At 63.4% G+C, this 112,546-nt stretch carries 103 protein-coding genes, 2 tRNA genes and 2 pseudogenes (2 of these 107 only partly in view); 36 read left to right on the forward strand and 71 right to left on the reverse strand.

The window, feature by feature from the left end; all coding sequences use genetic code 11:
- A protein-coding gene (locus LMJ29_RS17175) for a hypothetical protein (RefSeq protein ID WP_229606745.1) crosses the window boundary here: on the forward strand, window positions 1–320 show its final stretch. Its footprint begins 586 nt before the window's first position; only the last 320 of its 906 coding nucleotides appear in the window; its start codon lies off the left edge, out of view; its stop codon occupies window positions 318–320.
- A 135-nt stretch (window positions 321–455) separates the two neighbouring features.
- Here the strand turns inward: LMJ29_RS17175 and LMJ29_RS20980 are convergent, their stop codons facing one another.
- Together LMJ29_RS20980 and LMJ29_RS17180 are read right to left on the reverse strand one after the other, a co-directional pair.
- Window positions 456–590, reverse strand: coding sequence for a hypothetical protein (locus LMJ29_RS20980; RefSeq protein WP_264758933.1), 135 nt, complete (start codon window positions 588–590; stop codon window positions 456–458).
- Between the two features lie 155 nt (window positions 591–745).
- Window positions 746–1,489, reverse strand: coding sequence for a response regulator transcription factor (locus LMJ29_RS17180; protein ID WP_229606746.1), 744 nt, complete (start codon window positions 1,487–1,489; stop codon window positions 746–748).
- A 513-nt stretch (window positions 1,490–2,002) separates the two neighbouring features.
- Here LMJ29_RS17180 and smc point away from each other — a divergent pair.
- The 10 genes from smc to LMJ29_RS17230 all read left to right on the forward strand — a co-directional run bounded on the left by smc (window position 2,003) and on the right by LMJ29_RS17230 (window position 16,226).
- Window positions 2,003–5,491, forward strand: a complete 3,489-nt coding sequence (gene smc / locus LMJ29_RS17185; protein WP_229606747.1) for a chromosome segregation protein SMC — start codon at window positions 2,003–2,005, stop codon at window positions 5,489–5,491.
- Between the two features lie 227 nt (window positions 5,492–5,718).
- Window positions 5,719–6,606 (forward strand): cell division protein ZipA, encoded by an 888-nt coding sequence (gene zipA, locus LMJ29_RS17190; protein WP_229606748.1) that lies wholly within the window; start codon window positions 5,719–5,721, stop codon window positions 6,604–6,606.
- 91 nt (window positions 6,607–6,697) lie between these two features.
- Complete coding sequence (gene ligA / locus LMJ29_RS17195) at window positions 6,698–9,067, forward strand: NAD-dependent DNA ligase LigA (RefSeq protein ID WP_229606749.1); 2,370 nt, start codon at window positions 6,698–6,700, stop codon at window positions 9,065–9,067.
- A 337-nt stretch (window positions 9,068–9,404) separates the two neighbouring features.
- Window positions 9,405–10,500 (forward strand): peptide chain release factor 2 gene (gene prfB, locus LMJ29_RS17200; RefSeq protein ID WP_229606750.1). Its coding sequence is split into 2 segments (ribosomal slippage): window positions 9,405–9,476 and window positions 9,478–10,500, totalling 1,095 coding nucleotides; the frame shifts between segments, so codons are not numbered across the junction.
- Window positions 10,501–10,737: 237 nt separating this feature from the next.
- Entirely contained in the window at window positions 10,738–12,243 is a 1,506-nt protein-coding gene (lysS, locus tag LMJ29_RS17205; RefSeq protein WP_229606751.1) for a lysine--tRNA ligase, read from the forward strand.
- A gap of 136 nt (window positions 12,244–12,379) precedes the next feature.
- Window positions 12,380–12,931 (forward strand): hypothetical protein, encoded by a 552-nt coding sequence (locus LMJ29_RS17210; protein ID WP_229606752.1) that lies wholly within the window; start codon window positions 12,380–12,382, stop codon window positions 12,929–12,931.
- Window positions 12,932–12,942: 11 nt separating this feature from the next.
- Window positions 12,943–14,241 (forward strand): flavohemoglobin expression-modulating QEGLA motif protein, encoded by a 1,299-nt coding sequence (locus LMJ29_RS17215; RefSeq protein WP_229606753.1) that lies wholly within the window; start codon window positions 12,943–12,945, stop codon window positions 14,239–14,241.
- A 54-nt stretch (window positions 14,242–14,295) separates the two neighbouring features.
- Window positions 14,296–14,631: a hypothetical protein gene (locus LMJ29_RS17220; protein WP_229606754.1), complete on the forward strand. Its 336-nt coding sequence runs from the start codon at window positions 14,296–14,298 to the stop codon at window positions 14,629–14,631.
- Window positions 14,632–14,694: 63 nt separating this feature from the next.
- Window positions 14,695–15,075 (forward strand): DUF488 domain-containing protein, encoded by a 381-nt coding sequence (locus tag LMJ29_RS17225; protein ID WP_229606755.1) that lies wholly within the window; start codon window positions 14,695–14,697, stop codon window positions 15,073–15,075.
- Window positions 15,072–16,226 carry a PQQ-dependent sugar dehydrogenase gene (locus tag LMJ29_RS17230; protein WP_229606756.1) on the forward strand — a complete coding sequence of 385 codons (1,155 nt, stop codon included), beginning with the start codon at window positions 15,072–15,074 and terminating at the stop codon, window positions 16,224–16,226. The genes LMJ29_RS17225 and LMJ29_RS17230 overlap by 4 nt, the downstream gene beginning before the upstream one ends.
- 164 nt (window positions 16,227–16,390) lie before the next feature.
- Here the strand turns inward: LMJ29_RS17230 and LMJ29_RS17235 are convergent, their stop codons facing one another.
- The 3 genes from LMJ29_RS17235 to LMJ29_RS17245 form a co-directional block, all read right to left on the reverse strand.
- Entirely contained in the window at window positions 16,391–17,101 is a 711-nt protein-coding gene (locus LMJ29_RS17235; protein WP_229606757.1) for an rRNA pseudouridine synthase, read from the reverse strand.
- Between the two features lie 4 nt (window positions 17,102–17,105).
- Window positions 17,106–17,291: a hypothetical protein gene (locus tag LMJ29_RS17240; RefSeq protein WP_229606758.1), complete on the reverse strand. Its 186-nt coding sequence runs from the start codon at window positions 17,289–17,291 to the stop codon at window positions 17,106–17,108.
- A gap of 335 nt (window positions 17,292–17,626) precedes the next feature.
- Window positions 17,627–18,022 carry an LLM class flavin-dependent oxidoreductase gene (locus LMJ29_RS17245; protein ID WP_264758948.1) on the reverse strand — a complete coding sequence of 132 codons (396 nt, stop codon included), beginning with the start codon at window positions 18,020–18,022 and terminating at the stop codon, window positions 17,627–17,629.
- Between the two features lie 17 nt (window positions 18,023–18,039).
- On the opposite strand from LMJ29_RS17245, the gene LMJ29_RS17250 reads away from it, so the two are divergent.
- Window positions 18,040–18,987 carry an IS481 family transposase gene (locus LMJ29_RS17250; RefSeq protein WP_229606760.1) on the forward strand — a complete coding sequence of 316 codons (948 nt, stop codon included), beginning with the start codon at window positions 18,040–18,042 and terminating at the stop codon, window positions 18,985–18,987.
- On the opposite strand, the gene LMJ29_RS17255 is transcribed toward LMJ29_RS17250, so the two are convergent.
- Together LMJ29_RS17255 and LMJ29_RS17260 are read right to left on the reverse strand one after the other, a co-directional pair.
- A complete protein-coding gene (locus tag LMJ29_RS17255; protein WP_229606761.1) occupies window positions 18,976–19,665 on the reverse strand; it encodes an MsnO8 family LLM class oxidoreductase in 690 nt (229 codons plus the stop codon). The genes LMJ29_RS17250 and LMJ29_RS17255 overlap by 12 nt on opposite strands.
- A 95-nt stretch (window positions 19,666–19,760) precedes the next feature.
- Entirely contained in the window at window positions 19,761–19,970 is a 210-nt protein-coding gene (locus LMJ29_RS17260; RefSeq protein WP_090347369.1) for a cold-shock protein, read from the reverse strand.
- A 415-nt stretch (window positions 19,971–20,385) separates the two neighbouring features.
- Here LMJ29_RS17260 and LMJ29_RS17265 point away from each other — a divergent pair, with 415 nt between their 5' ends.
- A complete protein-coding gene (locus LMJ29_RS17265) occupies window positions 20,386–21,222 on the forward strand; it encodes a CvfB family protein (RefSeq protein ID WP_229606762.1) in 837 nt (278 codons plus the stop codon).
- Window positions 21,223–21,228: 6 nt separating this feature from the next.
- Here the strand turns inward: LMJ29_RS17265 and msrA are convergent, their stop codons facing one another.
- Window positions 21,229–21,873 (reverse strand): peptide-methionine (S)-S-oxide reductase MsrA, encoded by a 645-nt coding sequence (gene msrA / locus LMJ29_RS17270; RefSeq protein WP_229606763.1) that lies wholly within the window; start codon window positions 21,871–21,873, stop codon window positions 21,229–21,231.
- A 2-nt stretch (window positions 21,874–21,875) separates the two neighbouring features.
- Window positions 21,876–22,388 carry a peptide-methionine (R)-S-oxide reductase MsrB gene (gene msrB / locus LMJ29_RS17275; RefSeq protein WP_229606764.1) on the reverse strand — a complete coding sequence of 171 codons (513 nt, stop codon included), beginning with the start codon at window positions 22,386–22,388 and terminating at the stop codon, window positions 21,876–21,878.
- Between the two features lie 521 nt (window positions 22,389–22,909).
- Between msrB and LMJ29_RS17280 the strand changes: the two genes are divergently transcribed.
- Window positions 22,910–24,079 (forward strand): p-hydroxyphenylacetate 3-hydroxylase oxygenase component, encoded by a 1,170-nt coding sequence (locus LMJ29_RS17280; protein WP_229606765.1) that lies wholly within the window; start codon window positions 22,910–22,912, stop codon window positions 24,077–24,079.
- 108 nt (window positions 24,080–24,187) lie between these two features.
- Here LMJ29_RS17280 and LMJ29_RS17285 read toward each other — a convergent pair whose 3' ends face one another.
- From LMJ29_RS17285 to LMJ29_RS17295, 3 genes are all read right to left on the reverse strand, one after another.
- Window positions 24,188–24,520: a hypothetical protein gene (locus tag LMJ29_RS17285; protein WP_229606766.1), complete on the reverse strand. Its 333-nt coding sequence runs from the start codon at window positions 24,518–24,520 to the stop codon at window positions 24,188–24,190.
- Window positions 24,521–24,795: 275 nt separating this feature from the next.
- Window positions 24,796–25,191, reverse strand: a complete 396-nt coding sequence (locus LMJ29_RS17290; protein WP_229606767.1) for a group II truncated hemoglobin — start codon at window positions 25,189–25,191, stop codon at window positions 24,796–24,798.
- Between the two features lie 138 nt (window positions 25,192–25,329).
- Entirely contained in the window at window positions 25,330–25,626 is a 297-nt protein-coding gene (locus LMJ29_RS17295) for a VanZ family protein (RefSeq protein WP_229606768.1), read from the reverse strand.
- 177 nt (window positions 25,627–25,803) lie between these two features.
- Between LMJ29_RS17295 and LMJ29_RS17300 the strand changes: the two genes are divergently transcribed.
- A complete protein-coding gene (locus tag LMJ29_RS17300) occupies window positions 25,804–27,159 on the forward strand; it encodes an O-antigen ligase family protein (protein ID WP_229606769.1) in 1,356 nt (451 codons plus the stop codon).
- A gap of 299 nt (window positions 27,160–27,458) precedes the next feature.
- On the opposite strand, the gene LMJ29_RS17305 is transcribed toward LMJ29_RS17300, so the two are convergent.
- The 18 genes from LMJ29_RS17305 to rfaH all read right to left on the reverse strand — a co-directional run bounded on the left by LMJ29_RS17305 (window position 27,459) and on the right by rfaH (window position 48,228).
- Window positions 27,459–28,835, reverse strand: a complete 1,377-nt coding sequence (locus tag LMJ29_RS17305) for a phosphohexomutase domain-containing protein (protein WP_229606770.1) — start codon at window positions 28,833–28,835, stop codon at window positions 27,459–27,461.
- 230 nt (window positions 28,836–29,065) lie between these two features.
- Window positions 29,066–29,899, reverse strand: a complete 834-nt coding sequence (gene galU, locus LMJ29_RS17310) for a UTP--glucose-1-phosphate uridylyltransferase GalU (RefSeq protein ID WP_229606771.1) — start codon at window positions 29,897–29,899, stop codon at window positions 29,066–29,068.
- Window positions 29,900–29,977: 78 nt separating this feature from the next.
- The gene (locus LMJ29_RS17315; protein ID WP_229606772.1) at window positions 29,978–31,396 is read right to left on the reverse strand and encodes a mannose-1-phosphate guanylyltransferase/mannose-6-phosphate isomerase; all 1,419 of its coding nucleotides are present in this window, start codon (window positions 31,394–31,396) and stop codon (window positions 29,978–29,980) included.
- A 433-nt stretch (window positions 31,397–31,829) separates the two neighbouring features.
- Window positions 31,830–32,564 (reverse strand): WecB/TagA/CpsF family glycosyltransferase, encoded by a 735-nt coding sequence (locus LMJ29_RS17320; protein WP_229606773.1) that lies wholly within the window; start codon window positions 32,562–32,564, stop codon window positions 31,830–31,832.
- Window positions 32,546–33,727, reverse strand: coding sequence for a hypothetical protein (locus LMJ29_RS17325; RefSeq protein ID WP_229606774.1), 1,182 nt, complete (start codon window positions 33,725–33,727; stop codon window positions 32,546–32,548). The genes LMJ29_RS17320 and LMJ29_RS17325 overlap by 19 nt, the downstream gene beginning before the upstream one ends.
- Complete coding sequence (locus LMJ29_RS17330; protein WP_229606775.1) at window positions 33,727–34,788, reverse strand: alpha-2,8-polysialyltransferase family protein; 1,062 nt, start codon at window positions 34,786–34,788, stop codon at window positions 33,727–33,729. The genes LMJ29_RS17325 and LMJ29_RS17330 overlap by 1 nt, the downstream gene beginning before the upstream one ends.
- On the reverse strand, window positions 34,785–36,005 hold the full coding sequence (locus LMJ29_RS17335) for an oligosaccharide flippase family protein (RefSeq protein ID WP_229606776.1): 1,221 nt from the start codon (window positions 36,003–36,005) through the stop codon (window positions 34,785–34,787). Before LMJ29_RS17335 ends, LMJ29_RS17330 begins: the two co-directional genes overlap by 4 nt.
- An 11-nt stretch (window positions 36,006–36,016) precedes the next feature.
- Entirely contained in the window at window positions 36,017–36,751 is a 735-nt protein-coding gene (locus LMJ29_RS17340; protein ID WP_229606777.1) for a 3-deoxy-manno-octulosonate cytidylyltransferase, read from the reverse strand.
- On the reverse strand, window positions 36,748–37,401 hold the full coding sequence (locus LMJ29_RS17345) for an HAD family hydrolase (protein ID WP_229606778.1): 654 nt from the start codon (window positions 37,399–37,401) through the stop codon (window positions 36,748–36,750). The genes LMJ29_RS17340 and LMJ29_RS17345 overlap by 4 nt, the downstream gene beginning before the upstream one ends.
- Window positions 37,391–38,986 carry an aldolase catalytic domain-containing protein gene (locus LMJ29_RS17350; RefSeq protein WP_229606779.1) on the reverse strand — a complete coding sequence of 532 codons (1,596 nt, stop codon included), beginning with the start codon at window positions 38,984–38,986 and terminating at the stop codon, window positions 37,391–37,393. The genes LMJ29_RS17345 and LMJ29_RS17350 overlap by 11 nt, the downstream gene beginning before the upstream one ends.
- Before the next feature lie 72 nt (window positions 38,987–39,058).
- Entirely contained in the window at window positions 39,059–40,450 is a 1,392-nt protein-coding gene (locus LMJ29_RS17355; RefSeq protein WP_229606780.1) for an undecaprenyl-phosphate glucose phosphotransferase, read from the reverse strand.
- 223 nt (window positions 40,451–40,673) lie between these two features.
- Window positions 40,674–41,426 carry a hypothetical protein gene (locus LMJ29_RS17360; protein ID WP_229606781.1) on the reverse strand — a complete coding sequence of 251 codons (753 nt, stop codon included), beginning with the start codon at window positions 41,424–41,426 and terminating at the stop codon, window positions 40,674–40,676.
- 6 nt (window positions 41,427–41,432) lie between these two features.
- Complete coding sequence (locus LMJ29_RS17365) at window positions 41,433–42,158, reverse strand: tyrosine-protein phosphatase (protein WP_229606782.1); 726 nt, start codon at window positions 42,156–42,158, stop codon at window positions 41,433–41,435.
- 199 nt (window positions 42,159–42,357) lie between these two features.
- Window positions 42,358–44,601, reverse strand: coding sequence for a GumC family protein (locus tag LMJ29_RS17370; RefSeq protein ID WP_229606783.1), 2,244 nt, complete (start codon window positions 44,599–44,601; stop codon window positions 42,358–42,360).
- A 2-nt stretch (window positions 44,602–44,603) separates the two neighbouring features.
- Window positions 44,604–45,143, reverse strand: coding sequence for a polysaccharide biosynthesis/export family protein (locus LMJ29_RS17375; RefSeq protein WP_229606784.1), 540 nt, complete (start codon window positions 45,141–45,143; stop codon window positions 44,604–44,606).
- Window positions 45,144–45,223: 80 nt separating this feature from the next.
- On the reverse strand, window positions 45,224–46,387 hold the full coding sequence (locus LMJ29_RS17380) for an outer membrane beta-barrel protein (protein ID WP_229606785.1): 1,164 nt from the start codon (window positions 46,385–46,387) through the stop codon (window positions 45,224–45,226).
- Window positions 46,388–46,485: 98 nt separating this feature from the next.
- Window positions 46,486–47,085, reverse strand: coding sequence for a hypothetical protein (locus tag LMJ29_RS17385; RefSeq protein WP_229606786.1), 600 nt, complete (start codon window positions 47,083–47,085; stop codon window positions 46,486–46,488).
- 612 nt (window positions 47,086–47,697) lie between these two features.
- Entirely contained in the window at window positions 47,698–48,228 is a 531-nt protein-coding gene (gene rfaH, locus LMJ29_RS17390; RefSeq protein WP_229606787.1) for a transcription/translation regulatory transformer protein RfaH, read from the reverse strand.
- Window positions 48,229–48,629: 401 nt separating this feature from the next.
- Between rfaH and LMJ29_RS17395 the strand changes: the two genes are divergently transcribed.
- From LMJ29_RS17395 to LMJ29_RS17405, 3 genes are read left to right on the forward strand one after another with little or no spacing between them, the layout of a single operon-like run.
- Window positions 48,630–50,681, forward strand: coding sequence for a polysaccharide biosynthesis protein (locus LMJ29_RS17395; RefSeq protein ID WP_229606788.1), 2,052 nt, complete (start codon window positions 48,630–48,632; stop codon window positions 50,679–50,681).
- A 59-nt stretch (window positions 50,682–50,740) separates the two neighbouring features.
- Window positions 50,741–52,318, forward strand: coding sequence for a DUF1800 domain-containing protein (locus LMJ29_RS17400; protein ID WP_229606789.1), 1,578 nt, complete (start codon window positions 50,741–50,743; stop codon window positions 52,316–52,318).
- A gap of 1 nt (window position 52,319) precedes the next feature.
- Complete coding sequence (locus LMJ29_RS17405) at window positions 52,320–53,501, forward strand: DUF1501 domain-containing protein (protein WP_229606790.1); 1,182 nt, start codon at window positions 52,320–52,322, stop codon at window positions 53,499–53,501.
- A 60-nt stretch (window positions 53,502–53,561) separates the two neighbouring features.
- Here LMJ29_RS17405 and LMJ29_RS17410 read toward each other — a convergent pair whose 3' ends face one another.
- From LMJ29_RS17410 to LMJ29_RS17485, 16 genes are all read right to left on the reverse strand, one after another.
- On the reverse strand, window positions 53,562–55,601 hold the full coding sequence (locus LMJ29_RS17410) for an acyltransferase family protein (RefSeq protein WP_229606791.1): 2,040 nt from the start codon (window positions 55,599–55,601) through the stop codon (window positions 53,562–53,564).
- A gap of 29 nt (window positions 55,602–55,630) precedes the next feature.
- Window positions 55,631–56,806: a DegT/DnrJ/EryC1/StrS family aminotransferase gene (locus LMJ29_RS17415; RefSeq protein WP_229606792.1), complete on the reverse strand. Its 1,176-nt coding sequence runs from the start codon at window positions 56,804–56,806 to the stop codon at window positions 55,631–55,633.
- 176 nt (window positions 56,807–56,982) lie between these two features.
- Complete coding sequence (locus LMJ29_RS17420) at window positions 56,983–58,056, reverse strand: GNAT family N-acetyltransferase (RefSeq protein ID WP_229606793.1); 1,074 nt, start codon at window positions 58,054–58,056, stop codon at window positions 56,983–56,985.
- A gap of 61 nt (window positions 58,057–58,117) precedes the next feature.
- Window positions 58,118–58,711, reverse strand: a complete 594-nt coding sequence (locus LMJ29_RS17425; RefSeq protein ID WP_229606794.1) for a sugar transferase — start codon at window positions 58,709–58,711, stop codon at window positions 58,118–58,120.
- Window positions 58,708–59,838: a glycosyltransferase family 4 protein gene (locus LMJ29_RS17430; RefSeq protein ID WP_229606795.1), complete on the reverse strand. Its 1,131-nt coding sequence runs from the start codon at window positions 59,836–59,838 to the stop codon at window positions 58,708–58,710. The genes LMJ29_RS17425 and LMJ29_RS17430 overlap by 4 nt, the downstream gene beginning before the upstream one ends.
- Window positions 59,839–59,989: 151 nt before the next feature.
- Window positions 59,990–61,339, reverse strand: coding sequence for a phenylacetate--CoA ligase family protein (locus LMJ29_RS17435; protein ID WP_229606796.1), 1,350 nt, complete (start codon window positions 61,337–61,339; stop codon window positions 59,990–59,992).
- A 7-nt stretch (window positions 61,340–61,346) separates the two neighbouring features.
- Window positions 61,347–62,516: a glycosyltransferase gene (locus LMJ29_RS17440; RefSeq protein ID WP_229606797.1), complete on the reverse strand. Its 1,170-nt coding sequence runs from the start codon at window positions 62,514–62,516 to the stop codon at window positions 61,347–61,349.
- A complete protein-coding gene (locus LMJ29_RS17445) occupies window positions 62,513–63,952 on the reverse strand; it encodes a hypothetical protein (protein ID WP_229606798.1) in 1,440 nt (479 codons plus the stop codon). Before LMJ29_RS17445 ends, LMJ29_RS17440 begins: the two co-directional genes overlap by 4 nt.
- 39 nt (window positions 63,953–63,991) lie before the next feature.
- Window positions 63,992–65,173: a lipopolysaccharide biosynthesis protein gene (locus tag LMJ29_RS17450; protein WP_229606799.1), complete on the reverse strand. Its 1,182-nt coding sequence runs from the start codon at window positions 65,171–65,173 to the stop codon at window positions 63,992–63,994.
- The gene (locus LMJ29_RS17455; protein ID WP_229606800.1) at window positions 65,170–66,225 is read right to left on the reverse strand and encodes an NAD-dependent epimerase/dehydratase family protein; all 1,056 of its coding nucleotides are present in this window, start codon (window positions 66,223–66,225) and stop codon (window positions 65,170–65,172) included. Before LMJ29_RS17455 ends, LMJ29_RS17450 begins: the two co-directional genes overlap by 4 nt.
- Window positions 66,226–66,263: 38 nt before the next feature.
- Complete coding sequence (tviB, locus tag LMJ29_RS17460) at window positions 66,264–67,541, reverse strand: Vi polysaccharide biosynthesis UDP-N-acetylglucosamine C-6 dehydrogenase TviB (protein ID WP_229606801.1); 1,278 nt, start codon at window positions 67,539–67,541, stop codon at window positions 66,264–66,266.
- A 119-nt stretch (window positions 67,542–67,660) separates the two neighbouring features.
- Entirely contained in the window at window positions 67,661–68,395 is a 735-nt protein-coding gene (locus LMJ29_RS17465; RefSeq protein WP_229606802.1) for a tyrosine-protein phosphatase, read from the reverse strand.
- A 77-nt stretch (window positions 68,396–68,472) separates the two neighbouring features.
- Entirely contained in the window at window positions 68,473–70,737 is a 2,265-nt protein-coding gene (locus tag LMJ29_RS17470; RefSeq protein WP_229606803.1) for a GumC family protein, read from the reverse strand.
- Between the two features lie 23 nt (window positions 70,738–70,760).
- Window positions 70,761–71,306, reverse strand: a complete 546-nt coding sequence (locus tag LMJ29_RS17475; RefSeq protein WP_229606804.1) for a polysaccharide biosynthesis/export family protein — start codon at window positions 71,304–71,306, stop codon at window positions 70,761–70,763.
- A gap of 190 nt (window positions 71,307–71,496) precedes the next feature.
- Window positions 71,497–71,811 carry a hypothetical protein gene (locus LMJ29_RS17480; RefSeq protein WP_229606805.1) on the reverse strand — a complete coding sequence of 105 codons (315 nt, stop codon included), beginning with the start codon at window positions 71,809–71,811 and terminating at the stop codon, window positions 71,497–71,499.
- Window positions 71,812–73,184: 1,373 nt separating this feature from the next.
- On the reverse strand, window positions 73,185–74,243 hold the full coding sequence (locus LMJ29_RS17485) for an extracellular solute-binding protein (protein ID WP_229606806.1): 1,059 nt from the start codon (window positions 74,241–74,243) through the stop codon (window positions 73,185–73,187).
- A 654-nt stretch (window positions 74,244–74,897) separates the two neighbouring features.
- Here LMJ29_RS17485 and LMJ29_RS17490 point away from each other — a divergent pair.
- A complete protein-coding gene (locus LMJ29_RS17490) occupies window positions 74,898–75,239 on the forward strand; it encodes a hypothetical protein (protein WP_229606807.1) in 342 nt (113 codons plus the stop codon).
- Window positions 75,240–75,351: 112 nt separating this feature from the next.
- Here LMJ29_RS17490 and LMJ29_RS17495 read toward each other — a convergent pair whose 3' ends face one another.
- A complete protein-coding gene (locus tag LMJ29_RS17495; protein ID WP_229606808.1) occupies window positions 75,352–75,810 on the reverse strand; it encodes an EVE domain-containing protein in 459 nt (152 codons plus the stop codon).
- Window positions 75,811–76,211: 401 nt separating this feature from the next.
- Between LMJ29_RS17495 and LMJ29_RS17500 the strand changes: the two genes are divergently transcribed.
- Complete coding sequence (locus tag LMJ29_RS17500) at window positions 76,212–76,619, forward strand: endonuclease domain-containing protein (RefSeq protein ID WP_229606809.1); 408 nt, start codon at window positions 76,212–76,214, stop codon at window positions 76,617–76,619.
- A gap of 281 nt (window positions 76,620–76,900) precedes the next feature.
- Here LMJ29_RS17500 and eco read toward each other — a convergent pair whose 3' ends face one another.
- Entirely contained in the window at window positions 76,901–77,377 is a 477-nt protein-coding gene (gene eco, locus LMJ29_RS17505; protein WP_229606810.1) for a serine protease inhibitor ecotin, read from the reverse strand.
- Window positions 77,378–77,609: 232 nt separating this feature from the next.
- Between eco and LMJ29_RS17510 the strand changes: the two genes are divergently transcribed.
- Both LMJ29_RS17510 and LMJ29_RS17515 read left to right on the forward strand, forming a co-directional pair.
- Entirely contained in the window at window positions 77,610–78,620 is a 1,011-nt protein-coding gene (locus LMJ29_RS17510) for a sterol desaturase family protein (RefSeq protein WP_229606811.1), read from the forward strand.
- Between the two features lie 123 nt (window positions 78,621–78,743).
- Complete coding sequence (locus LMJ29_RS17515; protein WP_229606812.1) at window positions 78,744–78,992, forward strand: FmdB family zinc ribbon protein; 249 nt, start codon at window positions 78,744–78,746, stop codon at window positions 78,990–78,992.
- 169 nt (window positions 78,993–79,161) lie between these two features.
- On the opposite strand, the gene LMJ29_RS17520 is transcribed toward LMJ29_RS17515, so the two are convergent.
- The 9 genes and pseudogenes from LMJ29_RS17520 to LMJ29_RS17555 all read right to left on the reverse strand — a co-directional run bounded on the left by LMJ29_RS17520 (window position 79,162) and on the right by LMJ29_RS17555 (window position 90,708).
- Window positions 79,162–79,617 (reverse strand): hypothetical protein, encoded by a 456-nt coding sequence (locus LMJ29_RS17520; protein WP_229606813.1) that lies wholly within the window; start codon window positions 79,615–79,617, stop codon window positions 79,162–79,164.
- Window positions 79,618–79,938: 321 nt separating this feature from the next.
- Window positions 79,939–80,472: an REP-associated tyrosine transposase gene (locus LMJ29_RS17525; protein WP_229606814.1), complete on the reverse strand. Its 534-nt coding sequence runs from the start codon at window positions 80,470–80,472 to the stop codon at window positions 79,939–79,941.
- Between the two features lie 216 nt (window positions 80,473–80,688).
- A pseudogene (locus LMJ29_RS21040) lies at window positions 80,689–80,769 on the reverse strand (REP-associated tyrosine transposase); the annotation flags it as partial.
- Between the two features lie 142 nt (window positions 80,770–80,911).
- Window positions 80,912–81,772, reverse strand: a complete 861-nt coding sequence (locus LMJ29_RS17530; protein WP_229606815.1) for a hypothetical protein — start codon at window positions 81,770–81,772, stop codon at window positions 80,912–80,914.
- Between the two features lie 126 nt (window positions 81,773–81,898).
- The gene (locus tag LMJ29_RS17535) at window positions 81,899–83,149 is read right to left on the reverse strand and encodes a ribonucleotide-diphosphate reductase subunit beta (RefSeq protein ID WP_229606816.1); all 1,251 of its coding nucleotides are present in this window, start codon (window positions 83,147–83,149) and stop codon (window positions 81,899–81,901) included.
- 285 nt (window positions 83,150–83,434) lie between these two features.
- On the reverse strand, window positions 83,435–86,299 hold the full coding sequence (locus tag LMJ29_RS17540) for a ribonucleoside-diphosphate reductase subunit alpha (protein ID WP_229606817.1): 2,865 nt from the start codon (window positions 86,297–86,299) through the stop codon (window positions 83,435–83,437).
- A gap of 643 nt (window positions 86,300–86,942) precedes the next feature.
- A complete protein-coding gene (locus tag LMJ29_RS17545; RefSeq protein ID WP_229606818.1) occupies window positions 86,943–87,677 on the reverse strand; it encodes a 4'-phosphopantetheinyl transferase family protein in 735 nt (244 codons plus the stop codon).
- A 25-nt stretch (window positions 87,678–87,702) separates the two neighbouring features.
- Window positions 87,703–89,094, reverse strand: a complete 1,392-nt coding sequence (locus LMJ29_RS17550; protein WP_229606819.1) for an adenylate/guanylate cyclase domain-containing protein — start codon at window positions 89,092–89,094, stop codon at window positions 87,703–87,705.
- Window positions 89,095–89,250: 156 nt separating this feature from the next.
- Window positions 89,251–90,708 carry a TrkH family potassium uptake protein gene (locus LMJ29_RS17555; RefSeq protein ID WP_229606820.1) on the reverse strand — a complete coding sequence of 486 codons (1,458 nt, stop codon included), beginning with the start codon at window positions 90,706–90,708 and terminating at the stop codon, window positions 89,251–89,253.
- Between the two features lie 263 nt (window positions 90,709–90,971).
- On the opposite strand from LMJ29_RS17555, the gene LMJ29_RS17560 reads away from it, so the two are divergent.
- Entirely contained in the window at window positions 90,972–91,550 is a 579-nt protein-coding gene (locus LMJ29_RS17560) for a nitroreductase family protein (RefSeq protein WP_229606821.1), read from the forward strand.
- Here the strand turns inward: LMJ29_RS17560 and LMJ29_RS17565 are convergent.
- The 5 genes from LMJ29_RS17565 to LMJ29_RS17585 form a co-directional block, all read right to left on the reverse strand.
- The gene (locus LMJ29_RS17565; RefSeq protein ID WP_229606822.1) at window positions 91,527–92,855 is read right to left on the reverse strand and encodes a sensor histidine kinase; all 1,329 of its coding nucleotides are present in this window, start codon (window positions 92,853–92,855) and stop codon (window positions 91,527–91,529) included. The genes LMJ29_RS17560 and LMJ29_RS17565 overlap by 24 nt on opposite strands.
- Window positions 92,856–92,916: 61 nt before the next feature.
- A complete protein-coding gene (locus LMJ29_RS17570) occupies window positions 92,917–93,339 on the reverse strand; it encodes a Spy/CpxP family protein refolding chaperone (protein ID WP_229606823.1) in 423 nt (140 codons plus the stop codon).
- Window positions 93,340–93,441: 102 nt separating this feature from the next.
- Window positions 93,442–94,134 carry a response regulator transcription factor gene (locus LMJ29_RS17575; protein WP_229606824.1) on the reverse strand — a complete coding sequence of 231 codons (693 nt, stop codon included), beginning with the start codon at window positions 94,132–94,134 and terminating at the stop codon, window positions 93,442–93,444.
- Window positions 94,135–94,159: 25 nt separating this feature from the next.
- Window positions 94,160–94,459, reverse strand: a complete 300-nt coding sequence (locus tag LMJ29_RS17580; protein ID WP_229606825.1) for a YciI family protein — start codon at window positions 94,457–94,459, stop codon at window positions 94,160–94,162.
- 1 nt (window position 94,460) lies between these two features.
- A complete protein-coding gene (locus LMJ29_RS17585; protein WP_229606826.1) occupies window positions 94,461–95,057 on the reverse strand; it encodes a septation protein A in 597 nt (198 codons plus the stop codon).
- A 67-nt stretch (window positions 95,058–95,124) separates the two neighbouring features.
- Here LMJ29_RS17585 and LMJ29_RS17590 point away from each other — a divergent pair, with 67 nt between their 5' ends.
- The 5 genes from LMJ29_RS17590 (at window position 95,125) to rluB (ending at window position 99,510) form a co-directional block, all read left to right on the forward strand.
- On the forward strand, window positions 95,125–95,985 hold the full coding sequence (locus LMJ29_RS17590; RefSeq protein WP_229606827.1) for a PHP domain-containing protein: 861 nt from the start codon (window positions 95,125–95,127) through the stop codon (window positions 95,983–95,985).
- A gap of 9 nt (window positions 95,986–95,994) precedes the next feature.
- Window positions 95,995–96,624, forward strand: coding sequence for an L-threonylcarbamoyladenylate synthase (locus tag LMJ29_RS17595; RefSeq protein ID WP_229606828.1), 630 nt, complete (start codon window positions 95,995–95,997; stop codon window positions 96,622–96,624).
- Window positions 96,625–96,769: 145 nt separating this feature from the next.
- The gene (locus LMJ29_RS17600) at window positions 96,770–97,504 is read left to right on the forward strand and encodes a segregation and condensation protein A (RefSeq protein WP_229607223.1); all 735 of its coding nucleotides are present in this window, start codon (window positions 96,770–96,772) and stop codon (window positions 97,502–97,504) included.
- Window positions 97,501–98,283 carry an SMC-Scp complex subunit ScpB gene (scpB, locus tag LMJ29_RS17605; protein WP_229606829.1) on the forward strand — a complete coding sequence of 261 codons (783 nt, stop codon included), beginning with the start codon at window positions 97,501–97,503 and terminating at the stop codon, window positions 98,281–98,283. Before LMJ29_RS17600 ends, scpB begins: the two co-directional genes overlap by 4 nt.
- A 114-nt stretch (window positions 98,284–98,397) precedes the next feature.
- Window positions 98,398–99,510, forward strand: coding sequence for a 23S rRNA pseudouridine(2605) synthase RluB (gene rluB / locus LMJ29_RS17610; protein ID WP_229606830.1), 1,113 nt, complete (start codon window positions 98,398–98,400; stop codon window positions 99,508–99,510).
- 251 nt (window positions 99,511–99,761) lie between these two features.
- Here the strand turns inward: rluB and rdgC are convergent, their stop codons facing one another.
- Window positions 99,762–100,682, reverse strand: a complete 921-nt coding sequence (rdgC, locus tag LMJ29_RS17615; protein WP_229606831.1) for a recombination-associated protein RdgC — start codon at window positions 100,680–100,682, stop codon at window positions 99,762–99,764.
- 190 nt (window positions 100,683–100,872) lie between these two features.
- Here rdgC and LMJ29_RS17620 point away from each other — a divergent pair.
- The 6 genes from LMJ29_RS17620 (at window position 100,873) to LMJ29_RS17645 (ending at window position 103,578) form a co-directional block, all read left to right on the forward strand.
- Window positions 100,873–100,948 (forward strand) — tRNA-Val (locus LMJ29_RS17620).
- A gap of 15 nt (window positions 100,949–100,963) precedes the next feature.
- Window positions 100,964–101,040, forward strand: a tRNA-Asp gene (locus tag LMJ29_RS17625).
- Window positions 101,041–101,229: 189 nt separating this feature from the next.
- Window positions 101,230–101,937: an FKBP-type peptidyl-prolyl cis-trans isomerase gene (locus tag LMJ29_RS17630; protein ID WP_229606832.1), complete on the forward strand. Its 708-nt coding sequence runs from the start codon at window positions 101,230–101,232 to the stop codon at window positions 101,935–101,937.
- A gap of 482 nt (window positions 101,938–102,419) precedes the next feature.
- The gene (locus LMJ29_RS17635) at window positions 102,420–102,737 is read left to right on the forward strand and encodes a helix-turn-helix transcriptional regulator (RefSeq protein ID WP_229607224.1); all 318 of its coding nucleotides are present in this window, start codon (window positions 102,420–102,422) and stop codon (window positions 102,735–102,737) included.
- Window positions 102,734–103,102 (forward strand): hypothetical protein, encoded by a 369-nt coding sequence (locus LMJ29_RS17640; protein ID WP_229606833.1) that lies wholly within the window; start codon window positions 102,734–102,736, stop codon window positions 103,100–103,102. The genes LMJ29_RS17635 and LMJ29_RS17640 overlap by 4 nt, the downstream gene beginning before the upstream one ends.
- Entirely contained in the window at window positions 103,099–103,578 is a 480-nt protein-coding gene (locus LMJ29_RS17645; protein ID WP_229606834.1) for a sel1 repeat family protein, read from the forward strand. The genes LMJ29_RS17640 and LMJ29_RS17645 overlap by 4 nt, the downstream gene beginning before the upstream one ends.
- Window positions 103,579–103,594: 16 nt before the next feature.
- On the opposite strand, the pseudogene LMJ29_RS17650 reads toward LMJ29_RS17645, so the two are convergent.
- Window positions 103,595–104,347: pseudogene (locus tag LMJ29_RS17650) on the reverse strand (EAL domain-containing protein); the annotation flags it as partial.
- Window positions 104,348–104,452: 105 nt separating this feature from the next.
- Window positions 104,453–106,534, reverse strand: a complete 2,082-nt coding sequence (locus tag LMJ29_RS17655; RefSeq protein WP_229606835.1) for a carboxy terminal-processing peptidase — start codon at window positions 106,532–106,534, stop codon at window positions 104,453–104,455.
- Between the two features lie 183 nt (window positions 106,535–106,717).
- On the opposite strand from LMJ29_RS17655, the gene LMJ29_RS17660 reads away from it, so the two are divergent.
- Window positions 106,718–107,680 (forward strand): NAD(P)H-quinone oxidoreductase, encoded by a 963-nt coding sequence (locus LMJ29_RS17660; protein ID WP_229606836.1) that lies wholly within the window; start codon window positions 106,718–106,720, stop codon window positions 107,678–107,680.
- A 41-nt stretch (window positions 107,681–107,721) separates the two neighbouring features.
- Here LMJ29_RS17660 and LMJ29_RS17665 read toward each other — a convergent pair whose 3' ends face one another.
- The 6 genes from LMJ29_RS17665 to minC form a co-directional block, all read right to left on the reverse strand.
- Window positions 107,722–108,375, reverse strand: a complete 654-nt coding sequence (locus LMJ29_RS17665; protein ID WP_229606837.1) for an HAD family hydrolase — start codon at window positions 108,373–108,375, stop codon at window positions 107,722–107,724.
- A 10-nt stretch (window positions 108,376–108,385) separates the two neighbouring features.
- On the reverse strand, window positions 108,386–109,675 hold the full coding sequence (locus LMJ29_RS17670) for a M18 family aminopeptidase (protein WP_229606838.1): 1,290 nt from the start codon (window positions 109,673–109,675) through the stop codon (window positions 108,386–108,388).
- 77 nt (window positions 109,676–109,752) lie between these two features.
- Window positions 109,753–110,388, reverse strand: coding sequence for an RluA family pseudouridine synthase (locus LMJ29_RS17675; protein WP_229606839.1), 636 nt, complete (start codon window positions 110,386–110,388; stop codon window positions 109,753–109,755).
- Window positions 110,389–110,448: 60 nt separating this feature from the next.
- Entirely contained in the window at window positions 110,449–110,703 is a 255-nt protein-coding gene (gene minE, locus LMJ29_RS17680; RefSeq protein ID WP_090348933.1) for a cell division topological specificity factor MinE, read from the reverse strand.
- Window positions 110,700–111,515, reverse strand: coding sequence for a septum site-determining protein MinD (gene minD / locus LMJ29_RS17685; RefSeq protein ID WP_229606840.1), 816 nt, complete (start codon window positions 111,513–111,515; stop codon window positions 110,700–110,702). Before minD ends, minE begins: the two co-directional genes overlap by 4 nt.
- A gap of 55 nt (window positions 111,516–111,570) precedes the next feature.
- Entirely contained in the window at window positions 111,571–112,344 is a 774-nt protein-coding gene (gene minC, locus LMJ29_RS17690) for a septum site-determining protein MinC (protein WP_229606841.1), read from the reverse strand.
- 141 nt (window positions 112,345–112,485) lie between these two features.
- On the opposite strand from minC, the gene LMJ29_RS17695 reads away from it, so the two are divergent.
- Window positions 112,486–112,546: the beginning of a lipid A biosynthesis lauroyl acyltransferase gene (locus LMJ29_RS17695; protein WP_229606842.1), read on the forward strand. Its footprint extends 872 nt past the window's final position; 61 of the gene's 933 nt are visible here — the first part of the coding sequence; the start codon lies at window positions 112,486–112,488; the stop codon falls past the right edge of the window.

Here is a 112,546-nt window from a genome sequence, read left to right on the forward strand (position 1 = left end):
TGGATCGCCAGCCGCTGGATCGTCAGCAGCCGCGCTTCGACACCGGTCGGGACCCGCGGCAATGGCAGCAACGTCACGACGATCGTCGGATACAGCCGGGCATGCCGATCAATCGCCAGCAGATGCAGGGCAACCAGCGGCGCTACGAGCGCACCTCCGAGCCGGTCCAACACCGCGCGATAGGTGGCCCTTCGCGTCGCGACCAAGGTAACCGCCCGGTTTCGGGGCAAGGACAGGGGCAGGAGCAGGGGGATGGCCGGGGGCAGGGGCATGGCCAGGGGCGCGGCGCTGGCGGGATGTCGTGGGGCAACCAGCGCTGATCGGACGTGGTACGGGGGATAAGGGCGCTGCAAGGAACTGCGGCGCCTTTGGTTCGCTCCCGAGCACCGGGCTGCGGTCGCCCGCTCTGGGAAGGGGAGTGTGTCGGGGGAGCTGGCCGGCGCGCTGCCGACGGACTAGCGGAACAAGTGCCAGGGGAAGCTGTAGAGAGCGACCATGATGCCCAGGTAGAGCATGAGGAACAGGATGCAACCGAGGATCTCGACCTGCTCGTCGCGGTGCGGGTCGTTGCGTGTGGCTTGTGATTTCATGGCGAGGCCCCCGGATCGGCTGAGAGAAGGCTGGTTTCGAACTCCAATGCTGTCTCGCTCCTGCGCCGTGCTCGGCGTCTCAGAAGCTTTGTGATCGTTTTAACAGTTTTTTTGTGAGCGAGGCTTACAAAACCTTGCGTTTCGTAAGGCGTGTGCTACCGCTGCACTTGCAGGGCCAGGGTCAGCCGGTAGCCTTTGCCCCGCTCGGCGCGGATCGGATTGCTCCCGGAGTGCAAGGTCTTCAGCCTGCTGCGCAGGCGCGAGATCAACACCTCGAGCTGGGCCTTGCCGTAGACGTCGAGCGGCTTGCCCAGGCGCTCGAGCAGTTGCCAGCTTTCCAGGAAGTTGCCCGGGGCGAGGGCCAGGGCGTAGAGGGCCTCGACCTCCTGGCGCCGCAGCCTGAGCGAGCCTTCCGCGGCATGCAGCAGGCAGCTCGCCAGTTCGAGGGTCAGCCCGGCGCCGGGCGCAGGGGTGTTGATTTTCAGCCGCCGTCCCAGCGAGTCGAGGGCGGCGCAGAGTTCGGCGGGTACGGCCGGCTTGCCGAGGCAGAGGTCGGCGCCTTGCTCATAGGCGGCGATCCGGTCGTCGAGACTGTAGCGCGCGCTGAGCAGGACGATGCCGATGTCCGGCTGGATCTGCCGCAGGCGAGCCACCAGGCTCAGGGTCTCCTCGCCTTGCAATTGCTGGTCGACCAGGGCGATATCGAAGTGGGGGGCCGCCGGCAACTCGTACAACGCCTCGGCGGCATCTCCGCAGGCGACCGAATAGCCATGCCGGGACAGGTTTTCGCTGAGGGTCTCGCGCTGCAGGCGATCGGCTTCCAGCACCAAGACGCGCAGGGTTGGCGAGTGGGCGTGGGCTGGGGCGCGCGTTGCTTCGGGGGAGCGAGTGATGAGCATGGCTCGAAGCAGACCTCCGTTGTCTTGGCGATGACTCATCCAGCCGCTCCGCGCAAGGGAGGGGCTGGTCGTAGCCCGGGCCTGCGACGAGAACCGTCTGCCCGTTGGCATGGTCTCCGTGCAGCGCGCTTCGCTCCGGACGTCCGGTTTGCCGCGGGTGTCGCAGCGCCACGCCGGGGAAGGGCGGGCATGCGCACCGGAAGAGGGCGCCCCGGTCAAAAAGTTGTTGTCACGGTCATGCCTGACATGACCGTTCCGGGATTTCTGTCAAGGTAATGATTTTACGCTTCGTCGGGAAGTCCCCCGGCTGCTGTCCTGGCGCGCTTCCAGTGGGCGCGCCGGCATGCGCGGGACGGGAACGGGGCGCGGGTTTGCCGCCATGGCCCTGTGCTAGACTGCCGCACCGCACCATACGTGACAGATCCCTGCCATGATCCTGCCGTCTGCCACCCATGTCGCGCCGTGCTGCTGCCGGGCGCTTCTTCACTGCCGCCGCGCGCGGAGCGCCGCCGCATGCGTCTGAAATGCATTCGTCTGGCCGGCTTCAAGTCCTTCGTCGACCCCACCACGGTCAGCTTTCCGAGCAACATGGCGGCGGTGGTCGGCCCCAACGGCTGCGGCAAGTCCAACATCATCGACGCCGTGCGCTGGGTGATGGGCGAGAGTTCGGCGAAGAACCTTCGTGGCGAGTCGATGACCGACGTCATCTTCAACGGCTCCAACACCCGCAAGCCGGTCGGCCAGGCTTCCATCGAACTGGTGTTCGATAACAGCGACGGCAGCCTGCTCGGTGAGTACGCGGCCTGGAGCGAGATCTCCATCCGTCGTCGGGTGACCCGCGACGCCCAGAACACCTACTTCCTCAACGGCACCAAGTGCCGGCGCCGCGACATCACCGACATCTTCCTCGGCACCGGCCTCGGTCCGCGCAGCTACTCGATCATCGAGCAGGGGATGATCTCCAAGCTGATCGAGGCCAAGCCCGAGGATCTGCGCAACTACATCGAGGAAGCCGCCGGCATCTCCAAGTACAAGGAGCGCCGCCGCGAGACCGAGAGTCGCATCCGCCGCACCCAGGAGAATCTCGAGCGCCTGGCCGATCTGCGCCAGGAGCTGGAGCGCCAGCTCGAGCGGCTGCAGCGCCAGGCCCAGGCCGCCGAGAAGTATCAGCAGTACAAGGCCGAGGAGCGCCAGCTCAAGGCGGAGCTGGCCGCCCTGCGCTGGCTGGCGCTGGACGAACTGGCTCGCCAGCGCCAGTCGGTGATCGGCGATCAGGAAGTGGCCATGGAGGCGCTGGTCGCCGAGCAGCGCTGCGCCGATGCCAGCATCGAGCGCCTGCGCGATGGCCATCACGAGCTGTCGGAAACCTTCAGCCAAGTGCAGGCGCGCTTCTACTCGGTGGGCGGCGACATCGCCCGCATCGAGCAGAGCATCCAGCACGGCCAGCAGCGCCTGCGCCAGCTCCAGGACGACCTGCGCGATGCCGAACGTGCGCGGGTCGAGACCGAGTCCCATCTCGGCAATGACCGCGGCCTGCTGGCCACTCTGGCCGAGGAGTTGGCCATGCTCGAGCCCGAGCAGGCGCTGGCCCAGGCCGCCGCCGAGGAGGGCGCCGCCGGTCTGGAGGAGGCCGAAGCCGGCATGCACGCCTGGCAGGAGCAGTGGGACGCCTTCAACCAGCGCAGTGCCGAGCCGCGCCGCCAGGCCGAGGTGCAGCAGGCGCGCATCCAGCAGCTGGAACAGAGCCTGGAGCGTCTGGTCGAGCGCCAGCGCCGTCTCGAGGAAGAACGCCGCCAACTGGCCGCCGACCCCGTCGATGCGTCGCTGGCGGAGCTCGCCGAGCAGCTGGCTGGCGGCGAGCTCGAAGTGGAGGAGCTGCAGGCCGCCGACCTGCAGCTGGCCGAGCGCCTGCAGCAGTTGCGCGAGCAATTGCAGGGCGCCAATCGCGAACAGCAGCAGGCGCAGGGCGAGCTGCAGCGCCTGAACGGTCGTCTCGCCTCGCTCGAAGCGCTGCAGCAGGCGGCGCTCGATCCCGGTGCCGGCGCCGCCGGCTGGCTGCGCGAGCAGGATCTGCACACGCGACCGCGCCTGGCCGAGGGCCTGCGCGTCGAGCCGGGCTGGGAGCTGGCGGTGGAAACCGTGCTCGGCGCCGACCTGCAGGCGGTGCTGCTCGACGATTTCGCCGGCCTGGATCTGGCTGCCTTCGCCCAGGGCGAACTGCGTCTGGCCAGCCCGACAGCGGAGGCCGGGCTGCCGGCCGGCAGCCTGCTGGACAAGGTGCAGGCGCCGGTCGATCTTTCTCCCTGGCTGGGCCGGGTGCGCCCCGTCGCCTCGCTGGACGCCGCGCTGGCCGGGCGCGCGGCGCTGAACGAAGGGGAAAGCCTGATCAGCCGCGACGGCTACTGGATCGGCCGCCACTTCCTGCGCGTGCGGCGTGCCGGCGAGGCCGACAGCGGCCTGCTGGCCCGCGATCAGGAGCTGGAGCGCCTGAGCGGCGAGCGCGACGAACGCGAAGCCGTGCTGGCCGCGCTGGAGGAACGCCTGCAGGCACTGCGCGACGCCCGGCAGACGGCCGAGCAGGCCCGCGAGCAGCAGCGCCGGCTGATCCAGGAAGCCAGCCGGCGCCTGGCCGAATACCAGGCCCAGCTGTCCGCCAGCCGGGCGCGCCACGAACAGCTCGCCCTGCGCCGCCGCCGTCTCGACGAGGAGCTGGCCGAACTGGCCGAGCAACGCGCCCTGGAGGTCGAACAGCTGGGCGAGTCGCGCCTGTACCTGCAGGACGCGCTGGACGCCATGGCCAGCGATACCGAACGCCGCGAGGAGCTGCTCGGCCAGCGCGACCGCCTGCGCGAGCGCCTCGACCGCGTGCGCCAGGACAGCCGCCAGCACAAGGACCATGCCCACCAGCTGGCCGTGCGCATCGGTTCGCTGCGCGCCCAGCACGATTCCACCCGCCAGGCCCTGGAGCGTCTCGAACTGCAGGCGGCGCGCCTGGTCGAGCGCTGCGAGCAACTGAGCCTCAACCTCGAGGAGGGCGACGAGCCGCTGCAGGAGCTGCGCATGCGCCTCGAGGAGTTGCTCGAGCGGCGCATGGCGGTCGACGAGGAAATGCGCCAGGCGCGCCTTGCCCTCGACGACGCCGACCGCGAGCTGCGCGATGCCGAGAAGCGCCGCGGCAGCGCCGAACAGCAGGCTCAGCTGTTGCGCGGCCAGCTCGAACAGCAGCGCCTCGACTGGCAGACCCTCAGCGTGCGCCGCAAGGCGCTCGAGGATCAGCTCGTCGAGGAGCGCTACGACCTGCCGAGCCTGCTGGCGCACCTGCCCGAGGCGGCCGCCGAGCGCGAATGGGAAAGCCAGTTGGAGCAGCTCGCCGCGCGTATCCAGCGCCTGGGGCCGATCAACCTCGCGGCGATCGACGAATACCAGCAGCAGTCGGAGCGCAAACGCTACCTGGATGCGCAGAACGACGACCTGGTCGAAGCGCTGGACACCCTCGAGAACGTCATCCGCAAGATCGACAAGGAAACCCGCAACCGCTTCAAGGAAACCTTCGATCAGATCAATGGGGGGCTGCAGGCGCTGTTCCCCAAGGTTTTCGGCGGCGGTCAGGCTTATCTGGAACTTACCGGCGAAGATCTGCTCGATACAGGAGTGGCGATCATGGCCCGCCCGCCGGGCAAGAAGAACAGCACCATCCATCTGCTGTCCGGCGGCGAAAAGGCGCTCACCGCGATCGCTCTGGTATTTGCCATCTTCCAGCTCAACCCGGCGCCATTCTGCATGCTCGACGAAGTGGATGCGCCGCTGGACGATGCCAACGTCGGTCGATATGCCAGACTGGTCAAGGAGATGTCGGAAAAGGTGCAGTTCATTTACATCACCCACAACAAGATCGCCATGGAAATGGCCGATCAATTGATGGGGGTGACCATGCATGAGCCGGGCTGTTCGCGGCTTGTGGCGGTCAACGTGGAAGAGGCGGTGGCTCTGGCCGAGGCCTGAGCGCGGGATGCCGGCTGCATGACAGCGTGATTCTGCAGGGCGACAGGCGGATGGTCGAAAAGTGCTGTGCAGGCTGTTTGCGCACGTCAAGGCGACGGACGGTGTATAGTTTTCGCCGACATGTTAATTTAATGGGCTAATAATCACGCCAGTTAAACTGGATGTTGACAGCGTGGTTGAAACAGCAATTGTTTTGCCCGGATTCTGAGTAGGGGAATGTGTCTTTCATGGACATCGGTTTGCGCGAATGGCTGATCGTCATCGGTATCGTGGTGATCGGCGGAATTCTGTTCGACGGCTGGCGCCGCATGCGTGGCAGCAGGGGGCGTCTGAAGCTCAAGCTCGACCGCAACGCCGCCAATCTGTCGGACGACGATGAAGACCAGAACCTGCTGGGGCCGTCGCGTGTGGTGACCAAGCACGCGGAGCCGTCGCTGGACGAGCGCGACCTGGCCGAGCCGTCGGTGGGTCGGGGCCGTGTCGAGGCGGACGACGACCTGCCGCTGGTCGACGAGATCGAACTCGACGAGCCGGCCTCGGTCGCCCGCGGGCTGAACGCCGTCGATGATGAGCCGCCCATGCCGCGCGGCAGGGAGCAGGCGCGCGACAAGATCGTCGAGAAGGTCGAGCAGAAGGTTGCCGACAAGCCTGCTCCGGCCAAGCCGGCGCGCGAGCTGCCGCCGATGGAGGAAGTGCTGGTGATCAACGTGATTGCCCGCGACCCCGCCGGCTTCAAGGGCCCGGCCCTGCTGCAGAACATCCTGGAAAGCGGCCTGCGCTTCGGCGACATGGACATCTTCCATCGTCACGAGAGCATGGCCGGCAACGGCGAGGTGCTGTTCTCGATGGCCAACGGTGTCAAGCCGGGTACCTTCGATCTCGACCGGATCGACGACTTCAGCACCCGCGCGGTGAGCTTCTTCCTCGGCCTGCCCGGCCCGCGGCATCCCAAGCAGGCCTTCGACCTGATGGTCGCCGCCGCGCGCAAGCTGTCCCACGAGCTCGACGGCGAGCTGAAGGACGAGCAGCGCAGCGTGATGACCGCCCAGACCATCGAGCACTACCGCCAGCGCATCGTCGAGTTCGAGCGCCGCGCGCTGATGCACAAGCGTTGATACCTCGATGGAAACAGACCGCCCGGCGTGCCGTCGGGCGGTCTTGCAAACAGAGCAGCCGAGGCTGCTTTTTTTGTTTGACGGATAGCCCATGACCCAGACTGCCGCCCAGCGCATCGCCGCCCTGCGTGCCGAACTCAACGAGCACAACTACCGCTACTACGTACTCGACGAACCCAGCGTGCCGGATGCCGAGTACGACCGCCTGTTCAATGCCCTCAAGGCGCTGGAGGCCGAACATCCCGAACTGGTTACCGCCGACTCGCCGACCCAGCGCGTCGGTGGCGCGGCGCTGGCCCAGTTCGGCCAGGTGCGCCACGAGATCCCCATGCTCAGCCTGGGCAACGCCTTCACCGACGAGGATCTGCTCGCTTTCGACCGCGCCGTGCAGAACGGCCTTGGTCTGGCGGCAGGGGACCTGTTTGGCGGCGGCGCCGCAGTCGAGTACAGCTGCGAGCCCAAGCTCGATGGTCTGGCGGTCAGCCTGCGCTACGAGGACGGCCTGCTGGTGCGCGGGGCGACCCGTGGCGATGGCAGCACCGGCGAGGATATCAGCGCCAACGTGCGTACCGTGCGCAACATCCCCCTGCGCCTGCAGGGCAAGGGCTGGCCGCGGGTGCTGGAGGTGCGTGGCGAGGTGTTCATGCCCAGGGCCGGCTTCGAGGCGCTCAACGCCCGCGCCATCGAGAACGGCGGCAAGACCTTCGCCAACCCGCGCAATGCCGCCGCCGGCAGCCTGCGCCAGCTCGATCCGCAGATCACCGCCAGTCGCCCGCTGGAGTTCTGCGCCTACGGCACCGGTCAGGTCGAGGGCGGGGCGCTGCCGCATACCCACTATGCCCTGCTGCAGGCGCTCAAGGGCTGGGGGTTGCCGGTCAGTCGCGAACTGCGCCTGGTCAAGGGGGTGCAGGGTTGCCTGGAGTACTACCGCGACATCGGTGCGCGCCGGCAGACGCTGGCCTACGACATCGACGGCGTGGTGTTCAAGGTCAACAACCTGGACGACCAGCAACAGCTGGGCTTCCGCTCGCGTACCCCGCACTGGGCCATCGCCCACAAATTCCCCGCCCAGGAAGAGCTGACCGAGGTGCAGGGCGTCGAGTTCCAGGTCGGCCGCACCGGCGCGGTCACCCCGGTGGCGCGCCTGAAGCCGGTGCAGGTGGCCGGCGTCACGGTGTCCAACGCCAGCCTGCACAACATGGACGAGGTGGCGCGCCTGGGGCTGATGATCGGCGATACCGTGATCATTCGCCGGGCCGGCGACGTGATCCCGCAGGTCATGCAGGTGGTGCCCGAGCGCCGACCGGCCGATGCGCGGCCGGTGCTGGTTCCCGAGCACTGTCCGGTGTGTGGCTCGGCGGTGGAGCGTACCCAGCTGGTCAGGCGCGCCAAGGGCAAGGCTTCGCTGAGTGCCGGTGCGATCTACCGCTGCATCGGCCGCTTGAGCTGCCAGGCGCAGCTCAAGCAGGCGATCATCCACTTCGTCTCGCGCCGCGCCATGGACATCGATGGCCTGGGCGACAAGATCGTCGAGCAACTGGTCGACACCGGGCTGATCGCCTCGCCGGCCGACCTCTACACCCTCGGCTACGAGCAGGTGGTCGGGCTGGAAGGCTTCGCCGAGCTGTCCACCCGCAATCTGCTGGCGGCCATCGACGCCAGCAAACAACCGTCGCTGGCGCGTTTCATCTACGCGCTCGGCATCCCCGACGTCGGCGAGGAGACCGCCAAGCTGCTGGCGCGCGCCCTGGGCTCGCTCAGGCGCATCGAGGTGGCGCTGCCGGAGGTGCTGACCTGGCTGCCGGACGTCGGTCTGGAAGTGGCCCACGAGATCCACAGCTTCTTCGAGGACGAGCACAACCGCACGGTGATCGCCAGCTTGCTCGAACGCGGCGTCGCGCCGCAGGAGGAGGGCGAGCTGCACGCCGAATTCGCCGCCTGCGCGACCCTGGCCGAGCTGATCGACAAGCTGAACGTCGCCGGCATCGCCGCCACCGGGGCGAAGAACCTCGCCGCGGCCGCCGGCAGCCTGGAGGCGGTGATCGCCCTCAGCCAGGACTGGCTGAGCCTCAAGGCCGTCAAGGGGCTGACCGAAAAGGCCCGCGAAAGCCTGCGCGCCTTCTTCGCCGAGCCGGCCAACGTCGCGCGCGCGCGCGCCATCGAGGCGCAACTGCACGACTTCGGCATGCACTGGCAGAGCACGCGCAAGAGCGTGGCCGGCCTGCCGCTGGCCGGGCAGACCTGGGTGCTCACCGGGACCCTGGAGGCGATGAGCCGCGACGAGGGCAAGGACCGCCTGGAGGCGCTCGGCGCCAAGGTCGCCGGCTCGGTATCGGCCAAGACCCACTGCGTGGTCGCCGGCCCCGGCGCCGGCTCCAAGCTGCTCAAGGCCAACGAGCTGGGTGTGAAGGTGCTCGACGAAGAGACTTTCCTGGCGCTGCTGGCAAAATTCAACAGCTAGGGGTCGTCCCGCGAGCAGCTGAAGCGCTGCAGCGATAGGGTGTGGTCGTAGGGTGGAAGACTCGCGCAGCGATCTTCCACCAGGAGGCGCGGATCGATGACGGGGAGGCGGTCGATCATACGGTTCGGTAGCCGGGGTTGTGCCGTTGCCCGCCCTGCGCCAGCCGCATTTTGTGCGCCTCGCCTGGGTGGCAGCGTACGGTGCTTTCGCCAGTGCCCCGAGCCTCACGCTGTCCCGCCGAATCCTGAGTGCTTTGTCGCTGCCGTGCTGCCAGCGCGCCGCGACTGGCGTATACTTTTGCGCTTTTCTCCAGTTCCGCCCGCGAGTGACGCCAGCCATGGAAATCAATCCGATCCTTAACGCCATCAAGGACCTGTCCAGCCGCACCCAGTCTATTCGGGGGTATCTTTGACTACGATCAGAAGCATGACCGTCTGACCGAAGTCAATCGCGAGCTGGAAGACCCGAACGTCTGGAACAAGCCGGAGTACGCGCAGAATCTCGGCCGCGAGCGCGCGATGCTGGCGCAGATCGTCGAAACCCTCGACGAGCTGACCAGCGGCCTGGCCGACTGCAGCGACCTGCTGGAAATGGCCGTCGAGGAAAACGACGAGGGCGCCGTGGGCGATGTCGAGGCCGAAGTGGCCCGCCTGCGCGAAATCCTCGAGAAGCTGGAGTTCCGCCGCATGTTCAGCGGCGAGATGGACCCCAACAACTGCTACCTGGACATCCAGGCCGGCTCCGGTGGCACCGAGGCCCAGGACTGGGCCAACATCCTGCTGCGCATGTACCTGCGCTGGGCCGACAAGCACGGCTTCGACGCCGAAATCGTCGAACTGTCCGAGGGCGAGGTCGCCGGCATCAAGAGCGCCACCGTGCACGTGCGCGGCGAGTATGCCTTCGGCTGGCTGCGCACCGAGATCGGCGTGCACCGCCTGGTGCGCAAGAGCCCGTTCGACTCCGGCAACCGTCGCCACACCTCGTTCTCCGCGGTGTTCGCATCGCCCGAGATCGACGACAACATCGAGATCGACATCAATCCGGCCGACCTGCGCACCGATACCTACCGCTCCTCCGGTGCCGGTGGCCAGCACGTGAACACCACCGACTCGGCGGTGCGCATCACCCATATCCCGACCAATACCGTGGTCAGCTGCCAGAACCAGCGCTCCCAGCACGCCAACCGCGATACTGCGATGAAGATGCTGCGTGCCAAGCTGTTCGAGCTGGAAATGCAGAAGCGCCGCGAGGCCTCCCAGGCGCTGGAAGAGACCAAGTCGGACATCGGCTGGGGCCACCAGATCCGCTCCTACGTGCTGGATGCCTCGCGGATCAAGGATCTGCGTACCGGCGTCGAGCGCAGCGACTGCGACAAGGTGCTGGACGGCGATCTGGACGAGTACCTCGAGGCCAGCCTGAAGCAAGGACTTTAAAGCTGCTGCGCTTGGCCATACTGCGTTAAAAAATGGCTCGGACTGCTCATTTACACCACGTAAACTCCGCGTCCTCGCCATTTTTTGCCTTGTCTGGCCTGCGCTCGCTACGCTTTAAAGTCCTCGCTATGCAGGGCCTGTAATGCACGGCGCCCCCGTTCACCGCGGGGGCGCTCGATCTACCGCGCAAATCCCGGATGTGGCGCGAGCCACGCCAAATTTGGAAAAACGACGACCATGAGCGAACAACCGCTGAACGAGCATGCCCTCCACGAGGAAGAGAACAAGCTGATTGCCCAGCGCAAGGAAAAGCTTGCCGCCGTGCGCGAGAGCCAGGCGATTGCCTTCCCCAACGACTTCCGCCGCGACAGCCAGGCGGGCGACCTGCAGAAGCAGTACGCCGAGGCCGGCAAGGAAGAGCTGGAAGGCAAGCAGATCAAGGTCAGCGTGGCCGGCCGCATCATGCTCAACCGCGGCGCGTTCATGGTCCTCCAGGACACCAGCGGGCGCATCCAGCTGTACGTCAACCGCAAGACCCTGTCGGCCGAGACCCTGGAAGCGATCAAGCACTGGGACCTGGGCGACATCGTCGGCGTCAGCGGCGTGCTGGCCCGTTCCGGCAAGGGCGACCTGTATGTCGACATGCAGGAAGCCCGCCTGCTGACCAAGGCGCTGCGTCCGCTGCCGGACAAGTTCCACGGCCTGACCGACACCGAGACCCGCTATCGCCAGCGCTACGTCGACCTGATCGTCAACGAGGAGGTGCGCGACACCTTCCGCGTGCGCTCCCAGGTGATCGCCCACATCCGCCGCTTCCTCAACGAGCGCGGTTTCCTCGAAGTGGAAACCCCGATGCTGCAGACCATCCCCGGTGGTGCCGCGGCCAAGCCGTTCGAGACCCACCACAACGCGCTGGACATGCAGATGTTCCTGCGCATCGCGCCTGAGCTGTACCTCAAGCGCCTGGTGGTCGGCGGCTTCGAGAAGGTCTTCGAGATCAACCGCAACTTCCGTAACGAAGGCGTTTCGACCCGGCACAACCCCGAGTTCACCATGCTCGAGTTCTACCACGCCTACGCCGACTACGAAGACAACATGGACCTCACCGAGGAGCTGTTCCGCGAGCTGGCGCAGACGGTGCTCGGCAGCACCGACGTGCCCTACGGCGACAAGGTGTTCCACTTCGGCGAGCCGTTCGCCCGCCTGTCGGTGTTCGACTCGATCCTCAAGTACAACCCGGAACTGACCGCCGCCGACCTGCAGGACGTGGACAAGTGCCGCGAACTGGCCAAGAAGGCTGGCGCCAAGGTGCTCGGCCACGAGGGCCTCGGCAAGCTGCAGGTGATGATTTTCGAGGAGCTGGTCGAGCACAAGCTGGAGCAGCCGACCTTCATCACCAAGTATCCGTTCGAGGTGTCGCCGCTGGCCCGTCGCAACGACGAGGACCCGAGCGTCACCGACCGCTTCGAGCTGTTCATCGGCGGCCGCGAGATCGCCAACGCCTACTCCGAGCTCAATGACGCCGAGGACCAGGCCGAGCGCTTCCACGCCCAGGTGGCCGAGAAGGACGCCGGCGACGACGAGGCCATGCACTTCGACGCCGACTTCGTGCGCGCCCTGGAGTACGGCATGCCGCCGACCGCCGGCGAAGGTATCGGCATCGATCGCCTGGTCATGCTGCTGACCGATTCGCCGTCGATCCGTGACGTGATCCTGTTCCCGCACATGCGTGCCGAGCAATAAGATCCAGCGGTGAATACGTACTGAGCAAGGTGCCCCAGGCGACGGTCCAATCCGTCGGGGGCGCCTTCAGTGCGCGAATACCTGTGCCTGCCGAACCCCTGCGGCAGCGGGAAAGTTTGTTGGAAAGGAGTGTTCCATGAGCGCAGTACGCGTGCTTGTCGTTCTGTCCTTCCTGCTGCTGGGCGGTTGCCTGGCCACCTTCAAGGAGCCCATCCCCGTGGGCGAGACGGCGCCGAAGCATCTGCTCGGCACCTGGGCGGGGATGGACGAGTGGGGCGAGGAGCGCTTCCTCGAGATCACCCGCAGGGCCGACGGCGGCTACCACGCACAGGCCTGGCGCGACCGCCTGGAAAACCGCGACAAGGCGCGCGGCTACGACTTCACCGTCGCTCATCATGGCCGGCGCTGGTACCTGTCGGTGGAAGCGCCCAAGCGCCTGGGCGGCAATTTCGCCTTCGGCGGCTTCGAGCTGACCGACGAGGACGAGCTGGTGCTCTACAGTCTGGATATCGAGCAGCTGCAGGACGCGCTGTCCCGTGGCCAGCTCGCGGGCCAGACGGTGGACACCGAGGAAGGCGATGGCGTGCTGATCGGCAGCCCGCTGTCCAAGGTCTACGGCTTCCTCGACGACCAGGCCAACAGCGACGTATTCAGCGAGGTCGCCCGCTTCGCGCGGGTCACCCAGTAACGGGGCAGGCCATGAGCCGTAGCAGCAAGGCGGGCAGCGAGTACCGGCAGACCATCCGCGCGTTGTCCGACCGCCTGGTCGAGGCGCAGACGCCGATCCGCGTGCTCGACGCCATCAAGTGGGACGACAGCATCCGCGAGAGTTTTCTCAAGGGCCGCGGGCAGAAGCTGCCGGTGGTGGACCGCGCCTACTACCAGAACCGTCCGCTGTCGTTCGATCCCGACGACAAGAAGCAGCAGTTCCAGCAGATCGAGCGCGACATCACCCGTCAGCTCGGCCAGTTCAGCCCGGTCGGGCAGATCATGCGGCGCATGTGTCGGGAATACCGCATGGTGATCCGCATGCTCGAGGCGCGCGGCACCGCCGATTTCGGCCTGATCTCCCAGGAGCTGTACGGCTCGGCGTCCGATGCCTTCCATGCCGGCGACCCGACGCTGGCCGATCTCGGCGTGATGTTTTCCACCTATCTGGACAACATCGCCGACCGCAGCGATCTCAAGGACGAACCCAAGACCCTCAACGCCAGCCAGGCGGTGGAGCTGCTGCAGAGTCGCCTCAACGGCGTGTTCGGCGACGACGAGGCGGTGGTGCGGGTGTTCGAGTCCGACGGCATCCTCGCCGATGCCGCGGCCGGTGCCGACTACATCAAGATCCGCGCCGACGCCATGTTCAACCAGCGCGACATCCGCGCCCTGGAAGTCCACGAGGGCCTGGTGCACGTCGGCACCACCCTCAACGGTCTCAACCAGCCGGTGTGCACCTTTCTGGCCAAGGGGCCGCCTTCCTCGACCGTCACCCAGGAAGGCCTGGCCATCCTCATGGAAGTGATCGCCTTCACCTCCTATCCGACCCGACTGCGCAAGCTGACCAACCGCACCCGCGCCATCCATATGGCGGAGGATGGCGCGGACTTCCTGCAGATCTTCCAGTTCTACCGCGACCAGGGTTACAGCCAGGAGGACAGCTACTCCAACACCATCCGCGTGTTCCGTGGCTCGACTCCCGACGGTCTGCCGTTCACCAAGGATCTGTCCTACCTCAAGGGCTTCATCCTGATCTACAACTACATCCAGCTCGCCGTGCGCAAGGGCAAGCTCGAGCAGATCCCGCTGCTGTTCTGCGGCAAGGCGACCCTGGAGGACATGCGCACCCTGCGCCAGCTGGTGGACGAGGGCGTGGTGGTGCCACCCAAGTACCTGCCGCCGCAGTTCAGCGACCTCAACGCGCTGTCGGCCTGGATGTGCTTCTCCAACTTCCTCAACCACCTGAGCCTGGATCGCGTCGAGTCCGACTACGCCAACATCCTGTGACGGACCCTGGGGTCCGTCCTTCAATTCCTCCCGATCTGTTCCGGATACTTCTGCATGAGCGAGCGCAATCCCATCCCTCTGATCCTCACCGCCATCGGCAGCGTCATCGGCACCGTCGCAGTGCTCGGCGCCTACGGCTACCTGCACATCGCCAAGCCCGAGGACGCGCTGCTGCTGAGCGACTACACCATGCTCAAGACCATCCCCGGCGAGGACTACAAGCTGTCGCTGAAGCCTGCCGAGCAGGTCGCCCAGTGCATCGACGGCGTGCTGGTGCTGTTCGACGTCAACCAGAAGGGCCTGACCGGCGTGCTGGTCGACAACAAGAAGCGCGCGGTGCGCTGCATGGGCCAGGAGACGCCGCAGACCGGCGCGCAGCCGGCCCAATAAGCCGCCCTGCAGGGCGTTGGGCTATCCTTGCCCGGGTCGGTGTCGACGCGCGAGGTGAGGACGGTGATTGTCTGCAAGCGGGTCTACGAGCCGGCGGGCGCGGAAGACGGCCATCGTGTACTGGTCGATCGCCTGTGGCCGCGCGGCTGCAGCAAGGCCAGCCTGCCATTGGATGGTTGGCTGCGCGAGTTGGCGCCTTCCGACGAGGTGCGCCGCGCCTTCGCCCACGAGCCTGAACGCTTTGCCGCCTTCCGCTCGGCCTATCGCGCCGAGCTGGCCGCCGCCCCGGCGCTCTGGCAACCGCTGCTGGCGCAGGCAAAGGGCAGCACCCTGACCCTGCTGTACGCCGCCCACGACGAAGAACGCAACAACGCCCGCGTGTTGGCCGAGTTTCTCGCCGAGCAGCTGAGCGCCACCACGGTAAACCCGGGAGCGGCATCATGAGAAGGCTGACGCTGATACTGCACCTGTGCGGCGGTGCGCTGCTCGCCGGCCTGCTCGGCGTGGCCCAGGCCGCTCCGCTGTCGAGCGCCCTCGGCCCGCTGGTGCTGCAGGAGGTCGCCGGCGGCCTCGAACACCCCTGGGCGCTGGCCTTCCTGCCGGACGGCCAGGGCATGCTGGTCACCGAGCGGCCGGGGCGGCTGCGCCGGGTGAGTGCCGATGGACAGCTGTCCGCCCCCCTGGCCGGGGTGCCGGAGGTGTTCGCCGTGGGGCAGGGTGGCCTGTTGGACGTGGCCCTGTCGCCGCAGTTCGCCACCGACCGCCTGGTCTACCTGAGCTACGCCGAGAAGGGCGGGGATGACCTGGCCGGCACCGCGGTCGGCCGGGGTCGGTTGTCCGCCGACCTCGGCGCGCTGGAGGATTTCCAGGTGATCTTCCGCCAGCAGCCCAAGCTGTCCAGCGGCATCCACTTCGGCTCGCGGCTGGTGTTCGATCGCGCCGGCTACCTGTTCGTCACCCTCGGCGAGAATGGCCAGCGCCCCATCGCCCAGGACCTCGGCAAGCTGCAGGGCAAGGTGGTTCGTCTCCAGGCGGATGGGAGTGTGCCGGCCGACAGTCCGTTCGCCGGCCGGGCCGGGGCGCGGGCGGAGATATGGTCCTACGGTCACCGCAACCCGCAGGGCGCGGCGCTCAACCCGTGGACCGGCCAACTGTGGATCCACGAACACGGTCCGCGCGGTGGTGACGAGATCAATATTCCCCAGGCGGGACGCAACTACGGCTGGCCGCGGGCGACCCACGGCATCAACTACAGCTACCTGCCGATTCCCGAGGCGGAGGGCGAGACGGCGCCCGGCACCGAGCCGCCGCATCACGTGTGGGCCAAGTCGCCGGCGATCAGCGGCATGGCGTTCTACGCCGGCGCGCGCTTTCCGGCCTGGCAGCACAGCCTGTTCATCGGCGCGCTGTCCGCTCAGGCGCTGATCCGCCTCAGCCTGGAAGGCGACAAGGTGGTCGGCGAGGAGCGCCTGCTGGAGGAGAAAGACTGGCGCATTCGCGACGTGCGGGAGGGGCCGGATGGCTGGCTCTACCTGCTCACCGACGAGAGTGACGGCAAATTGCTGCGTCTCGGCTTGGAGGCCCCGCAGCCATAGGGCTGGCGGTGATTCGGGTGGCTGGCCGCCCGGTGGGAAATCGCTGCGCGAGTTTCCCACCCTGCGATTACGATGACCCTGGCGTAGGGTGGGTTAGGCCATCGGCCGCAACCCACCAACCGGCCCTCGAGGGCGGGCCATGAGGTGATCGGCGCAGCGTTGCCTCAGAACCGCTCGCCGGCGCCGAGAAAGCGCCATTGGCCCGGCTGCAGCTTGGCCATGGCCAGGCGGCCGATACGGATGCGGCGGATCTCCAGCACCCGCAGGCCAACGGCCTGGCACATATGGGCGATCTGCCCCGGTTGCGGCGCCTTGAGGGCGAAGCGCAGGCGGGTTTCGCTCTGCCAGCTGACCTTGCACGGCGTCAGTGGCCGGCCACGATAGCTCAGGCCGAACTGCAGTTGCCCCAGTTGCTCCGGCAGCAGCGTGCCGGCGACTTCAACGATGTACTCCTGCTCGATCTTGCCGAAGTCATCGGTGAGCTTGCGGATCACGCCCCAGTTCTGGGTCAGGACCAGCAGACCGGATGCCTCGGACTCCAGCCCCAGCGGCACGTTCAGGCGCTGTAGGTGGCGATGCAGCAGGCGTATGCCGGAGACATCGTCTGCCGCGCGGCTGGCCGCATCGAGATGCTCGGCGACCTGTCCGGCATCGACGCCTGCCGGCTTGTGCAGCAACAGGGTGGCCGGCGGCAGGGTTTCCGCGCGGGCGCCGGGCAGCAGGGCGATGACCTGCTCCTGCACCTTGAACTGCGGCGCCTCGACCACCTGCCCATCGACCGTGACCCAGCCGCCCTCGATATACAGCTCCGCCTCGCGGCGCGAGCAGGGCAGCAGTTCGGCGAGGCGCTTGGACAGGCGAATCGGATCGGTCATCTGCTTACTTCTTGCCAATGGTGATATGGCGCGAGGTGCCGTAGGTCTGGCCGCTTACGCCTCGGGGGATCTGCTGGACCTCGCCACCGGACTTGAGGAAGGCGGCTACCTGCTCCTCGAGTTCGCGACGGGCTTCGGCGGAGGGGGCGGCAACAGCCTTCTGCTTGGACGAGCCGGGTTTGCTTTGCATGGTGACGCTCCTGCCTGCGGGCAAAAATGGCCGGATATTATACACGAAGTGGTCATTTTTTGCACAGTGTGGCGAAATAAAAAACCATCCTGCGCCAAACCGCCGCCAAATGCCGGGGAAGATGCCGCGCCGGGCGGTGGAGTGGGAAGTGCCTGAAGGCGGCACGCCAGGCGACATTTGCACCGTGGCTTGGCAGAGGCGTGTCGCTGAGTGACCACGAGGACGGCCCCGCAGGGAGCGAGTCATCCTCGTTTACGACCCATCAACTCCGCTTCCTCGCCACGGTTCGCGGGGTCTCTCAGATGTGCATCACCTGCGCGATCTTCGTCCCGGTTCTAGCGCGCCTCAGCCAGCAGACGATAGCTGTTGATGCGGTCGGCGAAGCTGTGGGTGACGGTGACCAAGCCCAGCTCGTCGAGCTGGTAGTCGCGGGCGAAGGCATGGAACTGCTCCCAGCACTGCTCCGGCGTGCCGACCACCATGGCGTCGCGGGTGGCGTCCAGTTCGGCTTGGTCGCCGGGGCTCAGCTGGCGACGGCGTTGCTCGACCTCCTCCGGGCTGAGCAGCGGCTCCTTGGCGCCGCGACCGGCCATCATCTTGCGCCAGGCGGCGGTGCCGGCGACGTGCCGGGCTTCCTCCTGCGTCTCGGCGCAGATCACCGCTAGGTGTGATCTCTCAGTAGGTTGTTCATCCGGGGCATTCCCGGAATTCTGGAAGCGCGACCCACACAGCCTTCCAGGAGCCCCGGATGAACCTGCATAAACATGCCCGTCTTACCCCGCGCGGTCGAGCCCTTCTGGTTCAACGCATGCTCAACGGCCTGCGGGTCGAGGACGCGGCGCAAGCCGCAGGAGTGAGTGTCCGCACGGCCTACAAGTGGCTCCGGCGCTTTCGTGAGGAGGGCGAAGCGGGCCTGATGGATCGTTCTTCACGCCCGCACGCCTGTCCGCATGCCACACAGGGCAGCATGATCGAGCAGTTGATCGAGCTGCGCCGGTCGCGCAAGACCTACCGACAGATCGCCCAGATGCTCGGACTGGCCGTCAGCACGGTCGCTCGCCACCTCAAACGCGCAGGGTTTCATCGGTTGGCCGAGCTGGAGCCGGCACCTGCGGTGGAACGCTACGAGTACGCCAACCCCGGCGACCTTCTGCATCTGGACATCAAGAAGCTCGGCCGCTTCTGGAAGCCCGGACATCGGGTCACCGGCGACCGTCAGCAAAACTCCGGCGGTGCAGGCTGGGAGTTTGTCCACGTCGCCATCGACGATGCATCGCGGCTGGCCTTCACCAGCCTGCATTCGGACGAGCGTGGCAACAGCGCTTGCCAGGCCCTGCTGCAGGCCTTGCGCTACTACCGAGGGCTGGGCATCCACTTCCGGCGGGTCATGACCGACAATGGCGCCTGCTACCGGTCCAGAGCATTCCGGCGCTTGTGTCGCCGCCTGGGGCTGCGGCATGTCCGCACGAAGCCCTATACGCCCCGCACCAACGGCAAGGCCGAGCGCTTTATCCAGACGAGCTTGCGTGAGTGGGCCTACGCCCGCAGCTATGAATGCTCCGAGCAGCGAGCAGCCCACTTGCCTGCCTGGCTGCATCACTACAACTGGCACAGGCCGCATGCCAGTCTCGGCTACAAGCCGCCGATCAGCCGCGTTGAGCTTTCACTGAACAACGTACTGGGTTTACACAGCTAGGGCCAGCATCCGCGATGGGCGGTGCTGGTGGCCGGCCTGGGCGAAGTGGCGCTCGTAGTTGGCGAAGATCGCCGGTGAGCACGCCTCGGGGGCGATGAAGCGCGCCACCGCCAGGCCCATGCCGAGGTAGCCGGCCAGCGACGAGCTGCCGCCGCCGGAGCCGAGCATCCACAGCTGCGGCGTCGGGCCGTCGTCGGGCAGGCAGTGCAGGCGGCTGTATAGGTGGCGCTCGGGGTATTCGTTGCGCAGGAAGGCGCACAGCTCGGCGGCCTGCTGCGGGAAGGTATCCTCTTCCAACTGCTCGTAGGGCGCCGCCAATGCGGCGGAGGCCAGCGGGGTGCCGCCGGGGGCGCGGCCGATGCCGAGGTCGATGCGCTCGGGGAACAGGCTGGCGAGCATGCGGAACACTTCGGCCACCTTGTAGGGGCTGTAGTGGGTCAGCATCACGCCGCCGCTGCCGATACGCATGTGCTGGGTGACGCTGGCGATGCGCGCGACCAGGATCTCCGGGCAGGGATTGGCGAAGTGGATGCTGTTGTGGTGCTCGGCCAGCCAATAGCGGTAATAGCCCAGTGCATCGCAGACGCGGGCCAGCTCGACCGAGCTGTTGGGCGCCTCGCGGACGGGGCGGTCGCCGTGGGTGGGCGTCTGGTCGACGACGGTGAGCTTGAGCGACATGGGGAAATCTGCGGAAAGCTACGAGACGAGCGGCATGAATGCCGGAAATGCAAAAGCCCCGCACGAGGCGGGGCTTTTGTGAGGCGAGAGCCGGATCAGATGATCTGGACTTCGTCAGCCTGCAGGCCTTTCTGGCCTTGGACGACCAGGAAGGAAACGGCTTGGCCTTCCTTCAGGGTCTTGAAGCCGTCGGCTTTGATGGCGCGGAAGTGAACGAATACGTCCGGGCCGCTCTGCGGGGTGATGAAGCCGAAGCCTTTCTCATCGTTGAACCACTTGACGGTGCCGGTTTGACGGTTGGACATGTTTGTCTCCTTGGACGGTGTAGACTACGGCGCCGGAACTGCCCGGAGCCGGAACTGAGTGCAAGGAGCCAGTAAAACCGAGGTTTGTAGGATCAAGCTCTGAATCAGTCGATTACGATGACACTGCAACACAGTGCGAGCACCCTACGCGGTAATTTCGGCCGGTGCAAATCCTTTCTGCAGGGACGCCCTCCGTCTTTCGGGTAATGGCGCATCAGTGGAGTTCGGCAGGCGACCCGTTCTCTTCGCTATTTCCTTTAAAATCAGGGTGTTGTCTGCGTATATCAGGGGTCGATAAAGCGCCAGGAAGGCTGTTGGAGAAAACGCGAAATTTCCACTCCTTCTAAGCCCCTGAGGAGCCCGCGCGCCGGGCGATCCGGTTAGAATGCCGACCCTGACAATCAAGGCGAGCAACATGGCACAGATCGGGCGATTCAATTCCCTGCCGGTGGTCAAGCACACCGACTTCGGTCTCTACCTGGATGGCGGTTCGGATGGCGAGATTCTCCTGCCCCGGCGCTACGTGCCCAAGGACAAACCCTGCGAAGCCGGCAACCGCCTCGATGTGTTCGTCTATCTGGACAGCGAGGATCGCCTCATCGCCACCACCCAGAGACCGCGAGTGCAGGTTGGCGGCTTCGCCAGCCTCAAGGTAGTGGCGATCGACCACGTCGGTCTGTTCCTCGACTGGGGCCTGGCCAAGGATCTGTTCCTGCCGCACTCCGAAGAGAAGCGTCCGCTGCAGGTCGGTGACTATTGCGTGGTGCATGCCTATCTCGACCCGCGCACCCGGCGCATCACCGCCACCGCGCGGCTGGATCGCTACCTCGATCAGACTCCGCCTTCTTACCAGCCGGGCCAGACCGTCGAGCTGCTGGTGGTCGAGCGCACCGACCTGGGCTTCAAGGCCATCGTCGACGGCAAGCACTGGGGGTTGATCCACAAGAACGAGCTGTTCAAGACCATCCGCCCGGGCATGCGGGAAACCGGCTTCATTCGCGAGGTGCGTCCGGACGGCAAGATCAGCCTGAGCCTGCAACCGCTTGGCCGGGCCGGCGCCGACAACCTGAGCGAGCAGATCCTCACCCGTCTGCGCGAGGCCGGCGGCCGTCTGGCACTGAGCGACAAGAGCCCGCCGGAGGAGATCGCCCGGCTGTTCGGAGTGAGCAAGGGCAACTTCAAGAAGGCCATCGGCGGCCTGTACAAGCAGGGGCTGATTACGATCCTCGACGATGGCATCGAGCTGCGCTGAGTCCGCTCACTTGTGTTCGCCCCACAGCTCCGCGAGGCGCGCGTCGCGGCCGCAGGTGGTGCGGTAGAAGCGGTAGCGCAGCGGATTCTTCTGGTAGTAGTTCTGGTGGTACTCCTCGGCCGGATAGAAGCTGCCCGCGGGCAGGATCTCGGTGACCACCGGCTTGGTGAAGCGCCCGGAGGCCTGCAAGGCGGCCTTGGAGGCTTCGGCCTGGCGCTGCTGCTCGGCGTCGGCATAGAAGATGGCGCTGCGGTACTGCGAGCCGACGTCGCAGAACTGGCCGGTAGAGGTGAGCGGATCGATGTTCGGCCAGTAGACCTCCAGCAGCTTCGCATAGCTGGTCTGCATCGGGTCGAAGCGCACCAGTACCGCCTCCAGATGCCCCGTGCCGCCGGCCGACACCTGCTCGTAACTGGGATTGGCCAGGCGGCCACCGGTGTAGCCCGAGGTGGTCGACAGCACACCGGGTACCTTGTCGAAGTCCGCCTCCATGCACCAGAAGCAGCCGCCGGCGAAGATCGCCGTGGCGCCGGGCTCGTCGGCGGCTTTTGCCGGCAGGCCCAGCTGTCCGGCGGCGACCAACAGCAGCGCCAAGGTCCAGCGTGGCAAGCGCACGTGCAGCGGGGCGGGGCAGGTCGGCACGCGGGTCATGGTCAACTCCTCAGATCGGGCAGGCGCTCGCTGCGCGGCACGAAGCGCAATGCCAGGCCGTTGTTGCACCAACGCTCGCCACGCGGCGGCGGACCGTCGTCGAACACGTGACCCTGGTGACCACCGCAACGCGCGCAGTGGTATTCGGTACGCGGCCAGATCAGTCGGAAGTCGCGTTTGAGGCGAACATGACCCTCGAGCGGCTGGGTGAAGCTCGGCCAGCCGGTGCCGCTCTCGTACTTGTGCTGGCTGTCGAACAGCGGCAGATAACAGGCGGCGCAGAGATAGCTGCCGTCGCGCTTCTCCTTGTCCAGCGGGCTGCTGCCGGCGGGCTCGGTATCCTCTTCGAACAGTACGCGCCAGGCCGCCGCCGGCAGCAAGGCGCGCCATTCCTCGACCGGCTTGTCGAGCGGCACTACCGCCTGGTCGCTGGCCGCCAGCGCGCTACGCACGCCTCCCAGCAAGGGCCAGATCGGTAGCAGGGCAAGAGCCCGGAGCAGAAAGCGTCGGTGCATGCCAGCTGTCCCTCTTCAAGGTTTTGTGCAAATTTTAGACAGTTCGATGGCTGGCGGTTGCCCGACAAACAGTGAAACAAGGCGTGTGGGCGAGGCCGGACGATGGGCGGTCGTGCCGGCGCGCCGCGGCGCGGGGGGCGGTGACAGAAAGCTCCGTGAATTGTGCAAGGACAGTTATTGAGTCTGATGGACCTGGCGTTCGATTATCCGTTCATTGTTTTTAATTTAAATAAAATCCTTTAAAAACAATGGATTGAATAATTTTATTGTTATGTTAACGAGTATTTTGCCTGTCGAGCCCTCTCCCTGACGTCTGTAGATGCTCACGAAAAATACAATCTTGTCTATGAAAGGTGCATTCTGTCGCTGCCTGGGGCGCCCCATAATGGATTCCAGATTGCAGGCTCGGCGAAGCGTACTGCCTGCGAATCGACCAGACTGAAGAAATCCTGGTAGTTGGACCGCGCCTGGTATCGCGCGGCGACAAACACAATAAATATCCATCGGGTAGACAGACAGCCATGAAAAGAGCGAATCCCCTTCTCGAAAAGCTGCACACCATCCTGCCGACCATCGCAGCCAATGCCGCCCAAGCGGAACTCGACCGTAAGGTGCCGGACGAGAATATCGCCCTGCTGAAGAGCATCGGTATGCATCGCGCCTTCCAGCCGAAGGCCTACGGCGGTCTGGAAATCTCCCTGCCCGAATTCACCGATTGCGTGGCCGCGCTGGCCGGCGCCTGCGGCGGCACCGCCTGGGCCTTCAGCCTGCTGTGCACCCATAGCCACCAGCTGGCCATGTTCTCCAAGGAGCTGCAGGACGAAGTCTGGGGCAACAACCCCGATGCCACCGCCAGCAGCAGCATCGCGCCGTTCAGCACCATCGAGGAAACCGAGGGTGGCGTGCTGCTCAGCGGCGAGATGGGCTGGAGCAGTGGCTGCGATCATGCCGAGTGGGCCATCGTCGGCATGCGCCGCAAGAACGCCGAAGGCGAGCTGGTCTACAGCTTCGGCGTGCTGCCGCGCAGCGACTACGAGATCCGTGACGACTGGTTCTCCGTCGGCATGCGCAGCAGCGGCTCCAAGACCCTGGTGATCAAGAACGCCTTCATCCCCAACCACCGCATCGAAGCGGCCAAGGACATGATGGAAGGTCGCTCCTCCGGCTTCGGTCTGTACCCGGACAGCAAGATCTTCTACACCCCCTATCGCCCGTACTTCGCCGTTGGCTTCGCCTCCATCAGCCTGGGTATCGCCGAGCGCATGCTGGTCGCCTTCAAGGAAAAGCAGAAGAACCGCGTGCGTGCCTATACCGGTGCCGCCGTCGGCGCCGCCACCCCGGCGCTGATGCGTCTGGCCGAGTCGACCCACCAGGTCGCCGCCGCTCGCGCCTTCCTCGAGAAGACCTGGGAAGAGCACGCCGAGTACGGTGCCCGTCATCAGTACCCGAGCCGCGAGACCCTGGCCTACTGGCGCACCAACCAGGCCTACGCGGTGAAGATGTGCATCGCTGCCGTCGACCGCCTGTTCGAGGCCGCCGGCGCCACCAGCTGGTTCGAGAACAGCGAGATCCAGCGCCTGTTCCGCGACTCGCACATGACCGGCGCGCACGCCTACACCGACTACGATGTCTGCGCACAGATCCTCGGCCGCGAGCTGATGGGCCTGGAGCCGGACCCGACCATGGTCTGAGCCGGGCCGTAACGAAAAGAGGGGGATCGCCGCCAGGCGATCCCCCTCTTTTTTGTGCCGCCATTGTTATCCCGCCGCGCCCGGCTGACCGGGGGCGACGGGAGCCTCTCAGTCGAGCCGGGTGAAGGTCACCGTGCCGACGCCCTCGACCTGCTGTATCAAGGTGGCGCCGTTGTCCTCCACGCGCGCGTGCAGCAGGGCGGCGCCGCGCGGGTCGCGGGCGGTGACGTAGCCGTCCTGGCGCTCCCAGGCGGCGACCGCCAGCTTGTTATCGCCTTCGCGAATGTACTGCTCGGTCAGCTCCACCGTAGTGCTGCGGACCTGCACGCCCGCCGCTTCGGTGGTCATCGCGTAGGTGCCTTCGATACGACTGTCGGCCAGAGCCTGGCCGACCAGGGTAGCGAGCAGCAGGGCAAGAGGGGAGAGGCGGGAAATGTTCATGCGCATACCTTCCTTGACGATGGCGTTTCACTGGGGCCCGGCGCCGTCCGGCGGTTCGGGAGCGCTCCATCCCGCGCAACGTGGCGGGTGCGCTACGGCAGTTCGCTTCGCCTGGTGGCGGCGAGCTGCGGATCCAGCTTATGCGTTGCGCTCGCGGAATTTGGTGACCGTTTCATGAAAAGAGCGCTCTGTTCGATGAACTTTTCGTGACGGTGCGCGTTCTCGTGGACAAAAAAAGCCCCGCGACGGGCGGGGCTTTGTTGCGGCGCGTGGGCTCAGGCCGGCCCGGAACTCTCGCGGTTGCGGATCATCTCGGCAATCGCCTGCAGCGGCCGCTTGAGCATGGCCCTCACCTCGTCGCTAGCGCCGACGTGCTCCAGCGCCTGGTCCATGCACATCAGCCACTGATCGCGCTCGCGCGGGCCGATGGCGAAGGGGCGGTGCGGGCCGGTCATGCAGATCGAGCCGTACTTCTGGGCATACAGGTGCGGACCGCCCAGCCAGCCGGACATGTATTCGAACAGCTTCTGGCGAATCCCCGAGAGGTCGGCGCCATGCATGCGGCGGATGTCGGCTGCGTCGGGCAGCTCGTCCATGCACTGGTAGAAGGCATCGCACAGACGACGCACGCCGTCCTCGCCGCCCAGCAGTTGGTAGGGGGTATGGTTCATGGCTGCACTCCGCCAATTTCTTTGTAGAGATGGGGATCTTGCCTGAGGAGGGCGCCTGCGGATTGATGTGGGTCAGTGCCGGAAGCGGAAGCTGGCGTGAGGCGCCGAACTACATTGGGGAACTACGACTAGCGCGAACTACGACTGCTCGTACGCCCTGCTGCGCATCAGCGGGATCGCCAACAGATAGCCCAGCACGATGCCGACCACGTCCGCCGCGAAGTCCTGGTATTCGCCGAAGCGATAGCCGGTCAACCGCTGCAGGTTTTCGATCAGCACGCCGTAGCCCAGCAGGCCGAGCAGCAGCAGGCCCCGCTGAGCGGGGAAAGACAGGCGCCCCAGGCAGGTGAGCACGAGGAAGGCGATGACATGATTGCCCTTGTCCCATCCGGTGCTGAGCAGCGCGGAGGGGTTTTTCATCAGGGCCAGGATCATGACGCTCACCAGGCAGGTGAAAAAGGCCAGTATCCAGAGCGTGCGGGGAATACGGGGGAGCATTGTGTGCCATTCGGTTGGTGGAAGCAGGGATGTTCCTTATACTGCCGTCCCATTTTCAGACGACAGCAGCTGTGCCGAACGAGCCGGGCGGCAGAGCAAGGATGATCCCGCAAAATGCCTCAGACCTCCAATCGCCTCGAGCGGTTCCTGATCGCCTCGGTTCTTGTCCTGCTGCTGTGGCTGCCCCTGCCGCTGGGCAGCAATCGCGACTGGTCGATGGGGCTGCTGGTGGCGCTGGTCGGAGTGATCGGCGGGCTGTGGGGGTTCGCCCTGCTGCGCAACGCCCTGCCCGGGAGCAAGGCCTTGCAGCCGGCGCTGCCGATGTTCGTCCTGCTGCTGGTCGCCCAGGTCTGGGTAGCGGTGCAATGGCTCGGCGGGCTCACGGTCGACGTCGGCGCTACCTTCCAGTACTTGATGCTCGGGCTCGCCTACAGCCTGCTGTTCCTGCTGGTCGTCAGCCTGTTCCATACCCGGCAGCGACTGACCTGGCTGTTGGCCATTCTGGTGATCAGTGGCACCTTCCAGGCCTTCTATGGCGCATTCATGACCCTCTCGGGCATCGAGTGGCATCTGCTCATGGCCAAAACCAGTTACAGAGGCGACGCCACCGGCACCTTCGTCAACCGCAACCACCTTGCCGGCTACCTGGAAATCACCCTGGCCTGCGGCATCGGGCTGCTCATGGCGCTGCGCGACAGTCGGCCGTTCCGCTGGGTCAACCTGCTGGAGATGCTGATGGGCGCCAAGGCGCGCCTGCGTCTCGCCCTGGTGATCATGGTTATCGCCTTGGTGATGACCCACTCGCGGGGCGGTAACAGCGCTTTCTTCACCGCGCTGATGGTGATCGGCGGCATCTTCGTCCTGCGCGACAAGAACAACCGCCTGCGCAACGGCGTGATTCTGGCCAGCATCCTGCTCATCGACGTGCTGGTGATCAGCCAGTACTTCGGCCTGGAGCGCCTCAAGGACCGCATGCTGAATACCCGCCTGACCGACGTGGTGGTGGAGGGCGAAGTGGTGCAGCAGGCCAACGAGATCCGCGACGACGTGTTCCTCTATGCCATCCCGCTGGCAAAGGACCGGCCGCTGACCGGACAGGGCGCAGGCAGCTTCGAGTCGGTGTTCCCCAAGTATCCGGGCGACGACATCCGCCTGCACTTCGACCATGCGCACAACGACTACCTGCAGTTCGCCATTGAATACGGTCTGCTCGGTTGCCTGCCGCTGCTGGCTTTCGTACTGCTGGCGCTGTGGCGGGCTCTGCAGGCGCTGTGGCGGCCCGAATCGCTGTATCGCAGCGGCGTCGGTTTCGGCGCGGCGGTGGGCATCATCGCCATCGCCATCCACTCGATGACCGACTTCAACCTGCAGATTCCGGCCAACGCGGCGACCCTGGTGGTGCTCTGCGCCATCGCGGTGCTGGCCAACCAGCACAGCAATTCACAGCGCAGGGTCAGCCTCGGCGAGTGAGGCCGGAAGGGATGCGGGGTAGGAGATAGGCAGCCCGGAGGGCTGCCTAGGGGAGGTCAGGAGAGGCCGGCGCAACGCCTGCCCAGGCCGGCAGCTCCTCGAGCCAGATTGGCGGCGACGTCCAGCTCGCTGAAATGACGGGTGGACTGCAGCACCTGCTGCAGCCACTCGAGGAGCGTCGCCAGGACCGGCAGCACGCTCCACAACAGCTAGCCACTGCTCGAACAACTGCGGCGGCGATTCGGGGCGGAACAGATCCTAGCGAAGCACCGCGCAGCAGACGTCGAACGGCTGCGGCTTCAAGCCTTTTCACCACCGATCTGGGCCAGCAGCTCGGCGGTTTTCGCCTGCATCAGCGCCTCGTCACCGCGGCTTTCCACGTTCAGGCGGATCACCGGCTCCGTATTGGAGGCGCGCAGGTTGAAGCGCCAATCGGCGAAGCTCACGCTGAGGCCGTCGGTGTAGTCCACGTCGGCGGCATCGGTGACGTACAGCGTCTCGATGCGCTTGAGCACCGCGGGCGCCTCGGCGACCTTGAGGTTGATCTCGCCGGAGGAGGGATAGGCGGCGATGCGCTCGCCCACCAGGGTGGACAGCGATTGACCGCGCGAGCACATCAGCTCGGCGACCAGCAGCCAGGGGATCATGCCGCTGTCGCAGTAGGCGAAGTCGCGGAAGTAGTGGTGCGCGCTCATCTCGCCGCCGTAGATGGCATCCACTTCGCGCATCTTCTGCTTGATGAAGGCATGGCCAGCCTTGCACTGCACCGCCTCGCCGCCGTTGTCCCCGACGATGGCCAGAGTGTTCCAGGTCAGGCGCGGGTCGTGGATGATGCGCGCGCCGGCTTCCTTGCGCAGGAAGGCCTCGGCGAGCAGACCGACGATGTAGTAGCCCTCGATGAAGTTGCCCTGCTCATCGAACAGGAAGCAGCGGTCGAAGTCACCATCCCAGGCGATGCCCAGGTCGGCGCCGTGGGCCAGCACCGCGTCGCGGGTCGCCGCGCGGTTGTCCTCCAGCATCGGGTTGGGGATGCCGTTGGGGAAGCTGCCGTCCGGCTGGTGGTTGATCTTGATGAACTCGAAGGGCACGCCGCGCGCCTTCAGTGCCGCCTCGATGGCGTCCAGCACCGGGCCGGCCGCGCCGTTGCCGGCGTTGACCACCAGCTTCAGCGGCTTGAGCGCGCCAGTGTCGATGTACGAAAGCAGGTGCTCGACGTAGGCAGCGCGGTTGGAAACCTCGCGCAGCTCGCCCGGCACCGCTGCCGGCGCGGCGAACTCGGCCTTCTCGGCCATCAGGCGGATCTCTTGCAGGCCGGTATCGCTGCTGATCGGCTGCGAACCCTGGCGCACCAGCTTGAAGCCGTTGTAATCGATCGGATTGTGCGAGGCGGTCACCTCGATGCCGCCGTCGGCGCCCAGGTTCCAGGTGGCGAAATACACCTCCTCGGTACCGGTCATGCCGAGATCCAGCACGGTCACGCCGGCTTCGCACAGTCCGCGGGCCAGCGCGGCCTTGAGGGCCGGCGAGGTTTCGCGGATATCCCCACCGAGCACCACGGTACGAGGCTTGAGCCACTCCGCGTAGGCGCGGGCGATGCGATAGGCGATGTCTTCGTTGAGTTCGCGGCCCAGCTGGCCGCGGATGTCATAGGCTTTGAAGCAGGTCAGGGTCGTCATGAGGATTACTTCGGCGGCGTGTCTTGCCGCATGGGATCAATCAACAGTGGGTTCATGATGCGCGTACAACCGAATAGCCAGGCCCGTGCGGCGGAGCCAATTGCTGGCGGGCCAGATCCACGATGGTATCGATCAGGGATTGTGCCAGACAAAACGGGGCTTGCAGTTGAATAGTGCGCAGGATTGTAGTCCAGAAGCTGACGGCGCTTGCGCTTTCAAAGGTGCTGCTGTCACAGCCCCTTGAGATAAAGATTGTCGAAGCAGTAGTTGGTCGCTTCCACATAGCCCTCGGCACTGCCGCAGTCGAAACGTTGGCCCTTGAACTTGTAGGCGAGCACGCAGCCGCTCTGTGCCTGCTTCATCAACGCGTCGGTGATCTGGATTTCGCCGCCCTTGCCCGGTTCGGTATCGGCGATCAGGTCGAAGATGTCCGGGGTGAGGATGTAGCGGCCGATGATCGCCAGATTGGAGGGGGCGTCCTCCGGCTTGGGCTTCTCGACCATGGTGTTCACCCGGTAGATGTCGTCGCGGATCATCTCGCCGGCGATCACTCCGTACTTGTGGGTCTGGTCGCGCGGCACTTCCTGGATGGCGACGATCGAGCAGCGGAACTGCTTGTACAAGTTGACCATCTGCTCCAGCACGCCGTCGCCGCCCAGGTTCAGGCACAGGTCGTCGGCCAGCACCACGGCGAAAGGCTCGTCTCCGATCAGCGGCTGGCCGCAGAGGATCGCATGGCCCAGTCCTTTCATCTCCACCTGACGGGTGTAGGAGAAGGTGCACTCATCGATCAGCTGACGGGTGCCGGCCAGGTATTTCTCCTTGTCGGTACCCTTGATCTGGTGCTCCAGCTCGTAGCTGATGTCGAAGTGGTCCTCCAAGGCACGCTTGCCGCGGCCAGTGACGATGGCCATGTGCTGCAACCCGGCATCGCGGGCTTCCTCGACCGCATACTGGATCAGCGGCTTGTTGACGATAGGGAGCATCTCCTTGGGCATCGCCTTGGTAGCCGGGAGGAAGCGGGTGCCGTAGCCGGCGGCGGGGAAGAGACATTTGCGGATCATGGAGCGTCCTTGCAAGGAAGTCAGAAGAAAACATCAAACCGTGGAAGCGACGCCCCCGCCGCGAAATCGGCAGGCCCGTCACGCCCGCCCGTACTTGTCCTCGAAGCGCACGATGTCGTCCTCGCCCAGGTACGAGCCGGACTGCACCTCGATCAGCTCCAGCGGGATGACGCCGGGGTTCTCGAGCGCATGCACCTGGCCAATCGGGATGTAGGTCGACTGGTTCTCGGTGACCAGGTAGGTCTTGTCGCCGTTGGTGACCTTGGCGGTGCCGCTGACCACGATCCAGTGCTCGGCGCGGTGGTGGTGCATCTGCACCGACAGCTTGGCGCCGGGCTGCACGGTGATGCGTTTGACCTGGTAGCGGTGGCCGTTGTCGATGGAGTCGTACATGCCCCACGGGCGGTACACCTCGCGGTGGTTGACGTGCTCCTGGCGGTCGTCGGCCTTGATGCGCTCGACGATCTTCTTCACGTCCTGCACCTTGTCCTTGTGCGCCACCAGCACGGCGTCCTTGGTCTCGACGATCACCAGATCTTCGACGCCCACGGTGGTCACCAGGCGACTGTCGGCATGCACGTAGGTGTTGCGGGTGGCCTGGCCGAGCACGTCGCCCTTGAACACGTTGCCCTCGGCATCCTTGGCGCTGACGTCCCACAGGGCCGACCAGGAGCCGATATCGCTCCAGCCGGCATCCAGCGGTACCATGGCCGCGTCGGCGGTCTTCTCCATCACTGCGTAGTCGATGGAGTCCTCCGGGCAGGCGGCGAAGGCGGCGGCATCCACGCGGGTGAAGTGCATGTCCTGTTTGCCGCCGGCCAGTGCCGCGCGGCAGGCGGCGAGGATTGCCGGCTGGAAGCGCTCCAGCTCCTCGAGATAGCGGCTGGCGCGGAACAGGAACATGCCGCTGTTCCAGAAGTAGTTGCCGGTGGCTAGGTAGTCGCGGGCGGTGGCTAGGTCCGGCTTCTCGACGAAGCGGTTGACCGCATAGCCACCGGCGCCCACCGATGCGCCCTGCTCGATATATCCGTAGCCGGTTTCCGGATGGGTGGGGACGATGCCAAAGGTCACCAGCTTGCCGTCGGCGGCCAACGGCAGCGCAGTGCGGATGCTGGCGTGGAAGGCTGCCACATCCTGGATCAGGTGGTCGGCGGCCAGTACCAATAGCAGCGGATTTCCCGCCTCCTCTATGGCCTGTAGAGCCGCAAGGGCGATGGCCGGTGCTGTGTTACGGGCGACTGGTTCCAAAAGGATGGTTGCCCCTTCTAGATCCAACTGGCGCAGTTGCTCTGCAGCGAGGAAACGGTGCTGCTCATTGCAAATAAGTATAGGAGCCGATGTGTCAATGCCGCTTAGTCTGCATAGAGTGCTCTGTAGCATTGATGATTTTTCGTGGCTTATTTTTAGGAATTGTTTTGGATTAAGCTGACGTGATAGCGGCCAAAGACGTGTTCCAGAGCCGCCAGCCATTACAACGGGGATGATATTAGTGGTCATGGCTGACTTTCCGTTTGCGTTAAAAATAACGAATATCTTTCGTAAAAAACTGTTCGAGTTTTTCGGAGAATTTCGCTGTCGATAAGTTTTCTAAGGGTGAGCGGTTTTTTAAAAGTTGAGGGGCGAGGAGGTGGTTTCGAATTGCTCTACTGAAAGGTAAACTGACGCGATTGCCTGCTCTTTGATTTGAATGCCATATTTTTAATTAACTAATGTTTAAAGGAAACTCCTTTTAAAATTAATTCACAAAATTTCGCAGGCTTGAGCTGTAATTGGACTGCACAAGTATTATGCGATGGGGAGGGCAAATATCTTTATCATGTAAATCTGGTTTCTGAGAGTGTAAATTTCTTGACAGGCTGAAAGGGGGGTGGGGGTAAACTTTTTGAATTGATATAATTCGCCTGTGGTCGTGTAATGATGTCAAGAATGTTTAATTATTTTTCAAAGTTAAGTAGTTAATTAGCCATTTTGCATTTTTTATGTATCTGGGGGCTAGCCTTTTGGGCTCACTAAGCATCCGATGAAACCATTCCAAATGTGCAGTTTGCATCCACTTGGGGGCGCGAGGTGTTTTTCCGGACAAAAAGTCTAGGGAAGCTCCAATGCAGAACAAAAGCATGGGGGTAGTTACTCTCTGCTTTATTTTTAAAGCGAGTGCTTCCTGGCGAGGGGAGCCAACGGCAAGAAACACTAAATCAGGAGTTTCTTGGTTTATTAGAGAAATGCATTTTTCAACCTCAAAGGGGTCTTCCATGAAGCCAATAGGAGGGCAGTAATGACATGCGAGTTCGAGGGAAAATATTTCTTTTAGTATTTTGTATTCGTTATAGCTGGGGCCAATAATACATATTTTTTTGTCTTTGATCCATGGGTCTTGAATAATGGCCTTGGTTAGATCGCTGCCTGGTATAACATTTTTAATATGTGTGCCCTTTAGGCATGAGGCGATTTTAAGAACTCTACTGTCGCATACTATATAATCTGCATTTCTATATGCAGTATTGAAGAGGTCGTTGTTGGCACTTGACAAGCGCTGTAGGTGGTCAATATTGGGGGTTACAATTATGCGGGGTGTGGCTATTTGATTTAAGTCTGTTTTTATTTTTGAGATAAATTCAGATATAGGGATGTCTAGTATTTTCAAGTCTAGAATGCTTTTTTCCATTTTTCAGCGCTTTTTGGAGTTTCGTGTTTTACAGCCCAGAGGCTCATTAGTATTGAAAGAAAAATTATGGGCAAATTAAATGTGTGAAGTGGGAATGATACGATTATTGGTAGTAGTGGTAGGCATGAGGCTGCCTTCAAAATGCCATAACGATTAAATAATCTTTTTGTGCAGATGATTAGGAGGAAAGAGATTGGAATAAATAATCCAATGCCTCCTGTCAGGGCATATTGTAAAGGCATACTTTCTAATCGTATATTCCAGGCGCCCAACTCACGAGCGTCTCGGAATCCTTCCCCATAAATTGCAAAGGCGTGATTTAGGCCTATTTGATAGTTCCTAATATGTTCGGCAATAGAGCCGGAGTCATCAGCGATTATGTGTGTTGTAAGCCAAAGGTTAATGTCGCTTGAGAGGTATGACGCAATTAGAGAGATCAAGGGAAGTGCGAGTAAGAGATAGAGTTTTTTGTATTTTAGCATTAAGACATAAGTGAGCCATATTAGAGCCAATAAAAGTGTGCTTCTAGATAACGCGAGCGCTATGATTACAAGTAATACAAAGTATATTGTCTTGTCCCGACAGTCTAGTAAATAAAGGATTATAGAAAGGATGAGGGCGGAAAAGGCCGATGCCAATGGATTGAATAAAAGCCCATACATGCGGTGGATTTTTCCATCCATTAGGAGTCCGCCAAAATCATTTTCCCTTTTGTAAAATATTGAGGCAATCTGGTCCCACATCGTGAAGTGAATTATTAGGGAGGCTGAGAGATATAGCACTAATACGTATTTAGTTTTTTTGAAATTTTGAGGTTCTGAGGAGGCTGAGCCAAGGGTGGAAAAGTATATTATGAAAACAAAAAATGTTATAGCAGAAAAAAGCTGATATATGAACTCCTGAAGTAGGGATCTTGTGTTTGTGAAGAATATAAGCACCGTATAGAGAAGTATCCATGATGCGATTGCTAATGGCAATGCTGCATCTCGGCGGATTTTTGCTTTAGATAAAATCGCGTGTGATGCTAGGAAAAGTAAAAAGATAGGGGTGAGGTATGCATCAATGTTTAGAATGTTTACAAAAAAAGCTTGTACAATGGATATTGTCAAAATTGATGCAATTAGTGAGTCAAATGAGAGGCCGGAGGCTCTAAGTAAGGTCATTACATTACCTGCGCTTTTCGGTAATCTTTGTATTGAGTAGTGAACTTTGTGCACAAGGTTTTGTGTATTTTTGCGAGATGCGGATTGTTTCTTTGGGTTGTTTCTAGAAGTTGATGCGTCAGGGTAAAGCTATCTACCCCGAAAAGACAGGATGAGTAAATAATGGTGTTGCTCCACATGCCGACTACAGTTTTGTAGTTGCCTGAGCAGATAAGGCTTTCAGCAGATAGGGAGGTTTCAATTATTTTTATTCCTTCCTTTGAGATTGCTTCAACTTTTTCCTTTGATGACCGAGGGTGAAGTTTTATCACCACTGGTGATGGCAGAGTCTTCGTTGCCATAGAGTATATAGATATTTCTTCTGTCAAAGATGCTATTCCATCTTCGAATAGTGTCTGACCTATAATGAGGGAGGTCGCGTCGCTAGTTTTTTCTGAGATTAAGAAGTTTTCCGTGATTTCATTGGCATAGTCAGTCAGAGGTATTGTTTTTTTTGTTTTCCAGCGCTTGCTGATCTTTTCTGGAAAAAAGCAATAGTACTCAGATGTTTTTTGAAATAGCTCTTTGTTGCTTCTTAAGTATAGATGACCTTTGCCAAGCGCCATCGCCAGAATATTTTTTGCAGCGAGTTTTAATCTATTGTGGTTGATAAAGTTGAAGTTGAAGTAGTCGCAGATTCCATCTTCTACTCGAGCCAAGGCGACGCCTGAGTTTTTTTTTGTCACTGAATAAAGTATTTTTCTGGTTATTGGGCTATAGAAGTTGAAGTAAAATACTTTTGAAATTGAAGGGAGGCCATTGGTTGAGATTTCAATTTGTGAGAACTCTTCATCCATTCTTTTTATTGATTGAATTACACCATGTTTATGTATGGAGTCGAATCTGGTTTTTTCGTGGTTGAAGGTGTATTTTATTTGATGCTTGATGGTGGTCTTTATTTGCTCGATGGACTGCTTCGTTGTTTGTTCTGCAATGATTATTGGATGTTCTATGTTTTCTTTTTTTATTATTGCATTTGCTATGGCAGCGTGCCATGGGCTACCAATTATGAATAATTTCATGCTGCCTGCTTCTTAAAGAGCAAGATAAATGAGAAGGTGATTATAATACTTTCGGCTGCTAATGTTGTAAGTGCTGCAGCTTTTATTCCGTGCTGATTTATTAATAGTAGGTTGCCCCCTATGTTCACCATTGAGGCGGTGAGTGTCAGGTAGAAAAAAGACTTACTCATTCCTCTTACATGGAGCATGTTTGGGTAAAGTAATCCAAATGACAAAACTATGCAGGTTGCAATGAATATGTCAGCCAGTTCTGTGGTGGTCTTGGAAAGGTATCGGCTTCCTAGAAATAACTCAATGAAATCTGCTTTGTAGATAAATGCAATAATGAAAAGTGGTAGCGAAGCAAAACCAAAGGCGAGCGACAATTTTATTGCCTTTTTTACAAGAATATCTCCGCGTGGAGTGCTGCAAAGAGTTGGATAGAGTGTTGTTATTATAACGCCGCGAAAAGCAACAAAGGCTGCATATATTGTTGCTATGGCGGAGTAAATCCCTACTTGTTGGCTGTCCAGCATGGTCGCGATGATTATTATGTCGGAGTTAAAATATGCTTTTGCGAGCAATGATCCTGACACTAAGTATATTAGACCTTTTTCGGGGACGGTTAGGTTTTTTAGGGAGAAATTGGATAATGCTTTTTTGCGAGGGACGTACATTGCTGAGATGAGGATTGTTATTCCTCCTAGGAGAATCCCTTTCCCTAGTGTTAATGATGCGGCAGAGAGGAGAGATTTTTTTTCAATTATATTGAATGCAAGTATTATTGCAATTAAAAGGGCCAAGTGGGTGGTGTTCTGCAGAGAGGCTTCAAATTGACGATTTGTTGCGCGAAGAAACCAATCTTTGCTAATTGAGTAAGATAAAATGCAAACTATTAATGTTAGAAACTCTGTGGGGTTTATTGCATTTATTGGTAGAAGGATGGTTATGCTTGCTATTGAGAGTATTGTTCCGATGGACCTGTTTTTAATTATGCTGGAAAATACTTTGTCAAGCTCAGAGGGGGCGTCCTTGTGTTTTATTATGAGTCGTATTCCTTCTTGGTTTGAACCAAATTCAATTAATACTATGAGATAGAGAAGTATTGCTTGTAAATAGCTCCAGCGGCCAAATTCGTCAATCTCAAGGCTTCTGGCTAATGCTATAGATAGTATAAGCCCAAAAATTCTTCCGAGTATCTCACTTGCGAGTGTTTTTGATATTTGTTTATGGGGCATGGGGGTTAAGATCAAGCTAGACCGAGTATTTTTATCGCTTTTTCGGCACGTTGAATGTCTTCTGGAGTGTCCACCGCGACGGAGTTGCTCGACATTTCAATCATTTTCACATCAAGCCCTAGTTCTAAAAAGCGAAGGATCTCGATGTCTTCCACTTCCTCTAGGGGAGTCTTTCCATTTGAGCGTGAAAAGGTCTCAAGCGCTTTTCTGGGAAATGCATAAGCGCAAACTTGTCTCCAAGATTTGACGAATTGGTGCTTTTTGTTGGTTGGGATTGGGCTCCTGGACATATAAAGAAGGTTGCCGTCCGGACGCATGACGACCTTGGGGATCGTTGGGCTTCTAAATAGCTCCTCTTCGGTTATTTCACAATATCCGTTGATAATTTTATCGGGGTTGGCGGCGGCTGTTTTTAAGATTGCCTTTATGTCGTCAGGGTTGAACGCTGGCTCGTCTCCCTGAATGTTTATGAATATATCTGCATCAAGATACTGAGCGCACTCAGCAATTCGATCTGTGCCAGTGAGACAGTCTGTGGATGTCATCAGGCACTGGATTCCCTCACGGACGCAAACGTCACGAATTCGCGAATCTTCAGTCGCTACGAAAACGAGTTCGGGGGGTACTGCTTTCACACATTGTCGATAGGTGCGAATTACCATAGGCACGCCGCAGAGTTCTATAAGAGGTTTGCCAGGCAGGCGAGATGATTCATACCGAGCAGGAATGATTACGGCAAATTTCATGATTGTTTTTCCGTGATGATCTGTAGAAGAGATTCAACCACACGATAGCCCTGGTTAGAATAATTGGCGGCGAGCTCTGGTGTGTTTGAGTAGCCACTACAGAAAATAAAATCTATACCGTTTTCTTCAGCTGCCTGACGATCACCTTCAGCATCGCCAATCAGGCAGGTTTCACTTTTTATTAGATTGCTCGATTCGATGATGTTCTGTATGTTGATGGATTTTCTTGTGGGGGAGCCGTATATCTCAACGAAGTAATTTTCTAATCCTCGCGCGCGGAATACTTCTCGCAACTCATCTTGGTCGCTGCCCGACACGATCCAGCAATTAGTTGACGGGATCGCTTCTAGCAGTTCAAATACTCCCTCGCAAACATTGCATTCAAGATATTGCTCTCTGCATTTTTGAGCGTAAAGATCCAAGATCTGCTGTTTTTCGTCTGGAAGTGACTCTCTTTTCAGGAATTCATCGAAAAATACTGTTATATGGTGGTATCGAGATTTTCCAAAATTATTTCGAAAGTACTCTATGAAAGTATCTACTAAGTTTTCTGAATAGCCGGAAAGCGCCAGCCTCATTGCGGTGAGTTTGAAGTTGTTGCTGTCTAGCAGGACTCCATCGCAGTCGAATATATAATTTCTATATCGCATAGATTGATCCGGTTGCGATGTTGTAGTTCGTGGGGGTCAGGCAGGTAATCTTGATCTTGGTCTTGAAGTGGTCGAGAGTTTCCTGTGACTCTTTGTTCCTTGTATCCAGATGAGGATATCCGTCAAAGCCGACTAGGCTTATCTTTTCTGCTTTTCCCACCTCGCAAAGGGCAAGTGTGTAGGCGAGGGTCAGTTCATAGGGGATAATGCAATAGCTGTCATTTACTATCCAGCTGTGACCGGTGTCGACTTCATAGTTGATTGCAGGGGAGATATCATTTTCTTCGAATCTGGAGTGCGGGGCTATCAGTCGCGATTCAAAATTTTTGTATTTTTCACGATCCGTCAAGAATTTTATGTTGTGAGTGGCTGTGTAATAGTCAACAAGCTCTGGTGGGATTTGGTTGTTTATGTTGATTGCAATGACAACAGGCTTCTTTTCAAGAATATAATCTTTTATGGCTTTCTGGTGTTTGGCTGTACTTTCGCCTGCGCCGATAATGAGGACCTCACGGTTATCGAAAATCCCAGCTACGCTATGGCCTCTCGTGGCCTGAGTGCGAGGTTTTGCTTTACTGATGTTAAGCGCTTTTTCGAGATTCTCGCCGTCATAGCTGGATGATTCTATTCTACCTAAATACTGGATGGCCGCTGCTCTTTCGGAGGCCCCAAAACGTGAGTCGCTGTATAGTTGCTGGATATATGTTGGGTGAATATTGAACGAGGCCCCGATGTGATAAAGAAGACTAGTTCCCCATCCATATTTACGCTGCATGGGTTCGAAATGCTTCAAGATAAGCTCATGCAGTTGTTCGGGTTTGTAGTTGGAGCCATGCTTCCGACAAAGCTCTAGTAGGAGAATCTCTGTTTTAGTATTTCCTGCGCCGCGCCCCATGCCAGTCATCGTTGCGTCGATGTAAGTTACCCCAAGATCGAGGGCTCCTAGGGTGTTGGAGAGCGCTTGAGAAGTATTGTCATGAGCATGCAGTCCAATATCGTCATCCCAGTTTTGACGAATGGCCTGGATGATGCGTTCTTGCTCCTGTGCATCCATGTTACCTAATGAGTCTGCGAAATAGAGGACGTCGATAACCTCGGATTCGTAGGCTTTCGCGCTGGCAGCGATGATCTCATTGTCTGTCTTTCCCACAGACTGCATGAGATTAAGTCCTACGAAATAGCCATATTCCTTGAGTTCACGGCATATGTGGATCGCGCTCTCAATCTCATGATAATGGGCTGCAATTCTGACAAAATCGAGGCGGCTTTCACTTTTCGGAACAAAAAGCCGGTCTACCCCCTCGCGAATGTCATAAGGAGAGGAGATGAGAGTTTTAGCATCCACCATAACCCCATAGAGCGGGCCATTCGGTAGCTTAAGATGATTGATGTAGCGCTCACTGGTAAAGGCATTGGCTCCTTTGAAGGTTGTTGAGTCAAAGTTTCTCAGGCCCAGTTCGATCATGTCGATCTCTGCCTTGGCTGCAGCATGTAAATACTCGGCAACCAACTGTTCATCAAAATCCCAGTTGTTGTAATAGCCGCCGTCTCTCAGTGTGCAATCCAGTACTTTGAGGTTTTTCATTTTGTGCCTTCAGGAAACGTCTATTTTGTCTGTGTGCTACAGACTTTTGTGATGGCTTCTATAGTGATGGTTTCAATAAATGTCTTTTGATAAAAGTGTGAAGGGCGTTTTGATTAGAATCTTGATGTCTAACCACACCGACCAGTTGTTGATATAGGCGAGGTCAAGTTCAACGCGCTTTTCCATCTTGTCCAGGGTTTCGGTCTCGCCGCGGCAGCCGCTGACCTGTGCCAGGCCGGTGATGCCGGGCTTGATACGGTGGCGGGCCATGTAGGCGTCGATCTTGCCGGTGTAGTAGTCGTTGTGCGCCACGGCGTGGGGGCGTGGGCCGACCAGGGACATACGGCCCTGCAGCACGTTGATGAACTGCGGCAGTTCGTCGATCGAGGTGCGGCGGATAAAGCGGCCGATGGGGGTGATGCGGTCGTCGTTGCGGGTGGCCTGCTTGACGACCTGGTCATCGTGCATACGCATGGAGCGGAACTTCCACACCTCGATGATCTGGCCGTTCCAGCCATGGCGCTGCTGTTTGAAGATCACCGGGCCGGGCGAGGAACGCTTGACCAGCCAGGCGATAGTCAGCATCAGCGGGCTGAGAGCGATCAATGCCAGCAGGGCGACGACGCGGTCCATGGCAGCCTTGGTGAATGCGGCGGTGGGATAGGCGGTCAGCGGGCTTTCGTTGAGATGGATGGCCGGCAGGCCACCGATGTCGCTGACCGAGTGGTTGAGCAGCATCAGGCTGGCCAGGTCGGGGATCCAGATCACGTCCACACTGGCGTCCAGCAGGTCGATATACAGGCCTTCGATCTGTTCGGCCTCGGCCAGTGGCAGCGCGATGTACAGGCGGCGGATGCTGTGTTCGGCGATCAGCGCACGCAGGTGTTCGATGCCGCCGAGGATGGGGTAGAGGCTGTTGCTCGGCAGCTCCGCGGTGTCCGGGGCGACCAGGCCGAGCACCGGCTCATGCTGTTGGCGCACCAGCTTGTCGGCGAGCTCAAGTGCGAGATCCCCGGTGCCGACGATCAGCGAAGTGCGTTCGGTCTGCAGTTTCCGGTGATAGTGACGGGAGACATGTTGCAGCGGCAGGTAGCTGGCGGCCTGCAGGGCAAAGCCGAGCACCGCCCAGGTCAGGGTCACTTCGCGGGAGAACAGCTCGCTGGTCTTGGTAACGAAAGCGATGACGGTAAGGCCGGCGAGCAGCAGCAGCCAACCGCAGAACAGCCGAGTCAGACCGGTGAGATAGCTGTGCTGCTTGTGGTAGACGCGCAGCAACGAATAGGCCGGTACCGATCCGAGCAGGGCGAAAACGGCGAGGACCCGGTACTGGGTGCCCAGTTCGCCGGTCTTGAGGGTAGTCAGGGCGCACAGCAGAAGGGTGATTAGGCCAGATGCCACCAGCCACTGGCCCCAGAACGTGAGGCCGCGGCCTCCGGGAAGAGTGCTGTCGGGGGTACGAGTCACGTAATGGGCCTTGCTCTGGAAGGGGGCGCTGGCGCCCCGGGATTGGGCGCCGCTGTCCACGGGGCGTGGGCGAGCGGGATTCGGACTGGACGACGAGAGGGAGTGCGCGGCGCTGACTCTACGCTGTGCAACCCGGGGCGTGGGCTGAGGGGCGGTGGAGGTCTTGGGCATCATCCTGAGCCTGTGTCGAGTGTGGATGCGGGGCGGGGCTATGTCGCCGGGGTCAGCGGCAGATCTTGCGAGTGTCTTTCAGTTCGGCGTCGAGGCTATCGCACAGTTCGCTGCTCATGCCGGTCTGGCTGGCAATCACCAGCAGGTTCTGTGTCTCTTTGGGGCCGTGTTTGACGGTGCGGCGCGCCGATTCGAGAGTGGCGCGGCGCTGCTCGTCATTCAGTTGTGCCCAGGCAATGAAGCCGATTTCCGCCAGGGTGCGGCTGATTTCGATGCGGTTGGGGCCGAGGGCTTGGGCCTGCTGCAGGGCGCGGCCGAACTCATTGTCGAATTCGAGGAGGTAAAGCTTGGCGTAGGCCAGCGCTACCCAGTTGTTGGGCCAGGTCGGGCGTACCTCGCTGGCGGCGCGGAAGGCTTGCAGGGCCTCACGGCGAGACTGTTCGGCCGTGTCGGCGCCGAGGGGCTGGCGGAATTGTTTCCATTGCAGCACGCGTCCGAGGCGCTCGAGGTATTCGCCATTACTGCCGGGGTAGAGGGCGATGGCGCGTTGCGCCGCATCATGGGCAATCTGCCAGGCACGTGGATTGGGTTCTTCACCTTTGCGCATCCAGTCATCGAGGAAGGCCTGAGTCTGGTAGCTGGCGATGCCGGCGAGCAGCAGGCGTGAGCCGCAAAAGAGCAGCGCCAGGCTTGCCAGCAGGACCAGCAACAGGATGAGGCGAAGGGTGACCGGTTTCGCAGTTTGCGGATTGCTGCGCGAACGGGAACGGCGCCGGCTGGTGGTCAGGGCGGAGGTGGCGGTCATGGGCGGTTACGCGAAGTGGGCTTGGGCGATCTGCCAGGGAATGTCTTTGACCAGGCGTTCGGCCTGGCGGTCGCCGACAATGCGGGCGGCGTGCTGCATGCCTTCGGCGAGGACGGGCGGGCGGTGCTGCTCGTTGTGGGCGTCGCTGGCGAGAATGGTCACCAGGCCCTCTTCGAGCAGACTGTGGGCGAGGGCGCGAGCATTCTCGCCGAAGTGCCCGGCGACGGAGCCGGCAGTGACCTGCAGCAGGCAACCCTGCTTGAGGAAGGGCTTGAGCTTGGCCGGGGTCCGCATGAGGCCCTTGTTGCGCTCCGGGTGGGCGATCATTGGCACGACGTTGCGTTGCAGCAGCCAGGTGGTGAGGCGTTCGGCGCCGAAGGGGATTTCGCTGTGGGGGAATTCCAGCAACAGGACCTTCTTGTCCTCCCAGCGGCCAAGGAAAGGCAGGCCGCCGTCGGTCAGGTTGCCCATCAGCTCCATGCCGAAGCGGATTTCCGCGGCCCAGCTCACGCGGAGGTTGATACCGGCCTGGGCAAGGCCCTGCACGAAGCGCTGGTGGGCCTGATGGATGCTGGCGCGGTCGTTGTCGTAGCGGCCGTGGTGGATGTGCGGAGTGCAGACCAGGTGGGTGATGCCGTCGTCGACGGCGATGCGAGCCAGTCGCAGGGCGGTTTCCAGATCGGGGGCGCCGTCGTCGATGCCGGGGAGCAGGTGGCTGTGCAGGTCGATCATTGAATGGTCTGATTCTGGCGTTGGCTGCGGAGTTGCTGGGACGACGTTCCCACACGCAAGCATGGGAGCCATCGAGAGTACGGTGTGGATCGCAAATAAATGTGCTCCCGCCAAGGGAGCACATTTATTTGCGGTTCGCTTTTCCCTTTTCCCCGCCCCTCTCCAGGGAGAAGAGGGGCGGGGAGAGCGCGAGGAGGGCTTAGGCCTTCTGGGCGTCGCTGCTGTAGCCGTAGTAGTCGTAGTAACCGCCGTAGCTATAGCCTTGCTTCTGTGCCTTCTTGATGTCGACCTGGTTGAGGATGATACCGGTGACCGGGGCGTTGTTCTGCAGCAGTTGGCCCACGCCTTTCTGCACCAGCGGGATCGCCGTGGATTCGGACTTGACCACGTAGAGCAGAGCGTTGGCGTGGGTGGCGAGCACCAGCGCATCGCTGACCGCCTGGGTGGGCGGCGAGTCGATAACGATCCGGTCGTACTTGGTGCGCATGAACTCGACGACCTTCGCAAAGCGTGGCGAGGACAGCAACTCCAAGGGGTTGGGGGGCACCGCGCCGGCACTGAGCATGTCGATGCCGTCCACGTGCTTGACGCACTCGTCGAGCTTGGCGGTGCCGGCGATCAGGTTGGCCAGGCCCGGAGTGCCGACTGGGAAGCCGAAGTTCTTGGCCATGGTCGGGCGGCGCATGTCGGCGTCGATCAGCAGGACCTTTTCCATCTGGCCGAGGGCGGCGGCGAGGTTGGCCGCTACGGTGCTCTTGCCTTCGCCGGGAATGGAGGAGGTGATTACCAGGATCTTGTGCGGTTCCTCCATACCGGACAGCACCACGCCGGTACGGATGGTACGGATCGACTCGCTGAAGCTGCGCTCCTTGTTGTCGGTGAACAGGTGGGCGACTTCGGCGCGCTCCTTGTTCTTGATGAGCGGCAGGATGCCCAGGACCGGCAGGTTGAGCTTGTTCTCGATCTCCTCCGTGCCTTTGAAGGTGTTGTTGAGCATCTCCAGCAGCAGGGTCAGGCCAACGCCGGCGAACAGGGCGAGCATGCCGGCGATGGCGACGATCAGTGCCTTCTTCGGCTTGACCGGTTCGGTCGGCAGGACAGCCTTGTCGACCACACGGGCGTTGGCGCTTTCCAGGTCGGCGGTAGCGGTGGTTTCCTTCAGGCGGGTCATGAAGGTGTCGTACAGGGCGCGGTTGGCATCCACTTCGCGCTGCAGTTCACGCAGCTTGAATTCCTTGCGCGAGATGTCCTGGATCTGCGACTTGTTGGCGTTGAACGAGGCCTGCAGCGAGTTTTCGTTGGCCATGGCCAGCTGGTAGTTGCGTTCGATACCGGCGACCACCTGCTCCACCTGACCGCGCAGGCTGGCGGAGGCGGCAGCCAGTTCAGTGCGAGCGGCTTCCATGGTCGGGTGACGGGCGCCGTAGCGCTTGCCCAGTTCGTCGACCTTGGCCTGGGCTTTGGCCTGATTGGCCTTGAACTGCTGGATCAGCGGGTCGCCCAGCACTGCCGGAATGGTGGCGAGCTTTTCCCAGCCGCCGCCACGACTGGCCTGGACCTGACGGTACATGCTTTCCGCCTCGGCGCGCTGGCGGCGGGCGTCGATCATGCGGTCGCCGGTCTGCGACAGTTCGGCGGCGCTGATGGTGGCCACGCCGTCTACGTCCACCAGGTTTTCCTTCTCGCGGAAGGCCTGAAGACGGTCTTCGGCCTGCTTGAGGGTGTCACGCAGTTCGGTCAGGCGGGTGTTCATCCAGTTAGTGGCGGTCATGGACATTTCCATGGTCGCCTCCATCTGGCTTTCGATGAAGCCGTTAGCCAGGGCATTGGCTGCCTTGGTGGCCATGCGAGCGTCTTCCATTTCGACTTCGACGCGCACAAGCTGGCTCTTGCCCTGCGGAGCGACGCTGATGTGTTCCATGAACTCCTTGGTGACTTCGTCGAAGATCTGCGCTTCGGTCGGATCGACACCTTCTTCCAGGTCTTCCGGCAAGGTGGCGGGTACGACCTGGTTCAGGTTGAAATTGGCGAGCAGTCCGGCGATGTCGATCAGCGGTTCAGGTTGCTGGCGCGGGTCGAATTCGGGATGGGTGGTCAGGTTCAGTTGCTTGACCACGCGCTCGGCGAGGGCGCGCGATTTGAGCATTTCGAACTGGGTCTGCAGGTATTCGTTGCCGGTGCCCTCCAAACCGTAGACTTGTTCGATGGAGACCACTTTGGCGGCCTGCTGCTCGATGAGCAGGGTAGCGCCAGCTCGATAGACGGGGGTGATGCTCAGCACGCTAAGCACCGCGACCATCATGACCACCAGAACCAGGGTGATGATGCTCCACTTGCGGCGCCAGATGGTCTGCCACAACTGCAGCAGGTCGATATCGTTATCGTCCTCGTCGGCGCGCTGGGCGATCAGATTGCGCTCGTTAATCTGGGCGTTGCTTTCCATTATTAGAAGAAACCCTGGTCAATGGTAATGGTGTCGCCGGGCATGACGATGGTGTCGAGGGTGGCCTTTTCGGGGGTACGGCTGGCGTCCTGGTCGCGGATGATGGTGATGCGACCTTCGGACGCGCGCTCGGTGAGGCCGCCGGCCAGGGCAACAGCGCGGCGCAGGGTCAGGCCGGGCTGGAATTTGTAGCCACCGGGCTCCTTGACCTCGCCGCTGATGAAGAATTCGCGGTACTCCAGCACGCTGACGGAGACGCGCGGGTCGACCAGGTAGTCGCCCTTCAGGCTTTCGGTGAGCACTTGCTCGATTTCCGCCGCGGTCTTGCCTTTGGCGCGAACTTCGCCAATGAACGGATAGGAGAAGATGCCGGCGTCGTTCAGGCGGACTTCTTCGAAGCTGAGATCCGTTTCGCCGAATACATTGATGCGGATGACGTCGCCCGAGGCCAGTTTGTAGGTGGAGTTGCTTTCGGCCAGCACGGTGCTGCTATTGAGTAGAAGCAGGCCCAGGATCAGGCGGAAGAAGTAACGGATGACCATGTGGCTTGGTTTCTCTTGTGAGGTCGGCTAGTGCACGGGGGGGGCGCCACCCCCCCGTGGGGTTGCCGCAACCGCGGGGGTTACAGGCTGGCGTTGAAGGTGAGGGCGTAGATGTTGCGCTCGTAGCTTTCGTTGACGGCGTCGGAGTCGTTCTCGGAGTACTTGTAGCCGATACCGACGTCCAGCCAGCGGCGCATTGCGTAGGTCAGACCGACGCCGAAGGTGTCGATCTTGTCTTCACGCTCGATGTCCTGATAGTCACGGTCGCTGCGGGTGTAGCTGACGTTGGAGGTCAGGCGCTCTGCCCAGTCGTGTTCCCAGCTCAGGGTGGTGGTCTGGGACTCGATGGTGGACGCGTTGTCCTCACCTTCGTCGAAGCCGCGACGGGTGTTCAGGCCGAAGCGCGAGTAGGTACGCGGCTCCCAGGTGGCGCCGACTTCCCACATGCCGCCGGACTTCTCGCCGACGCTGGAGTCGTCGAAGTCCTTCTTCTCGCGACCGAACTTGGCGGTGCCGGTGGTCTTGGCCGTGGCTTCCCAGGTCACACCCGCGAGCAGGCCGGTGTTCTCGCTGTTGCGCAGGTCGTTGCTGACGTAGTTGTAGTCGGTGTAGCGAGCTTCCAGCAGGGCCTTGGTCTTCGGTGCCACGCGGTAGTAGAAGGTGCTACGCAGCGCGGTGCTGTCGCGCTCCTTGTCGGCGTTGAGGTGATCGCTGTTGGTGTAGCGCAGCTCCTCGTAATTGGCGCCGAAGTCGATCTGCGCGCGGGCAGTCTCTGCACCGTAGGTGTACACGCCACCAACGTTCTTGGTGTTGTACATGTCGTTCTCGACCTGCTGGTCGAGCGATGCGGTGTCTTCGACGTCGTGGTAGCCGGCATTCAGCTTCAGACGATTGCGTGCATCGAACTCCACGCCCACATCACCGGTCAGATGATGGTCGGTGTTGTTGTCTTTGTGGCTGGAGTGGAAGGTGTCGCTGACGGCGGTGTAGCTCACCTGGTAGGCGCTCTTGCGGCCTTCCGCACCGAGGGTGAAGGTCGGCGCGATGGTGGTGATCCACGACGACTCTTCGTCGTTTTCGACGGCACGGAAGTTGTCGTCGTAGCTCTCGGCCACTTTCAGCGTCGGAGTGAAGATCACGCCGTCGGACAGTTTGATGCCTTGTGGATCGAGCGCCCAGGCGTTGGCACAGACGACGCCGGATACGGCGGCGGCCAGCAGGCTGCGGTGCAGTTTGTTGCTCATGAGGAAAAGTCCGGTCCTTGCCCGCGAGTGCGGGGGAGGTAATCGCCACGATGACGGCCGTTGCCGGCCGCCATCGGAGTTCATCATCCGCTAGGGGATCAGCTACGGCTGGCGTTGTTGTTGTTGGAGCCGCCACCGCCACCGCCGCTGCTGCCCGGGGTGCTGTTGCCCGGATTGCCTTTGGTCACGCCGCCGCCGGCGGAGGAGCCTGCGGAGCCCTGGTTGGAGTTGGCGGAAGCCGATTCGGCTGCGCTATCGATGTCAGCCGCGGCGCTGGCCGGAGCGGCGGCCTTGACGGCGGCCACGAGAGCTTTCACCGACTGGCCGGGAGCTTCGCCACGGGCCTGGGCGGCGGCGACGACGGCGCGGACGGCGGCGGCGGTGATTTTCCCGGCGGCGGCATTGGGATTGCCACCGTTGGCCTGAGCGGCAGCAACCGCAGCCTTGACGGCGGCTTCGGTGATCGGGGTGGCCAGGTTCGGCGCGGCAGCGATGGCGGCGGCCACCAGGGCTTCGGCGCTTTCCGGATTGGCGGCGATGGCGGCTTCGATGGCGGCGGTCAGCGCCTGGACATCGTTGGCCTGGATGGCCTGGGTCACGCCGGCAGGCAGGGTGCTGGCTGCGGTGCTCTCAGCAGCGGTGGCTTGACCGGCGGCCAGGGCCAGGGCTATGGAAAATGCGGTAAGGGTCTTGCGCATTTTTAAACGTCCTCGTTATTTGCAGCAGTTGACCTCGCCGGCTCGGCGAGCAGGCAAGGGGGTGAATTATTTTTGGTGCTGTTATCTGTCCATGTGCCTGGAGTGACACCAGCCCCTCCGGGCGTGGGCATTCGACAGACCGGCAAGCATATTCAAACTGCGCTCGGCTTGCGATAGCGCACAAGCAAAGAGCGGGCCATGTCTCATTTGGTGCACGCCTCGTAGTGTCGGTAGACCTTGGTGACGCGGGTAGCCAGCGACCAGTCGAGGGGGATCGGCAGAAGGCCGAGGAGGCCATGTAAGAGACCGGGGTGCAGGCACTGCATGTGTTAATTCATTAACAATTTGCGGTGTGAAATGTTGGCGTCCGGGCACGCTACCGCCCCAGGATTTTCCGTCGAGTCCTGAAAACGCGGTTTTTCCGGGGTCACACGGTCGCCAAGGCGCGCGGAGGCCGTGCACTGGGTCGCTGTGCGAACGATTTACTTGAGGGGTGGGGATGACGCGCAAGGAGGGGGCGATCCTGTCCCTGGATTTGTAATTGCTGCAACGGCGCTTAGTGTAAAAGGATATTGTGACGCTGGTCTCGCCCGTTTGTCAGTAGGATTTTTGCTACTGTTGAGCCTTGCGGACGCTTGCCAGTGGCACGCGAACCTTCTGTTCGCGATGCAGGATATTCATCAACAGTACGACCCGTTCGTTACCGTCCATGGAGAGAAAAATCGCCTCCAGCTCCGCGAAGGGGCCATGGTCGATGCGGACCTTGTCGCCGGTTTCCAGCAGGTGTTCGGCGGACACGCCGTTGCAGCGTTGCTGCAGCTCCTCGATCAGGCAGGAGCTGACGGCCAGCGGTTGGTTGCTGAAGCCGACCACCCGGCTGACGCCACGGGTCGAGCGCAGCGGGGCCCAGTTGTCGAACTGGCTGAGCTGGATGAACAGGTAGCCGGGAAACAGCGATTCCTCGACCAACAGGCGTTGCCCGCGCACCAGACGCTCGCGGCTGTGCTGCGGGCGATAGCAGATGAAGCCCTGGCGCCGCAGATTTTCCTCTGCGCGCTCATCCTGGCGCGGTTTGCACTGGACCAGATACCAGGCACTCGGCGGTCTGCACTGCGGCGCTTGGGGCATAAGACTGCTGCTCATTGGGGGCTTTCGTTCTGGAATTGCTGCCTGCCGGCGCCATCGGAAATGACGCCGTCATTAAGAACTCTGGATGAATTTTCGAATTGTGCCACGCAGGTGGTGCTTTGGCATCTTGGCCATGGCTCAGGGCTGCCCCGCCTGCTGACGGCGGACTTCCGTCTTTTTGTGTGCGCCGCAAGGAAGGAGAGCGTTCCGAGGGGCCCAGCTCCTTTCCTTGGGCGGGATTTTTGCCGACGAATGGCGGAATCTATCCTGCCTCGATGGTGTCAGGCGCCGTTTTTTTGGCGAAATTTTGTGACTTGGTGTGTAAGGCATTTGTGATGGCGGAATAGCGGCAGGGAGACGGTCTGTAGGCTACTTTCCAATAGGGGGTTAACAGGTGTATCGGAAAGGTGGCATCGATGATTGGCAATCAATCCCCGCTGCGTCAGCGCCTGCTGGCATTACCCCCCAGCAGCAAGCGTTTGTTGCAGCTTATGACAGATGTGCCGCTGATTTGGCTGGCGCTGTGGCTGGCCTTCTTCCTGCGCCTCGATGACGTAAGCCGGATCGAGCCGTTTGGCCGGCATGCCTGGCTGTTCATCGCGGCCCCGCTCGTGGCGTTGCCGCTGTTCATTCGCCTGGGGATGTACCGGGCGGTGATGCGGCGTCTCGGCAACCATGCCCTGCTGACGATCGCCAAGGCCGTGACCTACTCGGCGCTGTTGCTGCTGCTGGTGATCGTCCTCTATGCGCCCCCTTCGGGCCGGCTCCCTCCTTCGATGGTGTTCGACTACTGGCTGACGAGTCTGATACTGATCGGTTGCCTGCGTCTGGCGATGCGCCAGTACTTCATGGGGGACTGGTACAACCTGCGGGTTCCCTCTGCAGGGCGTCAGCCCGGTCTGCCGAAGGTCGCCATCTACGGCGCCGGGCTCGCCGGCAACCAGTTGGCGCAGGCCTTGCGGATGGGGAACACGCGCTGCCCCGTGGCCTTCATCGACGACGATCTGCAGTTGGCCCACCGGGCGATGGCCGGCCTGCCGGTGTATCCGCCGAGTCTGCTGGATCGCATGCTCAAGGAAACCGGCGCGGAGGAAGTCCTGCTGGCGATTCCCTCGGCATCCCGTGCGCGGCGGCGCGAGATTCTGGAGTTGCTCGAGACCTATCCGGTGGTGGTGCGCACCATGCCCGACATCGCGGACCTGGCCAGTGGACGGGTCAAGGTCGAGGATTTGAAGAACGTGGACATCGCGGATCTGCTCGGCCGTGATCCCGTGGCGCCCAAGTCCGAGTTGCTGGAGCGCTGCATCCGCCATCAGGTGGTGATGGTGACCGGTGCGGGCGGTTCGATCGGCTCCGAACTGTGCCGGCAGATCCTCAAGGGCGAGCCCTCGACTCTGATCATCTTCGATCACTCCGAGTTCAGCCTTTACACCATCCAGCTCGAACTGGAGCAGCTTATTTGCCAGAAGAAGCTGCCGGTGAAGTTGATCACCACGCTCGGCTCGGTTCGCTACCCCGTGCGGATGCTGGAGGTGATGCAAAGCTGGAAGGTCGACACCGTATATCACGCCGCGGCCTACAAGCATGTCCCCATGGTCGAGCACAACGTGGCCGAAGGCGTCCTCAACAATACCCTGGGCACCTTGTATGCCGCCCAGTCGGCCTTGCGGGCCGGCGTGCGCAATTTCGTGCTGATTTCCACCGACAAGGCCGTGCGCCCGACCAACGTGATGGGCAGCACCAAGCGCATGGCCGAGCTGGCGCTGCAGGGGCTGGCCGGCGAGCGCGCGGTGGCGCTCTATGGCGAGTCCGAGCTGCCACCGGTGGTCAATCACACGCGGTTCATCATGGTGCGCTTCGGCAACGTGCTGGGCTCGTCGGGTTCGGTGATTCCCTTGTTCCGCGAGCAGATCAAGCGTGGTGGACCTATCACCGTGACCCATCCGGAAATGACCCGCTATTTCATGACCATTCCGGAAGCGGCGCAACTGGTGATCCAGGCGGGTTCGATGGGCGAGAGTGGCGACGTGTTCGTACTGGACATGGGCGAGCCGGTGAAGATCGCCCAGATGGCGGAAAGGATGGTGTACCTCTCCGGTTTGACGGTGCGCTCCGAGGCCAACCCCGATGGCGAGATCGAGATCGCTTTCACCGGCCTGCGCCCGGGGGAGAAGCTGTACGAGGAGTTGCTGATCGGCGACAACGTCCTGCCTACCGAGCATCCGATGATCATGCGTGCCAATGAGGCGCACATGCCGTGGGAGGAGTTCAAGGCGCTGATGGTGGAAATGGTTCAGGCGATCCGGGTGGACGACTATCCGCACGTGCGCAATCTGCTGTGCCGGATCGTCAACGGCTATACCCCCGACGCCAACGTCGACTGGCTGCACAGCCAGGTGGAGGCGAACGAGCCGCTACCGGCCGAGGTGAACAGGGCGATGGTGGTGATGGCTGGCAACCGCCCGTAGAGGCGGGCCCCAGCGCATTTCCATCAGACCCATCGAGCGGAGATGGACGGTCATCCGTGATGAAGAAGAAATTCATTCTGTTCCTGCGCCTGTGCACGGTCTTGCTGGGTCTGCAGGCGCTGGAGCTGGCAGCCGCTTCCCCCGCGCTAGACCGGCCGATGGACGAAGGGCAGGCCAGGAACATGCTGTCTCGCTTCGGCTACGGTCCTACGCCGAGGACGCTCTCGGCGACGACCGGGCTGACGCCGCGCCAATACCTGATGCGGGCGATCGACGAGGCTTCGACGCTGCCCGCTCCCGTCGACGTCCAGGCGGAGAAGATCGCCGGCGAACCGTTGGAGTCCATCTGGGCGCGCTATGGCCCCGGCGGCAGCGCGGTGCCGCCTGCCGAGACCACCGCGGCTCGTATGGCGAGGCAGGATCTGATCGTCAACTACGGCCTTGCGCAGATCGAGGCCCGCCTGCTGATCATGGCCAACAGCGACAACCCCGGCCATGAGGCGCTCCTGTCGTTCTGGCTCAATCATTTCTCCGTGTTCGTCAGCAAGGGCCGCAACAGACTGCTGGTGGGCGACTACATCCACGGCCTGGACGAGGCCATTCGCGCCGACTCCTTCGAAGCCCTGCTGCGCGCCAGCTTCTTCCATCCGGCGATGCAGATCTATCTGGACAACGAGCAATCGGTATCTCCGGATTCCCGCATCGGCCGCCGTGCCACCAGCCGCGGCAAGCGGGTGGGCATCAATGAGAATCTGGCCCGCGAGCTGCTGGAGCTGCACACGCTGGGCGTCGAGGGCGGCTATGACCAGGCGGATGTACAGGCCCTGGCGCGCATCATCACCGGGGCGGACGTGCCGCGCGCCGATGAAACCCCGGAGCAGCTGGAGAAAGCCGGCGTGGTCCGTCGCGGTTATTTCCAGTTCGATCCCCGGCGCCACGATTTCGGTGGCAAGCGTTTTCTCGGCGTGGACTTTCCGCCCGGCCAGGGACTCGCGGAAATCGATCGCGCCCTGCACCTGATGGCCACCCATCCGTCGACGGCCGCGCATATCTCCACCAAGCTGGCCCAGCGCTTTCTCGCCGACGAGCCGCCTGCGGAGGTGGTGGCGGCGATGGTCAAGGCCTTCCGCAGCAGTGACGGGCGCATTTCGACCACCCTTTTGGCCTTGTTCGAATCGCCGGCCTTCCAGGCATCGTTGGGGGCGCCGAACAAGTTCAAGGAGCCTCTCGATTACGTGCTGTCGATGGCGCGGATCGTCTGCGAGGACCAGCCCATCACCAACTCGCAGGCACTGTTCAAAGCGATCAGCGAGATGGGCCAACTGCCGATGCGGCGGACCACGCCCGACGGCTACGGCGTGCAGGAAAAGGATTGGCTCTCCCCGGTGGCGATGACCAAGCGCATCCGCTTCGCCCGGGACGTGGCGCAGGGAACGGTGCAGTTCGCCGGTCCTCCTGGCGCTGCCGAGGCTGACCGGCCGTCACCGGAGGCGCAGCCGGGTTGCCGGGCCGATCCGGAGCGGATCGAGAAGATGCTGGGCGCAACGCGCGCCATCACCCGGCGCTCGCTCATCGGCTTGTCGGTAGACGAGAAGAGCGCCCTGCTGCTGGCTTCCCCCGAGTTCATGAGGCGCTGACATGCCCATCCATCGACGTGATTTTCTCAAGGCGGCACTGGCCGTGGGCGGTTTGTCGCTGTGCAATGCCTGGGCATGGGGAGGGCAAAGCGAGTACGCCGGTCGCCTGGTGGTGATTTTCCTGCGTGGCGGTCTCGATGGGCTGTTCGCTTTTTCCCCCGTGGCCGACCCACGCTTCGCGGCGCTGAGGCCGACCCTGGCCCGCCGCGTGCTCGATGAAGGGATTGCGCTGGGACGCAGCGGTTTCGCCGCCCATCCGGTCTGCGCGCCGCTGGCCGAACTGTTCCATGCCGGCGAGCTGGCCTTCGCCCCCTGCGCCGGCAGTATCGATATCAGCCGCAGCCACTTCCTGGCCCAGGACATCTTCGAGCTGGGCACCGGCGCCTCGAAGGGGGCATCGGGCTTCATGTCCAGGGCCGCCAGCGAACTCGACGGCGACCAGGACACCATCAGCTTCACCAGCGAAGTACCGCTGGTATTCCGCGGCGCGGTGATTCCGGAGGTGGCCCAATTCGGCACCAGCCGCTACAAGCTGCCGTCCGGACGCTTTCTCGAGGCCCTGCGCCAGACGCATGCTGGGGAGCCGACCGGCGAGGCCCTGGAGCAGGCCATCTCGACCGAGGCCGCGATCGCCGCCGCCTTGGCCGAAGGCGGCATGGAACGCGGCGCCGACCGCGGCGCGGCCGCCGCGCCCGCCTTTGCGCGGATGGCGCGCAACATGGCGCGGGTATTGCGCGCGAATCCGCGCTTCAGCCTGGCATTCGTCGATCTGGGCGGAGTCGATACTCACGCCAACCAGCAGACCCTCCTCGAGCGCGCCCTTACCGGCTTGAGCGAGGGGATCGTTGCCATGCGTACCGAGCTGGGCGATAGCGAATGGCGCAGGACGCGGGTGCTGGTTTGCAGCGAGTTCGGACGGACTGTCCGTGAGAACGGCACTGGCGGGACCGATCATGGCCATGGCGGCCTGATGCTGCTGGCTGGCGGCGCCGTGCCGGGCGGCCGCATGCTGGGTAGTTTCAACGGCCTTGACGACGCGCATCTCAACGAGACGCGCGATCTGCCGGTGAGTCTCGACTGGCGGGATGTGCTGGCCAGCTCGATGAAGGATTGTTTCGCCATGGACGAGGCGGCGCTGAACCGGATCTTCCCCGGCCGACCTGGGCGGCCCCTGCAGAGCTGAGCAAGGGCGTGCCTGTCGCGCCGGACCTGGCTTTTCGTCCGCCAGGTCCGGCACCTCTCCTCAGCGCCGGAACACCTCCGGAATCGCCAGCGCCAGCTGCTCGTGCAGCCGCCCGCTGAGCGCCAGCACGTAGCGTGGATTGAGGTGGTGGCCGTCACGGTACATCAGGAAGTCGTGGGTGACGGTCAGGCACTGCTCGGCCGTGCACAGGAACGCGCTCATGTCGACCAGGTGCAGGTTGCCCAGTTCGCCCAGATGCTCGAGCGACGGGTCGCGCTCGGCCAGCGACTTGCTGCGCGGCTTGCTGCAGGCCAGCAGATTGTCCCGGTGGCGCGCCACGCAGGTCGCGGGGTCGAAGCCCAGCGAGGGGTTGTCGCGGATGCCGATCACCGGGATGCCCAGCTGCTCCAGGCGCCGCCACTGCTGGACATAGGCCGGCGGCACGTACTCGCGGATCTTCGGATGGGTGGTGGTCGTCGAGTTGGTGATCACCACCTGCGGACGGAGTTCGGCCAGGGTGTCGATCAGCCGGCTGTTCCATTCCGCGCAGGAGGGATGGCTGCCCTCGGTGGCGCCGAAGGGGCATTCCTTCTTGGTGATGTTGAGCACCTTCAGACCGTAGGCCTTGCCGATGCGCTCGAGCGCTGGTAACCACTGAGTGGCGTGCGAGCCGCCGACCAGCGCCACCGTGATGCTGGAGCTGGTGTCGCCATAGGCACAGTAGACCACCTCGGGTCGGGTGATCTGCTGGTGGCAATTGCCCTGGTAGGAGGCCGGCAGGATGACCTTGGCGGTGATCAGGTTGGCCTCCGACAGTTGCCCGGCGTGGACCTGTACCTCGGCCGGGGCGAAGTCCTCGGGGCTGGCCAGGCGGGCGTTGCTGTTGCGCTCCTCGGCCACCACGTCGCGAATGTAGTACTTCCAGGTCGCGGCGCTGGCCAGTACGGGGCTGAGCAGCAGCAGGCCGATGACATAGGGCACCCAAACCCGTCGTGTGGCATACCGGTGGTTGCGGATCGGCTCCTCGACGAACCGGTGGGTCGCCATCGCCAGCAGGATCGCCAGAACGATGACCAGCAGGCCCTGGGGCACGTCCAGGCGGGTGCTGCCCAGATATTCCAGGGCGAACGCCAGCAGCGGCCAGTGCCACAGATAGACGCCGAAGGAAATCCTGCCCAGACCGGCCAGATGACGGCTGGCCAGCCAGCGACTGGCGATGGACGGTTCCGCGCCGCTGCCGGCCACGATCAGCATCACCGCGGCGGCGACCGGTATCAGCGCGATGGAGCCGGGAAACTGGCTACCCTGCGGCGCCAGCAGGCCGAACAGCAGCAGTGTGGCCAGGCCCAGCAGGCCGAACAGATTGCGCAGCGCTCCCTGCAGACGAATGCGCGGCAGCAGCAGGGCGAGCAGGCCGCCGGCGAAGAACTCCCACACCCGCGCTGCCGGGTTGAAGTAGGTGGAGACCGGCTCGCGGGCGGTTTCCAGCACCGAGTAGAGCAGGGAAAACGCCGCGGTCAGTCCAAGCGCCAGCAGCACGGCGGTACGTGCGGCCGCACCGCAGCGGCGTCCGATCCACAAGGCGAGCATCAGCAGCGGCGCCAGCAGTGCGTAGAACTGCACCTGGGTGGACAGCGCCCAGAACTGCTGGACCGGGCTGGGCGGCAGCTCGCGGTTCAGGTAGTCCACCGACCGGTTCATCAGCTCGAGGTTTTCCAGATTGAGCGCGCTGAACAGGGTTTCCTGGATCAACTGGTTCCACAGCGGCTCGGGAACGATGAAGTAGCCAGCGGCCAGGGTGACCAGCAGCACCGTGCAGGCGCCCGGGGCGATGCGCTTGATCAGGTTGCCCCAGAAGAGCAATGGCTGGATGCGGTCGAACTGCTGGATCTGGCGGATCAGCACCCCGGTCATCAGGAAGCCGGAGATGACGAAGAACACGTCCACGCCGCCGGACACCTTGTTGATCCAGATGTGGTAGATGGCGATCAGCAGCGCGCTGATGGCGCGGATCCCCTGGATGTCGTGGCGATAGTCCTCGCGTACGGCGACGCCGGGTCGTACGGCATCGGCGCTCGTGGTGGAGCTGCTCCCGAGCATGGCGGTTCTCCTGGTGGGGGCTTGATGGATCAGTACGTGGCTGCGGTCATCACATCGGCGAGCACGGCGCAGGTCTTGTCGATCTCGGCGTCGGTGAGGGTCGGGTGGACGAGAAACATCAGGCTGGTTTCGCCCAGCTCGCGGGCTACCGGCAGACGCGCGGCCGGACGCAGCCCGGTGTTGTCGAAGGCCTTTTCCAGGTAGACCTCGGAGCAGGAGCCACAGAAACAGGGCACGCCGCGCGCGTTGATTTCGCTGAGGATGCGGTCGCGGTCCCAGCCGACGGCCAGCCGTTGCGGTTCGACGAACAGGTAGCACTTGTAGGCGGCGTGGACGGTGTCGGTGCCGATGCGTGGGGCGCGCAGGGCGGGCAACTGGCGGGCGCAGTCCCAGATCCGCTCGGCGTTGGCCAGGCGCCGGGCATGCCAGGCATTCAGGCGGCGCAACTGGATGCGGCCGATCACCGCCTGGACCTCCATCATCCGCCAGTTGGTGCCGAAGCGTTCGTGCAGCCAGCGGAAACCCGAGCCGCTGTGCGGCTGGTGCACCGCTTCCCAACTCTTGCCGTGGTCCTTGAGCGACCACATGGTCGACCACAGCTCGCGGCTGTTGGTGGTGACCATGCCGCCTTCGCCGCCGGTGCTGATGATCTTGTCCTGGCAGAACGACCAGGCGCCGACATGGCCGATGGTGCCGACCGAACGGCCCTTGTAGCGCGCGCCGTGGGCCTGGGCGCAGTCCTCGATGACCTTGAGGTCGTGTTCGGCAGCCAGCGCCATGATCGGGTCCATGTCGCACGGCCAGCCGGCCAGATGCACGCAGACCACGGCACGCGTGCGCGGCGTCAGTGCGGCGCGGATGGTCTCGGCGGTGATGTTCTGCGAGTTGCGATCCACCTCGGCGAACACCGGCGTCGCGCCGGCGTTGACGATGCTGGATACCGAGGCGAGAAAGGTGCGCGGGGTCACCACCACTTCGTCGCCTGCGCCTATGCCGAGCACCTGCAGGGCGACATCCAGGGCCACGGTGCCATTGGCCAGGGCGACGGCGTACTCGGCACCGGTCCATTCGGCGAACTCCTTCTCGAACAGACGGCACTCCTCGCCGGTCCAGTAGTTGACCCGGTTGGACAGGATCACCTCGCGTACCGCATCTGCCTCTTCTTCCGTGAAGCATGGCCATGGTGAAAAGCTGGTATTCAACATGCTGGTCTCTCCGCAGATCGAGCCGGGCGCCGAGTCCCTGGACGAGGTGATTGTCGAGTAAAGGTGTCGAGCCCCGGGGCGCGCCTCGCCGCCGGGGTACTGCAATACAGCGCCTATCCGGCTCCGCTACCGATCAGGTTGCCGAGGGGGTTGAGCGGCGTCGGAGGGAACCAAATTCAGGCCCAGACCTTGCCGATCCCGGCCGGTTGGGCGTCCGGCCTGTGGGTCGGCTGGCGCTCGCCGTGGGGCGTCGCCCGGTATCTGGGGAAGTAGCTGGTGTCGTCGGCGACGCCGACGCACAGGCGCTGGTATTCGTCGTGGTCGACGATCTTCCGGATCAGGCGAAAATCCCGCACCAGGCTGGAAAAGCCGGCCTTGAAGCGGAACAGGGAGTCTTCCTGGCTGCCATGTCCGCCGCCGAGGCAGAAGTACTGGTAGCCCAGGCGACTGGCATCCCTTCTCACGGTGTCGAACATCAGCTTGGTCGGCGCGAGATGGACGAAGTCCGGTGCCGTGCCGCCGAGGTGGTACTGCACAAACTGGTCGCAGAACACGAAGATGCCGCTGCAGATCACCCGGCCCTCGAGGCTGCAGGAATAGATGTGGGTGGCGAAGGACTCGGCCGCGAGGAGGCCCTGGTAATAGTCCCGGGAGAAGTAGTAGTAGGGCGCCGCGTTCAGCGAGCGCATGGTCGCCTCGTAGTGCGCCATGAAGTCGGCCAGGCTGCGCGGCGAATCGTCGGCTTGGCAGACCACGCCTAGCCGCTCCAGTTTGCGCAGATCCCGCTTGTGGTTGGTGCGGTAGGCGGCGCGCTGCTGCTCCTCGCTGCCTTCGAGGGGAATCACCACCACGCGGCCGCACGGCTGGTAGGCATCCTCGCCGAGAACCTCGGGGGTCAGGAAGGGATGGCAGCGGGAGAACAGGCTGACGTAGCCGCGCTGGCTCAGATGGGACAGAAAACTGTCCCACAGCCCGGCTATTTCCGCGCGGTCGATCAGCCCGTAGCTCAGCGGCGAGGGATAGCCGTAGACCGAGGTCAGATCGCGCCGCGACGAGCCGGCGATGGGACGCGACAGCAGCGGAAAGAGCACCCCGCCATGCGGCGTGCGCACCTCGAACAGCACGGGGTCGCCTTCGCCGTTGCGCTGGGAAATCAGGTGGAAGTCCCAGGTGTGATAGAAGTCGTGGTGGGCGGCCTTCGCCAGGGCTTCGTCCCACTCGTTCTTGCTGCTGATCTCGCTGATCTTCATGGCGGCGCCGTCCTGGAAAGGCCGTAAGAGGTCGCTGGGCCCGCGTCGTGCCGGACCCGTATCAATGGGAGCCGGTGAATTTCGGCATGGTCGCTTCGCCCTGGGCGCTGATGCCCTCGCGCGTCATGACCTTGTGCAGCGTCCGCCAGAGGATCTTCAGATCCAGCCAGAACGACCGGTGGTCCACGTACCAGACGTCGAGGCGGAACTTCTCCTCCCAGCTCAGCCCATTGCGGCCGCTGATCTGCGCCAGCCCGGTGATGCCGGGACGCACGGCGTGGCGACGGAACTGCTCGGCGCTGTACAGCGGCAGGTACTCCATCAGCAGCGGACGCGGGCCGACCAGGCTCATGTCGCCTCTGAGCACGTTCCACAGCTCCGGCAGCTCGTCCAGGCTGGTGGCGCGCAACGCGCGGCCGAAGGGGGTCAGCCGTTCGGCGTCGGCCAGCGGTTCGCCGTGCGCGTCCACGGCATCGCGCATGGTGCGGAACTTGACGATCACGAACGGGATGCCGTCGCGCCCCGGGCGCTGCTGGCGGAACAGCACCGGCGAGCCGAGGCGGCGCCCCACCTGCCAGGCGATCAGCACCAGCAGGGGGGAGAGCAGCAGCAACCCGCAGCCCGCGACGATCAGGTCGAACAAGCGCTTGCTCATCGAATGCCCATCTCCTCCAGCATCACCTCGTTGACCCGGTGCACGTCGTACTTCTCCTCGGCGATGCGCCGTGAGCGGGCGCCCATCTGCACGGCGAGGTGGGGCTCCTCGACGAAACGCAGCATGGTCGCGGCCAGCTCGTCCACCGCCCTGGGCGGCACCAGGAAGCCGTTGTCGCCGTCTATCACCGTTTCCCGGCAGCCGGGGGCGTCGGTGGTGATGATGGCGCGGCCCATCGCCATCGCCTCCAGCACCGTGCGCGGAGTCCCTTCCCGGTAATAGGAGGGCAGCACGTAAACGCTGCAGTCGGCGAGGGCGGGGCGAACGTCCTCGAGCTTGCCGAGGTAGTGGATCACCCCCTCCGCCTGCCAGGCATCGAGCTCCTCCTGGCGGATCGAGTTCGGGTTCTCGTCGATCCAGCCCACCAGGCTGAAGGTCGTCGCCGGATGGCGGGCGCGCACCAGGCGGGCCGCGGCGACATATTCACGTACCCCCTTCTCGCCCAGCAGGCGGGCGATCATCAGAAAGCGTGGCGTCGACGGCAGTGGCGCCACGGCATACTCCTCGACATCCACGCCCGAGCCGTTGACCACCAGCGAAGGAATCGAGTCCGGCAGAATATGCAGCGTGCGGAACAGCGCCTGGTCGTCCGGATTCTGGAAGAACACCTTGTGCGCGTGGTTCAGGGCCTGGGCGTACAGCCACTGGACGAGCGAGCGCAGCAGCGCACGCTGGCGGTGGGTGGCGTCCGAGTCCATGAAGGTATAGCCGAGCCCGGTGATCAGCGCGAAGCGGTGCGGCACGCTGGCCAGCCAGGCCGCCAGACCGCCATAGATCACCGGTTTGATGGTGTAACCCAGCACGCAGTCGGGGTGGATCCGCCTCATCAGCGTGTGCAGGTGGAGGAGGGTGAGCAGGTCCGCGAGCGGGTTGGTTCCGGTGCGGCTCATCGGGATGCTGTGAACCTCGAGTCCTCTGGCCTCGAGACTGTGGAAGATGGGGTTTTCCGGGTGCAGATCGGGAGCTCCCACGTGCACGTTGTGACCTTGAGCGAGCAAGGTATCCAGCAGCGCGCCGCGGAATCTGAGAAGGGAGTCCGGGTAGCTGGCAATCAGGAGAAATTTCATCGGCGAATAGGCTGCCTGGGGCCAGAGACGAAACCTCCAATTTCGTGCTGAGGCCATTTTCGGGCCGGTCAAAAGCTTCCACGCTTGATCATGTATGTCGCCGCAGGGCCGTTTCGGCGCACCGCAGGGGCGGGCAGGAGTGAAGTTGTCGTCAAATGGCGATCGAGTTCTTGATGACCCGGAACTTGCCGCTTTTTTCCCGCGGAATTTCGGAGACGCGGGAAAGGTTTATGATCATGTCCGGACCCAGACGCTGCCTGAGCGCTTCCTTGAATTTGAGTTCCTGGAAGATATCGAACTTGTTCGAGCACACCATCTTGACCAGGATTTCTTCCCGCGAGTGCTGCGAGATCTGGAAGCACTGGATTCCCTGGACCCCCTTGGTGCTGTTGCAGATGTTGCCGATGAATATCCGCACGCCATCCACGGACACGACGAACTCGGTGGCACGTCCGTCGATATATTCCGCCACCGGGAAACACGAGCCGCACGAGCAGCGGAAATCGTCCGCAGCCAGTTTGATGCGGTCGCCGATGCGATAGCGAATGAGCGGGGTCCCATAGGTGGTGAAGGAGGTCACCAGGATTTCGCCCTCGCGGGCGGGCTGCATGTTTTCGTCAACGACTTCGAAGATGCCGGACAACGGATGAATATGCAGGGAGCCGTGTGGGCATTCCAATATGTAGGGAGCGCCCTCGGATGAGGAGTATTGGTCGATGAGCGGGCAATCGAGCGCCTTGCGGATGACCTCGCGGTGGCCTGCATGGATCGTTTCGGCCGTGGCGAAGAACGCCTTGACGTGCCCGTGGAAGTGCAGGCCCCGATCCAGCGCCATCTTGCACAGATCGACGATGCAGGAGGGAATGCCGATGATGTATTCCGGCGCATAGTCGGTAAAGGCTTTCCAGTACGCCTCGAAGTTTCTGGGCGCGATGTGGAAGGTCGAGAAGAACCGGATTTTATTGATGTGGTCGTCCCGGTAGAGCGTGCCCCGGGCGAGATCGCGCTCCTGGGTGATGTTCTTGCCGCTGAACCACGCGGTTTTCTTGCCCAGGGTATATCCATAGGTGGCGCGGAAGGTATCGATGATGGCAAAGCGCTCCTGGATGTCGGCCGGCGTGTACAGCACCTTCATCGACGATCCGGTAGTCCCCCCCGTGCAGAAGATGATGGCCTGGTCTTCCTTGATGGTGGCGATCTTTTCCAGGTTCTGCAGGATGTCGCTTTTTTCCAGGATCGGAAATTCCTCGAGTCTGCGGCCTTTGTAGGGGGCGTACCACGCGGAGTTTTCCGTGGCGTGGTGGAGAAAGTCGGCAAGCTTTCGCTGCTGTTCTTCCCGGACCTCGTCCGGGCTGATGGTCGGACAACGCTTATAGTACTCCATCATCTTCTTGTAGACGCCGGCGTGCCGCTCCCGGTACAGGTTGTTGTTGTAGAGGGAGATGGCGATGTTCTGGATCGACATGGGGGCGTGTTTCAAAATCAAGTCTTGCGCTTTCATGGGCCACCTATGAGAACAGGGTTTTTTGCCAGAAGTTGTGCCTTATTTCGTCAAGTCTTTTTCTTTCATACGTCGAGGCGATTTCGTAGGATGTTCGACATGCATCCAGATACTCGCGCGCAGAGAAGGCGAGCATCTTCTCCATGATGGCCCCCAGTTTCACGGGGTCTATATTCCTGAAAATTAGATCGTCCGGCAGGAGTTCGGGAATCCCCCCGCGGTCGCTGCCGGCCGACGGCAGTCCGCGCGACATCGCCTCGATCAGCGAACGGGGAAGTCCTTCCGAGCGGCTCGGTTGCAGGTAGAAGGTTTGCTGGTCCAGCCAGGCGAGCACCTCCTGGGAGGAGTTGCGCGTGCCATCGAAATGGACGTTTGCCGCGACGCCGAGGCTCTCCGCCAGCTCCTGCAGGCGGTCGGTATTGCCGGGCCCCAATACGCGCAGGTCGCAGTCGTGACCTTTCTTGACGAGCAGGCTCAGTGCCTTGATGGCGATGTCGACGCCCTTGTAGTCGGTGGCCATCGAGCCGATCAGCGAAAAGCTTTTTCTGCTTTTGCTGGCTTTGTCCTGCAACAGCGCCTGCACCTCATCCCAGGGGGCAAGACTGAAGTTCACGTTGGACGCGGCAGCGGAGTGCCCGCTGCAGGGGTATCGGCTTTGCAGCTTGTTGCGGGTGACATATATGCAGGCCCGCGATGAGGAAACGGCTAATCGCGTGCGCAGGGAAAGCAGCGGCGCATACAACTTTGCGTAGAGTTTCGGGTAGTGGAAAAGCGCCGTGAAGGGATCGCCGACCAGTTCGACGGAGAACTTCTTGCCGAGCTTTCTCGCCACCTTGATGGCCAGCAGGCCGATTTCGCTGGGCAATCTGGCGATCAGGTGATCGGCCCGGCTTATCTCCTGGATCAGTATTTCCCGGGCCCGGGGCCTGTTGGTCAAGGCCTTGGTCGGCGAGGAGATGCTGGGTACCCGGACGAAGGAAACGAGTTCGCGTGAGGAAACCACCCCGGACGACGACCCCACGTCGTGCATGCGGGCGGTGACGATCAACTGCTCGGCGAACTCCAGGTAGCGACCCCAGTTGTCCGCTGGAAATCCTCCCTGGGAGTAGATATTTCCATCGGGGGCTCTGGCGAAACCGCCATCATAGGCAAAGACGACTCTGGATAGCTTTTTCATGGGCTGGCCTTGCAAGTGGTGGGCACGGCTCTGGTGGAGATCATCAGAATCAGCAGAAAGGCGAACATGCCGTTCTTCATGAGAAAGAAAACGAGATTGTCCGAGTCGGAAAGTATGAGGATCAGGCAGGCATTGGATACGAAGGGAATCATCAGCGCGCGCGGGTCTTCGGGCTGAAGCCGCAGACACAGATCGTTTACCTTGCCAATCAGGAAGCCGGCGACGAGAAAGAGCGAGATCGGCAGCACGGGGCCGAAATTGAGCAGCCCTTCGCCATACAGTCCGAATACCCGGCTGTTGCGTATGTTCCCGTATGAAAGGATGGGGTCGACCATTCTGCCGTAGAACAGTTCGGCGCCCGCGGTGTTCTTCGATGCGGGGAACGGGTTGTCTATGAACGGCATCACCTTGAACAGGGCATTCATGTAGGTGGAGCCGAATTTCAGATCGTAGGTATCCGAGTACAGGTATTCGTGGAGTATGTAGGCATGCACCCCGGCTCTTGAGAAATCCTCGAGCAATATCCCTTGTACGGGATTGCCATCGAATCTTCCCGAGTCCTCTACGGTGTATTGGCCGCTGAATGCCTCGACGCCGAAGCTTTTATACACGGCATAGGTGACCATGAACGAGAACAGGAAAGCCAGGCCGATCAGGTAGTGTCTGAGTCTAAGTTTGAAGTAAACAAGATGGATTATTCCGGCTGCCCAGAATATCCCCCATATCGTGTTGCTGCGGCTGCCGCGGAATCCGCCGAAGAGCAGTTTCAGAAGGAAGAAGACCAGCAGCAGGGCGTAGACCAGCCAGGCCTTTTTCCTGATTGTCTCGCGGTCGGTAAGCAGGACGAAGGAGATGAAAGCGAGGATGGGAAAGGCTTCTGCCAGCATGAAGGTGGAGCCTAGCCCCTTGAATGTTGCCCGCTCCTCGGACCAGGTCGACAGGTAGCCATAGATCCCGCCGAACTGGAGGAAAATATAAGCCTGGGTGGCCAGGGAAAGCCCCATGAATATCATGCAGATGGCCGGGAGGTTTTTCTTGTTGATTCCCCAGGCAGGCAGTGGCTCGGCATTTTGTGACTGGCTCAGGTTTATGCCGATAAGAAGCGCCAGCGTGCAGACTGTATAGATCCATGACGTGTAGATAAGCCAGGGCTGCCAGTCGATCTCCTTGGGGGAGTATTCAATATATTTGTCCCAGACAACGCTTGCCAGCGGCGATATGGCGATGCTCCAGATCATGATCAGGGCGACCAGTGGGGCGGGATGAAAGATCGAGCCGCCGTGAGCAATGCTCCTGAATATTATGAACAGCAGGATGGTGGAGGATATGGCGATCTGCGGGAAGAAAGGCACCGCCTTCAGTCCACCGGCCACCAGGCAGGCGGAAGTCGTCACCAGCCCGGCAATTAGTGCAAGGTGCGTATATTTGGTTTCCATTTTGTTATGCCCGTCTTATGGTGTTCCCTTACGGTGCAATCAGGCCGGCGAGTCCAGAATCGCGCTCGATTTACGGCTCTGCTGGGTGGCATACAAGGCGTTGAAGGCAAAGAGTGTCAGCGAGGAAACCAGGTAGGCGGCCGCTGCCCCGCTCAGCGAGAACTTCATGATCAGCAGGGGACTCAGCGCCGCCGTCGCAACCGTCGAAATGAGGGCGGCCGTCAGGATCTTGGTGAATTGCCGATTCGCCACCAGTACTGCATTGAGCAGCGTCGACATGAAGTGCAAGCCCCCGGCGATACCGATCATCGCCAATATCGAATAGGAGTAGCTCGGGGTGGTCTTGTAGATGATTCTTATCGTCGGCTCGGCCAGCAGCATCATGAAAGCCAGGTAACCGCTCGAATAGGCGATGAAGAACAGCCAGGTATTCTTGGGTATGCCGCCCTGCGGTATCTTGGGAATTACCGCCTGGCAGATCGAGGTGATCGGCAAGGTGGCGAACGAAATGAAATAGGTGAGCATCACGAACTCGGCGAGTGCCTGTGCGTCGAGAAGGTGATTGATCGATATTCTGGGGATGCTCACGTTCAGGCTCACGATGAAGGAGCCCAGTGCCAGGGGAATGCCCACCTTGATGATGTCCAGCGGTCCCGTATCGCGGATTTCGTCCTTTTCCGTGTGCCTTCTGTCGTAGGCGAAGTAGACGACCATTATCGACAGCGGGTAGGCGAACATCATCCCGGTGTCCCTGACCCCGAGTGCGTAGAGTGCGCAGAACAGCGCGGCGAACAAGGCCAGCTTGGCCACTTTGGAGACGCTGTATCTCGCCAGAATGCGCGCTCTCACCCAGCTTCCGTAGCTGAGCTCGGAAAGGTTGTCGGCCAGCTTGATGAGAAATACCAGGGTGGCTACTTCGTGATCGCCATCGCTGGTCGCCATGACGGCCAGATAGAAGAGCATCAGCATCAGCCAGCCGGCCTGCTGGGCACGCCGGTAGGCAGCGAGGCTGTGCTCCCCGTCGCGGTCCGAGGCGATGGAGTTCCTGACCCCGAAGCTGGTGAGGATGGCGGCCGGCGAGAACAGTGCGAGGTAGTAGGAGTAGGCGCCGGCGGCTTCCAGGGATATCAGCCGGGAAAACAGCACCAGCACCGACCATTGCGCCATGGCATAGGCGGCGGCCCCGCAGACATGGAACAGCGCCTCCTTCTTCAGGCTCATTTTCGCGGACTTCCCTGCACCTGCCCGGCCTTGAGGAAATCCATGTACCAGGGCATGGCGGCTTCGATGCCACGGGCGATCTCGAACCCTGGCGCATAGTCGAGCAGCCGGCGGGCTTTGCCGATGTCCGCCAGGGAATGCCTGACATCGCCGGGGCGGAAATCGCGGTAGAGCGGCGGCCTGGAGTAGGCGACGCCGTTGTTCTCCAGGGCGGTCTTCAGGGTGCAGAACAGCTGGTTGAGCGTGGTTCTCGCGCCAACGGCGACGTTGTAGACCTGATTGCGGGCGGCGGGCTCGGTGATCGTGGCCGCCAGCAGGTTGGCCTGCACGGTGTTGTCGATGTAGCAGAAGTCGCGGCTGGTTTCGCCGTCGCCGTTTATATGGATGTCCTGGTTGCCGATCATCGCCGCAGCCCAGCGCGGGATCACCGCCGCGTAGGCGCCGTTCGGGTCCTGGCGTTTGCCGAACACATTGAAGTAGCGCAGGCCGATGCTGGCGAAGTCGTAGGTGCGCGCGAACACCTCGGCATACAGCTCGTTGACGTATTTGGTTACGGCATAGGGCGACAGGGGCTTGCCGATCACGTCTTCCTGCTTGGGCAGGGCGGGATGGTCGCCATAGGTCGAGCTGCTGGCGGCGTAGACGAAGCTCTGCACGCGGGCATCGCGCGCGGCCACCAGCATGTTCAGAAAGCCGGTGATGTTCGTGGCGTTGGTCGTCACGGGATCTTCGATCGAGCGGGGCACCGAACCGAGCGCGGCCTGGTGGAGCACATAATCGACGCCTTCGCAGGCCATCCGGCAGTCGTTCGGCTGGCGGATATCGCCCGGGATGAAATGGAAGCGCGACCATTGCTCGTCCGTCACCAGGCTGCGCACCTCGTCGAGGTTGCGCGCGTGCCCGGTGGCGAAGTTGTCCAGGCCGACCACGCGCTGGTCGAGTCTGAGCAGGGCTTCCAGCAGGTTGGAGCCGATGAAGCCGGCGACCCCGGTGATCAACCAGGTTCGCGGCGTGGCGGGGAGTTCGTTCAGCAGGGTTTCAAAGCGGCGCATCGGGGCTGCTCCATCAGGGGGGCGGGGGGACGAATCCGTTACAGGCGAAGGTCCGACTCTTCCGGCGCCAGCAGGTACTTGATGTCGTAGAGCACGTGTTCGGCCTTGCCGTACTTGCGGATGTTCTCGGCCCCCAGACTGCGGAACTCGTTGTGCGCGACGGCGAGGATGATGCCGTCGTAGGCCTCGATGGCCGGCTCGGCAACCGGCGTGATGCCGTACTCGTGCTGGGCTTCGCCGATGCTCACCCAGGGGTCGTAGACGTCGGCGTTGATGTGGTACTCGGCCAGCTCGCCGAGGATGTCGATCACCTTGGTGTTGCGCAGGTCCGGGCAGTTCTCCTTGAAGGTCAGGCCCAGGACCAGCACGTTGGCGCCCTCCACGCAGATCCGCCGCTTGAGCATGGCCTTGACCAGCTGCGACACCACGTAGGCGCCCATGCCGTCGTTGAGGCGACGGCCGGCGAGGATGATCTCCGGGTGATAGCCGATGCTCTGCGCCTTGTGGGTCAGGTAGTAGGGGTCGACGCCGATGCAGTGACCGCCGACCAGGCCGGGCCGGAAGGGCAGGAAGTTCCACTTGGTGCCGGCGGCCTTGAGCACTTCCTCGGTGTCGATGCCCAGCTTGTTGAAGATGATCGCCAGCTCGTTGATCAGCGCGATGTTGAGGTCGCGTTGGGTGTTCTCGATCACCTTGGCCGCCTCGGCGACCTTGATGCTGCTGGCCTTGTGGGTGCCGGCGGCGATGATCTGGCCGTACAGCGCATCGACCAGATCGGCGACTTCCGGGGTGGAGCCGGAGGTGACTTTCTTGATGCTGGTGACGCGGTGTTCCTTGTCGCCCGGGTTGATGCGCTCGGGGCTGTAGCCGGCGTAGAAGTCGACGTTGAACTTCAGGCCCGATTCCTGCTCCAGCACCGGCACGCAGGCTTCCTCGGTGGCGCCCGGATACACGGTGGATTCGTAGATGACGATGTCGCCGGGCTTGAGCACGCGGCCGATGGTCTGCGAGGCCCTGACCAGCGGGGTGAGGTCGGGCTGCTTGTGCTCGTTGATGGGGGTGGGGACGGTGACGATGAAGGTGTTGCAGGCGGCCAGATCGGCCGAAGAGGCGCTGTAGGTCAGCAGGCGAGCTTCGCACAGCTCCTCGTTGCTGACTTCCAGGGTGGCGTCATGGCCGGCCCTGAGCGCGTCGATACGCGCCTGGCTGATGTCGAAACCGATGACGGGGCGGTGCTTGCTGAATTCGATGGCGAGCGGCAAACCGACGTAGCCGAGACCGATGATGGCGAGTTTGATGTCATCCGGTGCATGCATGATGTTCGTCCAGATTGAGGGCCTGTGCTGATCGATTGGCCTTCCCTGGTCTGGTTTTTTTGCCGTGCGTCTTCCGGGCGCTCTCGGTAATGCGGTTCGGTGGGTCGTGCGGAGGTTGTTCAGGAGAAGTGGCAGCTGGCGATTTGCCAGGGGTGATCGATGACCAGTTGCTCGGCATGGAAGGCGCCGACGATGCGGGCGGCGTGCTGCATGCCTTCCACGAGTGCGGGCGGGCGGTGTTTAACGTTGTGGGCGTCGCTGGCGAGGATGGTGACCAGGCCCAGTTCGAGCAGGGTATTGGCGATCATCCGCGCGGGCTCGCCGAAGTGGCCGGCCACCGCGCTGGCGGTGACCTGCAGCAGGCAGCCCTGTTCGATGAAGGGCTTGAGCTTGCTCGGGCACTGCATGACCCCTTTGTTGCGCTCGGGGTGGGCGATCATCGGCACGATGTCGTGCTGCAGCAGCCATTCGGTCAGCCGTTCCGCCCCGAAGGGCACCTCGCTGTGCGGCAGTTCCAGCAGCAGCACCCGCTTGTCGTGCCAGGTGCCCAGGAAGGGCAGGGAGCCCTGCTCGATGCCGCGCATCAGCTCGGTGCCGTAGCGCACCTCGGCGGCGGCGGCGACCCGCAGCGGGATGTCTGCCTCCTGCAGTCCGTCCACCAGTCGCTGGCGGGCGGCGGCGATGCTGGCGAGGTCGTTGTCATAGCGCCCGGGGTGGATATGCGGGGTGCAGACCAGATGGGTAATGCCTTCCGCGACCGCCATGCGCGCCAGTTGCAAGGCGGTTTCCAGGTCCGGCGCACCGTCATCGATGCCCGGCAGCAGGTGATTGTGCAGGTCGATCATGGTGGACATCCTGATTTTCCATCGGGCGCCGACGCCAGGCGACGCGCATCCTCCCCCGGTGTTCGACGATCCTCTTCGCGGCGAACTCAGACCTTTTGCGGCTTGGTGGCCGGCTTGCGGTTCGCCTCGCCGCTGTAGCCGTAATAGTCGTAGTAACCACCGTAGTTATAGCCCTGTTTCTGGGCCTTATGGACGTCCACCTGGTTGAGCACCACGCCGGTCAGCGGCGAGTTGCTCTGCAGCAGTTGGCCGACACCTCTCTTGACCAGCGGGATGGCCGTGGCCTCGGACTTGATCACGTAGATCTGCGCATCGGCATGGATGGCCAGCACCGAGGCATCGCTGACCGCCTGGATCGGCGGCGAATCGATGATCACCCGGTCGTAGCGGCTCTTGAAGAACTCGATGAGCTTGGTGAAGTGCTCCGAGGACAGCAGTTCGAGCGGGTTCGGCGGCACCAGACCGGCGCACAGCATGTCGATGCCCTCGACGTTCCGGATGCAGTCTTCGATCCGCGCGGTGCCGGCGATCAGGTTGGCCAGGCCGGGGCTGCCCACCGGGAACTTGAAGTTCTTCGCCAGGGTCGGGCGGCGCAGGTCGGCATCGATCAGCAGGACCTTTTCCATCTGCCCGAAGGCGTAGGCCAGGTTGGCCGCCACGCTGCTCTTGCCTTCGCCGGGCAGGGAGGAGGTGACGACCAGGGTGCGGTGTCGCTGGTGCATGTCCGACAGCACCAGGCTGGTGCGGATCGTGCGGATCGCCTCGCTGAAGGCCTTGTCCTGGTCGCTGGTGAACAGCTGGGCGATCTCGCCGCGCTGGCGCCCCTTGATCAGGGGCAGGATGCCCAGTACCGGCAGGTTGAGCTTGGACTCGACGTCCTCGATGCTCTTGAAGGTGTTGTTGAGCATCTCCAGCACCAGGCAGAGACCGATGCCGGCCATCAGGGCGAGGACGCCGGCGAAGGAGACGATCAGGCTCCGTTGCGGGGAGATGGGAATGGTCGGCGGTGTGGCCCGGTCGACCACCCGTGCGCTGGCCGAATCCATATCGGAGGTGGCCGTGGTCTCCTTCAGGCGGGTCATGAAGGTGTCGTACAGGGAGCGGTTGGCTTCCACCTCGCGCGCCAGCTCGCGGACCTGGAATTCCTTGCGGGAGATCTTCTGGATCTGCGCCTTGTTGGCTTCCACCGAGGCGCTCAGCGAGCTCTCGTTGGCCTGGGCCAGCTGGTAGTTGCGCTCGATGCCGGCGACGATCTGCTCCACCTGGGTGCGCAGGCTGGCGGAGGCCGCGTTGAGGTCGGAGCGGGCCGCCTCGATGGCCGGGTGGCGCTTGCCGTAGCGCTTGGACAGCTCGTCGACCTTGGCGCGGGCCCTGGCCTCCTCGGCCTTGAACTGCTGGATCAGCGGGTCGCCGAGCACCGCGGGGAGCGTGGCGAGCTTCTGCCAGCCGCCGCCGCGATTGGCCTGCACCTGGCGGTATTGGCTCTCCGCTTCGGCGCGCTGGCGGCGGGCGTCGATCATCCGGTCGCTGGTGGCCGACAGCTCGGCGGCGTTGATGGTCGACACGCCGTCGACGTCCACCAGGTTCTCCTGCTCGCGGAACGCCTGCAGCTTGCCTTCGGCTTCCTTGAGCTTGACGCGCAGCTCCTGCAGGCGGCTGTTCATCCAGTTGGTGGCGCTCATCGACATCTCCATGGATGCCTCGAGCTGGCTTTCGATGAAGCCGTCGGCCAGGGCGTTGGCGGCCTTGGCGGCGAGGCGGGGATCGTCCATGTCGACCTGCACCTTGACCAGCTGGCTCTTGCCCAGCGGCGCGATGCTCACCCGCTTCATGAAGGCCTTGGTGACCTCGTCGAGAATCTTGGCCTCGACCGGGTCGACGCTGTCCTCCTCCAGATCTTCCGGGAGGGTGACCGGAATGGCCTGGCCGATATCGAAGCCGCTCAGCAGACCCTTGATGTCGATCAGGGGCGCCGGCTGCTGGCGCGGGTCGAAAGCGGGGTGGGTGGTCAGGTTCAGCTTCTTGACCACGCGCTCGGCAAGGCCGCGGGACCTCAGCAGTTCGAATTGGGTTTGCAGGTATTCGTAGCCGGCCCCTTCGATGCCGTAGACCTGCTCGATGGAAACGACATTGGCCTTTTTCTGCTCGATCAGCAGCGTGCTGCCCGCCCGGTAGGTCGGCGTGATGGCGAAGGTTCCCAACGCCGCCACCATCGTCACGATCGATACCAGGGCCAGGATGCTCCACTTTCGCCGCCAGATGGTTCGCCATGCCTGCAGCAGGTCTGGGGCGTCATTCTCCAGTCGCCGGGCGATCCAGGTGCGTTCTTTGGGAGCAGCTGTTGTGTCCATTTGAAAGGCTCCACTTCGATTGTTCAGAAAAAGCCCTGATCAATATTGATGGTGTCGCCAGGCATCACAGTGGTATCCAGCGTGGCCTCTACGGCCCGCCGCTGTGGGTCTTGGTCGCGGATGATGGTGATGCGGTTGACCGAGGCGCGCTCGGTGAGCCCACCGGCCAGTGCAACGGCGCGGCGCAGGGTCAGGCCGGGCTGGAACGGGTAGCCGCCGGGCGTCTTGACCTCGCCGCTGATAAAGAAGTCGCGATACTTGAGGATGCTGACCGATACGCGAGGGTCGGTCAGGTATTCGTCCCCCTTGAGGCGATCGGTGAGCATGCGTTCGATCTCTGCCGCCGTCTTGCCCTTGGCCCGCACATCGCCCAGGAACGGGTAGGAGAAGATGCCGGCGTCGTTGAGACGGATCTCTTCGAAGCTGAGGTCCGGCTCGCCAAACACGCTGATGCGGATGATGTCGCCGGAGGCCAGTTTGTAGGTGGAGTCGCTCTCGGCCTGTGCGCCGCCACCGCTGAGGATTGCCAGGATCACGCTCAGGGCCAGGATGAGGTTACGGAGTAGCATGACGCGATCTCTTTTCTGAGGCCGGGCAAGTCGCGGCGCTGTTGTCAGCGCCCGTATCCCTGCCGCAACCGACTGCTCGAGTTACAGGTCGTGTGCCGAAATTGCCCCGCGATCCGCCCGGGTGCCGGATCGTGCAGAGCACGATCCATGCAATGCCGTCCCCTGGGAGGGTGACGGGTCGTGCCCCGGATCAGCTGCGGCTGGCGTTGCCATTGCCATGCCCGTTGCCGGGATTGGGTACGGCCGGAGTCGCAGGTATCGCCGGCGTGGCCGGAGTACCGGGGCCGCCCGGCACGGCCGGGGTCGCCGGAATCGCCGGCGTCGCGGAGTTGGTCGCCTGGGGTTGCTTGGCCGGGGTCGAGCGCTCGTTGGTCTTGCCCTCGTTGGCGGCCAACAGCATGGCGGCGCCCGTAGCCGACTGAGCGGGCGGGCTCTCGGGCGCCGCCAGTGCCTGGTGAGCAATCAGGGCCAAGGCCAGGGAAAGGGTGGTCAGGGGCTTGTACATGGCGAAACTCCTTGCTGGCGCTGCAGCGAGGTGGGGTAACTCTGAAAAGCGGCGATCGCTGGTAATGCCATCGCGAGGTATCACGCAGGACGAGGGTGGCTTTTTCGAGTGCGTTGGGGGCGTTGAATGGGTGGGGAGGCATGCCTGCGACAGTTACAGGTCGCGCTCATCCTAAGCTTCGGATCCTGCCCGCCAGTGGGGGCTTTCTGCTGGCGGCGGAAGGTGACGATGGTGGGTCCATCCGGGATTTGCTCCAGGCGCTGCCTGGAAACGTGACGCAGAGTAGTGACCTCATGCAGGCATTCTTCGAATGCCAAATCGCTATAACTAGATCAGACATCTTTAGTGTTGGTTTGTTTGGTAGTAATTAACTCCTAGGGTTTGTGGTTTCGTCGATTTTAATTCGCTTGGCATTGTCTTGTGAGTGCCGCCTGATGCCGAATAATGCGGTATTGATATATTCCGATTGGTTTTTGGTTGGGTCGGCTGGAACCGGTATTTTCGTTAGCAAGGCCGTTGTTCGGGACGATTGCTTATCTCATCGTTATTGCCACGCTTTTACCTGTTTCGACGCGATCCCCATCGCCGCCAATGTGGGCGTGGGAGCCATGCCGGGAGCATTGCGATCAAGCTCGTCGAGGGTAAAGAGCATGCCTTTGTCACCCTGCCAAGGGCCCCGGGGCGGTTGCCCGGAACGCCCGTAACCCGCGTCCGACGCGGGCTGGGCGGCAAAGGGCCGCGAGGGGTGCGTCTGCCATCTGGTTTCTTTGCTCCAGCAGGAGCCGGGATTTCTTCGCCGCATGACCATAGCCGCCGGGCAAAGTGACAGACAATCGCGTGAACATCCGTGGCTCGCTATTGCAGCTGTAGATTTATAGCGGAATATTCTGGCGCGGAAGATTGCAAGGTTTGCGGTTTCCTGCATTTAACATGTCCATCCAGGCACGCTACCGCCCCAGGATTTTTTCGCCATATCCTGAATGCGGTGTTTCAGTTTTGATGATATTCCGGGAGCGGGTGTATGGATGGTGTGTCTGAGAAGGAGTGTAGTGCGCTTTTGTAGGGCGTAAAGAATGCGGGTCCGGGCAAGTATCTACGTCGCTGATATCACACGGAAAAGGGTATTTCCCGCAGAAGCGAGGCTGGCGAGTTCCCGACTTCGGGCGCTTTTTTCCAGGCCTGCGCGCGGGGAGGGCCAGCATTCTTCTTCGCCGGCCGGCGTTACCGGCCATCGGCTGTCGTGTCGGACCTGGGGCAGGGGCGACTTGATGGACGGGTGGTACGAGGCCTTTCTGGGCAGACGGACGATCCTTGCGCCGCTGCACGCTGAATTGGAGCGGAGCGTTGCTCTCCATCTCCGGCCGGGACGCACCTCAGGGCTTGGCGATGTACTGCTGCCAGCCTTCGCCGATCGCGACTTTCTGCTTATCCGTGATCGGCTCGAGGAAGTGCAGGCGGCGCAGCTCCTCCTGGCTGGGGACGCTGAGCTTGGGCAACAGGCGGCGGTACTCCTCGCGGCTCAGGTCGAGGCTTGGGGTGAAGTCGATGGCACGGGCATTACGCACGGCGTTTTCCGGCGCCAGCATGAAGTTGATGAAGCGGTGAGCCAGCTCCGGGTTCGGTGCATTCGCCGGGATCGCCAGACTGTCGATGAACAGCAGGCCACCTTCGACCGGAATGCTGTAGCGCAGCTTGCCGTCGTTGTTGGCGGCATTGACCAGGCCGCTCCAGGCCATGCCTGCGCAGACCTTGCCGGTGCGCATCTGCTCGGTGTACGCGGAGAATTCCGGCGGGCCGATGCCGACACCGGCATTGCGGATCTGCGGGGCCTCGGCGGCGATCCGGCGCGGTCCGCTGGTGCCGAGACTGCGGCCCTTGTAGGCGAACCAGATGGAAAACACCTCTTCCTCGGCGTTCAGCAGGCTGAGGCCGCATGCCGACAGGCGCTGCGCCTGCTGCGGTTCGAACAGCAGGCTCCAGCTGTTCGGCGGCTCGCCGCCATACAGCGGGGCGACCAACTCGGTGTTGACGAACAGCCCGACCGTTCCCCACATGTAGGGCACCACGTAGCGATGGGCCTGCTGGATCGCCGAGAGTTTGACCTGCAGGTCGGGGTCAACGCTGGCGTAATTGCTCAGCGCCTCGGTGCGTACCGGCTGAAGACGCTTTTCCTGCAGCAGTTTGACGAGTACGGAATCGCTGGTGGGGACTATCACGTCGAAGCGTTCGCCGCCCTCCAGGCTCGCCAGCATTTCCCCGGAAGTGGCGAACTGCCGGTACTCGACCTTGGCGCCGCTTTCGCGCTCGAAGTCGGCGACGACTGCCGGGTCGATATAGTCGACCCAGTTGTAGACCTTCAACACCTCCTGCGCCTGTGCCAGCGAGGACATCGTCGCCAGCGGGACTATCACTGCCTTGAGCCATTCCATCATTCGCTTCTCCTGACGCCACATGGCGCCAGGGAGCGAATGCAAGCCCCAGGCCAGCTGCAAAACCCCGTCCTAGACGGCCCGGCGCAACGGGGCCCGCCTGCTGGCGAGGTGCGAGCGTTGGTCGCCATGGCGCGCGGCATGCCCTAAAACGAAGCCGGGGCGCCTCGCCGGCGGGCGCTCGCTCGCCGCTTCGCATCGCCTTTGCCGCTTGCCGCGAGGCCGGGGCTCGGCTCGGCCTGGGCGCGCAGGGCCGGCAGCCCTTATCGCCGGAGACACGCCGTCATTCGCCGCGCCGACGATCGGCTGTCGTCCTGGGCCAGCAAGACGCTGTCCAAGCCCGGGCGGAGAAGGCGGGCAGCGCAATCGGCGGCAATGGTCGCTTTTTAGCGGCAGCGGCACGGGGGATCGCTACGTCGATCAGATCGATCCGCCGTTTCGGGAACTGGGTCCGCCCGGGGCGGTCGACCCCAATAGCGATGCGGAGATCTACTGGACGGTGCTGTCCGAGTCGGCCTGAAGTACGCAGAGCGGGCTGGGTGCAGCGAAGTGGCTTCGCAGTGCGAAGGGGGACGAGTCGTCGGTGGCGGGGAATGCCTGGCCATCCTCAACGGCGGGTGTCGTCCTGACCTTTCACTCGACTGGGGAGAATTCTCCATGAGCAGCTTCGAGATCGAGAGCTGGTGCAAGCGCCAACCCAACGAGAAATCGGTTCCCATGGGGTTGATGCATTTCTATATCGGCGGCCAAAACCGTCGGGACCTGGAAGAGGCCGAGGCGTACTTGCAGAACAGCGGGGAAGACGAGGTGCTGGTTCCGGTCGACTACAACGATCTGGATCTGAAAACACCGCCCGAATGCGGGCCATTGTCCGATTGCCGCTTGCGGGTCTACCTGCGCAAGGATGACCAGCGCGGGCAATTCCATCTGGTCGGCCACCGCGCCAGCGACGGCAGCCTGGTCTACAGCAACGCGATGCTGATCGACGCGCTGATGTAGCGTCGGCCTGCCGAGTCTCCAGCGCCCATTCCCGCGCTCCAGGATGGAACGCGGAGCGACGCTCCCCTCGATGGCTCCCCACGCTTGGGTGGGGGAGCCGGTTCCCTCCCGGCTAGCGCTGCTCGCCGAGGATGATCCGCCATTCCTCTTCGCCGACCGGCATCACCGACAGGCGGCTGCCGCGCTGCACCAGCGGCAGGTTCTCCAGACCGGGCAGGCTCTTGAGGCGGTCGAGGGAGATCAGCCGCGACAGCTTGCGCTCGAACACCATGTCCACGGCTTGCCAGCGCGGCTTGTCCGGCGTGCTCTTGGCATCGAAGTAGGGCGACTCGGGATCGAACTGGGTCGGGTCGGTGTAGGCGCTGCGCGCCACCCGCACCACGCCGGCGATGCCGATGTCCTTGCAGCTCGAGTGGTAGACGAACACCTCGTCGCCCTCGGCCATCGCCGTGAGGAAGTTGCGCGCCTGGTAGTTGCGCACCCCGTCCCAGCGGATGGGCGTCTGCGGGGCCCTGGCGAAGTCGTCGATGCCGCATTCGGCGGGTTCGGTTTTTGCCAGCCATTTGGCCATGGGCAGGGTCCTGTGCGGATAGAGGCGGGCCATCATAATGCAGCCGGGCGGATATGCGGCTCGCCGGGCTGGACAAGCGCGGCCGTGCGCCCTACAAAGACGGCCTCGCGCAGGGCGGAAAAGACAGAGTCCCTTCCCGCGGGGCCATCGGCTCAGGTGTGCCGTTGGGCGCCATGCAGGCGCATTGTTCGGATCGATAGGCAGGTGGACTTGTGAGAAAGAAGAAACCCGTGGACCCCGTTCGCCAGGCGAACAAGAACCGTGGCTACCGGATCGGCTGGCTGATCGCCCTGGCCGGCATCGTCTGCGGCTTCGCGCTGGTGGCGCTGAAGCAGGGCTGACAAACCGGTCGCCACGACAAGGCGCTGAGCGCCTCGGGCATGAACGCAAGGAGGCGTCCCATGCTGCCCTACGATCGTCGTCTCAAACCGCTATCGCGCCAGCTGCGCAACGACATGACCGACGCCGAGCGACGCCTGTGGGCCTGCCTGCGCCGCAAGCAGCTGGGCGGCCTGCAGTTCTACCGACAGAAGCCGCTGGCCGGCTACATCGTCGACTTCTATTGCGCGGCGGCCCGGCTGGTCATCGAACTGGACGGTTCCCAGCACCATGCGCCGGAAGCCATCGCCTACGACAACCGGCGCACCCGGGATCTGGAGGCGCTGGGGTTGCGGGTGATCCGCTTCGACGACCGGCAGGTGTTGCGGGAGCTGGGGGCGGTGCTGGAGGTTATTTGGGGGGAGTTGGGGAGGCTAATCCCCCCCGGCCCCCCTTTTTCAAAGGGGGGAGGGGATGGGTGGGGGGCTTGAGATGTGGGCCAGGCGCCATATCGCAAAGCACGGAGCCAATCCTGTCTGTAGGGGCGGGGAAACGTCAGGTACAGAGCCGGTTCTCCCAAACTTCCCGATGCCATCTCCCCCCGATAGACGGAAATTGGTCCGGAATACGCCCGAAGATCCGGTACAGACAGACACCCGCCCTCTCACCCCCCACAGAACCATCCCCCCCTTTGCAAAAGGGGGGTTAGGGGGGATTCGCTTTTAGCCCCATCTCCACCCGCGCCCAAAAACGCACAAGTCCACCCAGACGCTTATTGCTGCAGGGCAGGGCTGCTGTCCTGCGCGGCCGACCAGATGCGATAGCGCACCTCCACATCCGCGGGGGCGTAGATCACCAGCGGCAGCCTGCTGTTGTAGCGCACCAGCATGGGTTCGCCGCCCACCGCCACGAAGGCCTGCTTGCGGCTGGCATCCGGGCAGGCCATCAGAGTGCTGAGCGCTGGGCCGACCTTTTCCAGTTGGTAGTAGCCGTAACCCCAGCCTTCCACGGTTTTCTCCTGCCACTGGCCGCCCAGGCGGTGACGGTTGCAGTCCACCTCCAGGGTCTTGCCGGCGATCAGCTCCACCCTGTGGTCGGCTTCGTTCGGCTGGGGCGGCAGGTCGATCACATGCCGCCGGTAACCCTCGGCGGCCGTCGGGAAGGGCTTGAGCGCTTCGGGCGTGGCGGCGCAGGCGGCCAGCGGCAGGGAGCCGAGGAGGGCAATCAGGGAAAGTTTGTGCGGGTTCATAAGGAGTCCTTGCTGAGAGGCCTTGTGGGCCGTCCGTTGGATGTCTCCGGGTCGGCGAAGCAGGAAAGACCGTTCCGGATAGAGCAAGTTCCTGGGGTTGGCAAGTCGAGGGTGGCTTCGCTGGCATACCCACGCCCCGCCTGGACGCGATCAGGAAGATACGTTCTCATTTGCAAACCATTTCGCCTTGCCTATCATGACTGGCGCTTTTTCATCAGGGGGAAGGCACGCCATGGAAGAGTTGTCGCTCGCCGGCGAGCAGCTGGGCTGGCTGCTGGCGGCAGTCATCAAGCAGTTCAAGGGCCTGTTCGACCTCAACGGGCGCATCGGTGCGTTCTTCCTGGGCATTTCCTACAGCGTGGCCTACCTGCTCTACCGCCGGCAGCGGAGCCGGCAACTGACCGACGCGCGCTCCTTCTGGCAGTTCATCGGCGGCAGCCGCGTGTACTTCCATCCGTCCGCCTTGCTCGACTACCGCTACTACTTCGTGCGCGCCCTGATCAAGGTGCTGCTGATAGTGCCTATCGTCGGCCTGGTCGACCCGTACATCCTGCGCTCGGGCGACTACCTCGCCTTCTTCACCAACCTGTGGGGCGCGAGGCCGCAATTGGGACAGGATCTGGGCCTGAGTCTGCTCTATGGCCTGGGAGTGTTCCTGATCAACGACTTCGCCAGCTACTGGACGCACCGCGCCTTCCATTGCCGCTGGCTGTGGGAGTTCCACAAGGTCCACCACGCCGCGCCGGTGCTGGTGCCGCTGACCGCCAGCCGGGTGCATTTCCTCGAGCTGATTGCCGACAAGGTGCTCAGCCTCGTGCTGCTGGGCGCCTACGCCGGGGTGTTCTGGTATCTGTGCGGTGGCGAGGTCAGCCGCTACACCCTGTTCGGCGTGACCTGGCTGGTATTCATCTTCAACAGCCTGGCCGCCAACCTGCGCCACAGTCATGTCTGGCTGTCGTTCGGCCCGGCCTTGGAGCACGTCTTCAACAGCCCCGCGCAACACCAGATCCACCACAGCGCCGCGCCGCATCACTACCACAGGAACTTCGGCACCAACCTGTCGATCTGGGATTGGATGTTCGGCACGCTCTATACCACCACCAGCAAGCCGGAAAAGCTCGACTTCGGCACCGCCGAACGCGACCCGCACCGTTATCTGAGCCTCTACAGCCTGATCGTCATGCCGTTCGTCGACACCGCGCGCAAGGCGCTGGCCGGTCGTCGCGGACAGGCGGTTGGCTGAGGCTCGACCGTTCTCTGTGAGCGTGCAGATCGTGCTGACCCGCGAGACGGCACAAGCGGTCTTTTCGTCGCGCCTGAAAACGGTAGAGTAGCGCTGCCCGCATCCGTCCTGAGAGGAATAGCCATGCCGACTTACGATTATCGCTGCGAAGCCAACGGCCAGGTGTACGAAGTCCAGCATCCGATGGCGCTGACTCCGAAAACCTGGGGCGAACTGCGCGCAGCCTGCGCGCTGCCCGAAGACCCGGCCATTGCGGACGACGCCCCGGTGACCAAGCTGCTCGGCGCCTCCGGCGTGGTCAGCAGCCGCGCCCTGAAGAACCCGGAGCCGCCGGCGTGCGCGCGCGGTGGCTGTGCAGGGAATTGCGTCTGAGGGAGCGCCGATCCGTAGGGTGGATGGCTACCCCGTGGAAGACTCGCGCACGATTTTCCCACAAGCGAGGTGCAGGCTACTTCGCTGGAGCATGCGCTGCTGCGGGTGAACGCGGAGCGTCGCGGGATGCATTCCCACACGGAGCGTGGGAACGATCGGAGTCCTGGCCTCAGACGAAGTGCTTGGGCGCGTCGAGGATGCGCTGGTGCTTGCGCAGCTCCCGTCGGCCGTGGCGGATATCCAGCAGGAATATCTCCGCGGTGCGCCAGATCATCATCCACGCGGTGACGGTGACGACCCCCACGGGGATGGTGCCCTCGACTCCCAGCGCCGTGGCCGCCAGCACCAGGGCAATCGCCAGCACCGCCAGCACCACCCCGCCCCGCCGCTGGGCTCTGATATTGCCTCTGAGCTGTTCGCTCTTTTCCGTAAAGGTATTGCCGATGGCCCGCTGCAGGCGCTCGCGCTCGCCTTGCGGGCAGCTGATTTGCAGCTCCAGTTCGGAGTGATACCAGGCGCTGTCCGACAGGTAGTCCACCAGCTCGGGACACAGTCTGGGGTTGTCTGGCGAAGAAAAGGGATTCAGGTAGTCTTGCTGGATCGTCAGGTCGATCTTCTGGCTCATGGCGTACCTTCGCAGGTTCAGGTTGTAGCTGGCGTCCTTGTATGTTGATGGTAGACCCGCCGCCGGGCACCAGCCTGGATTCATGCAGGGCGGGTTAGCCGCAGGCATAACCCGCCGGATAATGGCCAAACCCACGGCGCAACATCGCTGCACAACATGTCAGCCCTATCGGCAGCGCCTGTCGGAAGCCCGTTCCGCGCGGGGCAAATGAGCCGCGCTACCTAGCTCGACCATGACCAGTCGCCCGCGCCACATGCCCGTGCTTGACTGATCGTTCCCACGCTCCGCGTGGGAATGCAGCCGCGGACGCTCCGCGTCTGCTCAAGTCCAGCACTCGATCTCGATCAATCCAGGTTGCCCCTCATAGTCCCGAGCACTGGAGTACCGCCAGTGCTCGGGCCGATCTACAAAACCACGGCGCACGGGATTCTGGTGGATGTAGTCCAGTTTCTGGCGCATGACCTCGGCGCTGCAGACCAGCTCGGCATGGCTGCCTTCCTGCCAGAGCTGATATTCCCGATCCTGTTTGTGTGCCCGCTTGCTGAAGCTCAGCCGCTGCAGGACCGACTCCGAGCCGCGTTGTTGCAGATCGTCGAGTATCCGGCGGGCTGTGTAGGACTTGAAGCCGCTGACGCATTTGGCCAGATCGGGTGCTTGGGCCAGGTAGTGCAGGTGGTTTTCCATCACCACGTAGCCGTACAACCGGAGCCCCTCACGGGCCTGCTGGTAACGCCAGCAGTCGAGCAGGATCTCGACCAGCGCGGGGCGGCTGAATAGCGGTAGCCACTCCATCACCGTACAGGTGAGGAAGTGCGGTTGCGCGGGATCGGTAATGACGTAGCGGCTGCGGCCCATGGGATTCGTCCTTGAATCGGTTGTTGGATTGCGTTGGGCCGCCTCCTCGGCTGATGGCTCCCACGCTCGCCTGTGACGCTCTGCGTCGCTACGGGGGCTATGACGCGCGAAGGCCTTCGAGTGGACGCGGAGCGTCGAGGGCTGCGTTCCCACGCAGGAGCGTGGGAACGATCAAAAAAACTCGCGAAGCGATTTTCCACCACGCGAGGTACAGGCTACTTCGCTGCGCCGGTCCCGCAAGTTCACCGTGAAGAAGTAGCTCGCCCCCGGCACGCGGGCGCGGCGGTAGTTGGACATGGTTCCTCCGTGAGCCTGTGGTCGTTACCCGTGGCCCCGTCCGGTGGACAAGGCTGAGCCGTTGTCCACGCTACGCCAGCCGCGGCCCGGCGTAGGGTGATAACTAGCGAAGCGATTTTCCACCGACCGTGTACAGGCTACCTCACTTTTTAGGTGGCAAGATTTTTTTGGTGGTGAAGTATTTTTCTATGTGTTCGGATATATATAGAGCAGGTTTTATGTTTTCGCCAATTCCGTATTTCCTTGTTAGTGCTTTTGATCTTGTTCCGATGGCATATGCGAACATTATGAATATGTATCGCTCATTTTTTGCGAAGCTATCAAAAAAATATCTTGCGTAAAACTCTTTTTCGTTCGGCTTTAGCTTTGAGTCATCAATGAAGTATAAGGCTAAAAACCCTCTGCGCATGAATGAAATGTTGTTGTCTAATGACTTGTGGAATAGCTTGTCAATTTCTTTCTTTATTTTTTTGACTTGCTCTTTCGTCGGCTCTTGGGGTTGGATTAACTGGGATATTTCCTTTATCTGGCCTCTGATGAAGACAGCTCTTGTTGTGCCGTCGTCGTTAATTACAGCTCTAGTGTATTGTGTGCAAAAATCTTCGAAACGGTCGATGAGCTTGAAGAAGGTATTTTCAAATTTCTCTCGCTCTGTGACTTCTTTTTGTTGGAGTAGGGCTTCTGAGCTTTTTTGTATTTCTTGTATTTGTATTTTTGTTGTTCTTAAGAGAACTATGAGGGCCATAAAGGAGAATATTGGATTTAATAATCCCCCGACAAAGTCGCCGACTTGGCCAATATCTCCATTTATTTCTATTTCTTCGAGTTGCGTTGTGATGAATGTGGCGATAATGATTGCAACAATGGTGCCAGAGTATATAATCATTAAGTTTGCGGGTATGTGCTTTTGGTGCGTTCCTGGCTCTATCTTTTGCTTATAGCAAACATATATCATCAGTAGTAGTATTGTTGATATTAATGCTATTTCCAGTATTGATCTCATGCTATTCTTGTGGTGTTTTTTTGAAAATAAAAAAGCCCCGCACAAGGCGGGGCTCTGGTCCTTATTCGCTGCCCCAAAATCCATTTCAGGTAAAGCGCTCTGTCTTTCGGCTGTCGCCGCCCGGAATCAATCCCAAGCCAACGCCCCACCCGTCTGGTACTCGGTGACGCGAGTCTCGAAGAAGTTCTTCTCCTTCTTCAGGTCCATGATCTCGCTCATCCACGGGAACGGGTTAGTTGCGCCGGCGTACTGTTCGGGCAGGCCGATCTGGGTCAGGCGGCGGTTGGCGATGAACTTGAGGTAGTCCTCCATCATCGCTGCGTTCATGCCCAGCACGCCGCGGGGCATGGTGTCGCGGGCGTATTCGATCTCCAGCTGGGTGCCCTGGAGGATCATCTGGGTGGCTTCGTCCTTCATCTCGGTGTCCCACAGGTGCGGGTTCTCGATCTTGATCTGGTTGATCATGTCGATGCCGAAGTTCAGGTGCATGGATTCGTCGCGCAGGATGTACTGGAACTGCTCGGCGGTGCCGGTCATCTTGTTGCGGCGGCCCATGGAGAGGATCTGGGTGAAGCCGCAGTAGAAGAAGATGCCTTCCAGGACGCAGTAGTAGGCGATCAGGTTGCGCAGGAACTGCTTGTCGGTCTCGACGGTGCCGGTGTCGAACTGCGGGTCGGAGATCGAGCGGGTGTACTTGAGGCCCCAGGACGCCTTCTTCGCGACGCTCGGGATCTCGTGGTACATGTTGAAGATCTCGCCCTCGTCCATGCCCAGCGACTCGATGCAGTACTGGTAGGCGTGGGTGTGGATCGCTTCCTCGAAGGCCTGGCGCAGGATGTACTGGCGGCACTCGGGGTTGGTGATCAGGCGGTAGACGGCCAGGGCCAGGTTGTTGGCGACCAGCGAGTCGGCGGTGGAGAAGAAGCCGAGGTTGCGCATGACGATGCGGCGCTCGTCCTCGGTCAGGCCGTCCTGGCTCTTCCACAGGGCGATGTCCGCGTTCATGTTGACCTCTTGCGGCATCCAGTGGTTGGCGCAGCCGTCGAGGTACTTCTGCCAGGCCCAGTCGTACTTGAAGGGCACCAGCTGGTTGAGGTCGGCGCGGCAGTTGATCATGCGCTTCTCGTCGACGCGCACGCGCGCGGCGGCGCCTTCGAGGTCCTCGAGGCCTTCGCGGATGTCCAGCTCGTTGAGGGCGGCCTTGGCGCGGGCCACGGCGTCGGAGTCGTCGGCGCTGACCGCGCGGGCGTCGTGGGCGGCGGCGTCGCCGGCGCTGTCCAGCTTGTCGAGGGTCATCGGCGCGGCGCTCTCGCCGGCGGCAGCGGCCGGCTTGGCGGCTGCGGTTTCCTCGGTATCGAATTCATCCCAGCTCAGCATGATGCTTCTCCTGCCTGATTGAGCCGGCCAACGCGGGTCGGCCTGTGTGGATAGACAGTAATCTTGGTTCTATGGGGGCGCGTGCGGCACGCAAGGCGAAAAGAGGGCGGGGGCAGGGCCGTCGCATGAAGCCGGTTGGCCGGTCCGTGGGGCGAATTCATTCGCCGGGAATCCCCGTCGAGGCGAATGAATTCGCCCCTATAGGGGATGGGCCGGGCTGTGAGGCCATTCATGCGCTTGCCCTCGCTGGCCCCTCGCCCGCGAACGGGAGAGGGGCGCGCAGCCTTATTGGCAGGCTTCGCAGTCCGGGTTGTCGATCGAGCATGCCTGCGGCACCGGGGCCGGTTTCGGCTCGGTGGCCGGCAGGCTTTCGTCGATCACCGAGGACACTGCGTTGAGCTTGCCGGTGGTGATGGTCGACTTCTCGGTGCTGGTGGCGGCCAGGGCACGGAGGTAGTAGGTGGTCTTCAGACCGCGGAACCAGGCCATGCGGTAGGTCACGTCGAGCTTCTTGCCCGAGGCGCCGGCGATGTACAGGTTCAGCGACTGGGCCTGGTCGATCCACTTCTGGCGGCGGCTGGCGGCCTCGACGATCCAGCGGGTCTCCACCTCGAAGGCGGTGGCGTACAGGTCCTTGAGGTCCTGCGGGATGCGTTCGATCTGCTGCACGGAACCGTCGTAGTACTTGAGGTCGTTGACCATTACCGGGTCCCACAGGCCACGGGCCTTGAGGTCGTGGACCAGGTAGGGGTTGATCACGGTGAACTCGCCGGAGAGGTTCGACTTCACGTACAGGTTCTGGTAGGTCGGCTCGATCGACTGCGACACGCCAACGATGTTGGAGATGGTCGCGGTCGGCGCGATGGCCATGATGTTGGAGTTGCGCATGCCTTTCTGCACGCGCTCGCGCAGCGGCGCCCAGGCCAGGGTGCTGGAACGGTCGACTTCCATGTACTTGGCGCCACGCTGTTCGGCGAGGATGTCCAGCGAGTCGAGCGGCAGGATGCCCTTGCTCCACAGCGAGCCCTGGAAGCTCGAGTAGGCGCCGCGCTCGTCGGCCAGGTCGCAGGAGGCCTGGATGGCGTAGTAGCTGATGGCTTCCATCGACTGGTCGGCGAAGGCCACGGCGGCCTCGGAGCCGTAGGCGATGTGCTGCAGGTACAGGGCATCCTGGAAGCCCATGATGCCCAGGCCCACCGGACGGTGCTTGAAGTTGGCGTTCTCGGCCTGCTGCACGCTGTAGTAGTTGATGTCGATGACGTTATCGAGCATGCGCACGGCGGTCTTCACGGTGCGCTCGAGCTTGGCGGTGTCCAGCTTGCCATCGACGATGTGGTTGACCAGGTTGATCGAGCCCAGGTTGCAGACGGCGATCTCGTCCTTGTTGGTGTTGAGGGTGATCTCGGTGCACAGGTTGGAGCTGTGCACGACACCGACGTGCTGCTGCGGGCTGCGCAGGTTGCACGGGTCCTTGAAGGTCAGCCACGGGTGGCCGGTCTCGAACAGCATCGAGAGCATCTTGCGCCACAGGTCCTTGGCCTTGATGGTCTTGTGCAGCTTGAGCTTGCCGTACTGGGTCAGGGCTTCGTAGTACTCGTAGCGCTCCTCGAAGGCCTTGCCGGTCAGGTCGTGCAGGTCCGGCACGTCGGACGGCGAGAACAGGGTCCAGTCGCCGTCGTCGAACACGCGCTTCATGAACAGGTCGGGAATCCAGTTCGCGGTGTTCATGTCGTGGGTGCGGCGACGGTCGTCGCCGGTGTTCTTGCGCAGCTCGAGGAATTCCTCGATGTCCAGGTGCCAGGTTTCCAGGTAGGCGCAGACGGCGCCCTTGCGCTTGCCGCCCTGGTTGACCGCCACGGCGGTGTCGTTGACCACCTTGAGGAAGGGCACGACGCCCTGGCTCTTGCCGTTGGTGCCCTTGATGTAGGAGCCCAGCGCGCGCACCGGGGTCCAGTCGTTGCCCAGGCCGCCGGCGAATTTGGACAGCATGGCGTTGTCGTGGATGGCGTTGTAGATGCCCGACAGGTCGTCCGGAACGGTGGTCAGGTAGCAGCTGGACAGCTGCGGACGCAGGGTGCCGGCGTTGAACAGGGTCGGGGTCGAGGCCATGTAGTCGAACGACGACAGCAGGTTGTAGAACTCGATGGCGCGGGCTTCGCGATCCTTCTCCGCGATGGCCAGGCCCATGGCCACGCGCATGAAGAACACCTGCGGCAGCTCGAAGCGCACGTCGTTCTTGTGCAGGAAGTAGCGGTCGTAGAGGGTCTGCAGGCCGAGGTAGGTGAACTGCTGGTCGCGCTCGTGATCCAGCGCGGCGCCCAGCCTGGCGAGGTCGAACTCGCGCAGTTTCGGGTCGAGCAGTTCGAACTCGATGCCTTTCTCGACGTAGACGGCCAGTGCCTTGCCGTAGAAGTCGGCCATCTCGTGGTGGGTGGCGCGCTCGGCGATGCCGAGGAAGCCCAGCGCTTCGGCGCGCAGGGTGTCCATCAGCAGGCGGGCGGTGACGTAGCTGTAGTTCGGCTCGCGCTCGACCAGGGTACGCGCGGTCATCACCAGGGCGGTGTTGACGTCCTGCTCGGACACGCCGTCGTAGAGGTTCTTCAGGGTCTCGCGCTGGATCAGGGCGCCGTCGACTTCATCGAGGCCTTCGCAGGCCTCGGTGATGATGGTCTGCAGGCGGCCGAGGTCGAGCGGCAGCTTCTCGCCGTTGGCCAGGGTGACGCGGATGCTCGGGTGCGGCTGGGCCACTTCGCTGGCGGCGCTGCGCTTGGCGCGCTCCTGGGCGCGGGCTTCGCGGTAGATCACGTAGTCGCGGGCGACCTTCTGCTCGCCTGCGCGCATCAGGGCCAGTTCGACCTGGTCCTGGATCTCCTCGATGTGGATGGTGCCGCCGGAGGGCATGCGGCGCTTGAAGGTGGCGGTGACCTGCTCGGTCAGGCGCGCGACGGTGTCGTGGATGCGCGACGAGGCGGCAGCGGAGCTGCCTTCCACTGCGAGGAAGGCTTTGGTGATCGCCACGGTGATCTTGTCGTCGGTGTAGGCAACGACGGTGCCGTTGCGCTTGATCACGCGCAGCTGGCCGGGCGCGGTGGCGGCCAGATCCTGGCTGGCGTCGACGGCCTGGTTCTCGCGAGTGGTGTCGGTGTGCATCGGGGTCTCCACGATCTCGTTGATTCAGTTTGAGCACCTCACGGGTGCTCGCCGTTTCGAAACAGTGCCCGGCGCGCCTGGGCGCGTCCGGGAGTAGCAAAAAGAGCGGGGCGGGCGGCTTGGCTGCCGCCATGGCCCATGGTCAGCAGGCGATGGGCGCGCGCTGGCCAAACACAATATGTAGGGGTGGCGCGTATGGCATCGTGCCACCCGAAAACCGTCGCGCGATGCAGGCATCGGGACGGGGTAGAGCGCTGGGTAACTCCCGCGTCGAGCAGGTTAGCGCGTCTCGAACGGACTGTCGGCGCGCGGGCGTCGACCTGTGACCGGTCCGCCTCTCGAAGTGTGCCCGCGATCGCAAAAACCCAATATCTAGTGCGTCATTGGCAATACACTACAAGATAGTGCGCCCTTGGCGAGGTTGCAAATGACCGCTGTGGATAATCTTGTGGGTAATTTGTGGGTGGCCTGTGCGTTGCTTCGGCTACCTGGGCGCAGGCCGCAATCTTGCGCTATCCTACCGTTCGTCGCCTCGCCGGCGGTGCTCCCGGAGGGGGCTCCCGGCTGCGAAGGGCGCGCAAACTAACACAATATGTTGTGTGGCGGCAGGCTTGAAAAAGGCTGGCGTAATGTGCAGGGCAGGTCAGGGGGCGGGAATGGCGACCAAGCTCAGCAGGCGCTCGTCGTGCAGGGCGAACTGACCGTCCAGGCAGCGCCCGGCGGTCCATTCGCCGCCCAGTTCCTCGCGCAGTTGCAGGCGTACCCGGCCGTTGCCGTCCTGTTCGACCAGGGCGGCGGCCTGGAAGTAGAAGCGGCGTTGCACCAGCGGGTAGAGGGCCTTGAACAGGCTTTCCTTGAGCGAGAAGCACAGGGTCAGCCAGGCGCCGCGTTCGTCGGCGGGCAGGTGCTGGAAGTGCGCCAGTTCGGCGGGGGTGAGGATCTCGCCGGCCAGGCGCTCGGCACGCGCGAGGGTGAGCAGCGGTTCGGCGTCGACGCCGAGGCCACGCCAGGCCTCCTGCGCGCCGACCAGGGCGGCGGCCCAGCCATGGCTGTGGGTGATGCTGCCCAGGCTGCCGGACGGCCAGCAGGGCGCGTTATCGGCGCCGCGCGCGGGGTAGTAGCAGGCGTGGCCGGCCAGCGCCCGCAAGGCGCTGGCTGCGCACAGGCGACCGGCGAGGAATTCGCCCTGGCGTTTGGCGATGGCGCCGGCGATGGCAGCGGGCGGGGTCAGCCCGCAGCGGACGAAGTCGTCGGCGGCGAGCTGTGCGGGATCGAAGCGGCAGCTGTGCAGGATCAGCCCGGGCAGCGGCAGCGGCAGCGGCCAGTCGGCCGCCGGGGCGCTGCAGCAGGCGGGCAGGTGGGAAGGCGGTGCGCTCATGCGGACAGTATGCGCCGGCCCGCGGTCAGTAGATGACCTTGTCGCGCAGCTTCTCGGCGGCCTGCTGCAGGGCGAGGATGACCCGCTCCTTGTCGTAGTTCTGGATGCCGTTGGTATCCAGGTACATGGAGAAGCCCGGCAGCTCGTGCTCCAGGTAGCTGGAGCTGGCGCCCAGATCGCGACGGAAGTCGACCACCTGGTAGATCTGCACCGGGCGGGAGAAGCCCTTGACGGTGATCTGGCCCTTGTCGCGGCACATGATCACGTCCTTGATCAGCGAGTAGGTCTCGTGGGAGATGAGGATCTCGCCGGAGTCGGAGGCGCTTTCCAGGCGGCTGGCGAGGTTCACCTCGCGGCCGATGATGGTGTAGTCCATGCGCGTATCGGCGCCGAAGTTGCCCACCGTGCAGTAGCCGGTGTTGATACCCATGCGGATTTCCAGCGGCCGGGTGATGCCCTGGCTGCGCCACTGCTGGCGCAGTACCTTCATGTGCTTGCGCATGGCGATGGCCATGGATACCGCGGCCACGGCGTCCTTCTTGGCACCCTGGGTGGTGGGGTCGCCGAAGAAGATCATCACCGCATCGCCGATGAACTTGTCGATGGTGCCGCCGTACTTGAGGGCGATCTCCGACATTTCGTTCAGGTAGGTATTGAGCAGGTCGGTCAGCGCCTCGGCTTCCAGCTCCTCGGACAGCTCGGTGAAGCCCTTGATGTCGGAGAAGAACACCGTGAGCTTCTTGCGCTGGGTCTCCAGGCGCACGCTCTTCTTGCCGCTGAAGATCGACTCCCAGACCTGCGGGGACAGGTACTTGGCCAGGTTGCGGGCGAGGCTGGCGGCCTTTTCCTGCTCGGCCTTGATGTCCTCGCGCGCCTGGGCCAGGCGCAGGCCCTGCTGGTGCACCAGGAAAGCGGCGATACACAGGTAGAGCAGGGTGAACACGATGCTCACCGCGGCGGCCAGCGGCGGGGTGGCAAGGTTCGGTGGCGGGGATAGCGCCGCGAAGCTGAGCACCGCCCCGCACAGGGTGCCGAGCAGCAGGATGGTGAGCAGGCGCAGGCCGCCGAGGATCAGGGCGCTGAAGCTCAGGGTGAGGACGAACATCAGGCTCGGCACCAGCGAGTAGCCGAGCAGGGTCATGCCGACGCCGGCTTGCAGGGCATCGAGCAGCAGCAGGGCCTGGTCGGTGTGCTGCGGGTGGCTCAGTTTGAAACGCTGGCTCAGGTGATGGGCCAGATGGGGATAGAGCAGCGCGTAGGGCACCATCCAGAGGATGTCGTAGCCGAAATGCTGGCTGTAGGTGCCGGCGGCGATGCTGCCGGCGGCGGCCAGGTAGGCCAGGATGCGCGACTGGTATTCGCGCAGACGGGGGTCGGGCAGTCGGGAGATCGGACGCTCGCGGGTGAAGAGTTTCATCTGGCCGAAGGTTTTCCTGGCTGGTGCCCGCGTCGTGTCGGCACGGCCGCTGTGGCTGGTACAGGCCACCGGGCGGGGTGGCGGAGGCCGATCTTATCCGAGCCGCCGATGGGGCGCAAAGGCGGCCGCCAGTGGCTGCGACATGCTGTCGCGGGGTCAGTGGCGCCAGAACGCCGGGGTGAGCAACACCAGGATGGTGACGATCTCCAGACGGCCGAACAGCATGCCCACCGAAAGCAGCCACTTGGCGCTATCCGGCAGGGTCGAGAAGTTGCCGACCGGACCGATGATCGGGCCGAGGCCGGGGCCGACGTTGCATACCGCGGTGGCGGCGCCGGTCAGCGCGGTGATCCAGTCCAGGCCGATCAGCGCCAGACCCAGGGCGATCACGCCAATGGTGATGGTGAAGAAGAAGGAGAAGGTCACCAGCGAGCGGACGATGTCGTCGTCGATCGTATGGTTGTTGTACTGCTGCTTGATGACCGCGCGTGGGTGGATCATCTGCTGCATGTTGGCCTTGAGCATCACGTAGGCCACCTGGAAGCGGAAGATCTTCAGACCGCCGGCGGTGGAGCCGGAGCAGCCGCCGATGAAGGTCAGGTAGAAGAACAGCAGCACCGAGAAGCCGCCCCACAGGGTGTAGTCGCCCAATGCCACGCCGGTGGTGGTGACCACCGAGGTGACGTTGACCGCGACGATGCGGAAGGCATCCAGCCATCCGTTGTCGGAGTTGAACCACAGCCAGGTGCCGAACACCAGCCAGGTGACCAGCAGGAAACCGAGGAAGCCGCGCACCTGATGATCGCGAAACAGCGCCTTGCGGTGGCCGCGCAGGAAGGCCACGTAGAGAGTGAACGGCAGGCTGCCGAGGATCATGAACAGCACCGCCACCCAGTGCACCGCCGGTTGCTTCCAGTTGGCCAGCGAGGAGTCGGAGGTGGAGAAGCCGCCGGTGGAGATCATCGACATCGAATGGTTGATCGCCTCGAAGGGAGTCATCCCGGCCCACCAGAAGGCGAAGAAGCCCAGGACGGTGAAGGCCACGTAGATGGCCAGGATGTACTTGGCCACCATGTGCGAGCGCGGCATGACCTTCTCCGACCAGTCGGAGGACTCGGTCTGGAACAGGCGCATGCCGCCGACGCGCAGCAGCGGCAGGATCGCCACCGCCATGCCGATGAAGCCGATGCCGCCCAGCCAGTGCAGCATCGAGCGCCAGATCAGCAGGGCCGGGGAGGCGGTGTCCAGGCCGGTGAGCACGGTCGAACCGGTGGTGGTGATACCCGACATGGTCTCGAAGAAGGCATCGGTGTAACTGATGTGCTGGATGAACACCATCGGCAGGGCGGCGAAGCCGCACACCACCACCCAGCTCGAGGTGGTCAGCATGTACATGTCGCGCGGGCGCAGCTGGACGTGCTTCGGCTGGCCGGGCAGGACCATGGCCAGGCCGCAGCCGAGGGTGATCAGGGCCGGCCAGAGGAAGTCGGAGAGACGCTCGTCGGCGCCCTTCATGGTCAGCTGGGTCAGGATGGGGATGACCATGCTGACGGCCAGGGTGATCAGGAAGATACCCAGGATGAACGCGATCATGCGCAGGGTCGGCAGGGCCATGGCGGGGCGGGCTCGCGGCTTCGAAGAGCGGCATTCTGCAGGGGGCGTGCAAGGGCTGTAAACGACAGGGAAAATTCGTCCGTACGGCTCCTCCGGGGGGCACCGAGGAGGATCGCCCCCTCCTGCCGGCGCCCACCGCAATCGCCCGCGCTGGGCATGGCCTGCCGTCGCTGCCCCCTGCGTTGAGCGGGCCCGGTCCCGATCGCGCCACCCGAGCACGCTGTTAGAATGCCGGCTTTGCCAGCCGACAGGAAAACACCCCCATGGAAGCTCTCGATGCCCTGATCAACCGCGTCTCCGTGGCCCGCGTGGACGCGCCGGCGCCGACGGCGGAGCAGCGCGAGCTGCTGTTCCGCGCCGCCCTGCGTGCCCCCGACCACGCCCAGTTGCGGCCGTGGCGTTTCCTCACCGTGGAAGGCGCGGCGCGCGAGGCGCTCGGCGAGCTGTTCGTGCGCGCCCAACTGGAGCGCGATCCGCAGGCACCGGCGGCGGTGCTGGACAAGGCGCGCGCCATGCCCCTGCGCGCACCGTTGCTGGTGGTGGTGGTCGCCTGCATCAAGCCCCATCCCAAGGTGCCGGAGGCCGAGCAGCTGCTGGCCGCCGGCTGCGCCGCCCATGGCCTGCTGCTGGCCGCCCATGCCCAGGGCATCGGCGCCATGTGGCGCACCGGTGACCTGGCCTACGATGCCACCGTACTGGCCGGCCTGGGTCTGGCCGCCAACGAACGGGTGGTCGGCTTCCTTTATCTGGGTACCCCGCAGGGCGAGCTGCGCAAGCCGCAGCCGCTCGATCCGGCCGAGTTCGTCAGCGGCTGGACGTCAGATCTCGCCGTCGCCGGCTAACGGCAGCTCCAGACGGGCGACGAAGCCACCCTCCGGGTGGTTGGCCAGCAGCAGCTGGCCGCCATGGCGCTGGGCGGCGCGCCGCGCGATGGCCAGGCCCAGGCCGTGACCGGGGCTGGCCTGGCCGGGGGCGCGGAAGAATGGTTCGCCGAGCTGTGCCAGGTGTTCGGCGGCCACCCCGGGGCCGTGGTCGCGCACTTCCAGCAGCAGGCGTTCGCCGGCGCGGCGGGCGTCGATCTCCAGCGGCTGTCCGGGCGGATTGAAGCGCAGCGCGTTGCGCAGCAGGTTGTCCAGGGCGCGCTCGAGCAGCTCGGGCCAGCCGGACAGCTCAACGCCGGGCTCCAGGGTGACGCGGATTTCCTGCTCGGGGGCCAGCAGGCGGACATCCTCGCGAACCTTGGCGAGCAGGGCCGGCAGGTCGATGGCCTGGCGCTGGCTGCTCTCGGCATCCACCCGCGCCAATACCAGGATCTCGCTGATCAACGCTTCCAGGCGGTCGCACTCCTGCACCAGCCGCGGCCACAGCCGCGCACGCTCCTCCTCGCCGGCGCGTTCGGCCAGCGCCAGGGCCACGCGCAGGCGCGCCAGCGGCGAGCGCAGCTCGTGGGAAACGTCGCGCAGCAGCTGGCGCTGGCTGCCGATCAGGTCCTGCAGGCGAGAGCCCATGCGGTTGAAGTCGCGCGCCAGGGTGCCCAGCTCGTCGCGCCGTGTGCCCAGGCGGGCCAGGCTGTTCTGCTGATAGGCGGTCTGGCCGAGGTCGTGCACGGCGCTGCGCAGGCGGTTGAGCGGGCGGGTGATGGACAGGGTGAGCAGGATGCTGAACAGGGTCAGCACCACCAGGGCGATGACCAGGGCGCTGGCCGGCCACAGCAGGCTGTCGCGGTGCCAGCCGGCCAGTTCGCCGTGGGGGATGCGATAGATGAACAGGTAGGTCTGGCCGCTCTGCGCGCTGGTGTACTCCTGGCTGAGGCGCCGCCAGGGCAAGCGCCGCTCGTCCCGGCGCGCCTCGAAGGCGGCGGCGCGCGGCGGGAAGGTGCCGCGTACCAGCGGCTCGCCGGTTTCGTCGAGCACCTGCACGTCGATATGTCGGCGGTGCTTGCGGCGTTCGAGGAACGCCTGCGCGGCCTGCGGCCCCAGGGTCTCGTAGCGTTCGGTCCATTTCGCCGCCACGTCGCGGATGCCGGGGTGGCGGGCGAGGATCCAGGCATCCTGGTTGAGGGCGTGGCCAAGCAGCAGCGAAAGGCCGGCCACCGCAGCGATGGCCAGCCAGAAAGTGGCGAAGATGCGCCAGAACAGGGTGCGCATGCGGCGTCCGTGACTGAGGGGGAGGGAAGGGCGGGGCGTCGGTCACGCCCCGCCGGTTGGCTTACTCGGCCTTCTTGTCGCGCTCGGCCTTCCAGGCTTCGAACTCGGCGCGTTCGGCGCGGCGCTCCTCGATCTTCTTGAGCATCTCGTCGAACTGCTTCTGCTGCTCGGGGGTCAGCTTGTCGCGAATGGCCTTGTTGGTCTTGTCGCGGTTGTCCTGCAGTTCCTTCTGCATGGCGGCCTTCTCGGCGGCCGGCAGCTTGTCGAGGTAGCGCTGGGTGATCTCGTGCTGGTTCTTGACCTGCGTGCGCATCTGCTCGCGCATCACGCGATGCTGCTCGGGGGTGAGGTTCAGCTCCTGCATCATGTGGCCGCCGCGGTGGCCGTCGCCATGCATCGGGCGCGGCTCGAAGCCGTCGCCGGCGGCGAAGGCCAGGGTCGGCAGGCTGGCGGCGAGGAGCAGGGCGGTAAGAGTCTTGCGCATGGGTGTTTCCTTCTCGATGGCGGCGTGGTCGCCGGATGAGTTCAGTCTAGGGAACGCAAGGTCAACCGCGGTCAGTGGAAGGTAAAGGTGGGGTAAAGAGCCTCAGGGGGCGTAGTAGTAGCCGCGCCCGCGGCTGGCGAGGATGCGCGGGCGGCCGTCGGCATGCGCGCCGAGCTTCTTGCGCAGGTTGCTGACGTGCATGTCCAGGCTGCGGTCGTACAGGGTCAGCTTGCGGCCGAGGGCGAGCTGGGCGAGGGCCTGCTTGTCCAGCGGCTCGCCGGGCTGCTTGAGCAGGGCTTCGAGGATGTGGCTTTCCGAAACGGTGAGGGGGATTTCCTGTTCGCCGAGCATGGCGACGCCACGGCTCGGGCTGTAGCTCAGGTCGCCCAGCTCCAGGCGGGTATTGGCGCTGGCCGGGCTGCCGCCCCCCGGCTGCACCCGGCGCAGCACGGCGCGCAGACGGGCGGTCAGCTCGCGCGGGTCGCAGGGCTTGGCCAGGTAGTCGTCGGCGCCCAGCTCCAGGCCGAGGATGCGGTCGAGCGGCTCACCGCGCGCCGAGAGCATCAGCACCGGCAGCTCCGGGTGCTCGCTGCGCAGCTGCTTGAGCAGCTCCAGACCGCTGCCGTCGGGCAGCATCACGTCGAGCACCACGGCGTCCGGCGTGCGCCCGGCCAGCGCGGCGCGCGCGCTGCCCCCGTCGTGGCAGGCGCGCACAACGAAGCCCTCGTGGCCGAGCCAGGCGGCCAGCAGCTCGGTGAGCTCGTGGTCGTCGTCGATCAGCAGCAGGTCACTCATCGCGTTCTCGATGCGGCGCGCGGGATCAGGGCAGGGTCTGGCGGAACGGCTTGACCACCACCTCGGCGTACACGCCGGCGGCGCAGAAGGGGTCGGCGTCGGCCCAGGCACGGGCGGCTTCCAGCGAGTCGAACTCGGCGACGATCAGGCTGCCGGTGAAGCCGGCCGGGCCCGGGTCGTTGCTGTCGATGGCCGGGTGCGGGCCGGCGAGCACCAGGCGACCGGCGTCCTTGAGGGCGATGATGCGCTCGAGGTGGGCCGGGCGGTGGGCCAGGCGGGCGTCGAGGGTGTTGGGGGCGTCGCTGGCGATGATGGCGTAGAGCATGTCAGTCCTTGCTGGCAGGTTGATCGGCGGGGGCAGTCTGCAGGTGGCGGGCGAGGAACACGCCCTGGCCGAGCATGAACAACAGGGTCAGGCCGAGGCTGCCGAATACTTTGAAGTCGACCCAGAACTCGTGGAAGGTGAAGGCCACGTACAGGTTGGCCAGCCCGCAGAACAGGAAGAAGGCCGCCCAGGCCAGATTGAGTCGGGCCCACAACGGCGCCGGCAGCTGGATGGCATGGCCCATCAGGCGCTGGATCAGCGGCCGGTCGCCGATGAAGTGGCTGGCGACGAAGCCTGCGGCGAACAGCCAGTTGACCACCGGGGCCTTCCACTTGAGGAAGGTCTCGCTGTGGAAGGCGAGGGTCAGGCCGCCGAACAGCACGCAGGCCAGCAGGGTGAGCCACTGGCCCTTCTCCAGTCGGCGCTGGGTGGCGAAGATCAGCCCGTAGACCAGTACCGAGGCGCCGATCAGCACGGCGGTGGCGCTGAACACGCCGCCCACCGTGAGGCTGTGCCCGGCCAGTTCGACGGTGCGCGGTGTCATCTTGTAGACGGTGAAGAACAGGATCAGCGGGATGAAATCGACGAATTGTTTCACTGCGCGCGCCAGGGGACCGGGGGAGCGCGCATAATAACAGACCACCCATAAGGGAAAAGCATCGCCCATGTACGCCGATCTGCACTGCCATACCACCGCCTCCGACGGCCTGCTGACGCCCACCGGCGTGGTGGAGCGGGCGCACGAGCGGGGCGTGGGCGTGCTCGCCATCACCGACCACGATACCCTCGACGGTCTGGCCGAGGCGCAGGTCGCCGCCGCGCGCGTGGGCATCGAGCTGATCACCGGCGTCGAGCTGTCCTGTACCTGGGCGGGAGCGACCATCCACGTGCTGGGCTACGCCTTCGCACCCGAGGCGCCGGCCCTGGTGCAGGCCGTCGACTCCCTGCACCAGGGCCGCTGGGCACGCGCCGAGGAGATCGGTCGACGCCTGGCTGCCAAGGGCATGCCCGACTGCTTCGCGGGCGCCCGCGAGGTGCAGCAGGAGCGCGGCGAAAGCGGCAACGCGCCGTCGCGTCCGCACTTCGCCGAGTTCATGACCCGCGCCGGCTACGTCAAGGATCACTCGCAGGCCTTTCAGCGCTGGCTGGGCGCCGGCAAGCTGGGCGACGTCAAGCAGCACTGGCCGGAGCTGGGCAGCACCCTGGATACCCTGCGCGAGGCCGGCGCGTGGATCAGCCTGGCCCATCCCTGCCATTACGACTTTACTCGAACCAAGCGGCGCAAACTGGTGATGGCCTTCGTCGAGGGCGGCGGACACGCGCTGGAAGTCTCCAACGGTGCGCAGGCCGACAGCCAGGTCGGCATGCTGGCCAACACTGTGCGCGAGTTCGGCCTGCTGGCCAGTGCCGGCAGCGACTTCCATGGCCCGCGGCAGTGGTCCGAACTCGGCAGCTACCGGGCACCGCCCGAGGATTTGCCGGTGCTGTGGCGCCGGCTGACCAAGATGGAACATCCGCGTGCGTAAGGAACAGCCATGAGTCAATTCTTTCAGATCCACGCGGAGAATCCGCAGCTGCGCCTGGTCAAGCAGGCCGTGGACATCATTCGCGACGGCGGCGTGGCGGTCTACCCGACCGATTCGGCCTACGCCCTCGGCTGCCAGCTCGGCAACAAGGCGGCGGTCGAGCGTATCCGCCAGCTGCGTCGCCTCGACGACAAGCACAACTTCACCCTGGTCTGTTGCAACCTGTCGCAACTCGGCGAATACGCCAAGGTGGACACCAGCGCCTTCCGCCTGCTCAAGGCGCACACCCCGGGCCCCTACACCTTCATCCTCGATGCCACCCGCGAGGTGCCGCGCATGCTGCTGCACCCCAAGCGGCGCACCATCGGCCTGCGCGTACCCAGCAATCCGATCGCCCAGGCCCTGCTCGCCGAGCTGAACGAGCCGCTGATGAGCGTCAGCCTGATCCTGCCCGGCGACGAGCACCCGATGAGCGATCCCTATGAGATCCGCGACCGCCTGGAGAAGCAGGTCGACCTGATCATCGACGGCGGCTACGGCAGCCTGGAGGCCTCGACGGTGATCAGCCTGGTCGGCGGCGAGCCGGAGGTGCTGCGCGTCGGCTGCGGCGATCCGGAACCCTTCCTGGTGCCGGCCTGATGGGCGAGGGCGCGCGGTGAGCGAAGTGGAGCAGCAGCGGCCCGCGGACGGCGCGGCCACGGCGCCCGAGCAGTTGCCGCTGGCGCTGGTCTACGGCACGGCCTTCACAGAGCTGCCGCAGGACCTGTACATCCCGCCGGATGCCCTGGAGGTGTTCCTCGAGGCCTTCGAGGGCCCCCTGGACCTGCTGCTCTACCTGATCCGCAAGCAGAACATCGACATCCTCGACATCCCGGTGGCGGAGATCACCCGCCAGTACATGGGCTACGTCGAGCTGATGAAGGCGGTGCGCCTGGAGCTGGCTGCCGAGTACCTGGTGATGGCGGCGATGCTCGCCGAGATCAAGTCGCGCATGCTGTTGCCGCGCTCCAGCGAGGCCGAGGAGGACGAGGAGGACCCGCGCGCCGAGCTGATCCGCCGCCTGCAGGAGTACGAGCGCTTCAAGCAGGCCGCCGAGGAGCTGGACGCCCTGCCGCGGGTCGGTCGCGACCTGCAGCTGGCGCGGGCACCGGCGCCGGAGGCGCGCGCGCGCACCCTGCTGCCGGAGGTGAGCCTCGACGAGGTGCTGCTGGCGATGGCCGAAGTGCTGCGCCGCGCCGAGCTGTTCGAGAGCCACCAGGTGACCCGCGAGCTGCTGTCCACCCGCGAGCGCATGAGCGACGTGCTGGAGCGCCTGCAGGGCGGCGCCTTCGTGCCCTTCGTCCTGCTGTTCGCCGCCGAGGAGGGCAAGCTCGGCGTGGTGGTGACCTTCATGGCCATCCTCGAACTGGTCAAGGAGCGGCTGATCGAACTGGTGCAGAACGAGGCCTTCACGCCCATCCATGTGCGCCTGCGCGGCGCGGCGCCGGACGAAAGTCCGCTCGTAGAGGAAATCCCATGAATCTTGCCGATCCGCGCCAGCTGGCGACGGTGCTCGAAGCCATCCTGCTGGCGGCTGGCAAGCCGCTGCCGCTCGAGCGCCTGGCGGAGCTGTTCGACGAACCCGAAAGGCCCTCGGTGAAACTGCTGCGCGAGGCGCTGTCGGTGCTCGCCGGTTCCTGCCTGGGACGCGGTTTCGAGTTGAGCGAGGTGGCTTCCGGCTACCGCCTGCAGGTGCGCGGGCACTTCTCGCCCTGGGTGAGCCGGTTGTGGGAGGAGCGCCCGCAGCGCTATTCGCGCGCCCTGCTGGAGACGCTGGCGCTGATCGCCTATCGTCAGCCGATCACCCGCGGCGAAATCGAGGAGGTGCGCGGCGTGGCGGTCAACAGCAATATCATCAAGACCCTGCAGGAGCGCGAGTGGATCCGCGTGGTCGGCTATCGCGAGGTACCGGGAAGGCCGGCGATGTTCGCCACCACCCGCGCCTTCCTCGACCACTTCAACCTCAGGAACCTCGACGAGCTGCCGCCGCTGGCTGCGCTGCGCGAGCTGGAGCCGCAGCTGCCGGCCGAGGACCTCGATCCCGAGGTGCCGGCAGACCTGCAGGCACGCGCCGACCTGGCCCTTGGCGAGGACGAGGAGGCGGAGGAGCCGCGCAGCGAGACCAACTTCCGCACCCTGCTGGCCGAACTGGACGCCATGGAGCAGGGGTTGAAGAGCGATTTCGACGATCTGCCGCTGGCGCTCGGCCTGGACGGCGAGGCGGTCGGCGCCGACGAGGGTGCCGAGCGGCCGCAGTGACGACCTCCGGGCGGTCGCCTGCCCGGTGCGCACGAGCGGGCATAGGCGTATGATGCGCGCCCCTCGATTCAACCTTAACTTCACAGCGTCCGGTTCCACCGGGAGGTGCCCAGCATGACCGAAGTCGATATCCACGAAGAACACCGCCCTGTCGGTGAGAAACTGCAGAAAGTCCTGGCGCGCATGGGCGTCGGTTCGCGCCGCGACGTCGAGGACTGGATCACCCAGGGTCGCGTCAAGGTCAATGGCGTGCAGGCCACCCTCGGCCAGCGCATCGGCGCCACTGACGCCATCGCCCTCGACGGCCGCCTGCTGCGCCGCGAGGAAGACGAGGTGGTGCGTCGCGTGCTGATCTACAACAAGCCCGAGGGCGAGGTGTGCACCCGCTCCGACCCGGAAGGCCGGCCGACCGTGTTCGACCGTCTGCCGCGACCCAAGAGCGGACGCTGGATCAATATCGGCCGCCTCGACATCAACACCACCGGCCTGCTGCTGTTCACCACCGATGGCGAGCTGGCCAATCGCCTGATGCACCCGTCCTACGAGATGGACCGCGAGTACGCGGTGCGTGTGCGCGGCGAGGTCACCGAAGAGATGCTCGAGAACCTGAAGAACGGCGTGATGCTCGAGGACGGTCCGGCGCGCTTCACCGACATCAAGGAGGCACCGCAGGGCGACGGCTTCAATCGCTGGTTCCATTGCGTGGTGATGGAGGGCCGCAACCGCGAAGTGCGTCGCCTGTGGGAGTCGCAGGGTCTGGTGGTCAGCCGCCTGAAGCGCGTGCGCTTCGGCCCGGTCTTCCTCACCGCCGACCTGTCGGTGGGCCGCTGGCGGGAAATGGAGCAGGGCGAGGTCGACATCCTCGCCGGTGAGGTCGGCCTCAAGCCGATGGCGTTGCCCGGCATGAAGGGCAAGACCCGCGAGAAGCTCGACCGCCTGCAGCGCAAGTCGGCCAAGCCGGTTCCCGGCGAGCGCAGCCGTTCGTCGCGCGACGAGCGTGGCGAGGGGCGTTCGGGGCGTGGCGAAGGCCGTGGCCGCGACCAGGGCTCGGTGATCGCCGAGCGTCCCGGCGACGTGCGCGGCAAGCGCCCGGCCAAGCCGCGCGACGAGCGTGCCACGCCGAACCTGAGCGAGCGTCCGTCGCGCAAGCCGGCCGCGCAGCCGACCAAGCGCCGTCCGCAACCGGCTGGCGAGGGTCAGCGTCCGGGCTTCCGACGCGGCAAGTAAGCAGCGGCGGTAAAGAAAAAGGCGACCCTCGGGTCGCCTTTTTTGTATCGCGGGTTCGGTGGCCAGCCCGTTGCGGCCGATCAGGCCGCTGGCGAGCCGCAGGATGAACCAGGACAGGAGCGCCTCCGCGGATAGTCCGGGACGGGCCCTCGCATTATCACTCGGCGGGCGAGGAGGTCACCCGCGCGAGCTGTCCATCCTGGCTGTGCAGCGCCATGCTGCAAGCGGCTCCGCTTGCGGGCTGGCACGGTTCAGATGCCCTGCGGAATTTCCTCGCCGCCGAGCGCCTCGATCAGCTGGGGCAGGAACTCGGTGAAGGTCAGCATCATCAGGGTGAAGCTGGCGTCCTGCTGGGCCAGGGCGTCGTCGCCGCCATCCTGCTCGGCCTGCTCCTGCAGCAGATCCTCGAAACGCAGGCGCTTGAGGGCGAGCTTGTCGTCGATCAGCAGCGACAGCTTGTCCGACCAGGCCAGGCTCAGCTTGGTCACCAGCTTGCCGGCGGCCAGGTGGTTCTGCACTTCGTCGCTGCCCAGGTCTTGGCGCTTGCAGCGCACGATGCCGCCGTCCTCGTGGGTGTCGCGCAGCTCGCACTCGTCGAGCAGCACCAGGCCGTTGCTGGCGTGCTGGTCCTTCATCCAGGTGGTGAAAGTGGCAGTGGGGGCGATCTTCACCGACAGCGGACGCACGGGCAGCGAGCCGAGGACCTCGCGCAGGGTGGACAGCAGGTCCTCGGCCTTCTTCGGGCTGGCCGCGTCGACCAGGATCAGCCCCTGCTGCGGGGCGATGGCCGCGAAGGTCTTCGAGCGGCGGATGAAGGCACGCGGCAGCAGGGTCTGCACGATCTCGTCCTTGAGCTGGTCGCGCTCCTTCTTGTAGACCTTGCGCATCTGCTGGGTTTCGATCTCGTCGATCTTCTCCTGCAGCGCATCACGCACCACGCTGCCGGGCAGGATGCGCTCCTCCTTGCGGGCGGCGACCAGGAAGAAATCCTGGCTGGCATGCACCAGCGGCGCATCGTCACCCTTGCCCAGCGGGGCGACGAAGCCGTAGGTGGCCAGTTCCTGGCTGGCGCAGGCACGCGCCGGCTTGCCGGCCAGCGCGGCCTCGAGCTTCTCGGCATCCAGTTGCAGGTCCTGGGTGAGGCGATAGACAAGCAGGTTACGGAACCACATGGCGACGAAGGTCTCCTCGAGCAAAGGAGGGCATTATTCCTGCTGGCGTCTTCGTCGACCACCCACGTTTGCGCCAAGTGTTTGGTTTGCCTCGAAATTTTTTTTGAAAAAAGACTTGCCAAGGGGGAAAGGCATCCCTAGAATGCGCACCACTTCGAGAGCAAACGCAAACATGCGGATGCAACTGAATGGGTGATTAGCTCAGCTGGGAGAGCATCTGCCTTACAAGCAGAGGGTCGGCGGTTCGATCCCGTCATCACCCACCACTCTCGAGGTTACGCGCAGCGGTAGTTCAGTCGGTTAGAATACCGGCCTGTCACGCCGGGGGTCGCGGGTTCGAGTCCCGTCCGCTGCGCCATTTTCCCTCCCCAAAGTGACAAATCAATCCTGCTATTCCCTCCCCTCAAGTTCAACGCGAATTGCGCGATTTGAACTTTTCGTCGTTTCCGCGCTCCAATTTTCCCAACCATGGCAGCGGCATCGGCAGCCTGCTAAGCTCGCGCTTCTCCGAGTATGCCGCTGTGGCACCCATCACTAAGGAATAAGCATGAAACATCATCGGTTGGCCGCTGCGGTGGCTCTGGTCGGTCTGGTCCTCGCCGGCTGCGACAAGCAGGTGGCGGAGAAGGAGCTGGAGCTCAAGACCCCGGCCCAGAAAGCCTCCTACGGCATCGGCCTGAACATGGGGCGCAGCCTGGCTCAGGAAGGCATGAACGACCTCGACTCCAAGGCCGTGGCCCTGGGTATCGAGGACGCTCTGGCGAAGAAGGAGCAGCGCCTGACCGACGATCAGCTGATGGAGGCTTTCGGCTTCCTGCAGAAGCGTGCCGAGGAGCGCATGACCGCCCTCGCCGACGAGAACGCCAAGACCGGCAAGAAGTTCCTCGAGGACAATGGCAAGCGCGAAGGCGTGACCACCACCGCTTCCGGCCTGCAGTACGAAGTGCTGAAGAAGGCCGACGGTCCCCAGCCCAAGGCCGACGACGTCGTCAGCGTTCACTACGAGGGCAAGCTGATCGACGGCACCGTATTCGACAGCTCCGTTCAGCGCGGCGCTCCCATCGACCTGCCGGTCAGCGGCGTGATCCCGGGCTGGGTCGAAGGCCTGCAGCTGATGCATGTCGGCGAGAAGTACAAGTTGTTCATTCCCAGCGAACTGGCCTACGGCGCGCAGAGCCCGAGCCCGATGATTCCGGCCAACTCGGTGCTGGTGTTCGAACTGGAGCTGCTGGGCATTCAGCAAAAAGCTCAGTAAATCACGGTTGGTTGCTTGCAAACGCCCCGCTTGTCGGGGCGTTTGCATTTCTGGGGATAACGTTCTTGACGGGGGCCGAGAACAAGGGAGAAAAAACCGTTGCGACGGGTTGCACCGGGGCGGTTGATCCAGCTCCCATCGCGCTGTCAAGAGCTCCCGGGCACTGTCCATGAAATTTTTAAAAGACTGATTTATAAGGTATTTTTAGGTTGAACAAAAAATGCCCGATCTGTCTGGAGGCCTCGTTTCATGGGCATTGAGGGGAGTCTTTCAGTTATTGTGCACAAGGTTATCCACAGCTTTTGTGGGTAACGCCGCGAGGCCCAGCAATCACGAGGTTTGCCGGGTTTTTCGAGTGGTGGCCGCCCTGCATGGTGAGCCGGCGCAGCGGCAGGTCGGTTGCTCGGCAGGATGCCGCCCGGCCTGCCGGTCGGCGCGGGGCTGTTAGAATTAATACAGTATTCGACATGAGTGATGAAAGCATGAATGTGCAGGTAATCGAGCGTGATGGCCAGGCTGAGTATGCCGTGCTGCCCTGGACGGAGTATCTGGAGCTGCTGCGGGCCGCCGGGCGGGAGCCCGGATCGGCCCGCAAGGACCTGTCACAGCCGCAGGCCGCGCCCTTTGCCGTGGACCGGTTGCGCGAACTGCGGGAAGCGCGCCAGCTCAGCGTGGAGCAATTGGCGCGGGCGGTGGGCATCAGTCCGCATTACCTGACGATGATCGAGAGCGGCGAGCGCCAGCCGGACCAGGCCATTCAGCACGCGCTGGCGCGCGTGTTCGCGGGGCAGCCGGGTTGACTCTGCGCATCAGCCGCCTGCACTGGCAGGGCCTGCTGGACGCCCTGGACGAGGCGCAGCGCCAGCGCCACCTGCTGACCTATCGCTCGTTGATCGAGCGCCTGCAGCTGCCGGCGCCGGCCATGGCCACCCTGACCGCCGCCCTCGAGCACCTCGCGATGCTCGATGCGCGCGCCGGACAGCCGCTGCGCAGCGCTCTGGTGATCAGCCAGGGCGCCAGTCGCCTGCCGCGCCCGGGTTTCTTCGAGCATGCCGGTCGGCTCGGCTGTTTCAGCGGGGCACCGGATGGCACCGCGGCGGCCACCTGGCACGCCGCCGAGGTGGCCCGGGTATTCGCCTTCCAGTTCGCGAGATCCGGTGCATGATCCAGCACCACTACTGGCGCCTGCGGGCAAATCTTGGCTACGGGCTGGCGCGTCTGCTGTTTCGCAGCGACGCGCTGGTGCGCCAGCCGCGCGCGTGGCGCTGGATGGAGGGGCAGTTCGCGCGTCTGGCCAACTTGGGCGATGCACGGGCCCAGGACTTCTATGGTCATCTCCTGCTGTTCCGTGGACAGGGCCTGGGCGCGCGCGAGGAGGGACTGCGTCTACTGCGCCTGGCGGCCGCCCAGGGGCAGGGCAGGGCGGCCTTCCAGCTCGGTGTGCAGGCGCTCAAGGGCAGCCCGCAGCGTGAGCCGGACGCTACCCAGGCGCGCCATTACTGGCAGCAGGCGGTCGACGCCGGCCACCCGCTGGCGGCGCTCAAGCTGGCCGAGCTGCTGCGCGAGGGGGCTCCGGGGCTGCCTGCCGATCCGGCGGAGGCCGAGCGCCTGGCCGCGCGGGCCCGCGAATTGGGGTTGTAAGCCTTCAGGCGCTGGCCAGCAGCTCGGGCACGCCCTCCACCGGCGCCTCCTGCGGGCGGCCGAGCAGATAGCCCTGCACCAGGTCCACGCCCATGCTGGCCAACTGCTGCAGTTCGCCTACCTGTTCCACCCCTTCGGCGATCACCCGGGCGCTGGCCGCGCGGGCGACCTTGAGGATGGAGCCGACGAACTCGCGCTTGAGCGGGTCGAGGTGGATGCCGTCGATGAAGTGACGGTCGATCTTCACGATGTCGGGGCGCAGTTCCGACCACAGGCGCAGACTGGAGTAGCCGGCACCGAGGTCGTCGAGGGCGATGGAGAAGCCCATGGCGCGATAGTGGTGCAGGGCGCGGTCGAGCAGATCGAAGTCTTCGATTGGCGTCTGCTCGGTCAGCTCGATCACCACCTGGGCCGGCTCGATGCCGAACGACTTGAGCAGGCGCAGGGTAACGCCGGACTGGTGGCCTGGTTCGATCAGCGACTCGGGCGAGACGTTCAGGTACAGCATGCTGTGCCGTGCGTAGCGGCTGAAGCGCTCGCAGGCGCGGGCACGGCAGGCCATTTCCAGTTCGTTGAGCCGGCCGGCGCGACGGGCGATGGAAAATAGCGCCAGGGGCGCATGCAGCGGACTGTTCGACGGCCCGCGGCTGAGCGCCTCGTAGCCCTGGATGCGCCGGGCGCTCAGCGAAAAGATCGGCTGGAACAGGGTGTTGAGCAGATTGTCGGCGAGAATTCGCTCCAGTTCTCTCAACTGTTCGGTGGTGGTCATGCGGGGCTCGGCAGTCAATGAAAAACGCCCCGACTCCTGTCGGGGCGTCCAGATTTCACGACTAAATTGTGACTGCCTGATGACAGTGGCGGCGCTCGGCGCCGATCACTGGCGGGCGATGGCCGAATTGAGATTGAGGTAGTCCAGCAGGATGCGCCCCGACTCGGCGAGGTAGGCGTCCTTTTCCGGCGGCAACTTGTCTTCCGTGCTGTTGACCAGTTCCTCCTCCTCGTCCTTGAGCTCCTTGAGCAGGGTTTCGCCCTTGGCGCTGCGCCGGGTGTTCTCCAGGGCCAACTGGCGGCTCTCGATGGTGCTCTGCTGGGCGCGGCGCTTCTTCTCGTTGAGGCTGACCACGGTGTCCTGCATCAGCTGCTGGCTGAGGGCCAGGCGCTGACGGGTGAACACGAAATCGGGATCGTGGGCGGTGCGGGCCTCGTGGCGGGCCTGCAGTTCGCTGAGGAACTGCCGGAACGGATCGCCCTCGGGCTGGATCGCCGGAGCGATGCGGTCCCACGGCATGGCCGCCGGCAGCGAGCTTTCGCCGATTTCCTTGACGTCGACCACCGCCGGGTAGGGGATGTCCGGCAGCACGCCCTGATGCTGGGTGCTCTGCCCGGAAACCCGGTAGAACTTGGCCAGGGTCAGCTTCAGCTCGCCATGGTTGAGCGGCTGGATGGTCTGCACGGTACCCTTGCCGAAGGTCTGGCCGCCGAGGATCAGCGCGCGATGGTAGTCCTGCATGGCGCCGGCGAAGATCTCCGAAGCAGAGGCGGACAGACGATTGACCAGCACGGCCATCGGGCCGTTGTAGTAGGTGCCGCTGTCCTCGTCGGCCAGCACGTCGACGCGACCGTCGCTGTTGCGCACCAGCACGGTCGGACCCTTGTCGATGAACAGGCCGGTCAGCTCGGTGGCTTCCTGCAGCGAGCCGCCGCCGTTGTCGCGCAGGTCGATGACCACGCCGTCGACCTGCTCCTGCTTGAGTTCGCTGAGCAGGCGGCGCACGTCGCGCGTGGTGCTCTTGTAGTCCGGATCGCCGCTGCGGTAGGCCTTGAAGTCGAGGTAGAAGGCGGGAACCGCGATCACCCCGAGCTTGTACTCGCGGCCCTCGTGCTTGAGCTTGAGCACCGACTTCTGCGCGGCCTGCTCCTCCAGCTTGACCGCTTCGCGGGTGATCGCCACCACCTTGCTGGTCTGGTCGTTGGGGCCGTTGCTGGCCGGGATGACCTCCAGGCGCACCACCGAACCCTTGGGACCGCGGATCAGCTTGACCACCTCGTCGAGGCGCCAGCCGATCACGTCGACCATCTCCTTGTCGCCCTGGGCGACGCCGATGATGCGGTCGGCCGGCTGCAGCAGCTTGCTCTTCTCGGCCGGGCCGGCCGGCACCAGGCGGACGATCTTGACGTGCTCGTTGTCGCTCTGCAGCACCGCGCCGATGCCTTCCAGCGACAGGCTCATGTTGATGTCGAAGTTTTCCGCGTTTTCCGGCGACAGGTAGTTGGTGTGCGGATCGTAGGTCTGCGCGAAGGCGTTGATGTAGGCCTGGAAGATGTCCTCGCTGCGGGTTTGCTTCAGGCGCTTGAGCTGATTGTCGTAGCGCTTGGTGAGCAGCTCCTGGATGGCCTTGGGTTCCTTGCCGGCGATCTTCAGGCGCAGCACCTCGTCCTTCACCCGCTTGCGCCACAGCTCGTCGAGCGCCTTGGCATCGGCCTCCCACGGGGCCTTCTCGCGGTCGGTCTGCAGGCTGTCGTCGCTGCTGAAGTCGAACTTGTCGACGCCCTGGGCCAGCATGCCGAGGGCGAAGGTGTAGCGTTCCTGGGCGCGCTCGAGGTAGCGCTTGTAGATGACGAAGCCGGGCTGCAGCTCGCCGCTCTTCAGATAGTCGTCGAGGCGGTTGCGCCAGGCTTCGAAGTCGCGGATGTCGCCGGCGGTGAAGAAGCTGCGCGCCGGGTCGAGGCTTTTCAGGTAGTCGTCGAAGATCTGCGAAGAGCGCGCATCATCCAGAGGCGGCTTGTTGTAGTGGTGCCGCTTGAGCAACTCGACGACGTTGAGACTGGCGATGGTCTGTTCGCGGTCGGGCTGCAGCTCGTCCCAAGGATTGCTGGGCACGGCCAGGGCGGTCAGCGGCAGGGCGCTGGCAGCCAGGACAAGGGCGAGGGCGGTGCTGGGCAGGATGCGTTTCATGGGTCTTGTGCGTCGCAGAAGGTTACGCCGTTAGGCAGCGTAATGGGCACCTAGTTCCATGGTGCCATCATGAGCAGGCGTCCGGAGGGAGGGGGAGGCTGACGCAAGGACAGTTTCCGGGTCACAATCCGGGCGGATTCCGGCGGCCAAAGCACGTCGGGCTTTTCACAATATGGAGGTAGCGTGAACGCATTGCAAGGTATCGACGGACAGCTTGAATGGGGCCCGCAACCGAGTCCGGCGTGCGATGTCGGGCAGATTCGCATCCGCGTGGCGGCCGCCGGCCTCAATCGTGCCGACCTGTTGCAGCGCAACGGCCTGTATCCGCCACCGCCGGGGGTGACCTCGGTGCTCGGCCTGGAGTGCGCCGGGGTGGTCAGCGAGGTCGGCCCGGGCAGCCGCTGGCGGGTCGGCGACCGCGTCTGCGCCCTGCTCGCCGGCGGCGGTATGGCCGAGGAGGTGGTGGTGGACGGCCGTCACGCCCTGCCGGTGCCCGAGGGGCTGAGCCTGGCCGAAGCCGCGGCGCTGCCCGAGGTGTACGCCACCGCCTGGCTCAACCTGTTCCAGCTCGGCGGCCTGCAGCCGGGCGAGAAGGTGCTGTTGCACGCCGGAGCCAGCGGCGTCGGCTCGGCCGGTATCCAGCTGTGCAAGGCGTTCGGCAACCCGGTCTGGGTCAGCGTCGGCTCCGCCGAGCGGCTGGCCTACTGCGAGGCGCTGGGCGCGGCCGGTGGGGTGCTGCGCGGCGAGGCCCTGGAGGGCCTGCGCGACTTCGCGCCCTTCGATGTGATCCTCGATCCGGTCGGCGCCAGCTACGCCGAACTCAACCTCAAGCTGCTCGGCCAGGACGGGCGCTGGGTGATCATCGGCCTGATGGGCGGGCGCAAGGCCCAGCTGGATCTGGCCCTGCTGCTCGGCAAGCGTATCCAGATGATCGGCTCGACCCTGCGCAGTCGCGATGCCGAGTCCAAGGCGTTGCTGCTGGCCGATCTGGAGCAGCAGGTGTGGCCGCTGTTCGCCGAAGGCAGGCTGAAGCCGCAGCTGGAGCGCAGCTACCCGATCAGCGAAGCCGAGGCGGCCTTCGAGGCGCTGGCCAGCAACCAGGTGCAGGGCAAGCTGGTGCTGGTGATCGATTCGAGTCTCAGCTGAATGCGACGGCGCCCGGCGCGATTCCGGGCGCCTGTGCGTCTTCAATCCCAGTGCAGGATGTCCCAGCCGTGACGCTCGGCGTGCTCGCGCAGCGCGGCGTCCGGGTTGACCGCATGGGGATGTTCGACGTGGCAGAGCAACGGCAGGTCGTTGCACGAGTCGGAATAGAAGTGGGCGCCGGCCAGGCTTTCGTCCTGGGCGGCGCACCATTGCTGCAGGCGCAGGATCTTGCCTTCGCGCGCGCAGGGGATACCGCTGATGGTGCCGGTGTAGCAGTCGTGGCGCAGTTCCAGGTCGGTGGCCAGCAGCTCGGCGATGCCCAGGCGCGCGGCGATCGCCTCGACCAGAAAGGTCGGTGAGGCGGAAACGATCAGGATGCGGTCGCCGGCGGCGCGGTGGCGGGCGACGGCGTGCATGGCGGCGGAGTGGATCAGCGGCTCGATGATCGCCTCGACGAACGGACCGGCGAGGTAGTCGACCTCCTCGCGCGAACGGCCGATCAGCGGCTGCACGCTGAAGGCGAAATACTCCTCCAGGGTGATCTCGAGGGCGGCGTAGCGGGCCACCAGCTCCTGCTCGCGGGCGACGAACGATTCGCGGTCGACCCAGCCGAGGTCGGCCAGGTGCGCCGTCCACAGGCTGGGGCTGTTGCCGCCGATCAGGGTGTCGTCGAGGTCGAAGATCGCCAGGGTCACGAAGCGCTCCTCAGACCAGCTCGGCGCTCTGGTAGAAGGCGCTGAGCACCTTCACCAGGTGGGCCAGGTCGTGGCTGCCGGCCAGTTCGCGGATCGAGTGCATGGCGAAGGTCGGCAGGCCGATGTCGACGGTGCGCACGCCGAGCTGGCTGGCGGTGATCGGACCGATGGTCGAGCCGCAGCCCAGGTCGCTGCGGGTGACGAAGCACTGCACCGGCACCTCGTGCAGCGCGCACAGGTGGCGGAAGAAGCCGGCGGTTTCGCTGTTGCTGGCGTAGCGCTGGTTGCTGTTGCTCTTGATCACCGGGCCGCCGTTGAGCTGCGGGCCATGGTTGCCGTCGTGGCGGTCGGCGTAGTTGGGGTGCACCGCGTGGGCGTTGTCGGCGGAGACCAGCAGCGACTGCTGGATCGTCCGCACGAAGTCCTCGCCGTCGCCGAGCAGGCGGCGCAGGGTCTGCTCGAGGAACGGGCCGTCGGCACCGCAGGCGGTGCAGGAGCCGATTTCCTCGTGGTCGGTGCACACCAGCACGCAGTTTTCCTCGTCGCCGGCGGCCAGCAGCGCCTCCAGGCCGGCGTAGCAGGACAGCAGGTTGTCCAGGCGGGCGCCGGCGATGAAGTCCTGTTCCAGACCGATCAGCGCGGCGGCCTGGGTGTCGTAGAAGCTCAGCTCGAAGTCCAGCACGCGCTCGGCGCGAATGCCGTGTTCGCGCTCCAGCTGCTCGACCAGCAGGCTGCGGAAGTCGCGGCTGGCGTCCACCGGCAGTTGGGCGAGCAGCGGCGGCAGTTCGGTCTGCCGGTTGATCTCCCAGCCCTTGTTGGCCTCGCGGTTGAGGTGGATGGCCAGGTTGGGGATCACCGCGATGGGCGCGCGGAAGTCGATCAGGCGGCTTTCCAGGCGGCCGTTGCGGCTGAAGGTGACGCGTCCGGCCAGCGACAGGTCGCGGTCGAACCAGGGAGCGAGCAGGGCGCCGCCGTAGACCTCGACGCCCAGCTGCCAGAAGCCTTGGCGCACCAGCTCCGGCTGCGGCTTGACGCGCAGGCACGGGCTGTCGGTGTGCGTACCGACCAGGCGCAGGCCGCTGTCCTGCGGCGCACGGCGGCCGAGGCGCACGGCGATCAGCGAGGAGTCGTTGCGGGTGACGTAGTAGCGCCCGCCGGCCTGGGCCCGCCAGGGTTCGCGCTCGTCGAGACGGCGATAGCCGGCGGCCTCGAGGCGGCGCGCCAGGCTGGCGGTGGCGTGGAAGGGGGTCGGCGAGGCCTGCAGGAAGTCGATCAGGCCCTGGTTGAGTTCTTCGCGCATGACAGCTCCGGAGGCGGTGATGCGCGAAGTTTACCGGAAGCGCGTGGCCAAGTGCCGTCGATCGCTGCGCGTCTGCCTCAGAACGGCGCCGGGCTCTCGAAGCGCAGGCGCTCGCCGCTCTGCGGGTGGGTCAGGCACAGCAGGCTGGCGTGCAGGCAGAGGCGCTCATGGGCGGCCAGCGCCTGTTCGTGGGCGTACAGGCGGTCGCCGAGCAGAGGGTGGCCGATGGCCAGCATGTGCACGCGCAGCTGGTGCGAGCGACCGGTGATCGGCGTCAGTTCCACCCGGCACCAGTCGCCGCAGCGTTCGACCACCCGCCAGAAGGTGAGGGCGTGCTTGCCCTGCTCATGGTCGACCACATGGCGCGGCTTGGTCGGCGGATCGTAGCGCAGCGGCAGCTCGACGCGCCCACTGTCGGCCGCCGGCTGGCCCCAGCACAGCGCGGTGTAGGCCTTTTCCGTCTCGCGGTCGTGGAACTGACGCGACAGCTCGCGGTGGCTGTCGGCGTCGCGGGCCAGCACGATCAGCCCGGAGGTTTCCCAGTCCAGGCGATGGACGATGCGCGCCTCCGGAAAGCCGTTGTCCTGCAGGCGGGTGACCAGGCAGTCGCGGTTGTCCTCGGCGCGGCCGGGCACCGAGAGCAGGAGGGTCGGCTTGTTGATCACCAGCAGGGCGGCATCCTGGTGAACGATTTCGATGTTCGACAGCGGCATGGCGGTTCCACAAATGACAGCGGCGGCCCGCAGGCCGCCGCATGGTGTTTCCAGGCCCGATCAGCGCTCGGGCAGGGTGACGTTCAGTTCGAGGATCGAGCAGGTGCCCTGGTTCTCCAGGGCGACCTGGACCTGGTCCTGCTCGATGTGCACGTACTTGCGGATCACCGCGATCAACTCCTCCTGCAGGGCCGGCAGATAGTCGGGCTGGCCGCGGCTCCCGCGCTCGTGGGCGACGATGATCTGCAGGCGTTCCTTGGCGATCGAGGCAGAGGTGGTCTTCTTGCGCGAGAGGAGGAAGTCGAAGAGGCTCATTCACGACCTCCGAACAGACGTTGCAGAAGACCCTTCTTCTGCACTTCGAGGAAACGGTGCGGCACATCCTTGCCGAGCAGACGATCGACCGCGTCGCCGTAGGCCTGGCCGGCATCGCTCTGCTCGTCGAGGATCACCGGGATACCCTGGTTGGAGGCCTTGAGCACCGCCTGGGATTCCGGGATCACGCCGATCAGGCCGATGGAGAGGATCTCCTCGACGTCGTCGACGCTGAGCATCTCGCCCTTGGATACCCGCTCGGGGTTGTAGCGGGTCAGCAGCAGGTGTTCCTTGATCGGCTCCTCGCCCTTTTCCGCGCGCTGCGACTTGCTGGCCAGCAAACCGAGGATGCGGTCGGAGTCGCGTACCGAGGAAACTTCCGGGTTGGTCACCACGATGGCGATATCGGCGAAGTACATCGCCAGGTGCGCGCCGGTTTCGATGCCGGCCGGCGAGTCGCAGATGATGTACTCGAAGTCCTTCTTCAGTTCTTCCAGAACGCGCTCCACGCCATCCTTGGTCAGCGCTTCCTTGTCGCGGGTCTGGCTGGCGGCCAGCACGTAGAGGTTCTCGAGACGCTTGTCCTTGATCAGCGCCTGACCCAGGGTCGCTTCCTTGTGGATCACGTTGATGAAGTCGTAAACCACACGGCGCTCGCAGCCCATGATGAGGTCGAGGTTGCGCAGACCGACGTCGAAGTCGACGATCACGGTCTTGTGTCCACGCATGGCGAGACCGGTCCCGAGGGCGGCGCTGGAAGTCGTTTTACCCACGCCACCCTTGCCGGAAGTGACAACAATGATTTTGGCCAAGGTGATTACCCCAGAATTAATAGGTTCAGGTCCCTGAAATTGGCGCGAGTATCCGTTAAAGGCGGGTGATGTTCAACACACCGCCCGACAGGCTGACATGCACCGGTTTCCCCCATTGCGGACCGCGTCTCAAGTCCTCGGCAACCTTGTAGTTACCCGCGATGGACAGCAGCTCGGCGGTGAGTTGCTGGCAGAAGATTCGGGCATTGGTATCGCCCTTGGCTCCGGCCATTACCCGCCCGCGCAACGGGCCATACACGTGGATATTGCCATCGGCGATAAGTTCCGCCCCCGGACTGACGGCCGACAGCACTACGAGATCCCCCCCACGAGCATAGACCTGTTGGCCGCCACGTACAGGGCGAGTGACCACCAAAGTTGGCCGGCATTCGGGTTCCTCGGGCGCTTCTGCCTCGGCGGGGGCCGGCTCCTCTGGCTCTGCGGCGGCCGGCGAGGCGGCGGCAGGGGCCGGTTCGCCGAGCGGCCGCTCGCGGCCGCTGCCCGGCGGCAGCAGCGGCAGGCCCAGCTCGTTGGCTGCCTCGATATCCACCGCGCGACTGGCGCGTACGCCCACGGCGAGCAGGCCGTGACGCTGACAGATGTCGAGCAGGGCGCCCAGATCCAGCGGCGCTTCGTCCTCGGCCAGATGCTCGAGGCCGAGCACCACCGGGGCGGCGGTGAAGAAGTTGGGCGCCTGGGCGACCTTCTCGGTGAGCTGGCGGTCCAGGCGCGCGAGGTCGTTGCGGGCGAGTTCCAGGACGGTCACGGCGAGCATGTTGCCCTTGAGCCGGAACACGGGTTCTTGGTCGGTCGGATCGGCGTGGGTCATGTGATTTGCAATCTGGGAGATGGCGGGACTTATAACGACAACCCCGCGGGCTCGCAAGTTGCAGCCATGGCTGATTCGACGGCATGTGACGGGTAGAATGTTTCGCTCGTTTGTCCGCCCGTTAACCGAATGGATGTATTGATGGATCGTCCCCGCTTTCGTGCCGCCTTTCTTCATCCGCGCTTCTGGCCGTTGTGGCTGG

This window comes from Pseudomonas oryzagri (assembly GCF_020831405.1).
Lineage (GTDB): Bacteria > Pseudomonadota > Gammaproteobacteria > Pseudomonadales > Pseudomonadaceae > Geopseudomonas > Geopseudomonas oryzagri.

Excerpts from the sequence above, each read along its gene's own strand:
- LMJ29_RS20980 (WP_264758933.1), bottom strand. The coding sequence starts at position 590 with ATGAAATCACAAGCCACACGCAACGACCCGCACCGCGACGAGCAGGTC.
- LMJ29_RS17180 (WP_229606746.1), bottom strand. The coding sequence starts at position 1,489 with ATGCTCATCACTCGCTCCCCCGAAGCAACGCGCGCCCCAGCCCACGCC.
- smc (WP_229606747.1), top strand. The coding sequence starts at position 2,003 with ATGCGTCTGAAATGCATTCGTCTGGCCGGCTTCAAGTCCTTCGTCGAC.
- zipA (WP_229606748.1), top strand. The coding sequence starts at position 5,719 with ATGGACATCGGTTTGCGCGAATGGCTGATCGTCATCGGTATCGTGGTG.
- ligA (WP_229606749.1), top strand. The coding sequence starts at position 6,698 with ATGACCCAGACTGCCGCCCAGCGCATCGCCGCCCTGCGTGCCGAACTC.
- lysS (WP_229606751.1), top strand. The coding sequence starts at position 10,738 with ATGAGCGAACAACCGCTGAACGAGCATGCCCTCCACGAGGAAGAGAAC.
- LMJ29_RS17210 (WP_229606752.1), top strand. The coding sequence starts at position 12,380 with ATGAGCGCAGTACGCGTGCTTGTCGTTCTGTCCTTCCTGCTGCTGGGC.
- LMJ29_RS17215 (WP_229606753.1), top strand. The coding sequence starts at position 12,943 with ATGAGCCGTAGCAGCAAGGCGGGCAGCGAGTACCGGCAGACCATCCGC.
- LMJ29_RS17220 (WP_229606754.1), top strand. The coding sequence starts at position 14,296 with ATGAGCGAGCGCAATCCCATCCCTCTGATCCTCACCGCCATCGGCAGC.
- LMJ29_RS17230 (WP_229606756.1), top strand. The coding sequence starts at position 15,072 with ATGAGAAGGCTGACGCTGATACTGCACCTGTGCGGCGGTGCGCTGCTC.
- LMJ29_RS17235 (WP_229606757.1), bottom strand. The coding sequence starts at position 17,101 with ATGACCGATCCGATTCGCCTGTCCAAGCGCCTCGCCGAACTGCTGCCC.
- LMJ29_RS17240 (WP_229606758.1), bottom strand. The coding sequence starts at position 17,291 with ATGCAAAGCAAACCCGGCTCGTCCAAGCAGAAGGCTGTTGCCGCCCCC.
- LMJ29_RS17250 (WP_229606760.1), top strand. The coding sequence starts at position 18,040 with ATGAACCTGCATAAACATGCCCGTCTTACCCCGCGCGGTCGAGCCCTT.
- LMJ29_RS17255 (WP_229606761.1), bottom strand. The coding sequence starts at position 19,665 with ATGTCGCTCAAGCTCACCGTCGTCGACCAGACGCCCACCCACGGCGAC.
- LMJ29_RS17260 (WP_090347369.1), bottom strand. The coding sequence starts at position 19,970 with ATGTCCAACCGTCAAACCGGCACCGTCAAGTGGTTCAACGATGAGAAA.
- LMJ29_RS17265 (WP_229606762.1), top strand. The coding sequence starts at position 20,386 with ATGGCACAGATCGGGCGATTCAATTCCCTGCCGGTGGTCAAGCACACC.
- msrA (WP_229606763.1), bottom strand. The coding sequence starts at position 21,873 with ATGACCCGCGTGCCGACCTGCCCCGCCCCGCTGCACGTGCGCTTGCCA.
- msrB (WP_229606764.1), bottom strand. The coding sequence starts at position 22,388 with ATGCACCGACGCTTTCTGCTCCGGGCTCTTGCCCTGCTACCGATCTGG.
- LMJ29_RS17280 (WP_229606765.1), top strand. The coding sequence starts at position 22,910 with ATGAAAAGAGCGAATCCCCTTCTCGAAAAGCTGCACACCATCCTGCCG.
- LMJ29_RS17285 (WP_229606766.1), bottom strand. The coding sequence starts at position 24,520 with ATGAACATTTCCCGCCTCTCCCCTCTTGCCCTGCTGCTCGCTACCCTG.
- LMJ29_RS17290 (WP_229606767.1), bottom strand. The coding sequence starts at position 25,191 with ATGAACCATACCCCCTACCAACTGCTGGGCGGCGAGGACGGCGTGCGT.
- LMJ29_RS17295 (WP_229606768.1), bottom strand. The coding sequence starts at position 25,626 with ATGATCCTGGCCCTGATGAAAAACCCCTCCGCGCTGCTCAGCACCGGA.
- LMJ29_RS17300 (WP_229606769.1), top strand. The coding sequence starts at position 25,804 with ATGCCTCAGACCTCCAATCGCCTCGAGCGGTTCCTGATCGCCTCGGTT.
- LMJ29_RS17305 (WP_229606770.1), bottom strand. The coding sequence starts at position 28,835 with ATGACGACCCTGACCTGCTTCAAAGCCTATGACATCCGCGGCCAGCTG.
- galU (WP_229606771.1), bottom strand. The coding sequence starts at position 29,899 with ATGATCCGCAAATGTCTCTTCCCCGCCGCCGGCTACGGCACCCGCTTC.
- LMJ29_RS17315 (WP_229606772.1), bottom strand. The coding sequence starts at position 31,396 with ATGACCACTAATATCATCCCCGTTGTAATGGCTGGCGGCTCTGGAACA.
- LMJ29_RS17320 (WP_229606773.1), bottom strand. The coding sequence starts at position 32,564 with ATGGAAAAAAGCATTCTAGACTTGAAAATACTAGACATCCCTATATCT.
- LMJ29_RS17325 (WP_229606774.1), bottom strand. The coding sequence starts at position 33,727 with ATGACCTTACTTAGAGCCTCCGGCCTCTCATTTGACTCACTAATTGCA.
- LMJ29_RS17330 (WP_229606775.1), bottom strand. The coding sequence starts at position 34,788 with ATGAAATTATTCATAATTGGTAGCCCATGGCACGCTGCCATAGCAAAT.
- LMJ29_RS17335 (WP_229606776.1), bottom strand. The coding sequence starts at position 36,005 with ATGCCCCATAAACAAATATCAAAAACACTCGCAAGTGAGATACTCGGA.
- LMJ29_RS17340 (WP_229606777.1), bottom strand. The coding sequence starts at position 36,751 with ATGAAATTTGCCGTAATCATTCCTGCTCGGTATGAATCATCTCGCCTG.
- LMJ29_RS17345 (WP_229606778.1), bottom strand. The coding sequence starts at position 37,401 with ATGCGATATAGAAATTATATATTCGACTGCGATGGAGTCCTGCTAGAC.
- LMJ29_RS17350 (WP_229606779.1), bottom strand. The coding sequence starts at position 38,986 with ATGAAAAACCTCAAAGTACTGGATTGCACACTGAGAGACGGCGGCTAT.
- LMJ29_RS17360 (WP_229606781.1), bottom strand. The coding sequence starts at position 41,426 with ATGACCGCCACCTCCGCCCTGACCACCAGCCGGCGCCGTTCCCGTTCG.
- LMJ29_RS17365 (WP_229606782.1), bottom strand. The coding sequence starts at position 42,158 with ATGATCGACCTGCACAGCCACCTGCTCCCCGGCATCGACGACGGCGCC.
- LMJ29_RS17370 (WP_229606783.1), bottom strand. The coding sequence starts at position 44,601 with ATGGAAAGCAACGCCCAGATTAACGAGCGCAATCTGATCGCCCAGCGC.
- LMJ29_RS17375 (WP_229606784.1), bottom strand. The coding sequence starts at position 45,143 with ATGGTCATCCGTTACTTCTTCCGCCTGATCCTGGGCCTGCTTCTACTC.
- LMJ29_RS17380 (WP_229606785.1), bottom strand. The coding sequence starts at position 46,387 with ATGAGCAACAAACTGCACCGCAGCCTGCTGGCCGCCGCCGTATCCGGC.
- LMJ29_RS17385 (WP_229606786.1), bottom strand. The coding sequence starts at position 47,085 with ATGCGCAAGACCCTTACCGCATTTTCCATAGCCCTGGCCCTGGCCGCC.
- rfaH (WP_229606787.1), bottom strand. The coding sequence starts at position 48,228 with ATGAGCAGCAGTCTTATGCCCCAAGCGCCGCAGTGCAGACCGCCGAGT.
- LMJ29_RS17395 (WP_229606788.1), top strand. The coding sequence starts at position 48,630 with ATGATTGGCAATCAATCCCCGCTGCGTCAGCGCCTGCTGGCATTACCC.
- LMJ29_RS17400 (WP_229606789.1), top strand. The coding sequence starts at position 50,741 with ATGAAGAAGAAATTCATTCTGTTCCTGCGCCTGTGCACGGTCTTGCTG.
- LMJ29_RS17405 (WP_229606790.1), top strand. The coding sequence starts at position 52,320 with ATGCCCATCCATCGACGTGATTTTCTCAAGGCGGCACTGGCCGTGGGC.
- LMJ29_RS17410 (WP_229606791.1), bottom strand. The coding sequence starts at position 55,601 with ATGCTCGGGAGCAGCTCCACCACGAGCGCCGATGCCGTACGACCCGGC.
- LMJ29_RS17415 (WP_229606792.1), bottom strand. The coding sequence starts at position 56,806 with ATGTTGAATACCAGCTTTTCACCATGGCCATGCTTCACGGAAGAAGAG.
- LMJ29_RS17420 (WP_229606793.1), bottom strand. The coding sequence starts at position 58,056 with ATGAAGATCAGCGAGATCAGCAGCAAGAACGAGTGGGACGAAGCCCTG.
- LMJ29_RS17425 (WP_229606794.1), bottom strand. The coding sequence starts at position 58,711 with ATGAGCAAGCGCTTGTTCGACCTGATCGTCGCGGGCTGCGGGTTGCTG.
- LMJ29_RS17430 (WP_229606795.1), bottom strand. The coding sequence starts at position 59,838 with ATGAAATTTCTCCTGATTGCCAGCTACCCGGACTCCCTTCTCAGATTC.
- LMJ29_RS17435 (WP_229606796.1), bottom strand. The coding sequence starts at position 61,339 with ATGAAAGCGCAAGACTTGATTTTGAAACACGCCCCCATGTCGATCCAG.
- LMJ29_RS17440 (WP_229606797.1), bottom strand. The coding sequence starts at position 62,516 with ATGAAAAAGCTATCCAGAGTCGTCTTTGCCTATGATGGCGGTTTCGCC.
- LMJ29_RS17445 (WP_229606798.1), bottom strand. The coding sequence starts at position 63,952 with ATGGAAACCAAATATACGCACCTTGCACTAATTGCCGGGCTGGTGACG.
- LMJ29_RS17450 (WP_229606799.1), bottom strand. The coding sequence starts at position 65,173 with ATGAGCCTGAAGAAGGAGGCGCTGTTCCATGTCTGCGGGGCCGCCGCC.
- LMJ29_RS17455 (WP_229606800.1), bottom strand. The coding sequence starts at position 66,225 with ATGCGCCGCTTTGAAACCCTGCTGAACGAACTCCCCGCCACGCCGCGA.
- tviB (WP_229606801.1), bottom strand. The coding sequence starts at position 67,541 with ATGCATGCACCGGATGACATCAAACTCGCCATCATCGGTCTCGGCTAC.
- LMJ29_RS17465 (WP_229606802.1), bottom strand. The coding sequence starts at position 68,395 with ATGTCCACCATGATCGACCTGCACAATCACCTGCTGCCGGGCATCGAT.
- LMJ29_RS17470 (WP_229606803.1), bottom strand. The coding sequence starts at position 70,737 with ATGGACACAACAGCTGCTCCCAAAGAACGCACCTGGATCGCCCGGCGA.
- LMJ29_RS17475 (WP_229606804.1), bottom strand. The coding sequence starts at position 71,306 with ATGCTACTCCGTAACCTCATCCTGGCCCTGAGCGTGATCCTGGCAATC.
- LMJ29_RS17480 (WP_229606805.1), bottom strand. The coding sequence starts at position 71,811 with ATGTACAAGCCCCTGACCACCCTTTCCCTGGCCTTGGCCCTGATTGCT.
- LMJ29_RS17485 (WP_229606806.1), bottom strand. The coding sequence starts at position 74,243 with ATGATGGAATGGCTCAAGGCAGTGATAGTCCCGCTGGCGACGATGTCC.
- LMJ29_RS17490 (WP_229606807.1), top strand. The coding sequence starts at position 74,898 with ATGAGCAGCTTCGAGATCGAGAGCTGGTGCAAGCGCCAACCCAACGAG.
- LMJ29_RS17495 (WP_229606808.1), bottom strand. The coding sequence starts at position 75,810 with ATGGCCAAATGGCTGGCAAAAACCGAACCCGCCGAATGCGGCATCGAC.
- LMJ29_RS17500 (WP_229606809.1), top strand. The coding sequence starts at position 76,212 with ATGCTGCCCTACGATCGTCGTCTCAAACCGCTATCGCGCCAGCTGCGC.
- eco (WP_229606810.1), bottom strand. The coding sequence starts at position 77,377 with ATGAACCCGCACAAACTTTCCCTGATTGCCCTCCTCGGCTCCCTGCCG.
- LMJ29_RS17510 (WP_229606811.1), top strand. The coding sequence starts at position 77,610 with ATGGAAGAGTTGTCGCTCGCCGGCGAGCAGCTGGGCTGGCTGCTGGCG.
- LMJ29_RS17515 (WP_229606812.1), top strand. The coding sequence starts at position 78,744 with ATGCCGACTTACGATTATCGCTGCGAAGCCAACGGCCAGGTGTACGAA.
- LMJ29_RS17520 (WP_229606813.1), bottom strand. The coding sequence starts at position 79,617 with ATGAGCCAGAAGATCGACCTGACGATCCAGCAAGACTACCTGAATCCC.
- LMJ29_RS17525 (WP_229606814.1), bottom strand. The coding sequence starts at position 80,472 with ATGGGCCGCAGCCGCTACGTCATTACCGATCCCGCGCAACCGCACTTC.
- LMJ29_RS17530 (WP_229606815.1), bottom strand. The coding sequence starts at position 81,772 with ATGAGATCAATACTGGAAATAGCATTAATATCAACAATACTACTACTG.
- LMJ29_RS17535 (WP_229606816.1), bottom strand. The coding sequence starts at position 83,149 with ATGCTGAGCTGGGATGAATTCGATACCGAGGAAACCGCAGCCGCCAAG.
- LMJ29_RS17540 (WP_229606817.1), bottom strand. The coding sequence starts at position 86,299 with ATGCACACCGACACCACTCGCGAGAACCAGGCCGTCGACGCCAGCCAG.
- LMJ29_RS17545 (WP_229606818.1), bottom strand. The coding sequence starts at position 87,677 with ATGAGCGCACCGCCTTCCCACCTGCCCGCCTGCTGCAGCGCCCCGGCG.
- LMJ29_RS17550 (WP_229606819.1), bottom strand. The coding sequence starts at position 89,094 with ATGAAACTCTTCACCCGCGAGCGTCCGATCTCCCGACTGCCCGACCCC.
- LMJ29_RS17555 (WP_229606820.1), bottom strand. The coding sequence starts at position 90,708 with ATGGCCCTGCCGACCCTGCGCATGATCGCGTTCATCCTGGGTATCTTC.
- LMJ29_RS17560 (WP_229606821.1), top strand. The coding sequence starts at position 90,972 with ATGGAAGCTCTCGATGCCCTGATCAACCGCGTCTCCGTGGCCCGCGTG.
- LMJ29_RS17565 (WP_229606822.1), bottom strand. The coding sequence starts at position 92,855 with ATGCGCACCCTGTTCTGGCGCATCTTCGCCACTTTCTGGCTGGCCATC.
- LMJ29_RS17570 (WP_229606823.1), bottom strand. The coding sequence starts at position 93,339 with ATGCGCAAGACTCTTACCGCCCTGCTCCTCGCCGCCAGCCTGCCGACC.
- LMJ29_RS17575 (WP_229606824.1), bottom strand. The coding sequence starts at position 94,134 with ATGAGTGACCTGCTGCTGATCGACGACGACCACGAGCTCACCGAGCTG.
- LMJ29_RS17580 (WP_229606825.1), bottom strand. The coding sequence starts at position 94,459 with ATGCTCTACGCCATCATCGCCAGCGACGCCCCCAACACCCTCGACGCC.
- LMJ29_RS17590 (WP_229606827.1), top strand. The coding sequence starts at position 95,125 with ATGTACGCCGATCTGCACTGCCATACCACCGCCTCCGACGGCCTGCTG.
- LMJ29_RS17595 (WP_229606828.1), top strand. The coding sequence starts at position 95,995 with ATGAGTCAATTCTTTCAGATCCACGCGGAGAATCCGCAGCTGCGCCTG.
- scpB (WP_229606829.1), top strand. The coding sequence starts at position 97,501 with ATGAATCTTGCCGATCCGCGCCAGCTGGCGACGGTGCTCGAAGCCATC.
- rluB (WP_229606830.1), top strand. The coding sequence starts at position 98,398 with ATGACCGAAGTCGATATCCACGAAGAACACCGCCCTGTCGGTGAGAAA.
- rdgC (WP_229606831.1), bottom strand. The coding sequence starts at position 100,682 with ATGTGGTTCCGTAACCTGCTTGTCTATCGCCTCACCCAGGACCTGCAA.
- LMJ29_RS17630 (WP_229606832.1), top strand. The coding sequence starts at position 101,230 with ATGAAACATCATCGGTTGGCCGCTGCGGTGGCTCTGGTCGGTCTGGTC.
- LMJ29_RS17635 (WP_229607224.1), top strand. The coding sequence starts at position 102,420 with ATGAATGTGCAGGTAATCGAGCGTGATGGCCAGGCTGAGTATGCCGTG.
- LMJ29_RS17645 (WP_229606834.1), top strand. The coding sequence starts at position 103,099 with ATGATCCAGCACCACTACTGGCGCCTGCGGGCAAATCTTGGCTACGGG.
- LMJ29_RS17655 (WP_229606835.1), bottom strand. The coding sequence starts at position 106,534 with ATGAAACGCATCCTGCCCAGCACCGCCCTCGCCCTTGTCCTGGCTGCC.
- LMJ29_RS17670 (WP_229606838.1), bottom strand. The coding sequence starts at position 109,675 with ATGCGCGAAGAACTCAACCAGGGCCTGATCGACTTCCTGCAGGCCTCG.
- LMJ29_RS17675 (WP_229606839.1), bottom strand. The coding sequence starts at position 110,388 with ATGCCGCTGTCGAACATCGAAATCGTTCACCAGGATGCCGCCCTGCTG.
- minE (WP_090348933.1), bottom strand. The coding sequence starts at position 110,703 with ATGAGCCTCTTCGACTTCCTCCTCTCGCGCAAGAAGACCACCTCTGCC.
- minC (WP_229606841.1), bottom strand. The coding sequence starts at position 112,344 with ATGACCCACGCCGATCCGACCGACCAAGAACCCGTGTTCCGGCTCAAG.